The organism is Kribbella sp. NPDC104218, assembly GCF_055584105.1.
This window is the reverse complement of sequence record NZ_JBVJMQ010000003.1, coordinates 939609-1054951: the sequence shown is the minus strand read 5'-3', so window position 1 is coordinate 1054951 and position 115343 is coordinate 939609. Positions and strand designations below refer to the sequence as shown.

General features: G+C 69.4%; 89 protein-coding genes, 7 tRNA genes and 2 pseudogenes. 60 read left to right on the top strand and 38 right to left on the bottom strand.

All coding sequences use genetic code 11. The features are described from left to right. Positions 1-137: 137 nt before the first annotated feature. The 5 genes from ACZ6ZD_RS29635 to ACZ6ZD_RS29615 all read right to left on the bottom strand — a co-directional run bounded on the left by ACZ6ZD_RS29635 (position 138) and on the right by ACZ6ZD_RS29615 (position 3400). A tRNA-Val gene (locus ACZ6ZD_RS29635) sits at positions 138-209 on the bottom strand. A 13-nt stretch (positions 210-222) separates the two neighbouring features. After that, positions 223-293, bottom strand: a tRNA-Cys gene (locus tag ACZ6ZD_RS29630). A gap of 14 nt (positions 294-307) precedes the next feature. After that, positions 308-380 (bottom strand) — tRNA-Gly (locus ACZ6ZD_RS29625). 186 nt (positions 381-566) lie between these two features. Then, on the bottom strand, positions 567-1850 hold the full coding sequence (locus tag ACZ6ZD_RS29620) for a salicylate synthase (RefSeq protein WP_465677201.1): 1284 nt from the start codon (positions 1848-1850) through the stop codon (positions 567-569). Beyond that, positions 1847-3400: an SIP domain-containing protein gene (locus ACZ6ZD_RS29615; RefSeq protein WP_465677200.1), complete on the bottom strand. Its 1554-nt coding sequence runs from the start codon at positions 3398-3400 to the stop codon at positions 1847-1849. The genes ACZ6ZD_RS29620 and ACZ6ZD_RS29615 overlap by 4 nt, the downstream gene beginning before the upstream one ends. 80 nt (positions 3401-3480) lie before the next feature. Here ACZ6ZD_RS29615 and ACZ6ZD_RS29610 point away from each other — a divergent pair, with 80 nt between their 5' ends. The 4 genes and pseudogenes from ACZ6ZD_RS29610 to ACZ6ZD_RS29595 all read left to right on the top strand — a co-directional run bounded on the left by ACZ6ZD_RS29610 (position 3481) and on the right by ACZ6ZD_RS29595 (position 9498). Further along, entirely contained in the window at positions 3481-4491 is a 1011-nt protein-coding gene (locus ACZ6ZD_RS29610; protein WP_465677199.1) for an ABC transporter substrate-binding protein, read from the top strand. Between the two features lie 33 nt (positions 4492-4524). Further along, a pseudogene (locus ACZ6ZD_RS29605) lies at positions 4525-7557 on the top strand (non-ribosomal peptide synthetase); the annotation flags it as partial. 72 nt (positions 7558-7629) lie between these two features. Then, a pseudogene (locus ACZ6ZD_RS29600) lies at positions 7630-8043 on the top strand (condensation domain-containing protein); the annotation flags it as partial. 108 nt (positions 8044-8151) lie between these two features. Beyond that, positions 8152-9498 carry a condensation domain-containing protein gene (locus ACZ6ZD_RS29595; protein ID WP_465677484.1) on the top strand — a complete coding sequence of 449 codons (1347 nt, stop codon included), beginning with the start codon at positions 8152-8154 and terminating at the stop codon, positions 9496-9498. Here the strand turns inward: ACZ6ZD_RS29595 and ACZ6ZD_RS29590 are convergent. The 4 genes from ACZ6ZD_RS29590 to ACZ6ZD_RS29575 form a co-directional block, all read right to left on the bottom strand. Continuing rightward, positions 9485-11059, bottom strand: a complete 1575-nt coding sequence (locus tag ACZ6ZD_RS29590; RefSeq protein ID WP_465677198.1) for a (2,3-dihydroxybenzoyl)adenylate synthase — start codon at positions 11057-11059, stop codon at positions 9485-9487. The two genes, ACZ6ZD_RS29595 and ACZ6ZD_RS29590, sit on opposite strands and share 14 nt — an antisense overlap. Continuing rightward, positions 11046-12941, bottom strand: a complete 1896-nt coding sequence (locus ACZ6ZD_RS29585; protein WP_465677197.1) for a condensation domain-containing protein — start codon at positions 12939-12941, stop codon at positions 11046-11048. Before ACZ6ZD_RS29585 ends, ACZ6ZD_RS29590 begins: the two co-directional genes overlap by 14 nt. Beyond that, the gene (locus ACZ6ZD_RS29580) at positions 12941-14365 is read right to left on the bottom strand and encodes an AMP-binding protein (RefSeq protein WP_465677196.1); all 1425 of its coding nucleotides are present in this window, start codon (positions 14363-14365) and stop codon (positions 12941-12943) included. Before ACZ6ZD_RS29580 ends, ACZ6ZD_RS29585 begins: the two co-directional genes overlap by 1 nt. Before the next feature lie 85 nt (positions 14366-14450). Continuing rightward, positions 14451-15914 carry an MFS transporter gene (locus tag ACZ6ZD_RS29575; protein ID WP_465677195.1) on the bottom strand — a complete coding sequence of 488 codons (1464 nt, stop codon included), beginning with the start codon at positions 15912-15914 and terminating at the stop codon, positions 14451-14453. A 102-nt stretch (positions 15915-16016) separates the two neighbouring features. On the opposite strand from ACZ6ZD_RS29575, the gene ACZ6ZD_RS29570 reads away from it, so the two are divergent. Further along, the gene (locus ACZ6ZD_RS29570; protein ID WP_465677194.1) at positions 16017-16463 is read left to right on the top strand and encodes a pyridoxamine 5'-phosphate oxidase family protein; all 447 of its coding nucleotides are present in this window, start codon (positions 16017-16019) and stop codon (positions 16461-16463) included. A 613-nt stretch (positions 16464-17076) separates the two neighbouring features. Here ACZ6ZD_RS29570 and ACZ6ZD_RS29565 read toward each other — a convergent pair. After that, on the bottom strand, positions 17077-18825 hold the full coding sequence (locus ACZ6ZD_RS29565; protein ID WP_465677193.1) for a DUF6119 family protein: 1749 nt from the start codon (positions 18823-18825) through the stop codon (positions 17077-17079). 1341 nt (positions 18826-20166) lie between these two features. Continuing rightward, positions 20167-20238: transfer RNA gene (locus ACZ6ZD_RS29560), tRNA-Val, on the bottom strand. 132 nt (positions 20239-20370) lie between these two features. On the opposite strand from ACZ6ZD_RS29560, the gene ACZ6ZD_RS29555 reads away from it, so the two are divergent. Further along, positions 20371-20931: a CGNR zinc finger domain-containing protein gene (locus ACZ6ZD_RS29555; RefSeq protein ID WP_465677192.1), complete on the top strand. Its 561-nt coding sequence runs from the start codon at positions 20371-20373 to the stop codon at positions 20929-20931. Between the two features lie 17 nt (positions 20932-20948). Here the strand turns inward: ACZ6ZD_RS29555 and ACZ6ZD_RS29550 are convergent, their stop codons facing one another. Further along, on the bottom strand, positions 20949-21767 hold the full coding sequence (locus ACZ6ZD_RS29550; protein WP_465677191.1) for an aminotransferase class IV: 819 nt from the start codon (positions 21765-21767) through the stop codon (positions 20949-20951). A gap of 175 nt (positions 21768-21942) precedes the next feature. On the opposite strand from ACZ6ZD_RS29550, the gene ACZ6ZD_RS29545 reads away from it, so the two are divergent. From ACZ6ZD_RS29545 to ACZ6ZD_RS29535, 3 genes are all read left to right on the top strand, one after another. After that, positions 21943-22015, top strand: a tRNA-Gly gene (locus ACZ6ZD_RS29545). 34 nt (positions 22016-22049) lie between these two features. After that, positions 22050-22120 (top strand) — tRNA-Cys (locus ACZ6ZD_RS29540). 13 nt (positions 22121-22133) lie between these two features. Beyond that, positions 22134-22205 (top strand) — tRNA-Val (locus tag ACZ6ZD_RS29535). 700 nt (positions 22206-22905) lie between these two features. Here ACZ6ZD_RS29535 and ACZ6ZD_RS29530 read toward each other — a convergent pair. Continuing rightward, positions 22906-24354, bottom strand: a complete 1449-nt coding sequence (locus ACZ6ZD_RS29530) for an ArnT family glycosyltransferase (protein WP_465677190.1) — start codon at positions 24352-24354, stop codon at positions 22906-22908. 124 nt (positions 24355-24478) lie between these two features. Here ACZ6ZD_RS29530 and ACZ6ZD_RS29525 point away from each other — a divergent pair, with 124 nt between their 5' ends. The 4 genes from ACZ6ZD_RS29525 to ACZ6ZD_RS29510 all read left to right on the top strand — a co-directional run bounded on the left by ACZ6ZD_RS29525 (position 24479) and on the right by ACZ6ZD_RS29510 (position 29651). Next, positions 24479-25570, top strand: a complete 1092-nt coding sequence (locus ACZ6ZD_RS29525; RefSeq protein ID WP_465677189.1) for a GntR family transcriptional regulator — start codon at positions 24479-24481, stop codon at positions 25568-25570. Positions 25571-25628: 58 nt separating this feature from the next. Next, positions 25629-27209, top strand: coding sequence for a sensor histidine kinase (locus tag ACZ6ZD_RS29520; protein WP_465677188.1), 1581 nt, complete (start codon positions 25629-25631; stop codon positions 27207-27209). Beyond that, on the top strand, positions 27206-27871 hold the full coding sequence (locus ACZ6ZD_RS29515; protein ID WP_465677187.1) for a response regulator: 666 nt from the start codon (positions 27206-27208) through the stop codon (positions 27869-27871). The genes ACZ6ZD_RS29520 and ACZ6ZD_RS29515 overlap by 4 nt, the downstream gene beginning before the upstream one ends. 160 nt (positions 27872-28031) lie before the next feature. Next, positions 28032-29651, top strand: a complete 1620-nt coding sequence (locus tag ACZ6ZD_RS29510; RefSeq protein ID WP_465677186.1) for a MinD/ParA family ATP-binding protein — start codon at positions 28032-28034, stop codon at positions 29649-29651. 191 nt (positions 29652-29842) lie between these two features. Here ACZ6ZD_RS29510 and ACZ6ZD_RS29505 read toward each other — a convergent pair whose 3' ends face one another. Beyond that, a complete protein-coding gene (locus tag ACZ6ZD_RS29505) occupies positions 29843-30493 on the bottom strand; it encodes a DedA family protein (RefSeq protein ID WP_465677185.1) in 651 nt (216 codons plus the stop codon). 156 nt (positions 30494-30649) lie between these two features. Between ACZ6ZD_RS29505 and thrS the strand changes: the two genes are divergently transcribed. After that, a complete protein-coding gene (gene thrS / locus ACZ6ZD_RS29500) occupies positions 30650-32671 on the top strand; it encodes a threonine--tRNA ligase (RefSeq protein ID WP_465677184.1) in 2022 nt (673 codons plus the stop codon). After that, on the top strand, positions 32668-33252 hold the full coding sequence (locus tag ACZ6ZD_RS29495) for an HIT family protein (RefSeq protein ID WP_465677183.1): 585 nt from the start codon (positions 32668-32670) through the stop codon (positions 33250-33252). Before thrS ends, ACZ6ZD_RS29495 begins: the two co-directional genes overlap by 4 nt. Here the strand turns inward: ACZ6ZD_RS29495 and ACZ6ZD_RS29490 are convergent. Continuing rightward, on the bottom strand, positions 33232-34179 hold the full coding sequence (locus tag ACZ6ZD_RS29490) for a hypothetical protein (RefSeq protein ID WP_465677182.1): 948 nt from the start codon (positions 34177-34179) through the stop codon (positions 33232-33234). The genes ACZ6ZD_RS29495 and ACZ6ZD_RS29490 overlap by 21 nt on opposite strands. 95 nt (positions 34180-34274) lie before the next feature. On the opposite strand from ACZ6ZD_RS29490, the gene pgsA reads away from it, so the two are divergent. Genes pgsA through ACZ6ZD_RS29475 form a run of 3 tightly spaced genes read left to right on the top strand, consistent with a single transcriptional unit; the run spans position 34275 to position 36915 of the window. Further along, the gene (gene pgsA, locus ACZ6ZD_RS29485) at positions 34275-34931 is read left to right on the top strand and encodes a phosphatidylinositol phosphate synthase (protein ID WP_465677181.1); all 657 of its coding nucleotides are present in this window, start codon (positions 34275-34277) and stop codon (positions 34929-34931) included. Between the two features lie 3 nt (positions 34932-34934). After that, entirely contained in the window at positions 34935-35804 is an 870-nt protein-coding gene (locus tag ACZ6ZD_RS29480; protein ID WP_465677180.1) for a phosphatidylinositol mannoside acyltransferase, read from the top strand. A gap of 10 nt (positions 35805-35814) precedes the next feature. Beyond that, the gene (locus ACZ6ZD_RS29475; protein WP_465677179.1) at positions 35815-36915 is read left to right on the top strand and encodes a glycosyltransferase family 4 protein; all 1101 of its coding nucleotides are present in this window, start codon (positions 35815-35817) and stop codon (positions 36913-36915) included. Here ACZ6ZD_RS29475 and ACZ6ZD_RS29470 read toward each other — a convergent pair. Next, positions 36912-37319 carry an HIT family protein gene (locus ACZ6ZD_RS29470; protein ID WP_465677178.1) on the bottom strand — a complete coding sequence of 136 codons (408 nt, stop codon included), beginning with the start codon at positions 37317-37319 and terminating at the stop codon, positions 36912-36914. The genes ACZ6ZD_RS29475 and ACZ6ZD_RS29470 overlap by 4 nt on opposite strands. A gap of 88 nt (positions 37320-37407) precedes the next feature. Between ACZ6ZD_RS29470 and ACZ6ZD_RS29465 the strand changes: the two genes are divergently transcribed. The 3 genes from ACZ6ZD_RS29465 to ACZ6ZD_RS29455 are packed head-to-tail and all read left to right on the top strand — an operon-like array spanning position 37408 to position 39979. Further along, positions 37408-37851 carry a hypothetical protein gene (locus tag ACZ6ZD_RS29465; RefSeq protein WP_465677177.1) on the top strand — a complete coding sequence of 148 codons (444 nt, stop codon included), beginning with the start codon at positions 37408-37410 and terminating at the stop codon, positions 37849-37851. Beyond that, positions 37848-38723 carry a tetratricopeptide repeat protein gene (locus ACZ6ZD_RS29460; protein ID WP_465677176.1) on the top strand — a complete coding sequence of 292 codons (876 nt, stop codon included), beginning with the start codon at positions 37848-37850 and terminating at the stop codon, positions 38721-38723. Before ACZ6ZD_RS29465 ends, ACZ6ZD_RS29460 begins: the two co-directional genes overlap by 4 nt. Beyond that, positions 38720-39979: an ATP-binding protein gene (locus ACZ6ZD_RS29455; protein ID WP_465677175.1), complete on the top strand. Its 1260-nt coding sequence runs from the start codon at positions 38720-38722 to the stop codon at positions 39977-39979. The genes ACZ6ZD_RS29460 and ACZ6ZD_RS29455 overlap by 4 nt, the downstream gene beginning before the upstream one ends. Here the strand turns inward: ACZ6ZD_RS29455 and ACZ6ZD_RS29450 are convergent. Beyond that, on the bottom strand, positions 39969-42044 hold the full coding sequence (locus ACZ6ZD_RS29450) for an elongation factor G-like protein EF-G2 (protein ID WP_465677174.1): 2076 nt from the start codon (positions 42042-42044) through the stop codon (positions 39969-39971). The genes ACZ6ZD_RS29455 and ACZ6ZD_RS29450 overlap by 11 nt on opposite strands. A gap of 84 nt (positions 42045-42128) precedes the next feature. Here ACZ6ZD_RS29450 and ACZ6ZD_RS29445 point away from each other — a divergent pair, with 84 nt between their 5' ends. From ACZ6ZD_RS29445 to ACZ6ZD_RS29435, 3 genes are read left to right on the top strand one after another with little or no spacing between them, the layout of a single operon-like run. Next, positions 42129-44018 (top strand): DUF2207 domain-containing protein, encoded by a 1890-nt coding sequence (locus ACZ6ZD_RS29445; RefSeq protein ID WP_465677173.1) that lies wholly within the window; start codon positions 42129-42131, stop codon positions 44016-44018. Positions 44019-44051: 33 nt separating this feature from the next. Further along, positions 44052-45923 (top strand): DUF2207 domain-containing protein, encoded by a 1872-nt coding sequence (locus ACZ6ZD_RS29440; RefSeq protein ID WP_465677172.1) that lies wholly within the window; start codon positions 44052-44054, stop codon positions 45921-45923. Positions 45924-45940: 17 nt separating this feature from the next. Next, a complete protein-coding gene (locus tag ACZ6ZD_RS29435) occupies positions 45941-47068 on the top strand; it encodes a M24 family metallopeptidase (protein ID WP_465677171.1) in 1128 nt (375 codons plus the stop codon). A gap of 7 nt (positions 47069-47075) precedes the next feature. Here the strand turns inward: ACZ6ZD_RS29435 and ACZ6ZD_RS29430 are convergent, their stop codons facing one another. Continuing rightward, complete coding sequence (locus ACZ6ZD_RS29430; RefSeq protein WP_465677170.1) at positions 47076-48062, bottom strand: GlxA family transcriptional regulator; 987 nt, start codon at positions 48060-48062, stop codon at positions 47076-47078. Positions 48063-48132: 70 nt separating this feature from the next. Between ACZ6ZD_RS29430 and ACZ6ZD_RS29425 the strand changes: the two genes are divergently transcribed. The 7 genes from ACZ6ZD_RS29425 to ACZ6ZD_RS29395 all read left to right on the top strand — a co-directional run bounded on the left by ACZ6ZD_RS29425 (position 48133) and on the right by ACZ6ZD_RS29395 (position 56305). Then, positions 48133-49413, top strand: coding sequence for an MFS transporter (locus ACZ6ZD_RS29425; RefSeq protein ID WP_465677169.1), 1281 nt, complete (start codon positions 48133-48135; stop codon positions 49411-49413). A 71-nt stretch (positions 49414-49484) separates the two neighbouring features. Next, positions 49485-49982, top strand: a complete 498-nt coding sequence (soxR, locus tag ACZ6ZD_RS29420; RefSeq protein ID WP_465677168.1) for a redox-sensitive transcriptional activator SoxR — start codon at positions 49485-49487, stop codon at positions 49980-49982. Between the two features lie 70 nt (positions 49983-50052). After that, complete coding sequence (locus ACZ6ZD_RS29415) at positions 50053-52176, top strand: RecQ family ATP-dependent DNA helicase (protein ID WP_465677167.1); 2124 nt, start codon at positions 50053-50055, stop codon at positions 52174-52176. A 62-nt stretch (positions 52177-52238) separates the two neighbouring features. Continuing rightward, positions 52239-53927, top strand: coding sequence for an HNH endonuclease signature motif containing protein (locus ACZ6ZD_RS29410; RefSeq protein WP_465677166.1), 1689 nt, complete (start codon positions 52239-52241; stop codon positions 53925-53927). A gap of 81 nt (positions 53928-54008) precedes the next feature. Continuing rightward, on the top strand, positions 54009-54818 hold the full coding sequence (locus ACZ6ZD_RS29405; RefSeq protein ID WP_465677165.1) for a GNAT family N-acetyltransferase: 810 nt from the start codon (positions 54009-54011) through the stop codon (positions 54816-54818). 9 nt (positions 54819-54827) lie between these two features. After that, positions 54828-55571, top strand: a complete 744-nt coding sequence (locus ACZ6ZD_RS29400) for an SDR family oxidoreductase (protein ID WP_465677164.1) — start codon at positions 54828-54830, stop codon at positions 55569-55571. Positions 55572-55573: 2 nt separating this feature from the next. Continuing rightward, a complete protein-coding gene (locus ACZ6ZD_RS29395) occupies positions 55574-56305 on the top strand; it encodes a MerR family transcriptional regulator (protein ID WP_465677163.1) in 732 nt (243 codons plus the stop codon). On the opposite strand, the gene ACZ6ZD_RS29390 is transcribed toward ACZ6ZD_RS29395, so the two are convergent. Further along, entirely contained in the window at positions 56256-57818 is a 1563-nt protein-coding gene (locus tag ACZ6ZD_RS29390; RefSeq protein ID WP_465677162.1) for an adenylate/guanylate cyclase domain-containing protein, read from the bottom strand. The genes ACZ6ZD_RS29395 and ACZ6ZD_RS29390 overlap by 50 nt on opposite strands. A 164-nt stretch (positions 57819-57982) precedes the next feature. On the opposite strand from ACZ6ZD_RS29390, the gene ACZ6ZD_RS29385 reads away from it, so the two are divergent. After that, on the top strand, positions 57983-59749 hold the full coding sequence (locus ACZ6ZD_RS29385; RefSeq protein WP_465677161.1) for a M1 family metallopeptidase: 1767 nt from the start codon (positions 57983-57985) through the stop codon (positions 59747-59749). A 5-nt stretch (positions 59750-59754) separates the two neighbouring features. Here ACZ6ZD_RS29385 and ACZ6ZD_RS29380 read toward each other — a convergent pair whose 3' ends face one another. After that, positions 59755-60618 (bottom strand): GNAT family N-acetyltransferase, encoded by an 864-nt coding sequence (locus ACZ6ZD_RS29380; RefSeq protein WP_465677160.1) that lies wholly within the window; start codon positions 60616-60618, stop codon positions 59755-59757. Positions 60619-60682: 64 nt separating this feature from the next. Between ACZ6ZD_RS29380 and ACZ6ZD_RS29375 the strand changes: the two genes are divergently transcribed. Next, positions 60683-61357, top strand: coding sequence for a GntR family transcriptional regulator (locus ACZ6ZD_RS29375; RefSeq protein ID WP_465677159.1), 675 nt, complete (start codon positions 60683-60685; stop codon positions 61355-61357). Here the strand turns inward: ACZ6ZD_RS29375 and ACZ6ZD_RS29370 are convergent. After that, entirely contained in the window at positions 61339-63096 is a 1758-nt protein-coding gene (locus ACZ6ZD_RS29370; protein ID WP_465677158.1) for a gamma-glutamyltransferase family protein, read from the bottom strand. The genes ACZ6ZD_RS29375 and ACZ6ZD_RS29370 overlap by 19 nt on opposite strands. 84 nt (positions 63097-63180) lie before the next feature. Between ACZ6ZD_RS29370 and ACZ6ZD_RS29365 the strand changes: the two genes are divergently transcribed. After that, positions 63181-63507 carry a PadR family transcriptional regulator gene (locus ACZ6ZD_RS29365; RefSeq protein ID WP_465677157.1) on the top strand — a complete coding sequence of 109 codons (327 nt, stop codon included), beginning with the start codon at positions 63181-63183 and terminating at the stop codon, positions 63505-63507. Positions 63508-63568: 61 nt separating this feature from the next. Then, positions 63569-64399 carry a DUF4184 family protein gene (locus tag ACZ6ZD_RS29360; RefSeq protein WP_465677156.1) on the top strand — a complete coding sequence of 277 codons (831 nt, stop codon included), beginning with the start codon at positions 63569-63571 and terminating at the stop codon, positions 64397-64399. Here the strand turns inward: ACZ6ZD_RS29360 and ACZ6ZD_RS29355 are convergent. The 4 genes from ACZ6ZD_RS29355 to ACZ6ZD_RS29340 form a co-directional block, all read right to left on the bottom strand. Further along, positions 64347-64844, bottom strand: coding sequence for a GNAT family N-acetyltransferase (locus ACZ6ZD_RS29355; protein ID WP_465677155.1), 498 nt, complete (start codon positions 64842-64844; stop codon positions 64347-64349). The two genes, ACZ6ZD_RS29360 and ACZ6ZD_RS29355, sit on opposite strands and share 53 nt — an antisense overlap. A gap of 36 nt (positions 64845-64880) precedes the next feature. Beyond that, complete coding sequence (locus ACZ6ZD_RS29350) at positions 64881-66056, bottom strand: hypothetical protein (protein ID WP_465677154.1); 1176 nt, start codon at positions 66054-66056, stop codon at positions 64881-64883. Continuing rightward, on the bottom strand, positions 66053-68797 hold the full coding sequence (locus ACZ6ZD_RS29345; protein WP_465677153.1) for a DEAD/DEAH box helicase: 2745 nt from the start codon (positions 68795-68797) through the stop codon (positions 66053-66055). The genes ACZ6ZD_RS29350 and ACZ6ZD_RS29345 overlap by 4 nt, the downstream gene beginning before the upstream one ends. A 91-nt stretch (positions 68798-68888) precedes the next feature. Next, the gene (locus tag ACZ6ZD_RS29340) at positions 68889-70775 is read right to left on the bottom strand and encodes an ABC transporter ATP-binding protein (RefSeq protein WP_465677483.1); all 1887 of its coding nucleotides are present in this window, start codon (positions 70773-70775) and stop codon (positions 68889-68891) included. A 180-nt stretch (positions 70776-70955) separates the two neighbouring features. On the opposite strand from ACZ6ZD_RS29340, the gene ACZ6ZD_RS29335 reads away from it, so the two are divergent. The 8 genes from ACZ6ZD_RS29335 to ACZ6ZD_RS29300 all read left to right on the top strand — a co-directional run bounded on the left by ACZ6ZD_RS29335 (position 70956) and on the right by ACZ6ZD_RS29300 (position 81386). Then, positions 70956-71720, top strand: coding sequence for a TetR/AcrR family transcriptional regulator (locus tag ACZ6ZD_RS29335; RefSeq protein ID WP_465677152.1), 765 nt, complete (start codon positions 70956-70958; stop codon positions 71718-71720). A 36-nt stretch (positions 71721-71756) separates the two neighbouring features. Beyond that, positions 71757-72368, top strand: a complete 612-nt coding sequence (locus tag ACZ6ZD_RS29330) for a TetR family transcriptional regulator (RefSeq protein WP_465677151.1) — start codon at positions 71757-71759, stop codon at positions 72366-72368. Then, on the top strand, positions 72362-74095 hold the full coding sequence (locus ACZ6ZD_RS29325; protein WP_465677150.1) for an ABC transporter ATP-binding protein: 1734 nt from the start codon (positions 72362-72364) through the stop codon (positions 74093-74095). Before ACZ6ZD_RS29330 ends, ACZ6ZD_RS29325 begins: the two co-directional genes overlap by 7 nt. Then, positions 74092-76116 carry an ABC transporter ATP-binding protein gene (locus ACZ6ZD_RS29320; RefSeq protein WP_465677149.1) on the top strand — a complete coding sequence of 675 codons (2025 nt, stop codon included), beginning with the start codon at positions 74092-74094 and terminating at the stop codon, positions 76114-76116. Before ACZ6ZD_RS29325 ends, ACZ6ZD_RS29320 begins: the two co-directional genes overlap by 4 nt. A 52-nt stretch (positions 76117-76168) precedes the next feature. After that, positions 76169-77491 carry a hypothetical protein gene (locus ACZ6ZD_RS29315; RefSeq protein ID WP_465677148.1) on the top strand — a complete coding sequence of 441 codons (1323 nt, stop codon included), beginning with the start codon at positions 76169-76171 and terminating at the stop codon, positions 77489-77491. Beyond that, positions 77421-78413: a nucleoside hydrolase gene (locus tag ACZ6ZD_RS29310; RefSeq protein ID WP_465677147.1), complete on the top strand. Its 993-nt coding sequence runs from the start codon at positions 77421-77423 to the stop codon at positions 78411-78413. The genes ACZ6ZD_RS29315 and ACZ6ZD_RS29310 overlap by 71 nt, the downstream gene beginning before the upstream one ends. Before the next feature lie 61 nt (positions 78414-78474). Beyond that, positions 78475-78711: a hypothetical protein gene (locus ACZ6ZD_RS29305; protein WP_465677146.1), complete on the top strand. Its 237-nt coding sequence runs from the start codon at positions 78475-78477 to the stop codon at positions 78709-78711. Between the two features lie 452 nt (positions 78712-79163). Then, the gene (locus tag ACZ6ZD_RS29300; protein ID WP_465677145.1) at positions 79164-81386 is read left to right on the top strand and encodes a protein kinase domain-containing protein; all 2223 of its coding nucleotides are present in this window, start codon (positions 79164-79166) and stop codon (positions 81384-81386) included. Between the two features lie 13 nt (positions 81387-81399). Here the strand turns inward: ACZ6ZD_RS29300 and ACZ6ZD_RS29295 are convergent, their stop codons facing one another. Both ACZ6ZD_RS29295 and ACZ6ZD_RS29290 read right to left on the bottom strand, forming a co-directional pair. Next, entirely contained in the window at positions 81400-82602 is a 1203-nt protein-coding gene (locus tag ACZ6ZD_RS29295; protein ID WP_465677144.1) for a M20 metallopeptidase family protein, read from the bottom strand. Next, entirely contained in the window at positions 82599-83519 is a 921-nt protein-coding gene (locus tag ACZ6ZD_RS29290; protein ID WP_465677482.1) for a 5'-3' exonuclease, read from the bottom strand. The genes ACZ6ZD_RS29295 and ACZ6ZD_RS29290 overlap by 4 nt, the downstream gene beginning before the upstream one ends. 74 nt (positions 83520-83593) lie before the next feature. On the opposite strand from ACZ6ZD_RS29290, the gene ACZ6ZD_RS29285 reads away from it, so the two are divergent. Continuing rightward, positions 83594-84034 carry an Lrp/AsnC family transcriptional regulator gene (locus ACZ6ZD_RS29285; protein WP_465677143.1) on the top strand — a complete coding sequence of 147 codons (441 nt, stop codon included), beginning with the start codon at positions 83594-83596 and terminating at the stop codon, positions 84032-84034. Here the strand turns inward: ACZ6ZD_RS29285 and ACZ6ZD_RS29280 are convergent, their stop codons facing one another. After that, complete coding sequence (locus tag ACZ6ZD_RS29280; RefSeq protein ID WP_465677142.1) at positions 84035-85255, bottom strand: NAD(P)/FAD-dependent oxidoreductase; 1221 nt, start codon at positions 85253-85255, stop codon at positions 84035-84037. 68 nt (positions 85256-85323) lie between these two features. On the opposite strand from ACZ6ZD_RS29280, the gene ACZ6ZD_RS29275 reads away from it, so the two are divergent. Next, entirely contained in the window at positions 85324-85992 is a 669-nt protein-coding gene (locus ACZ6ZD_RS29275) for an HAD family hydrolase (RefSeq protein WP_465677141.1), read from the top strand. Positions 85993-86000: 8 nt separating this feature from the next. Here the strand turns inward: ACZ6ZD_RS29275 and ACZ6ZD_RS29270 are convergent, their stop codons facing one another. The 6 genes from ACZ6ZD_RS29270 to ACZ6ZD_RS29245 all read right to left on the bottom strand — a co-directional run bounded on the left by ACZ6ZD_RS29270 (position 86001) and on the right by ACZ6ZD_RS29245 (position 94809). After that, positions 86001-86663: a response regulator gene (locus tag ACZ6ZD_RS29270; protein WP_465677140.1), complete on the bottom strand. Its 663-nt coding sequence runs from the start codon at positions 86661-86663 to the stop codon at positions 86001-86003. Then, complete coding sequence (locus tag ACZ6ZD_RS29265) at positions 86660-87808, bottom strand: sensor histidine kinase (RefSeq protein ID WP_465677139.1); 1149 nt, start codon at positions 87806-87808, stop codon at positions 86660-86662. Before ACZ6ZD_RS29265 ends, ACZ6ZD_RS29270 begins: the two co-directional genes overlap by 4 nt. Then, entirely contained in the window at positions 87805-88671 is an 867-nt protein-coding gene (locus tag ACZ6ZD_RS29260; RefSeq protein WP_465677138.1) for a lysostaphin resistance A-like protein, read from the bottom strand. Before ACZ6ZD_RS29260 ends, ACZ6ZD_RS29265 begins: the two co-directional genes overlap by 4 nt. Before the next feature lie 123 nt (positions 88672-88794). Then, the gene (locus ACZ6ZD_RS29255) at positions 88795-91299 is read right to left on the bottom strand and encodes a YfhO family protein (protein ID WP_465677137.1); all 2505 of its coding nucleotides are present in this window, start codon (positions 91297-91299) and stop codon (positions 88795-88797) included. Between the two features lie 58 nt (positions 91300-91357). Next, positions 91358-93871, bottom strand: coding sequence for a YfhO family protein (locus tag ACZ6ZD_RS29250; RefSeq protein WP_465677136.1), 2514 nt, complete (start codon positions 93869-93871; stop codon positions 91358-91360). Continuing rightward, positions 93868-94809 (bottom strand): glycosyltransferase, encoded by a 942-nt coding sequence (locus ACZ6ZD_RS29245; RefSeq protein WP_465677135.1) that lies wholly within the window; start codon positions 94807-94809, stop codon positions 93868-93870. Before ACZ6ZD_RS29245 ends, ACZ6ZD_RS29250 begins: the two co-directional genes overlap by 4 nt. Positions 94810-94997: 188 nt before the next feature. Here ACZ6ZD_RS29245 and ACZ6ZD_RS29240 point away from each other — a divergent pair, with 188 nt between their 5' ends. From ACZ6ZD_RS29240 to ACZ6ZD_RS29230, 3 genes are read left to right on the top strand one after another with little or no spacing between them, the layout of a single operon-like run. Then, positions 94998-96170 (top strand): ROK family transcriptional regulator, encoded by a 1173-nt coding sequence (locus ACZ6ZD_RS29240; protein WP_465677134.1) that lies wholly within the window; start codon positions 94998-95000, stop codon positions 96168-96170. After that, on the top strand, positions 96167-97006 hold the full coding sequence (locus ACZ6ZD_RS29235) for a sugar phosphate isomerase/epimerase family protein (RefSeq protein ID WP_465677133.1): 840 nt from the start codon (positions 96167-96169) through the stop codon (positions 97004-97006). The genes ACZ6ZD_RS29240 and ACZ6ZD_RS29235 overlap by 4 nt, the downstream gene beginning before the upstream one ends. Position 97007: 1 nt before the next feature. Then, entirely contained in the window at positions 97008-98063 is a 1056-nt protein-coding gene (locus ACZ6ZD_RS29230; RefSeq protein ID WP_465677132.1) for a Gfo/Idh/MocA family protein, read from the top strand. Here ACZ6ZD_RS29230 and ACZ6ZD_RS29225 read toward each other — a convergent pair. Further along, positions 98060-99529: a KamA family radical SAM protein gene (locus ACZ6ZD_RS29225; protein ID WP_465677131.1), complete on the bottom strand. Its 1470-nt coding sequence runs from the start codon at positions 99527-99529 to the stop codon at positions 98060-98062. The genes ACZ6ZD_RS29230 and ACZ6ZD_RS29225 overlap by 4 nt on opposite strands. A 155-nt stretch (positions 99530-99684) precedes the next feature. On the opposite strand from ACZ6ZD_RS29225, the gene kdd reads away from it, so the two are divergent. The 7 genes from kdd (at position 99685) to ACZ6ZD_RS29190 (ending at position 107529) form a co-directional block, all read left to right on the top strand. After that, positions 99685-100719 carry an L-erythro-3,5-diaminohexanoate dehydrogenase gene (gene kdd, locus ACZ6ZD_RS29220; RefSeq protein ID WP_465677130.1) on the top strand — a complete coding sequence of 345 codons (1035 nt, stop codon included), beginning with the start codon at positions 99685-99687 and terminating at the stop codon, positions 100717-100719. Positions 100720-100722: 3 nt separating this feature from the next. Next, positions 100723-102363 (top strand): amidohydrolase, encoded by a 1641-nt coding sequence (locus ACZ6ZD_RS29215; protein ID WP_465677129.1) that lies wholly within the window; start codon positions 100723-100725, stop codon positions 102361-102363. Then, positions 102360-103916, top strand: coding sequence for a lysine 5,6-aminomutase subunit alpha (gene kamD, locus ACZ6ZD_RS29210; protein WP_465677128.1), 1557 nt, complete (start codon positions 102360-102362; stop codon positions 103914-103916). The genes ACZ6ZD_RS29215 and kamD overlap by 4 nt, the downstream gene beginning before the upstream one ends. Next, the gene (gene kamE, locus ACZ6ZD_RS29205; RefSeq protein ID WP_465677127.1) at positions 103913-104665 is read left to right on the top strand and encodes a lysine 5,6-aminomutase subunit beta; all 753 of its coding nucleotides are present in this window, start codon (positions 103913-103915) and stop codon (positions 104663-104665) included. The genes kamD and kamE overlap by 4 nt, the downstream gene beginning before the upstream one ends. Next, positions 104662-105057, top strand: a complete 396-nt coding sequence (kal, locus tag ACZ6ZD_RS29200) for a 3-aminobutyryl-CoA ammonia lyase (RefSeq protein ID WP_465677126.1) — start codon at positions 104662-104664, stop codon at positions 105055-105057. Before kamE ends, kal begins: the two co-directional genes overlap by 4 nt. Positions 105058-105421: 364 nt before the next feature. Beyond that, positions 105422-106987: an apolipoprotein N-acyltransferase gene (gene lnt / locus ACZ6ZD_RS29195; protein ID WP_465677125.1), complete on the top strand. Its 1566-nt coding sequence runs from the start codon at positions 105422-105424 to the stop codon at positions 106985-106987. A gap of 50 nt (positions 106988-107037) precedes the next feature. Beyond that, entirely contained in the window at positions 107038-107529 is a 492-nt protein-coding gene (locus ACZ6ZD_RS29190; protein WP_465677124.1) for an FxsA family protein, read from the top strand. A gap of 1 nt (position 107530) precedes the next feature. Here the strand turns inward: ACZ6ZD_RS29190 and ACZ6ZD_RS29185 are convergent, their stop codons facing one another. The 3 genes from ACZ6ZD_RS29185 to ACZ6ZD_RS29175 all read right to left on the bottom strand — a co-directional run bounded on the left by ACZ6ZD_RS29185 (position 107531) and on the right by ACZ6ZD_RS29175 (position 109720). After that, complete coding sequence (locus ACZ6ZD_RS29185; protein ID WP_465677123.1) at positions 107531-108682, bottom strand: GDSL-type esterase/lipase family protein; 1152 nt, start codon at positions 108680-108682, stop codon at positions 107531-107533. Next, positions 108679-109257 carry a TetR/AcrR family transcriptional regulator gene (locus tag ACZ6ZD_RS29180; RefSeq protein ID WP_465677122.1) on the bottom strand — a complete coding sequence of 193 codons (579 nt, stop codon included), beginning with the start codon at positions 109255-109257 and terminating at the stop codon, positions 108679-108681. The genes ACZ6ZD_RS29185 and ACZ6ZD_RS29180 overlap by 4 nt, the downstream gene beginning before the upstream one ends. Before the next feature lie 91 nt (positions 109258-109348). After that, entirely contained in the window at positions 109349-109720 is a 372-nt protein-coding gene (locus tag ACZ6ZD_RS29175; RefSeq protein ID WP_131296220.1) for an RNA polymerase-binding protein RbpA, read from the bottom strand. 246 nt (positions 109721-109966) lie between these two features. On the opposite strand from ACZ6ZD_RS29175, the gene ACZ6ZD_RS29170 reads away from it, so the two are divergent. From ACZ6ZD_RS29170 to ACZ6ZD_RS29150, 5 genes are all read left to right on the top strand, one after another. Continuing rightward, positions 109967-111310, top strand: coding sequence for an efflux RND transporter periplasmic adaptor subunit (locus ACZ6ZD_RS29170; RefSeq protein WP_465677121.1), 1344 nt, complete (start codon positions 109967-109969; stop codon positions 111308-111310). Next, positions 111307-111999 (top strand): ABC transporter ATP-binding protein, encoded by a 693-nt coding sequence (locus tag ACZ6ZD_RS29165; protein WP_465677120.1) that lies wholly within the window; start codon positions 111307-111309, stop codon positions 111997-111999. Before ACZ6ZD_RS29170 ends, ACZ6ZD_RS29165 begins: the two co-directional genes overlap by 4 nt. Further along, the gene (locus ACZ6ZD_RS29160; RefSeq protein ID WP_465677119.1) at positions 111996-113225 is read left to right on the top strand and encodes an ABC transporter permease; all 1230 of its coding nucleotides are present in this window, start codon (positions 111996-111998) and stop codon (positions 113223-113225) included. Before ACZ6ZD_RS29165 ends, ACZ6ZD_RS29160 begins: the two co-directional genes overlap by 4 nt. A 13-nt stretch (positions 113226-113238) precedes the next feature. Next, positions 113239-113724 carry a hypothetical protein gene (locus tag ACZ6ZD_RS29155; RefSeq protein ID WP_465677118.1) on the top strand — a complete coding sequence of 162 codons (486 nt, stop codon included), beginning with the start codon at positions 113239-113241 and terminating at the stop codon, positions 113722-113724. 115 nt (positions 113725-113839) lie between these two features. Continuing rightward, positions 113840-115165 (top strand): sugar ABC transporter substrate-binding protein, encoded by a 1326-nt coding sequence (locus tag ACZ6ZD_RS29150; protein ID WP_465677117.1) that lies wholly within the window; start codon positions 113840-113842, stop codon positions 115163-115165. The last annotated feature ends 178 nt before the right edge of the window (positions 115166-115343 follow it).

Below are 115343 nucleotides of genomic sequence, written 5' to 3'. Positions count from 1 at the left end.
GTGCGACGAGCGAAGCGAAGTCGTGGGGGGTGCGGGTGGCGAAGCCCCCGCAACGCGGCAAGCGAAGCGCAGCCGCACAAATGACGAAGGCGACCCGGTCTGCGCTCTCCGCAGACATGGGTCGCCTATCGCCTTCGTGGACGATACTGGGATCGAACCAGTGACCTCTTCCGTGTCAGGGAAGCGCGCTACCGCTGCGCCAATCGTCCGAGATTGTTCTCGAGGTGGAGACGGGATTCGAACCCGTGTACACGGCTTTGCAGGCCGTTGCCTCGCCTCTCGGCCACTCCACCAGAGTGGGTTTCCGAGCGGACGACCGGGCTCGAACCGGCGACCTTAACCTTGGCAAGGTTACGCTCTACCAACTGAGCTACGTCCGCACTACAACCGGTTTGGTGTTCTCCGGTGCGAGAAGAACAGTAGCGGATTTTGCCCGCTCCCCAAAACCGGATTCGACCCCGTCCAGAACGAAATTTATTTCCACTCAACACGCCGACGACGCGCTGGTGAAGATGCCCACAACACGGCCGGAACGGACGTGGTCCCGGCCGTGCGGTGAGCCGGCGTCAGTCGACGACCGCGAGCTGCCGGGCCGGGACCAGGAAACGCGAGACGCTCCGCAGCTTCTCGCGGGTTTCTTCCAGCTCGCGCTCGGGTGTGGACTGCGCGACGATGCCCGCGCCGGCCCGCAACCACGTCTTCCCGTCGCGCCGGAAGATGCTGCGCAAGACGAGTGCCGCGTCGATCGCGCCGTCCGGGTCGACGGTCAGGACGGCGCCGCTGTACAACCCGCGTGGTTCGGCCTCGGTACGCCGAATCAACGCACAGGCAGGCGCTTTCGGGATGCCGGACGCCGTCACCGCCGGGAACAGCGCCGCGAAAGCGTCCCAGCTCGTGCGTTCCGGTGTCAGCGATCCGGCGAGCTGTGAGGCCAGATGCTGAACGCTGCCGCGTTCCTTGACGCTCATGAAGTCCTCGACGCGGACCGACGACGGCGTGCAGACGGTCTCCAGCTCGACCGCGGCCAGCCGGACGGAGATCGCGTGCTCAAAGACCTCCTTGGCGTCGCGATACAGCTCGGTACGTCGTTCAAGGTCGGCCGCGTCATCGCCGAAGAACGCGCGCGTCCCGGCCAGCGGTTGCGTCACCACGTGCCCATCGGCGCCGACCTGGACGACGATCTCCGGGCTGAACCCCAAGACCTCCCAGCCGTGCAGTCGCAGCAGGAACGACCGCGCCGGGCTGTTCGCGAGCCGCCCGGTCACATACGTCGTGGCCAGGTCAATGTCCTCCGGCACCGGCACGACCCGCGACAAGATCACCTTGTCCAGCGCCCCGGACCGGATCTCGGCGATGCCGGCCGCAACCTCGGCCTGGTAGCTGTCGGCGTTGAACCGGTCGACATCCACCTCGACCCGATCCGCGGTCGTCTGGATCGCGCCCGGGACAACCGCGTCGGCGAGCCGGGTTTCGAGGACGTCGAGCTCGGCCGGATCCAGGGCCCGCAACAGTGCGACGCCGTCCGCGATCCGCACCTCGCGCCGCGGGATCATCAGCGTGATCGCGTCGGCGGCCGGTACGTCGTCCAGTCCGTGCAGCGCGTACGACAACTCGAACGTCGCCCAGCCGTAGGCGCGCCAGCCTTCGACGTCGACCGCGGCGAGCCGCTCGGACACGATCGGCAGTGGCTCGTCGGTCCGGGCGATCACGGTCGCGTAGGCGCCTTCGCCCCAGCCGATCGCGCCCTGGTTCTCGTAGAGCACGTTCTCTTCGGTCGAGGTGGCCGCGAGGCTCGCGGCCACTTGGAGGGGATCGACCGACAGCTCGATCTGGCGCTCGGCGTATCTCACTGCGCTTCTCCTTGTTTCGGGCGGTTCCAGTAGCCGAGTACGCAGACCTGTTCGCGGGAGAGGCCGCGTTCGTTGACCAGGTGTTTGCGCAGGCTCTGGATCAGCAGGGACTCCCCGCCGCCCCAGACCTGACCGCGGCCGGCGGGGAACTCCAGCGCGCGCACGGTGTCCTCGATCATCGTGCCGACGCCGGGTTCGCGGTCGCCGCGGAAGATCCAGTGCGTCTCGACGGCGCCGAGGTCGAGCTGCTCGGCTTCGTCGCGGACTTCGATGACGGCCGCGGCCCGGAGTCCGTCCGGCAGGGTTTCGGCGATCGCCGCGATCGAGGGCAGTGCGGTCTCGTCGCCGGCGAAGAGGACCCAGTCGGCGCTCGGGTCCGGGACCCAGTGCACGCGGCTGCCGCCGAAGCCGATCCGGTCGCCGGGCTCGGCGACCGCGGCCCAGACTGCCATCCGGCCGTGCTCGCCGTGCAGGAAGAAGTCGGCGGTGAGGCGGTCGCCGTCGAGTTCGCGGATGGTCAGGTTCGCGGTGTGCTGGCGGCCGGCGTCGGCGGGGAAGCGCCAGCGTCCGGTCTCGGGCAGGACGACGTCGTCGGCGTCCTCGGCCGGCCAGATCACGGTGATCGTCTCGGCCGGCTGAAGCGGTTCGAGTGCCGGGGCGTCGACCCGGAAGTGGATCCGGCGCATCAGCGGGGAGAGTTCTTCGGTGGATTCCACCTCGAGGTGGCCGACCGACAGCGGGAAGCGGCGGACGGCGGCCTGGGTCACTGCCGGGCGGCGGGCGATGATCCGGGCGTTGTGCGGGTGCAGCGCGTTGGCGCTGATCAGGGCGTAGATGACTTCGTCGATGAACTTGTCGGCGTCGTCGCCGAGCGCTTCGGCCTGGCTGTGGAAGGCCGCGGCCTTCAGCCCGCGCCGGAGCGCTTCGAGGTCGTTGCCGGCCTCGGGGGTCTGCAGGTCGGTCTCGAGATGCAGGATCTCGAGGCCTTCGGCTTTGAGCAGGTCCGCGACTTCGTCGTGCGGGTGCTGGTAGCTGCTGAAGGGCGCGTCGGCCAGCCGTGATTGCCAGGCCGGTTGCGCGATCACGGAGTTGACGACGTCGCGGAGCGCGAAGCCGTCGGAGCGTAGTTGCGCGCAGCTCCACTGCAGGACGACCAGGCCGCCGGGTGTGGTGGCCCGGGCCATCGCGCGCAGGGCGGTGCCGGCGTCGTGCAGCCAGTGGATCATCCAGGACGAGTGCACGACCTGGAAGCTGTTCGCGGGCAGTGTCAGTTCGTTGGCGTCCTGGACGGATGCTTCGACGGGCAGCCCGGCGCAACGTTCCAGGGTCGCTTCGACCATGGAGGCCGAGTAGTCGTTCGCGACGACCTCGAAGTTGCGGAAGGCCATCGCGTGGGCGAGCTCACCGGAGCCGCATCCCACGTCGGCGAAGCGGCCGCCGGAGTGCAGATGTGCTCCGGCCAGCATGAGCGCTTCGAGGCTGGTCAGGAGCTGACCCGAGTTGCCGGACTGATACGGATCGGCGCGCCACGGGCGGGGACGGTCGGTCACCAGTGATTCTCCTCATAATTAGGTAAGGCTGCCCTAACTATCGATTGACTGAGGACCGGAAAGCAAGGTTAGCCTTACCTATGCTTTCAAAGTCACACGGTCGGGTTGCCCGCGCCGCACTCGCCGTCTCCGCCGTGCTCGCACTCGTCCCGGCCTGTTCCTCCTCCGACGCGGCCACGCCGCCGGACCAGCCCGCCGCGTCGTCGGCGCACTTCCCGGTCACCCTCGACAACGCGTTCGGGACGGCGACGATCAGCAAGAAGCCCGAACGCGTCGTCGTACTCGGCTGGAACGACCTGGCCGTCGCCTCCGCGCTCGGCGCGCCCGTCGTCGGCGCGGTCAAGTACTTCGACCCGGCCGACCCCAACCTGCCCTACGTCAGCACCAAGTACGGCGCCGACGTCCTCGGCCTCGACGCCGCCGAGCTCAACCTGGAGAAGGTCGCGTCGTACCGGCCAGATCTGATCCTGGCCGTCACCAGCAACCAGCTCGACAAGGCCAAGTACGCCAAGCTCAGCGAGATCGCCCCGACCGTCACCTACGTCAAGGGCCTGTACGGCGCGACGATGGAGGAGGAGACCGAGCTGATCGGCAAGGCGCTCGGGACGCCGGACGAGGCCAAGAAGCTGGTCGACGACGCGCACGCGAAGGTCGAGGCGGTCAAGAAGGAACTGCCCGGACTGGCCGGCAAGTCGTACCTGTTCGGTCAGGCCCGGGGGACCGTGCTGCCGCTCGTGGTCGGCAAGGACAACCTGTCCACGAAGTTCATGAACTCGCTCGGCCTGAAGGTTCCGGACGAGTTCGCGAACGCCTCGACCAGCGACCAGCTCGCCCCCGGGACGATCGGGATCAGCTACGAGCAGGCCACCAAGCTGGACAGCGCCGACGTGCTGTTCATGACGTTCGCCGGCGCCGCCGATCAGCAGACGTTCGAGAAGAACCCGATCACCAGCAAGCTGAAGGTGGTCACCGAAGGCCGCTACCAGGCGACCAAGATCAGCGCCGCGCAGCTGCTGCAGGCGCCGAACGCCGCCGGTGTCGGCTGGCTGCTCGACGAGCTGAAGCCGACCCTGGCCAAGGTCGGCTCCTGAGTGGCCGGCGTCGAGACGCGTCGGCAGGAGCTGATGCGGCGCAAGCTCGCCGCCCGAGGTGTGTCGGCCGCGCGGGGTGTCATCCCCGCGCGGCCGGCGGGCCCGCTTCCGCTGTCCCACGCCCAGGAGCGGATGTGGTTCTTCCACCAGCTCGACCCGGCCGCTTCGGCGTACAACGTGTGCGTGTTGTGGCGGTTGACCGGCGCGCTCGACACCGGTGCGCTGCGCCGGGCGTTCGAGCTGCTGGCTGAGCGGCACGAGGTACTGCGGACGGTGTATCCGGTCTCGGACGCCGGGGTGCCGACGCAGGTGGTGCTGGACTCGTTGCCGCCGGAGTGGATCGAGCTCGACGGGACCGAGGAGTCGTTGCAGCGGATCGCGTTCGAGGCCGGGCGCGCGCCGTTCGATCTGACGTCGCGCAGTCCGCTGCGGCTGGTGCTGGTTCGGCTGCCGGAGTCGCATGCGCTGGTGATGGTCGGTCAGCACATCACCTGGGACGGTCCCGCGTTCGGCATCTTCTCCCGCGAGCTCGGTGTCCTGTACGCCGGTCTGGTGGGCGGCAGCCCGGAGAGCAGCCCGGAGAGCGTCACAGAGAGCGCTCTCCCTGCGCTCCCGCTGCAGTACGCGGACTTCGCGGCCTGGCATCGGGAGCGGTGGACGGCCAATCGCGACGAGGCGCAGCTGGAGCACTGGCGGAGAGCGCTCTCGCCGCGTCCCGAGCCGGTCGAGATCCCGACCGATTTCGAGCGCACCGCGACGGTGACCGAGGACGGCGGCTGGCTGGTCCGGTCGCTGTCGCCGGCGCTGACCGCACGGCTGACCGACTTGGCCGCGGGGGAGCAGGCCACGCCGTTCATGGTGCTGGTCGCGGGGATCGCCGTCCTGCTCGGCCGCTACGCCCAGGCCGACGACATCACCATCGGGACCGTCACCCAGAACCGCGAAGAGCCTGGTCTGTCGACACTGATCGGGAACCTCGGCAACACGGTACCGCTGCGCGTCGACCTGAGCGGCCGGCCGACGTTTCGCGAGTTGCTCGACCGGGTCCGTCAGACCTGCGCGGGGGCCTACGCGAACGCCGACGTCCCCTTCGACCTGCTGCTTGACGAGCTGAAGGTCGATCGCCGGCTCGGCCGGACGCCGCTGTTCGACGTCACGGTCATCTTCCTGGCCCAGGACATGGCCGGTCCGCAGCTGCCGGGCGTCGACGTCCAGTGGGAGAAGTTCCACAACGGGACGTCGCAGACCGATCTGTCCTTCGACGCGTTGCTGAAGGACGGGCAGCTGCACCTGCAGGCGACCTACCGGACGGCGCTGTTCCGCGAGGAGACCGTCCGCCGGTTGCTGGCCCGGCTGGAGCTGATGTTCGTCCAGGCCGTCGAGCAGACCGATCGGCGGATCGACGAGTTCGATCTGCTCCTCGAAGGTGAGCTCCGGTACGTCGATCGGACCCGTCCGCTCGAATCCGACACCGTGGTATCGCTGTTCGAGCGGCAGGCCGAGCTGTCGGCGGAGCATCCGGCGGTGGTCGATGGAGAGCGCTCTCTGACGTTCTCCGAGCTGAACGCCCGCGCCAACCAGTTGGCGCGCTATCTCGTCGATCGCGGTGTCGGTCCGGAGCGGATCGTGGGGTTGTCGCTGCCGCGGTCGGTGGACTTCATGATCGGGATCCTCGGCGTCCTCAAAGCCGGTGGCGCCTACCTGCCGATCGACCCGCGCTACCCGCTGGCGCATCGCGATCACGTGCTGGCCGATGCGGCGCCGGCCCTCGTGCTGGAGTCGCTGCCGGAGCTGGACGGGCCGACGCACAACCTCGACGTCGCGGTCCGGCCCGAGCATCCGGCCTTCGTCATCTACACCTCGGGTTCGACCGGTCGCCCCAAGGGCGTCCTCGCGCTGCATGGCGGTCTGGTCAACCTGTTCCACAGCCATCGCGCCGAGCTGTACTCGAACCTGCCTGGTCGCGGCCGGGTCGGGCATGCCTGGTCCTTCTCGTTCGACGCGTCCTGGCAGCCGCAGCTGTGGCTGCTCGACGGCCACGCCCTGCACGTCTTCGACCACGACACGTACGCCGACCCGCAGCGGCTCGCTGAGCGGATCACCGCCGAACGCATCGACTTCATCGAGCTCACCCCGAGCCTGCTGGCCGAGACGCTGCGCTGGTTGCCCGAGCAGCCCGCCGTCCTCGGCTTCGGCGGTGAGGCTGTCACGCCCGCGCTGTGGCAGCGGTTGCGGGGGAGCGCTGCCTTCAATCTCTACGGACCGACCGAATGTACGGTCGATGCCCTCGTGGCCCGGGTCGACGACAACGGCCCGGCTGTCGGTCACCCGGTCGCCGGTTCGCGCATCGCCGTCCTGGACACCGCGTTGCAGCCGGTGCCGCCTGGTGTGCCGGGGGAGCTGTACATCTCCGGCGCCGGTCTGGCGCGCGGCTACCTGAACCGGCCCGGTCTGACGGCTTCGCGGTTCGTCGCGGATCCCTTTGGGCCGCCGGGTTCTCGGTCGTATCGGACCGGTGACCTGGTGCGCTGGCGGGTCGACGGCGAGCTGGAGTTCCTCGGCCGTGCCGATGACCAGGTCAAGATCCGTGGTTTCCGGGTTGAGCCTGGTGAGGTCGAGGCCGCGCTGGCTCGCGTCACCGGACTGCGGTCCGTGGTCATCGTTCGCGAGGACCGGCCGGGTGTGAAGCAGTTGGTCGGCTATGTCGTCGGCACGGTCGACAACGGTCCGATCCGGGACCGGCTCGCCGCCGAGCTCCCGGATCACCTGGTGCCGAGCGCGGTCGTGTCGCTCGACGAACTGCCGCTGATGCCGAACGGCAAACTGAACGCGAAGGCCCTCCCGGCCCCCGTCGTCCAGACCTCCTCCCGGGGTGCGAGCACCCCTGCGGAGCAAGCGCTGGCCGAGGTGATGGCCGAGGTTCTGGGTCTGCCTGCGGTCGGCGTCGATGACAGCTTCTTCGACCTCGGTGGCGACAGCATTCTCGCCATCCAGCTGGTCAGCCGGGCTCGTAAGGCCGGCTTCACGTTCACGCCCAAGGATGTTTTCGACCGCCGTACCGTGGAACGCCTGGCGACCACCGCGGCTGCCGACGTCACCCACGAATCCGGTATCGGTGACGTCCCGTTGACGCCGATCATGCGCTGGCTGGGCGACATTCGGTACTCGACCATGGCCGTCGTCGTCCGCGTTCCGGCACTGCAGTTGTCCGAGGTTGCCCGGGCGCTGGATCGAGTCGTCGCCCGCCACGACATGCTTCGCGCCCGGTGGGCCGGCGACCGGCTGGTCGTACCTGCCGAAGCGCGCCCGGTCGAGGCTGTGGCCGCCGTGGAGATCACGCCTCAGACCGTCCGCGACGCCGTCGACCGGCTGAGCCCGGAGGATGGCGTGATGCTCACGGCGACCCTCGCCGGCGACCGCTTGCTGTTGGTCGCGCACCATCTGGTCGTCGACGGCGTCTCCTGGCGGATCATCATCAGTGATCTGCAGAACGCGCTCTCCGGCGAAGATCTGCTTCCGGTGCCGGTCTCGTTCCGGCGCTGGGCAACCGAGCACGCCCAACGCCCACTCGCCGAGCTGACGAGTCACGCACCCGCCAAGGTGTACACAGTTGGCGAGGCGAGCCAGACCACGACTCGCCATCCGCGCGCATCCGCGGAGATGCTGCAGGCGGCGCTCGTGTGGGCGGGCGCGCGATGGCGTCCAGGGAGCGTGATCGACGTCGAAGGTCACGGCCGTTCAGGCGCGCTCGACCTGTCACGGACGGTCGGTTGGTTCACCTCGCTGACACCGGTCGTGGCCTCCGATGAGCTGGCCGCGGCGTTCGCGCCGCTACCGCCGGTCGCGTCGCCGGGTGGGCAGATCGGGTTCAACTACCTCGGCCGATTCGACGAGACCGGGGCCGACTGGGAGCTGGTCCCGGACCTGTCGCTGGTCGACGTCCGGACGCCGCTCAAACACGACGTATCGGTCACGCTCGTTGCTCAGGGCAATCAGATTGTCGCCTACTGGGCGTGTGTCGAGGATGCGGCTGAGCTGATCACGGCGTTCGGGGAAGCGCTCCACGAGCTGACGGCCCTGGGCGAGGTCCATCCGTTGACGCCGTTGCAGGCCGACCTGCTCGAGTGGTCGAAGTCCGATCCGGAGTCGTTCACGACCAGGTCGTCGTTCCGCGTCCCCGGTCTGAACGCCGAGAGAATGCAGAGAGCGCTCCACCAGGTGGTTGCTCGGCATGCGGCGCTGCGAACCCACTTCCTGGACGGCGTCGCCGTCGTGACCCGGGACCAGTCCAGCCTGCTCACGTTCGGGATCGACGGCGATCGGCTGACGATCGAATCACACCGGGCGCTGCTCGACGGCTGGTCGGTCCCGATCGTCCTCGGCGATCTGCTCGCGCTGTACGAGGGCCGCGAGCTGGGCGACGTCGTCCCGTTCCGTGCACACCTGAGCTGGCTGGCGCAACAGCACTCGACCGAGTGGGAAGAGCTGCTGGACGGCGCCGTCCCGACGTTGCTCGCGCCGGGAGACGCGCGTGAGCGTTCGGTCGATCTGTGGGGTGAGGCGCCGATGGCGACGAGCGCCCAGGTGCAGGCCGCGTGGGCCGACGTCCTGCGGATGTTCACCGGGCAGGACGACGTCGTGTTCGGTGCGACCGTGTCCGGCCGCTCGCCGGAGGTCCCCGGGGTCGAGCAGATCGTCGGGCTGCTGATCAACACCGTCCCGGTCCGGGCCCGGGCGGGCGAGCCGCCCGTGCTGCCGGCGTTCCACCACGGCCGGATCAGCCGGCCCGACCTGTTCGACACGCTGGTCGTCTACGAGAACTTCACCGGCGCCGACACCGCCCTGCTCGACGCCGAGTGGGACGACGCCCTGCACTATCCGGTCGGCCTGTTCGCCTACCCGGGCGCGACGCTCCGGCTCCGGATCGCACACCGCCCGGACGTGGTCTCCCACGCCCGGGCGGAACAGCTCATGTCGATGCTGACGGCGATTCTCAGAGCTGGCTGAGCACGGCCTTCTTGTCGATCTTGCCCACCGCCGTCACCGGAAAGGTGGGCAGGATCGCAAGCCGGTCCGGCAGCTTGAACCGGGCCAGCCCCCGCTCGGACAGGAACGCCTTCAGCTCCTTGAGCTTCGGCGCGGCGGCGTCCGGTGCGAGCACGATCGTCGCGCAGACGATCTCCCCGAGCGTCACGTCCGGGACGCCGATCACCGCGGCCTGCGCGACCGCTGGATGGGTGAGCAGATGGTCCTCGAGCTCACCGGCCGAGACGTTCTCGCCGCCGCGGTTGATGACGTCCTTGATCCGGCCCTCGACGATCAGGTGGCCGCTCGGCAACCGGCGGACCAGATCGCCCGAGCGGTAGAACCCGTCCGGCGTGAACGCGGTCGCGTTGTAACCGGGCACCCGGTAGTAGCCGCGCAGCGTGTACGGACCGCGGGTCCACAGCTCGCCGACCTCGCCGTCCGGTACGTCGTTCCCGTCCCGATCGACGACCCGGACCTCGTCGTACGCCGACAGCGGCCGGCCCTGCGTCGTCGTGACGAGGTCGTCGGCATCGTCGAGCCGGGTGTAGTTGAGCAGCCCTTCGGCCATCCCGAAGACCTGCTGCAGCGTCGTGTTCAGCTTCGGAGCGACGAGTTTGGCCAGCTCGACGTCCAGCTTCGCGCCGCCGACCTGCAGGAGCCGTAGCGACGACAGATCGCGCTGGTCCCACTCGAGGGTGTCGATCCAGAGCCGGACCAGCGGTGGGACGAGCGCGGTCACCGTGACGCGTTCGCGTTCGATCAGCTCGAAGGTCACATCCGGCGACGGCGCCGGTGCCATCACGACCCGACCGCCCACGCCGAGCGTCCCGAGCAGGCCCGGGCACGCGAGCGGGAAGTTGTGCGCGGCCGGGAGGACGGCGAGGTAGACGTCGTCCGCGGTCAGCGCGCAGACCTCGGCGCTGGCCCGCGCGTTGAAGGCGTAGTCGCGATGGGTGCGCGGGATGAGCTTGGGTTTGCCGGTCGTCCCGCCGGAGATCAGCAGGACGGCGACCTCGCCCGGATCGATCGCGGGCAGGTCGCCCGCCGGTTTCGGTACGTCGGCCAGCGCGGTGTACGGCCCGGGGTCGCCGGCGACGAACACGTGCTCCGGCGTCGGGATCGCGGCTGCGAGGGTGCGGTAGTCGAAGCCGCTGTCGTGATCGGGGACGAAGTACGCGACGGCGTTCGAGTGCGTGACGAAGTGCTCGATCTCGGTCCGGCGATGCGCGGGCAGCGCGAGCACCGGGACGATCCCCGCGCGCAGCAGCCCGAACAGGACGACCGCGAAGGTGGCGGTGTTCGGCAGCTGGACGACGACGCGGTCGCCCGGCTTCAGGCCGCGCGCGAGCAGACCGGTCGCCAGCTCGTCGGCGCGCCGGTCGAGTTCGGTGTAGCTGAGCCGTTCGGGTCCGGCGACGATCGCGGTCGCATCACCGCTGCGGGCGGCCCAGTCGCGCAGCAGCTCGCCGAGGGTCTCGTCTCGCCAGACTTCGGCGTACTTGTCGGCGAACTCGGCCGGCCAGCGCTCAACGCCCTCCATCGACGTCCTCCAGCGCGGCCGCGACGTCGTCGTCGGACAACGCCTCGATCTCCAGGTAGATCTCGGCGACCTGCGCGAGCCGGCCCGCGTCGTCCTCGGCGTCGAGCATCTTGGCGGCCAGGCCCTCGACGGTCGGCGCGGCGAAGAGCATCCGCACCGAGACGCCGGTGGTGTCCAGGCTCTCGCGGAGCGAACTGATCAGCGCGGTCGCGAGCACCGAGTCGCCGCCGATCGCGAAGAACTCGTCGGTCGCGCCGACCTGCGCGAGGCCGATCACCTTGGCCCATTCGAGCGCGATGACCTTTTCCAGGTCGGTGCGCGGCTCGACGTACTCGCGCGCGGCCCGCGGCGTGGTCACGATGCCGGTCTCGGCGCTGGCCTGGGAGATCTGGTCCCAGGCGGCGTCACCGGTGAGCGCCTGGATCTGCTCCTCGAAGGCGCGGAACATCGCGTCCAGGACGCCGTCCGGGAACTGTTCCTCGCGGGTGTCCCAGTTGACCAGGATGCCGCCGTCCACCTCGGTGATCTGGGCGTCGAGGAGGACCTGCGGGCCCTGCGAGACGATCCAGACCGGCTTGCCGAAGGCTGCTTCGACCTTGGGGTCGAAGAGTTCGCCGAGCCCGAGGGCGCTGGTGAAGACGACGGGCGCGAACACCTGCGCGCCGGTCCGCCGGGTCAGGTCCCGCAGGACCGCGACGCCGGTGTGGTCGGCGTGGGCCGCGTCGGTGTGCATCTGCGCCTGAAGTGCGCGGGCGCGCTCGGTGAACGACGCGGGCGTCCGCAGGTCCACTTCGAGCATGACCGAGCTGCTGAAGTCGCCGACCACGTCGCCGACGGCGGGGTGCAGCGGCTCGCGGTCGAACAGCGGGACGTTGAGTAGGAAGTGCGGCGTCGTACTCCAGCGGCCGATGACAGTGGCGAACGCGGTCGCGACCACCATCGCCGGGGTGAGACCGCGGCGTTTCGCGGCGTCGACGAGTTGGCCGCGCTCGGCGGCGTTGATCGTGAAGTGCCGGCGGGCGACGCGTGGTGCGCCGCCGGTGCCCGGGGCGAAGGTCGGCGCGCCGGGGAGCGTGTCGAGGCGGTCGTGCCAGTAGCGCACGGACTCGGGCCGAGCGGGCGACTTGGCCAGCCGGTACTGGTGGTAGCTGTAGGCAACGGGCGCCGGGTCGGCGGCCGGGTCCAGGTAGAACTGGGCGAGCTCGGCGAGCAGGATGCGGTAGCTGACGGCGTCCGCGACGACCATGTCGATGTCGAGGTGCAGCCGGGTGCGGCCGGCGCCGAGCAGGCTGAGCTCGGCCGAGAAGACCTGGCCGGCCTCGATGTCGAGTCGTTGGTGGGACAGGCGCTCGCGGATGGCGTCGAGGTCGGGCGTTTCGTGGAGCTGCAGGCCCGGCCACGGCGACTCCGGCAGGACGACCTGCGCGCCGTTGTCGGTCAGCCGCGCGCGCAGCATGTCGTGCCGCCGGACGAGCTTGGCGAAGGCGGCCTGCAGTCGCGCCGGGTCGACGTCCGTGCCGTCGAACTCGGTGTAGAGGTGCGCCGCGACGCCGCCGAGGTGCTGGCCGTCCTCGCGGCCGACCCAGTACGCGTACTGCATGGTGCCGAGCGGGAACTCGGCGTCCGCGTCGACGTCCTGCTCCTGGGGTGCCTGGGCCGCGGCCGCGCTGCCGGGCAGGAGCTGCTCCCAGGCCCGCAGTGTCGGTTCCGCGGCGAGGGCGGCGAAGTTGACCTCCAGACCCGCCCGCCGCCAGTCGTTCACCAGCTTCATCAACGCGATCGATTCCAGGCCCAACTCGAACAGGTTCGTGTCGGGCGCGATCGCCGCGGGTTCCTCCTCGACCAGATCCGCGATCGTCTGCCGAAGGTCCACCGTGTCCATCAACCTCTCGCTTCTGCCAGCTTGCGGCGGAGCAGTTCCCCACGCCGATCGACGCTGCCCTGGGTCGGCGCGGGCAGCGCGGCGCGGTCGAGTTTGCCGTTGGCCGTCAACGGAAGTCGTTCGAGTTCGATCACCCGGGCCGGCACCATGTGCGCCGGGAGCACCTTGGCGAGCTCTTCGCGCACGGCCCGCGCCGCGCCGACGACGTACGCGATCAGCTGCCCGTCGCGCACGATGACGGTCGCGTCGGCGACGCCGGGGGAGTCGAGCAGGGCGGCGATCACCTCGCCGAGCTCGATGCGGAAGCCGCGGATCTTCACCTGGTCGTCGGAGCGGCCGGCGAACCGCAGCTCGCCCCCGGCACGGACGGCGAGGTCGCCGGTGCGATAGCGGCGGACGCCGTCGGCGCCCGCGACGAAGCGGGTGGCGGTGAGCCCGGGCCGGCCGAGATAGCCGAGCGCGAGCTGGCTGCCGCGGACGTAGAGCTCACCGGTGACGCCGTCCGCGACCGGCTCCAGGCGCTCGTCGAGCAGGTCGAGCTCGAGGCTGGGCAGGGCGTCGCCGATCGGGCTGCCCTCGTTCTCGGCGCCCAGGCGCAGGAAGGTGACGTGGACCGTGGTCTCGGTGATGCCGTACATGTTGACCAGCTCGCAGGCCGGGTAGCGCTTGCGCCACGGGCCGAGCCGGGCGACGTCCAGCGCCTCGCCGCCGAAGACGACCGTCCGGACCTGGAGGTCGCCGCGGTCGGCCTGCATCACCTGGTAGAAGGCGGTCGGGGTCTGGGACAGGACGGTCACGGTCTCGGCGCGCAGGAGCTCGGCGAACGACTCCGGCGCCCAGGCGACCTCCTTGGGTACGACCACCACCCGGCCGCCAGTTAAGAACGCGCCCCAGATCTCCCATACCGAGAAGTCGAAGGCGGTCGAGTGGAACAGGGTCCACACGTCGTCGGGGGTGAAGCCGAACCGGGGGAGCGCGGCGTCGAGCAGCGCGATCACGTTCGCGTGGGTGACCGGGACGCCCTTGGGTTTGCCGGTCGAGCCCGAGGTGTAGATCACGTACGCGACGCCGTCGGCGCGGCTCAGGTCGATCGGCTCACCCGGCGCGGCCGGCACCTGATCGAGGACGACGCGGGGTCCGGCGTCCTCGACCATGAACGCGATCCGTTCGGCCGGATACGCCGGATCCATCGGCAGGTAAGCAGCCCCGGCCTTCAGGACGCCGACCAGCGCCACCACCAGGTCGAGCCCGCGCGGCAGGCACAACCCGACCAGCTCACCGGGCCGCACCCCGCGCGCGATCAGCTCCCGCGCGACGCCGTCCGCTCGCGCCTCCAGCTCCCGATAACTCAGCCCCACACCCTCGAAACTGACCGCGACCGCCTCCGGCGTCCGCACCGCCTGCGCCCGCAACGCATGCGTCAACGTGGTACTCAGTCCCCACCTCCAGGTTAAGTTAGCCTAACCTAACTTGGAGATTCGGACCCTGTCCACCGGGGGTTGCCCGGTCTCAAGAACTGCGGATGCGGCTGAACACCGCGACGGCCACCAGTAGGGTCAGCGCGGCCGCGACCGAGGCGCTGATGCCGAATCCGGTGGCGAACGCCGCGCGGGCCGCTGCGAGCAGTGGGGCCGCTTCGGTTGCTGGCAGGTGCGCTGCCGCCTCGACGGCGCCGCTCAGCGTGTCGCCCGGTGCGCCGTCCAGCTCGGCTCGATAAGTGGCCGCGATGATGCTGCCGAGGATCGCGATCCCTAACCCGCCGCCGAGCTGCGGTGCGGTGGAGGCGATCGCCGAGGCCGCGCCGGCGCGATCCGGGGGAGCGTTGCCGATCATGACCGACGTGGCCAGCGCCATCATCGGGCCCAGGCCGGCCGAGATGATCGTCATCGCGCCGACCAGGAAGGGCAGCGGGGTGCCGGGGCCGACCTGTGTGAGCAGCGCGAAGCCAACCGTCGCCAGCAGCATCCCGGCGCCGATGACCCGGCCGGGCGCGACCCGCCGCGCCAGCCTGGTCGCACCGAGCGAGCCGACGATGACTCCGATCGCGGGCGGCGCCGTCCACAGTCCGGCGGTCAGCGGGTCGAGGCCGGCCACGAGTTGGAGGTACTGCGCGATGGCGTAGTTCGTGCCCCAGAGGACGAAGATGCCGAACATCAGCGTGACGGCCGCCGTACTGAACGCCGCGTTGGCGAACAGCCGCAGATCGAGCATCGGATCCGCGAGCCGCCGCTGACGGCGTACGAACAGCACCCCCGCGGTCAGCCCACCCGCGACCCCGGCGAACGACGACAGCGACGGACCCGCGGTCGCGAACTGCTTGAGCCCGTAGACGAGCCCGAGCACCGCCACGACCGACCACGCGGCACTGGCGACATCCAGACGCCGTCCACCCGGCGCCTTGTGCTCAGGCAAGGTCAGCGGACCGACCACCAGTAGCACCAGCATCAACGGAATCGGCAGCAAGAAGGCCGAACCCCACCAGAACCGATCCAGCAGCCACCCACCGATCAACGGACCGATCGCCGTCCCCGCCGAGACCGCGGCAACCACGATCCCGACCGCCTGCGTCCGCTGCCGCGCCTCGGTGAACAACGCCACCGCCAGCGCCAGCACCGACGGCATCAACGTCGCCCCGGCCACCCCGAGCAGCGCCCGTACGACGATCAGCACCTCCACACTCGGCGCGTACGCCGCCACGACCGACAGCCCACTGAACGCGAACGCCCCACCGAGCAACAGGCGCCGCCGTCCGATCCGATCACCGAGCGCACCCATCAACACCAGCGTCCCGGCCAGCAAAAACGCATACCCGTCGACGACCCACAGCAACTCGGCCGACGTCGCCCCGAACTCCCGCCCGATCGCCGGCAACGCCAGATGCGTGATCGTCAACTCCAGCGACGCCAGCACCGCCGGCAACACCAACACCGCGAGCCCGACCCACTCCCGCCGTCCAGCCTCCGAAGAACCCATACCCGGCATCCTCAAACCTCAACAAAACTTGAGGTCAACCGCCACTCACTCGGCGCAATCTCCCCACCGCACCGTCACGCCTGCCTGTGAAACCGTGTCCCCATGACCACGCCCGCGCCCCCACGCTCCCGCGCCGTCCGCAAACGCGACACCCTGCACCGCCTCACCCACGACGTCGACGCCTGGGTAGCCACCGCCTCTCCCGAAGGAACGCCGTACCTGATGCCCCTGTCCTTCCTCTGGACCGGCGACCACCTCTTCCTCGCCACCGCCGAAACCAACCCCACCGCCCAGAACCTCCGCCACAACCCCCACCTCCACCTAACCCTCGGCACCCTCCGCGACGTAGTCCACCTCACCGCCACCGCCGACCCCATCCAACCCACCCCCACCCAAGCCGCCGCCTTCGCCACCAAAGCCGGCTTCGACCCCCGCCCCCTCCCCAACTACCCCTTCATCCGCGCCACCCCCACCAAAATCCAAGCCTGGCGAGAATCCAACGAACTAAAAAACCGCCTCCTAATGCAAAACACCCTCTGGCTCCCCTAACCCACCCCAAACCCAAACTCAACCCGCCACCCACCCCAGCCACACCCAACGAGCAAAGCGAGTCGTCCCCAAACCACCCACCCCGGTAACCCCCGGCAGCGAAGCGAGCCATCGGCAACCGCCCAACCCAGCCACCGCCGACAAGCGAAGCGAAGTCGCAGGGGGTGCGGGTGGCGAAGCCCCCGCAACGCGGCAAGCGAAGCGCAGCCGCACAAATGACGAAGGCGACCCGGTCCCCGCTTTCCGGGGACACGAGTCGCCTATCGACTTCGTGGACGATACTGGGATCGAACCAGTGACCTCTTCGGTGTGAAGGCGGATCTTCCGTACCAGTGGATGCGAAACCGTCCACTGACGCCTGCGCCAGCTCCGCATGCACTCGCAATGGAACCCCGATAACCACCCCGCTCGCTGCTTCTTCGCTGCCTATCAAGCCTGCGTCCCTAGTGCGCGGTCTGGGCCCGCGAGTGGCAGTGCGCTTTGGTCGACGCGCATCCGAGCCGGTAAAGAACGGTTGTCACTCGGCTAGACAGTCGCGCCGCTCGCGCGTGCTCAGGGACATCTTGAGTGCGACGGGCGAATCTAGATCCTCACGCGCGCTGGCGGGCCAGTCCTACGTTGCTTCGACAACCTCCACCCATGTGATTTGCAGCTTCGCCTGCGCCTCTGCGCTACCAATTTGGCGAAATTGCTTATCTAGCGAGACGATCTCCATCCGAGCTACGCTAGATTTGAAACTACTCAGGGCCGAATCGCTAACCTTGACTTTGGTCCCATAAGCCACCACGTATGTCCGAGGCTGCTCGAACAGGGACAAGAACTCATCTTCCGGAACGCTTGTTCGCCCTTTTGCGACAAGACGCTTATGATGCTCGCGTAACTTGGCGCGGGTTCCGACGCGCAAGTCATTCTCAATCATTTGCGCTGAATTGATAACTTGCGAACGAACATCCCTAACCTTCACGTCAAAGCCGCGTTTGACATGGATAATGTAAGTATTCTGGCCATCTGATGCAAGGCCGTCGAATAGCTCGACGTTGTCGGTTAGTATCTTGTCGCCGTTGATGAAGAAACGATCCGCTACGGCTGACTTATTGTACTCACCTTCGTCGACAGCTGCATTCCATTCCCGCAGACCCAAGTCGGCAGATTCCACGTCGCGGTCCTTCATGATAGCCAAGAAGTCTTTCGTCACCTGTTCGATATAAGCGCCATCAACCTCATACCATTTGCCAGATAGGAGGAAGTAGGTCTTGTTCTCATGGCGCAACTCGCCGTGAAGGTGACTCAATAACGGGCCGCTCGTATTGAACAGCAGGCCGTAATCAGAATTTTCAGTACGAATCGAAACCGAGCTAAAGTTCTTGCCCAGGTCAGACTCGTCGATCTCCATGCCGTCAACGATGGCTTTCAGGCCAGGGGGGCTGTTGTCTTCGTAGATCGGCTTTCTGCCTTGAGTCACCACGTACTCGGTAGCGTTGTCGTACATAGATGCGTCGATGTGCGACACGGCCAAGTTGGCGTAGTCGTGATCGATGAATATCCTCTGGGCGAGTGCCAATCGAAGATCGGAAATCAGGTCCTTCTTCTTGCGCGGATTCAGCACTTTGATAGCGTCAAGAGCGCCCCAGCCATCGTCGATCGGCAACGGGGATTCCGCCTTCGTCGCGAGCCATTGGATCAGTTCGAGAATCTTCTCTGGCTTCTCGATTCGTGGCCCGAGCTTTATTGAAGCACTTACGTCGAGTCGAACTTTGCTCTTCTTTCCAAACACGGAGACAAGTTCACTATCGCTCAACACTTCATCCCGAACTTGACCGCTTAATGCAGTCCACACATTGAAGAGTGACTCGGTGTAAGTAATTCGGCGAGGATCCCGAAAGTGGATGTTGCTCGCCAATGCGTCACCGGTAATTTGACTGGAACGGGCGCCTTTTACTTCTGGTTTAGCGATGCGCCGTCCGACGTCGATCGGAAACGAAATATCGATGAACCGCTCAAAGACAACGAAGGCCTGGCCTGAGGTGTAAGCATATAGATCGTCACCAATAGTCAGGAAGCAGACTAAATGCTGCATCTCGTTGTAAATGTCGTCTAGCTCGATACCTGACCCGTTGAAGAACTTCACCCATGCGCTCAAGTTCGGCCGGGCAATCTGATTTCGATACAGGTCGAACTTAGCGCCAGCAATCTTGGCGGACCCCTGAATCTTATAGGCGGCAGGGCCACCCTTGCTCTTGTTGTAATCAGCAACAATCAACTCGTGGAGATCGGGCACCTTGCTACCTTCGCCCAAGAGCTCCGTTGCCGAATCCACGTCGACCTTATAAATCGGCGTGATGATGCCTGCTTTGGCCCCCACGTCATCCCCCTACCCAGAATGCTTTGATCAACCCAGCGGACGCACTAAAACACGTCCGATTCCACCCCGGTAGTCGACTATGCACCGATCACGCTCTGTTGCCAAGACCTGAGTCTGACTGATCCTGAGTTCAGGAGTCGTGAGGCAAACGCGCCTCTACTGGAGTTGGCCGAATACCCAACTCCAGTCGAAGGCTTTCGCGGCTGCTTCCCCCCCCGAAGGCACTGGGCTGAGGGATGTGCACGAGCCGCTCTGTGGATCAAGGATCGTTACTCCTGCATAGCGCAGTACCGCCAAGGATGCGAGCCAAGCCGGGTGGCCAGCCAAGTCCTGCTTGGCAAAAGGCACAGCAATCGATCTGGTGTGGGAGCCGAGGGCAGCGCACAGGGTCGTCAACGCATAGGTTTCCGCGTTCCCGTTCGCCCAGGCGTTCAGGGTGTTGAAGGTCGTTGGAACGAGAGCGACGGCGTCGGCTGGTGGGGTGCGGCGTGGCTGGTCTGGAGGGCGGATGTCGGTGATGACGGGGGCATCTCCTAGGTCCTGGTCGGCTAGCCAGGGGAGTGCGGCGTCGGTGGGGATGAGGTAGGGAGCCCAGCCTGCTGCGCGGGCGGCTCGGACGCCGTCACCGGCGCGGGAGGCTAGGGGGCGCCGCAGACGACGATGTAGAGGGTCTTGCTGGTCAATCTAGGACTCGTACACGGGTCGCGATCGCGGTTAGGGCTGGGGTGGGTTTGCGGGAGCGGCGGAGGAGTTCGCGGACGATCTCGCGGGCGATGGTGTGGTATCGGATCGCCTCGGGGGCGACGCGCTCAGGCTGTTGGAGTGGAGGATCGCCTCCATGTCGTTCTTTGCCTGGGTTTGTGCCCGTGCGAGGTCGATGTGCAGGCGGGAGCGACGGCCCTGGAGTCCCGCCGGTAGAACGCCGGTGTCGATCTCGGTTGCGGCTCGGAGTACGTCGTACGGGTCGCCGAACTCGGAGGCGACCGAGGCGCGGTGGATCGGATGTTGGTGGGTCCGAAGGCGGTCCACCAGTAGCTTCCGCCATGGCATCGCCGGCCGGGGATGAGAGTGAACTGTTCGCGATGTACGCACGGGCTGTGAAGGCGGTCTCTCGCTGCGCCGATGGCGGGTTCCGTTTCGATGACCTTCGGCACCTGTACGCGTCGTGGCTGATCACCTCGGGTGTGTCGGTTCCCGACGTGCGGCGGGTGATGAGGCACGAGCGGCCGACGACGACGTTGATGATCTGCACGCACGTTTCGCTGCCTGATGAGGACTTAAACGGGAAGAGCGGGACCCGGCTAGTGCTGGGTTCCCGCTCTGACCTGCGTGTTCTTCGGGTGGGCGATACTGGGTTCGAACCAGTGACCTCTTCGGTGTGAACGAAGCGCGCTACCACTGCGCCAATCGCCCAGGCTGGGTGTTACTGGTGTTGCCTGGTGGGGTGTTGCGGGTGAAACCATAGCGCATGATGCGGCGACGTTCTAATCGGGGCGGGCTAGTCTTGGGGCAGGACGGAGACCCCGTCGCGTTGGAGACGTGATTGTGACTTTCTCGCACGACACCGAGCAGGCGCTCGGCACGCTGGTCCGGCTGGTGAACACGCTGCCCGGGCCGAACAGCCAGGTCGACACGATGGGGGAGATCGAGGATCTGGAGAAGTTCGTCCAGGAGCGGGAGTTCAGTGCGGTCGGCACGCTGACTGGTGTTGACCTGGCCGAGGTGCGGGAGCTGCGGCCGCTGTTCGCGCCGGTCTTCACGACGGATTCGGATGCGACGGCGGCGGCGATGATCAACGCGATCATCGCGCGCGGTACGACGACGCCCCGGCTGACCAACCACGACGGCCACCCGTGGCACATCCACTACTCGCGAGACGGGTCGTCGCTGGCGTGCCGGATCACCGTCGAGTGCGGGATCGCGCTGGCTCAGGTCATCTCGGCCGGTGAGCGTGAGCGGTTGCGCCGCTGCGAGGCGCCGGACTGCGACGACGCCCTGATCGACCTGTCCCGCAACCGGTCCAAGCGCTACTGCGACGCCCGCACCTGCGGCAACCGTCTGCACGTGGCCGCCTACCGCGAACGCCGCAAGGCGTCGGGGGAGTAGACGCCGCGGCCTGGTGGCTAGGGGTTGAGGTCGTCGAGGGAGCGCTCGGCGAAGACCTTCATCGCCTGGGCGGTGATCGGGCCCGGCGCGAGTAGGTCGCGCGCGTCGACGCGATGGATCGCCTGGACGTCGCGGGTCGTCGATGTGAGGAAGATCTCCTCGGCGGTGGCCAACTGCTCGAGCGGGACGTCGCGCTCGGTCGCACCGAACCACTCGATGACCAGCGCGCGGGTCACGCCGGCCAGCGCGCCCGACTCCAGGGTCGGGGTGACGAGCTCGCCGTCGTACACGCAGAAGATGTTCGAGCCGGTGCCCTCGCAGAGCGCGCCGGTGGTGTTGGCGAAGATGGCCTCGCTGCCGCCGCGCTCCTTGGCGTAGGCCAGGGCGCGCACGTTCTCGGCGTACGACGTCGTCTTCAGGCCGGCCACCGCGCTGCGCTCGTTACGCGTCCAGGGGACGGTGACGATCGCGGACGTCGGCGCCGGGGGATCGATCGCCTGGCTGGCGATCACGATCGTCGGACCGGTCGTGCCGCGGTCGGACGAGAGCGGCGAGATGCCGCCGGTGTAGGTCAGCCGCAGCCGGCCGAACGCGATGCCGGGATCGGCCGCGACCACCTCGTCGATGCCCTGCCCGATCGCGGCGACGTCCGGCGTGGGCAGACCGAGGCCGGTCGCGGACCGGACCAGCCGCTCCAGATGCCGCCGGACGGCGAACGCCCGGCCGTCGACGATCTTGATCGTCTCGAAGACCCCGTCGCCCGTGGTCACTCCGTGGTCGAGGGCCGAGACCGTCGCCTGGTCGTCGCCGAGCTCGCCGTTCACCCAGATCCGCATGTGCCGCTCCTTCCGCAGAACACCTTAGTGGTCAGCGAATCGGGGCCGGCGGACGTCCCTCAGGTGACCGGCCGGTGACGGTGTGTCGACCGGTGGGCGGACCCCGATTTTTGAACTGCGGGCGGAATGGGTTACTGTTCTTCTCGCGCCGGGGAACACCAAACCGGTCGCGAGTGCGGACGTAGCTCAGTTGGTAGAGCGTAACCTTGCCAAGGTTAAGGTCGCCGGTTCGAGCCCGGTCGTCCGCTCGGAGATGGTTTTGACAGATCAGGCTTTGTGCTTGGTGGAGTGGCCGAGAGGCGAGGCAACGGCCTGCAAAGCCGTGTACACGGGTTCGAATCCCGTCTCCACCTCGAGAACAATCTCGGACGATTGGCGCAGCGGTAGCGCGCTTCCCTGACACGGAAGAGGTCACTGGTTCGATCCCAGTATCGTCCACGAAGTCGATAGGCGACTCGTGTCCCCGGAAAGCGGGGACCGGGTCGCCTTCGTCATTTGTGCGGCTGCGCTTCGCTTGCCGCGTTGCGGGGGCTTCGCCACCCGCACCCCCTGCGACTTCGCTTCGCTCGTCGGCGGTGGTCAGGTCCGGCAGTCGCTGACAACTCGCTCCGCTCGTCGGTTGGGCTGGGTTGAGCAGTCGCCGACAACTCGCTTCGCTCGTCGGTGGGTGTCGGGTTGAGCGGACGCCGCAACTCGCTTCGCTCGTCGGTGGGGGCGGGCTGGGCGGTGGTGATAACTCGCTAGCGCTCGTCGGTGGTGGTTGGGTTGGTGGACGCCGATAGCTGGCTCGCGTTTGTCGGGGGTGGCTGACAACGACGAAGGCGCTCTCGCTCAAGTGGAGGATTTCGCCGCCGCGCGGAACTGGTGCGTCGCGGATGGCATCGCAGTGCCAGGAGTCTGCATCCTTCACGGCAACCGCATGCCTGGCGCCTGTCGCGGTGGTGACGGTACCCAGGGGAATAGGCGGGGGCGACCGCCGTGTCTCCGATCGCAGACCTCGCCGCTGGCTACGCACCTCCGCGTCGCAGCAGCATTCGCTCGATGGCTGGGTAGGCGGGCGGTTATCTGTTCGTGTGGTGGGTTCTCAGGCTCCATACGGCCTGGGAGGCGTTTGTGGCGACGGTTGTTCGGTTGTGGGTTAGTAGTGGCGGCGGAGGGTGGGCCATAGGTGGGGCCAGGGGGTGGTGGGGGCGTCGCAGTGGTGGAGGGTGGTGGCGTTTTCGGTGTTGTTGACGGGGCTGGTGAAGGTGGTGAGGAGGCGGCAGTTGGGGAAGTTGGATTCGAGGGCGGGGGAGCGTTCGAGCTGGATTAGGAGGACTGGGGTGGTGGGGGAGTCGGGTGGGTGTTCCCAGTCGGCGAAGGACATGTGGGGGGAGTAGGCGAGGGGGAGGTTGTGGGCGGGGCCGTAGCGGCGGAGGGCGCCGGCTTGGCCGTAGTTGCCGGCCAGGATGGTGATGGGTTGGCCGGGTGGGATGGCGGCGGCGACGGTGGCGGTGAGTTCGGGCCAGCCGATTTGTTCGCCTTGTTCTTTGTTGACCGGGAGGACGAAGTTGACGGCTGAGGTGGGGAGGACGGGGAGGGTGAAGAGGGCTGAGGTCGCGGCGGTGAAGACTGCGGCGGTGGTGGCCAGGGGGCGGTGGCGGGTGAGCCAGGCGAGGGTGGGTTCGGCGCCGGCTGCCATCAGGACGTAGAGCAGTGGCAGGGCGTAGTACGACTTGCCGCCGACTGCTACGACGCCGATGCACAGCAGTGGGTAGGCCAGTGCTACGGAGCGGGGCCAGGTGAGGCGCCACAGCCGTCGGAAGCCGGCGACCCAGACGGGCACCAGGAGTGGGCCTAGCTGCATGATCTGGAGTGGGACGAACATGATGCGGTTCTCGGTGCCGTCGTCCTCGCTGATACCGCTCGCAACGGTCAGCTGCGGCCAGTCGTGCTGGAACTGCCAGATGATGTTCGGCAATGCGATGAGGCCGGCCAGGACGACGCCGGCGAGTAGCCACCAGGAGCGCAGTACGTGGCGGGGTCCGACGATCAGCAATGCCAGTAGCAGTGCGGCGACCGGCAGGACGACCAGGTACTTGTTTTCCAGCGCTACCCCGGCGGTGAGGCCCAGTGCGAGCCACCACCGCCCGTCGCCTGTCCGCAACAGCTTCACCGCGAACAGTGCGATCAGCATCCAGGCCAGAAGGTCGAACGTCGCGGTCGACACCATGTGGCCGACTCCGAGCAGGAAGCCGGAGATGGCTGCGCACCCGGCTGCCACCAGCTGCCCGCGCCGCTCGCTACCGAATTCACGCGCCAGCAACGCGACCACGACCACTGTGATCGCGCTGGCGACCGTAGCGACCACCCGCAGTCCCATCGGGGTGTTGCCGAAGACCTCGGTCGACACCCGCGCCAGCAACGGCGTCAGCGGCGGCTGGTCGATGTAGCCCCAGGCCAGCTTCTGACCGGCGACGAGGAAGTACAGCTCGTCGCGGTGATACCCGTAGCGCCCGGACAGCGCGGTCAGGACGACGGCCACCGCTCCGGCGATCGCGAGGACTGGACGGGCGGCGAAGGCTGGAACCGAGCGCGTGGCGACCATGCGCGCATGGTGACAGCCGCAGGGGTCCAAGAAAAGACCTGTTGGTATGTCACGACAGCGCGCGGACAGCACTACCGGGATGATTTGATATGCCAACCAGCAGGAGCACGGGAGAGGACATGGCGTGCTGCTCTACGAGGAGATCTGCGCACGGGTCCTGGAGCAGATCCGGCGCGGCACGCTGGGCCCGGGGGACCGGGTGCCGTCGGAGATGGAGCTCGCGGGCGAGTTCAACGTCAGCCGGATCACCTCCAAACGCGCCCTCGAAGTACTGCGGGAGGCCGGTCTGGTCGAGCGCGTCCGCGGTAAGGGGACGTTCGTCGTCCAGCAGCTGCCGGATCTGACCGAGGTGACGATGCCGCTGCGGGGCCGGGTCGCGGCGCCCCGCCGCGCGGCTCGCACGATCGCGCTCGTCGTCCCGGACGTCTCCGACTCCTACGGCCTCGACCTGATGAACGCGATCGAGGAACGCTGCGCCGACCACGAGACGCACCTGATCGTACGGCGGACGCACGGCCGGCAGGCCGACGAGGAGAAGGCCGTCGACTCGCTGGTCGCGACCGGTGAGGTCGACGGGCTGATCGTGTTCCCGGTGCACGGCGACTTCTACAACGCGAGCCTGCTGCGTCAGGTCCTGGACGGCTACCCGGTGGTGCTCGTCGACCGCCATCTGGCCGGGATTCCGGTGGCCGCCGTCCACACCGACAATGTCGCGGCCGCCCGCGCGCTCACCGAGCGGTTGCTCGAGCAGGGCCACGAGCACATCGCCTTCCTGTCGCCGCCGCCGGTGAACACATCCTCGATCGAGGACCGGCTGGAAGGATTCCGGTCCGCGTTCGCGGGGCGCGGCCGGCCGTACGAGCTGACTGACCTGCGCAGCACCATGCCCGGCTCGACGACGCCGGCGGCGATCCGGGCCGACGTCGCTGTGATCCGCGCGTTCAGAGAGCGCTTCCCGCAGATCTCGGCGTACTTCGCCTGTGAGTACAACCTGGCCCGGATGGCGGATCGCGCGCTCGGCGGCGACCAGGTGATCGTCTGTTTCGACTCCCCGGGCGACTCGATCGGCGGCCCGCCGTACCTGCACGTCCGGCAGAACCAGCGCGAGATGGGCCGGACGGCGGTCGACCTGCTGATCGCCCGGCTGAGCGGCCGGACCGTGCCGAACCTGTCCTACGTGCCGTTCGAGCTCGTCGATGCCGAGGGCAACGAGTGAGTCAGGACCTGACTTTCGGCAGTACTGCGCGGCCCGGTCGATCGGTAACGTCGGCGCGGTGAACTGGCAGCGTTGGGGCGATGCCGGCCTGTGCGCCGTGCTGAGTGTGCCCGTGCTCGCGGAGAGCGGCGCCCGGCAGGATCCGTGGTGGTTCCGGGCGACCTGCGTCGGGCTCGTAGTCGCGGCAGTCCTGCTCCGGCGCCGCCGGCCGCTGGTCGGGCTCGGCCTGGTGACCTGGGCAGAGAGCGCGATCTTGGCGTTCTCGCTCGGTACGACGAACGGCGTCCCGATCGCTCTGATCCCGGCGATCACCGTGCTCAGCTACCTGGCCGGACGCCGTGAGACGCAGCTGAGGCACTTCGTGCTGTGGTGCGGCTGTACCGAGATCGGGCTGCTGGTGTTCTCGCTGGTGGTCCGGCACCACGTCCAGGTGACCGAGACCGTGCTGAGCTGGCTGTTCGTGGTCCTGCTCGGCCTGCTGTTCATCGTCCTGCCCTGGCTGATCGGCCGCTACCGCGCCCAGCAGGCGCTGATCGCGACGGCCGGCTGGGAGCGCGCGGAGCGGATCGAGCGCGAACAGCAGATGGAGATCGCCCAAGAACGCCTCAGAGAGCGCTCTCGGATCGCTCAGGACATGCACGACTCGGTCGGTCACGAGCTCAGCCTGATCGCGCTGCGCGCGGCGGCCCTGGAGCTCGACCCGGCCTTGCCCGACCAGCAGCGCGCGGCGGCGTCCGAGCTGCGGGAGGCGGCCGCGGCCGCGACCGAACGGCTCGGCGAGATCATCGGCGTCCTGCGGGACAGTGACGCGCCGACCGCGCCGCGCGACGAGACCGTCGCCTCGCTGGTCGAGCGCGCGGCCGCCTCCGGGCTGGACGTCGAGCTGATCGAGAAGGGCATCGCCGAGCTGGCGCCGATGGTCGACCGGGCCGTCCACCGCGTCGTCCAGGAGTCGCTGACCAACGCGAGCAAACACGCGCCCGGGGCAACCATCACCGTGACGGTCGTCCGGGGCGAGCCCGACGTCCGGGTGCAGGTCGTCGACACCGGCGCCGTCCGGGCGGTCCCGGAGTCGGTACCGTCGAGCGGCCGCGGCCTGGACGGGCTGCGCGAACGCGTCCGGCTTGCCGGTGGGACGCTGACAGCCGGACGCCGGCCCGGCGGCGGATTCGCCGTCACCGCGGAGATGCCGCGCATCGGCGGGCGGCCCGAACCCGAGGCGCCGCCCGAGCTGAGCGGCACGGCCGAGGAACGAGCGTCGGTACGCCGAGGCGCCCGGCGCCGGCTGATCACGACGGTGACCGTCCCGGCCCTGCTCGGCGCGGTCATCGGAATCGTTGCCCTCAGCTACTACCTGATCGCCGGGTACAGCTCGATCCTGCGGCCCACGGCGTACGAGGGACTGCGGATCGGGCAGGCCGAGAGCGACGTCCGCCGGGTGCTGCCGGCGATGGAGATGGTCGACCCGCCGACCGACGGCGTGACCGTCCCGCCCACCTGGACCTGTCGCTACTACCGGCCGGACGCGCCGTTCTCGATCACCTACGTCTACCGGCTCTGCTTCGCGGACGGGCGGCTGATCGCGAAGTCCGTCGTCCAGAGCGGATCGGTGCCGCCCACTCCCGAAGGAGAACGATGATCAGGGTCCTGCTGGCCGACGATGAGATGATGGTCCGGGCCGGGGTGCGCGCGATCCTCGGCACGGACGCCGCGATCGAGGTCGTCGCGGAGGCCGCCGACGGGCAGGAAGCCGTCGAGCTGACCCGGCTGCACCGGCCGGACGTCGCCGTCCTGGACATCCGGATGCCGCGGATGGACGGGCTGGCGGCCGGCGCCGAGATCCGCCGCAGCGTGCCCGAGACGGCCGTCGTGATGCTGACGACGTTCTCCGAGGACGCCTACATCGCGCGGGCGCTGGGCGACGGGGCGAGCGGCTTCCTGCTGAAATCCGGTGACCCGCGGGAGCTGATCGCCGGGCTGAAGGCGGTCGCCGAAGGCGCGGCGTACCTGTCGCCGAAGGTCGCCCACCGCGTGATCGCCGAGCTGAGCAGCGGTACCGGCGGCGGGTCGATGGCCCGGGCCGCGGCGGCCAAGGAGCAGGTGACGGCGCTGAGCCCGCGTGAGCGCGAGGTCCTCGGCCTGGTCGGGCAGGGGTTGTCGAACGCCGAGATCGCGCAGCGGCTGTTCCTGGTCGAGGGGACGGTGAAGGCGTACGTGAGCGCGATCCTCGTCCGGCTGGCCGTGAAGAACCGGGTCCAGGCCGCGATCGTTGCCTATGAAGCCGGATTGGTGACCGGCTGATCGCGGCCGGTGGCAGGAACCTGCGACCCTCCGGGTGGTGACATGGCGTGGACACCGGGTCATGGGATAGTGGAGGCTCCCCGGGGACCTCACTCCCGGATCGACACAGCAACTTGTGGGGCGCCTGCCGCTCCTTCTCACAGAATCGGGGATCCAGGTCGTGACCGACTCGCACAACTCCGGACAGCACAAGGACCGGGAAGCAGCGGCGGCCGAGGTCCGGAGAATGTGGCAACCGACGCCTTCCTGGACCCAGCCCGACCCGGCGGCCGCGCCCGACGCGGAGACCGCCGACCAGGCCGAGGAGCAGGAGACCCCCGCCGAGGAGTTCCCCGGCGACTCGTGGTCGCGCCCGGCCGCGCAGGCCGCGCCCTGGAACGACCCGAAGAACGGGCCGTCCGCACCGCCCGAGACGACTACGCCGAGCACGAGTGGCGCGAGCAAGCCGGGCCCGTCGTGGACGCAGCCGGCGTCCGAGACCAGCTCCTGGTCGCAGCCCCGGCCCGAGCCGAAGGACTTCGCGGACGAGGAGGACGAGGCTGCCGACACGCCCGCCGCTTCTGCCGCTCCGTCGTCCGGGACGGCGCTGGCCGGTGGGCTCGGGGCGAACGTGCCGGAGTCCGGTGAGGCCGCTGCGCCGAGTGCGCCGGTGTTCGGCGGGGCCTCCTTCAGCGGTGGTCAGCAGGGCGGTCACAATGCGCCCGGCGGGTACGGCGGTCAGCAGGTCGGCCAGCCGCAGGCGGGCCAGCAGGGTGCGCAGCAGCAGAGCGGGCAGCCGTTGTCGCCCGCCGCGCAGCACTTCTTCCCGCAGGGCATCCCCGGGCAGAACGTGCCGCAGCAGCGCGACGTCTCCTACCGCACCGACGACTTGATGCAGGCGCTGCCGCTGCCGCGGGAGGCTCCGGCCGAGCGCGGCGTCCGTAGTGTGCTGCGGTTGAAGCCCGGGACGTCGGAGCGGTCGGAGCGGATCGCCCGGGCGACCGCGGCGACCGCGTTCCGGCGTCCGGTCACGATCGTCGTGGCGAACCCGAAGGGCGGGTCGGGCAAGACGCCGACCACGCTGCTGCTGGCCGGCGCGCTCGGTCAGGCGCGCGGTGGCGGCGTCGTGGCCTGGGACAACAACGAGCTGCGCGGGAACATGCACCTGCGCACGCACGACACCAACGCCCGCTCGACCGTGACCGACATGCTGCACGCGATGCCGATGCTGACCCAGCCGGATGCGCGGCTCGGCGACGTGGCGGCGTACCTGCGGCACCAGGTCGCGGGGCAGTACGACGTCCTGACGTCGGCGACGACGACGTACGCGCAGATCGAGGCCAAGGACTTCGACCAGATCCACCGGCTGCTCAGTCGCTTCTACAAGGTGCTCGTGATCGACACCGGGAACAACGAGGGGTCGAGCAACTGGCGGGAGGCGATGAAGGCCGCGGACGCGCTCGTCATCCCGATCAAGTGGAAGAGCCTGTCGTGTGCGGCGGCGGTGCAGATGCTCGAGGAGCTCGACAACCAGGGGCCGGAGGCGCAGCGGCTGATCCGGCGCGCGGTGATCGCGGTCTCCAACGGGCCCGGCGATGTGAACAAGGAGGTCGAGAAGCAGCTGCGGCCGTACTTCGAGTCGCGGGCGGCCGCTGTCGTCGACATCCCGACCGACACGCACATCGCGGCCGAGGGGCCGCTCGATCACTCCGCGCTCCAGCCCGCCACCCGGCGGGCCGGCCTGGAGCTCGCCGCCAAGGTGTCGGAGCAGATCAGCATCGCGCTGAACATCCCTCGCTAGTTTTCGCTCGTACGACGACGCCCCGGCCGAAGCTGAGCCGGGGCGTCGTTCTAGTTCTCCCGTTTGCCATCGCGGCCGGGTCGTTCGGCGTGCCCACCTGGCCGGCGGCCGCAAGAAGTTGGTCGGTTTGCCGATCTGCTGGGAGCGGGAGGGGCTGGGCCTGGTCGGCCGGCGAGGGGTGGTGGGGTGGGTCAGCTGTCTGCTGACACCAGCTCGGGGTCGGGTTCTACCTCAGGTTGAGGTTTGCGCTTCTTCAGGTGGTGGCGGATGAGTTCTACGGCGAGGGTGACGGCCAGGGCGAGGCCGATGCCGAGGAGGACGCCTTTGAGGGGGTTGTCTTCGAAGGCTTTGCCGCCGATGTAGCCGACGAGGGTGCAGTAGAGGCCCCAGGACAGGGCGGCGAGGGCGGCGAAGGCGGAGTAGTGGCGCAGGGGGTAGCGGACGGAGCCCATGGTGAGGGTGACGGCGGTCCGGCCGCCGGGGATGTAGCGGGCGACGATGAGGACGAGGCCGCCGCGTTCGGCCAGGGCCCGGCGGGACCAGGTGATGGCGGCGTGCCGTTTGGTGCCGGGTTGGACGCGGTCGATCATGCGGCCGCCGGCGCCGCGGCCGAGGAAGTAGGAGATGTGGTCGCCGACGAAGGCGCCGAGGGCGGCGACCGCGATGACGGCGTACAGGTTGGGGGCGCCGGTGGAGGCGGCGAAGACGCCGGCGGTGACGACGAGGGTCTCGCTCGGGATGGCCGGGAAGAAGCCGTCCAGCGTGGCGAACCCCCACAACGCCAGGTAGATCCACCACGACGACATCAGTTCTTCCGCGAAGTGCAGCAGGGCATCGGCCATGACACGACCGTAGAAACCGGCGACCCCGAGCCGCATCGGACGACAGACCTGACTTACCCCCTACTTTCGTCAGGGGTACGCCTCATCCGGACACACCGCGCCGATACCATCTCCCCGGGACCGGCATTCGGCCGGTCGTATCACGAGGAGTGCACCGTGTCGGAAGTCAAGGTCCATCTGGTCGGCGTCGAGGGCGAGGCTGAGCGGAGTGTGACCGAGACGACGACGATCGGTGAGCTGTTCGCCGAGCTCTTCGGCCAGGACCGCTCCGCGATCGCCGCCCGCGTCAACGGCGAGCTGCGCGACCTGTCGAAGGTGATCGAGGACGGCGACCAGATCGAGCCGGTCAAGGCGGGCTCGGACGACGGCCGCGCGATCATCCGGCACTCGACCGCGCACGTGCTGGCCCAGGCCGTCCAGGAGCTGTTCCCGCAGGCCAAGCTCGGGATCGGCCCGCCCGTCGAGAACGGGTTCTACTACGACTTCGACGTCCCCACGCCGTTCACGCCGGACGACCTGGGCAAACTCGAGAAGAAGATGCAGCAGATCATCAAGGAGCGGCAGCGGTTCAGCCGCCGGGTGGTCAGCGACGACGACGCCCGCGCGGAGCTGGCCGGGGAGCCGTACAAGCTCGAGCTGATCGGCATCAAGGGCTCCGCGGCGGACGCCGCCGAGGGCGCGAGTGTCGAGGTCGGCGGCGGCGAGCTGACGATCTACGACAACCTGCGCCGCGACGACTCGGTCGCCTGGAAGGACCTGTGCCGCGGCCCGCACGTGCCCGCGACCGGGTACCTCGGCAGCTTCAAACTGATGCGGACGGCGGCGGCGTACTGGCGCGGCTCGGAGAAGAACCCGCAGCTCCAGCGCATCTACGGCACCGCATGGGAGTCCAAGGACGAGCTGAAGGCGTACCTGAACCGCCTGGAGGAGGCCGCCAAGCGCGACCACCGCAAACTCGGCACCGAGCTGGACCTGTTCAGCTTCCCCGACGAGATCGGCTCCGGTCTCGCGGTCTTCCACCCCAAGGGCGGCGTCCTGCGCAAGGTGATGGAGGACTACTCCCGCCAGCGCCACGTCGAGGACGGCTACGAGTTCGTCTACTCCCCGCACATCACCAAGGGCCAGCTCTTCGAGACCTCCGGCCACCTGGACTGGTACGCCGACGGCATGTACCCGCCCATGCACCTGGACGAGGAGCGCGGCGCGGACGGCCAGATCCGCAAGCAGGGCCAGGACTACTACCTCAAGCCGATGAACTGCCCGATGCACAACCTGATCTTCGGCGCCCGCGGCCGCTCCTACCGCGAGCTGCCGCTGCGGCTGTTCGAGTTCGGCACGGTGTACCGGCTGGAGAAGTCCGGCGTCATCCACGGCATGACCCGGGCCCGCGGCTTCACCCAGGACGACGCGCACATCTACTGCACCCGTGAGCAGATGCGCGACGAGCTGCGCGACCTGCTCACGTTCGTCCTCGGCCTGCTGGCCGACTACGGCCTGGACGACTTCTACCTGGAGCTGTCGACCAAGAACCCGGAGAAGTTCGTCGGCTCCGACGAGGTCTGGGAGGAGGCGACCAACACGCTCCGCGAGGTCGCCGAGGGCTCCGGCCTGGAGCTGGTCCCGGATCCGGGCGGCGCGGCCTTCTACGGCCCGAAGATCTCCGTCCAGGCCCGGGACGCGATCGGCCGCACCTGGCAGATGTCGACGATCCAGCTCGACTTCAACCTGCCCGAGCGGTTCGAGCTCGAGTACACCGCGCCGGACGGCTCCCGGCAGCGCCCGGTGATGATCCACCGCGCGCTGTTCGGCTCGATCGAGCGGTTCGTCGCCGTCCTGACCGAGCACTACGCCGGGGTCTTCCCGCCGTGGCTGGCCCCGGTCCAGGTGATCGGCATCCCGATCACCGACGGCCACGCCGACTACCTGTTCGACGTCGCCAAGCAGCTCAAGGCGCACGGCATCCGGATCGAGGTCGACGCCTCCGACGACCGGATGCAGAAGAAGATCCGGAACGCGCAGAAGTCCAAAGTGCCGTACATGCTGATCGCCGGTGACGAGGACATGGCCGGCGGCTCGGTGTCGTTCCGGTACCGCGACGGTTCGCAGAAGAACGGCGTCCCGATCGCGGACGCCGTCGCCGAGATCGTCGAGGCCGTCCAGAAGCGCGTGCAGGTATGACCCAGCCCCCCGATTCGCCGTACCGGCCCGAGGAGCTGGTACGGCAGGGCGGGGTCGGGGAGCCCGATCCGTTCCTCCGGATGTGGACGCCGCACCGGATGGCCTACATCGAGGGCGAGAACAAGCCGACCAGCACCAAGGCCGGCTCGGGCTGCCCGTTCTGCCGGCTCCCCGGGCTGGGGGACGCCGAGGCGCTGATCGTGCACCGCGCCGAGGCGGCGTACGCCGTCCTCAACCTGTACCCGTACAACCCCGGCCACCTGATGCTCGTCCCGTACCGGCATGTCGCCGACTACACCGAGCTGACCGCCGCCGAGGTCGCCGACATCGCCACGCTGACCCAGCAGGCGATGCTGGCGGTGCGCGCCGTGTCCGACGCCCACGGCTTCAACATCGGCATGAATCAGGGTGAGATCGCCGGAGCGGGGATCGCCGGCCACCTGCACCAGCATGTCGTGCCGCGCTGGTCCGGCGATGCGAACTTCATGCCGGTCATCGGCCAGACCAAGGTCCTGCCGCAGCTGCTCGCCGACACCCGCGCGCTGCTCGCGAAGAACTGGTCAACGGAGGAAGAGCGGTAGCAGCGGGTCGACGATGGTCAGCAGCTCGTCGAGCGGGACGACGCGCGGCGGTGTCGTCAGTGCGGTGACGCGGACGACGCGGCGGCCCTGCCGGAAGACCAGCTCGCCGTCGCTCGGCAGGTAGTAGCCGGGACGCCCGATCGGCGCGTTGCGCGGCGGCGGCACCCGCTGGGACTCCGGGATCGTCGCCTGGTTGAACGCCTCCACAACCGACACAGTCGCCTCGTACGTACCCCAGATGCAGGTCAGCGCGCCGCGGACGCGGTAGTCGCGCCGCAACTGCGCCGCCGTCCCAAGAGAGCGCTCAGCCGCGGCCGTCGCCAGCTGGCACGCCGGGTCGGTCTGCCGGGCGTTGCGCAGCAGCCGCGGTACGGCGTCCCGCGTCGCCAACGCAATGATCACCGCCTTCGCCCGGTCCAGCCCGTCGGGCCGCCCCTGGTCGATACCGCCGGACGGCGTCACCCGCACGGCCCGGTCCGCCGTCACGAACACGATCCGGGACTCCGTGATTTGCGCCTCCGGCCCGAGCTCCGGCAACGGAGCGATGTGTCCGGCGCCGGTCAGTAGCCGGCTGAGTGCGTTCGGCTGCCGGGGGAGCGCACTGACCCCAACCGTCACCGCACGGCCCTCGACGAGCAGCATGCACAGATCCAGCGCCGGCAACCCGCCGTCGTTCCACGCACCGGCCCGGGCCGCGACCGGGACGCTCAACCGCCCAGTCAGCTCACCGGCGATCGCCGTACAGACCTGCGGCCCGGCCGCGCCCGACGTCCCGTCCAGCCCTTCCGGCGGTGTCGGAGCGACCACGGTCGGTACGACGACCGGCTGGTCCGGAGGCGACGGACGGGCGCCGTCCGCCGTCCGGGCGACCGCGCAACCGGGCAGGAGCAGAGCGGCGATCAGGACGCCGAACAGCGCAGGTCGCATCCAGCCACCTCCCGAACCTCACTGAGTCCAGGATCACCTCTTGCAGGGTGGCTGTCACCCGATGGTGATTTCGGTCGACTACGATCACCGACGCCATGCTTAACAGATTCCGGCATTTCTGGACCTTGGTGATCTCGCCGATCGCCAACCTCCTGCTCAAACTCGGCGTCAGCGCCGACATGGTCACGCTGGTCGGCACCCTCGGGGTGTCGGCCGGAGCGCTGATCTTCTTCCCGCGCGGCCAGCTGTGGATCGGCGCGCTGGTGATCACCTGTTTCGTCTTCTCCGACCTGATCGACGGCTACATGGCCCGGACCTCGGGGACGTCGTCGAAATGGGGCTCCTACCTGGACTCCACACTCGACCGGATCGGCGACGGCGCGATCTTCGGTGCGCTGGTGCTGTTCTACGCCAACTCCGAAGCCGGCGACTCGACGCTGATGGCGTCGGTGACGCTGTGGGCGCTGGTGATGGGCGCGGTGACGTCCTACGCGCGGGCCAAGGCCGAGAGCCTCGGGCTGAAGGCGAGCGGCGGCCTGGCCGAGCGTGCCGACCGGCTGGTGCTGATCCTCGTGATCGCGTTCTTCTCGGACCTGTTCAACCTGCCGATCCTGTTGCACATCGTGATCTGGTACCTCGCCGTCGCGAGCACGATCACCGTCTTCCAGCGCACCCTGTCGGTGCGCAAGCAGGTGCTGGCCGACCCGGCGAACGCCGGTCTCGACACGCCCCCGCCCGACCCGAAGAGCTGAGCCGTGGAGTCCTTGCGCCAGCGCGCCGTCGACCTCGGCTTCGCGCTGGCGTGGACACTCGTCCGCCGCCTGCCCGAGCGGGCCGTCACCTGGCTGTTCCAGCGGATGGCCGACCGCACCTACCGGGCCAACGGCCGCGGCGTCCAGCGGCTGCGGAGCAACCTGGCCGTCGTCCGGCCGCAGGCGACCGCGGCCGAGCTGGACGCGCTGACCCAGGCCGGGATGCGCTCGTACCTGCGCTACTGGCAAGAGGCCTTCCGGCTGCCGGACTGGACCGACGAGCAGATCGTCGGCCGTGTCCGTACGGTCAACGAGAAACTGCTCCGCGACGCGTACGCCGTCGGCCGCGGCGTCATCTGCGCGCTGCCGCACCTGGCGAACTACGACCACGCCGGCGCCTGGGCCGGCCGGACCGGAATGCCGGTCTGGACGGTCGCCGAGCGCCTCAAGCCCGAGTCGCTGTTCGACCGATTCATTGCCTACCGCAAGCAGCTCGGCATGGAGGTCCTCCCGCTCACCGGTAGTGACCAGGACATCACCGGCGTCCTCGCGGAGCAACTCCAGGCCGGCCAGTTCGTCTGCCTGGTCGCCGACCGCGACCTGTCCGAGCGCGGCGTCCCGGTGACGTTCTTCGGCCGGCCCTCCCGAATGCCGGTCGGCCCGGCCGCGCTCAGCCTCAAGACCGGCGCCCCGCTGATCCCGGCGACCCTGCACTACGACGGCCCCGACCTCGTCATCACCTTCCACGACACGGTCGAGCCGGACGGCGGCGCGGCCGCGATGACCCAGCGCTGCGCCGACGCCTACGCCCAGGGCATCGCCGCGCATCCTGCGGATTGGCACATGATGCAGCGGATTTTTCTGGACGAGTGACAATCGTCGCGTGAGGATCGGCGTGGTGTGCCCGTACTCGCTGGGAATGCCCGGCGGCGTGCAGAACCATGTCCGCGACCTGGCCGAGGCGCTGATCGGCGCCGGCCACGACGTGTCCGTCCTCGCCCCCGTCGACGACACCGACAACCTCCCGCCGTACGTCGTCTCGTCCGGCCGGGCCGTCGGCGTCCCCTACAACGGCTCGGTCGCGCGCGTCACCTTCGGGCCGCGGACGGCGGCGCGCGTGAAGAGCTGGCTGGCCGAGGGCGACTTCGACGTCGTCCACGTCCATGAGCCGACCACCCCGAGCGCGTCCATCATCGCGCTGTGGTCCGCCGGCGGCCCGTTCGTCGCGACCTTCCACACCTGGCAGGTCCGCTCACGCGCGATGAGCGCGGCCGCGAGCCTCCTGCGGCCCGCGCTGGAGAAGATCGACGCCCGGATCGCCGTCTCGGAGAACGCGCGCTCGATGATGGTCCAGCACATCGGCGGCGAAGCGGTCGTCATCCCGAACGGCCTCTACACCGCCCGCTTCAAGGGCAGCCCACGCGCCGAATGGCTCGGCGCCGAAGGCACGATCAGCTTCCTCGGCCGCCTCGACGAGCCGCGCAAGGGTCTCGGCGTCCTGCTCAAGGCCGTGCCCGCCCTCGTCACGGCCCGCCCGGGCCTGAAGGTCCTGGTCGCAGGCGCCGGGCAGGCCGACGAGGCGTGGCAGTCGGTGCCCTTCTGGTGCCGCGACAACGTCCTGTTCCTCGGCATGGTGGACGACGAGGCTCGCGCCGACATGCTCGCCGGATCCGACCTCTACATCGCCCCACACCTCGGCGGGGAAAGCTTCGGCATCGTCCTGCTCGAGGCGATGGCCGCCGGAGCGCCCGTGCTGGCCAGCGACCTGCCCGCCTTCCAGCAGGTTCTGGAAGGCGGCCGCCTCGGCGACCTGTTCGAGCCCGGCGACACCGCCGTCCTGACCGACCGCATCCTCAAGCTGCTGGACGCACCCGAAGAACGCGAACGCCTGCGCACCGCCGGCCTCAGCGCCGTCCAGAACTACGACTGGTCGGTGCTGCTGCCAGAGCTGCTCGCCGTCTACGAACTGGTCGCCCGCCGCTAGGACAGCTGCGCGCCCACGGCCCGGATGGCGTCCAGATCACCCGAGTGCGGCTGCCACGGCAGCACCAGCGGGTCGTTCGGGTAGCGGGGGATGACGTGCAGGTGCGTGTGGAAGACCGTCTGCCAGGCATCCGGCCCGATGCAGCTGAGCAGGTTGGCGCCGGTCGCGCCGTCCAGCCGCTCGATCACCCGGCTGATCAGCGACTGCGCCAGCAGCGTCACCGCGGTCAGGTCCTCCGGGGCGGTCTCGCGCAGGTCGGCCGAGTGCGCCCGCGGGATCACCAGCAGGTGTCCCGGCGTCGCCGGCGCGATATCCATGAACGCGATCGCCCGCTCGTTCTCGCCGACCTGCGTCGACGGGATGTTTCCGGCCACGATCCCGCAGAAAAGGCAGTTCTCACTCATGCCGCCAGGCTATCGACTCGGGCCCCGGTCGCGATCCACCCCCGCTGTACACTGCGCGCGACCGCACTACCGCCTGCCGAGGAGACCGATGCCGGACGATCTGCTGCGCCCGTCGATCGCCGCGGGCGTGGACATGAAGGTGCGGCCCTGGCGGCTGATGTCGCAGGCGTACGTCGCATTCTTCGGCGGAGTCATCGCGGTCACCGTGGTCGCCTTGCTGAACAGCCGCCGGCTCGGCGTCGACGCGAACACCCGCCGGCTGATCGCGCTGACCGGAGTCGCCGGGCTCGCCGTGGTGATCGCGCTGTTCGCGTTCCTCCCGTTCGACGAGCCGAACTCGGGACTGCGGGTGATCGTCCGGGCAGTCGCCGTCATCGCGTGCCTGGTGCAGATGCGGCTGCAGCGCCAGATGGACCGCGCGTTCCAGCTCCGCGGCGTCGAGTACGGCTCGCTGTGGATCGTGGGGCTGCTGCTGACCTTCGGCGGGATCATCGTCGACTACCTTCTCCTCCGTCTGGTGGTGAGCTTGTGAACGAGCCGACCGAGGCGCGGCTGCAGATGGCCGGGCACTGGCTGCAGATCGGCCACCCCGAGCGGACGCTGGACGAGCTGCAGGGCCTGTGGGGTGACGCGGCGGTCGACTTCCGCGCGTACCTGTTCCGCGGCGCCGCGCTGCACCAACTCGATCGCAACGCCGAAGCCGTCGACGTCCTCAAGGACGGCCTCGCGCAGCACGGCCCGTTCCTGCCGCTGCTGCAGGTGCTCGGCTCCGCGCTCCGGGCCGAGGGCCGGCTGCCGGAGGCCGAGGCGGCCTTCCTGCAAGGTCTCAGCCTCGACCCGAACGACCCCGACCTGCTGATCGGCTACGCGCGGGTCTGCCTGACCGCGGGCCAGCCGGAGAAGGCGAGCGCGCTCGTCGAGCGAGCCGCGTCGCACGCGCCCGAGAGCGCCGTCGTGTCGGCCGCGCGCGCCGAGGTCGCCTTCGCGCTCGGCAAGGACCAGGACATGCACCGGCACAGCACCGAAGCCCTGTCCCACGACCCCGAGGACCCGCACGCCCGCGCGCTGCACGGTACGGCGTCCATGCTCACCGGCGACTCCCGCTCCGGCTACAACTCGCTCGCTTCCGCGGCCGCCTCCCAGCCCGGCGACCGTGACCTGCATGCGGCTGCCCGCGAGGCCAGACTGGCCAACCACCCGCTGCTGATCCCGCTGCGGCCGTTCCAGCGCTTCAACCCGCTGGTTGTCTGGATCGCCGCGGTCGGCGTCATCTACGGACTGCGCGCGGCCGGGCTCGCGCCGCTGTCGTTCGTGGTCGCGATGGCCTGGCTGGCATTCTGCATCTACTCCTGGGTGGTCCCGCCCCTGCTCCGCCGCTGGCTCAACCGAGGATGGGGAGCATGAGCACCGACCGGATCGACGCCCTGCGCAAAGCCGTCGAAGCGAGCCCGGACGACGTCATGCTCCGGCTCCTGCTGGCCGAGTCGCTCGCCGCGGCCGGTCAGTCCGAGGAGGCCCTCGACCAGTACGTCGTCCTCGTCGACAAGGACGGCCTGCCGGACGACCAGCTCGTCGCCGTCGGTGAGCTCGCCGCGAAGAACGGCCGGCTCGCGCTGGTCCGCAACCTGCTCGAGACCGCCCGGCAGAAAGGCGTCGTCGAGGGCACCGGCCGCCTGCAGCAGCTGGTCGACGAGATGATCACCGAGCGCAGCGGCGTGAAGATCAAGGTCGGGCCCGAGGCGGAGACGCCGTTCGAGCTCGACACCGCGAAGGAGACCACGACCTTCGACCAGGTCGGCGGGATGGAGGAGATCAAGAAGGTCATCCACCGGCTCGTCATCCTGCCGCTCAGCCGCCCCGACCTGTACGCGAAGTACGGGCGCAAGTCCGGCGGCGGCGTCCTGTTGTACGGGCCGCCCGGCTGCGGCAAAACCCTGCTCGCGCGGGCGACCGCGGGGGAGTGCGGCCTGCCGTTCGTCAACGTCCGCATCGAAGACGTGATGGACCCCTACCTCGGCGTCTCCGAGCGCAACCTGCACGCCGCCTTCGAGCGCGCCCGCGCCAACGCGCCGTGCGTGCTGTTCCTCGACGAGCTCGACGCGCTGGCCTTCGCCCGGCACAAGCACGGCGGCTCCGAGGCGCGCCGGCTGGTCGACGTCCTGCTCCAGGAGCTGGACGCGATCGGCTCCGAGAACGACGGCCTGCTCGTGCTCGCCGCGACCAACGCGCCCTGGGACGTCGACGAGGCGATGCTGCGCCCCGGCCGCTTCGACCGGGTCATCTTCGTCCCGCCACCCGACGAGCCGGCCCGCAACGACATCCTGACCGTCCTGACCAAGGACGTCCCGGCGGCCGGGCTCGACCTCAAGGCGCTCGCCGCGCAGACGCCGATGTTCAGCGGCGCGGACCTGCGCGCCCTGATCGAGCGCGGCGTCGACCGCGTCATCGACGAGGCGCTGGCCAGTGGCGGTGAGCCGCCGCTCGGCATGCAGCATCTGGACGACGCGCTCATCGCGGTCAAGCCGTCCACGCTGGAGTGGCTGTACCGCGTCCGCTCGTACATCGAGTTCGCCAACCAGAGCGAGCGGTACGACGACGTCGCGACGTACCTGAAATCCCGGGACGTGCGACGCCGCCTGAACCGCGACGCTAAGTCTTGAGTTTGGCCGCTGCCGCATCCGGCATCGGTTCGTAGCGGGCAAACGACCGGCTGAACGAGGCCGAGCCGTGTGACAGCGACCGCAGGTCGATGGGGTAGCGGGTGATCTCCACCTGCGGCACCTCGGCCTGGACGAGCGTGCGGTCCGCTCCGACCTTGTCCGTGCCGAGCAGCTTTCCGCGGCGCCCGGACAGGTCGCTCATCACAGTCCCGACCAGCTCGTCCGGCACCAGGACCGAGACCAGGTCGACCGGTTCGAGCAGACTGACCTTGGTCGCCGCCGCGGCCTCCCGCAGCGCCAGCCCGCCGGCCATCTGGAACGCCATGTCCGACGAGTCGACGCTGTGCGCCTTGCCGTCGAGCAGCGTGACCCGGATGTTCACCATCGGGAACCCGGCCGCGCAGCCCTTCTCCATCTGCGCCCGCACGCCCTTCTCGACACTCGGGATGAACTGCCGCGGCACCGCGCCGCCGACCACCTTGTCGACGAACTCGAACTCCGCGCCCTGCGGTAACGGCTCCACCTCGATGTCGCAGACGGCGTACTGACCGTGCCCGCCGGACTGCTTCACATGCCGGCCGTGCCCCTTCGCCTTCCCGCCGAAGGTTTCCCGCAGCGGCACCCGCAACTCGACCGTGTCCACGCTGACGCCGTACCGGCCGGACAGCGCCTCCAGGACGACGTCCGCGTGCGCCTCGCCCAGGCACCACAGCACGATCTGGTGCGTCTCCGGGTTCTGCTCGATCCGCAGCGTCGGGTCCTCGGCGGCGAGCCGCTGCAGGGCGGCGCCGAGTTTGTCCTCGTCGGACTTGGCGCGCGCCTGGATGGCGATCGGCAGCAACGGCTCGGGCATCGTCCACGGCTTCAGCAACAGCGGATCGGCCTTGCCGGACAACGTGTCGCCGGTCTCGGCGCGGGTGAGCCGCCCGATCGCGCACAGATCACCCGCGATCACCGACCCGGCCGGGCGCTGCGCCTTGCCCTGCGGGAACGACAGCGTGCCGATCCGCTCGTCCTCGTCGTGGTCCTGGTGCGAGTTCTGCGCGCCGAAGAAGGACGTGAAATGGCCCGACACGTGAACTGTCGTGTCGGGCCTGATGGTGCCGGAGAACACCCGCACCAGGCTCACCCTGCCGACGTACGGGTCCGAGGTCGTCTTCACCACCTCGGCGAGCAGTGGGCCGCCTGGATCACACGTCACGCCCTTACGCGGTACGCCGTGCGGCGTGAACACCTCCGGCAGCGGATGCTCCGGCGGCGATGGGAACCCGCTCGTCGCGACCTCCAGCAGCTCGCGCGTGCCGACGCCGGAGGCGCTGCAGACCGGGAGCACCGGGAAGAACGACCCGCGCGCGACCGCCCGCTCGAGATCCTCGATCAGTACCTTGCGGTCCAGCTCCTCGCCGCCGAGATAGCGCTCCATCAGCGACTCGTCCTCGGACTCCTCGATGATGCCCTCGATCAGCGCGCCGCGCAGCTCCGCGGTCTCGGGGGTGCTGGTCGAGATCAGCCCGACCAGCCCGGCATCGGTGGGCAGGTAGAGCGGCAGGACCTTGTCACCGAACGCGGACTGCGCGGCGGCCAGCGCGCTCTGGTAGTTGGCCCGCGCGTGGTCGAGTTTGGTGATCACGACCGCCCGCGGCATCCCGACCTCGTCGCACTCGTGCCACAGCGCCTTGGTCGGCTCGTCCACGCCCTCGTTGGCCGCGATCACGAACAGCGCGCAGTCCGCGGCCCGCAGTCCGGCCCGCAGCTCACCGACGAAGTCGACGTACCCAGGGGTGTCGATGAGGTTCAGTTTGATGCCGTCGTACGGCAGCGAGGCGAGCGCGAGCCCGACCGACCGCTGCTGCCGGATCTCGGCGTCGTCGTAGTCGCAGACCGTCGTGCCGTCCAGGACGGTGCCGGGTCTGGACAGGACGCCGGCGGCCACCAGCAGGGCCTCGACGAGAGTGGTCTTGCCGGCGCCGGACGGGCCGACGAGCACCACGTTGCGAAGGGCGGCCGGGCTGTCCACACTGGGGGCGGCTCCGGCGCCCGGGGAAGTGTTCGTCCTGTCTGCCATGACGTACCTCCTGGGCAACCCACGATTCCCCCAACGGCCACTTCGCACAAGGGCCGTGGAACGGCGATTCGATAGGGTCCGCGCATGCGAAAGGCATTCGGGGTCCTCATCGCCGTTCTCGTCAGCACGCTCGCGCTCGCCGGTTTCAGCGGCCCGGCGGCCGCCGCACCGGGCGACGAGGTGCGCAGTTTCACCATCGACGCGACTGTCGGCGCGGACGGCGTCGTCCAGGTCAAGGAGACGATCGCCTACCACTTCGGCAGCACCGGCCGGCGCGGGATCTACCGCGACCTGATCACCCGCGAGCCGTGGGTCGACGACCGGGCGAAGGACCAGAAGTACGAGGTCTCGAATATCCGGGTGGACAGCCCGTCGGGCGCGCCGGATACCTTCGAAACCGAAACTTTCAAGGAGAACGCCGACCGGAACCAGTCTGTCCGGATCAAGATCGGCGACCCGGACAAGACCGTCCCCGGCGTCGACGCGACGTACGTGATCACGTACGAGCTGCGCGGCGTCCTGCGGCACTTCGACGACCACAGCGAGCTGTACTGGGATGCCACCGGCGCCGCCTGGGAGGCGCCGATCGCGCTGGCCACCGTCAACGTGACGGTCCCGCAGGGCGTCCAGAAGGGCACCTGCTTCCGCGGCGCCAAGGGCTCGACCACTCCGTGCGCGCAGTCGCTGACCGCCGGCAAAGCGGTGTACCGGGCCGACAACCTCCCACGGGGACACGAGCTGACGGTCGTCGCCGCCATCACGCCCGGCGCCGTCCAGAACGACCGCCCGATCGTCGTCGACGCGCCAGGCTGGATGGAGCGCTCCGGGGTGAACCTCCCCGCGCTGATCGGCTCCGGCCTGGTCAGCGTGGTCGCGCTGGTGATCGCCTTCATCTACGCGCGGACCGGTAACAAGGACCAGCGGTTCGCCGGGATGCCGCCGGGGACCTTCCCACCGAACGGGATCGCGGCGACCGAGGCCAAGAACGACCTGGACGACGACCAGATCCCGGTCGCGTTCGCGCCGCCGAACATCCCGGTCGCCGAGGCCGGGCTGCTGATCGACAGCAGGGCCAACACGACCGAGGTCGCCGCGACGCTGATCGACATGGCGGTCCGCGGTGGCGTCCGGATCGAGAACGACGGCGCCGACCAGCGCGCCGTCCTGCTGGACGGCCGCGTCGCCACCGCCCCGCACGAGCAGGCGCTGCTCCAAGGCATCTTCCCCGGTCTGACGCCCGGTGCGGCCATCACGCTCGAACGGCGTCCGGTCGGCGACAGCTCCATGCTGAACGCCGCCGTCGCGATGTGGGACGCGCTCCGCACCCAGGTCGGCGAGCGGCAGTGGTACTCCCGGCTGCCGCGCTGGATCGGCACGAAGGGCGGCTCGGTGTTCAAGTCCGGCACCGGCTGCGCCTGCGGCGCGATGATCGCGTTCTGGGTCTTCGGCGCCGGCATCGCGGGGACGGCGACCGCCGCGTCCACCGGCGGTCTCGGCCGGGCCCTGGTCGTCGCCGTACCGGTGCTCGCGGTGATCATCGCCTTCAGCACCTGGATCCGGATCCGCAGCCGCGGGCAGAAGACCGCGGCCGGGCGCGCCGTGGCCGACCAGGTCATCGGGTTCCGCAAGTACCTGGCCACCGCCGATGCGGACCAGCTCCGCTTCGAAGAGGGCGAGGACATCTTCAGCAAGTACCTGCCCTGGGCGATCGCGTTCGACCTGGCCGACCGGTGGCAGAAGGTCTGTCAGCGCCTCGTCGACGCCGGCCGCCTCACTCCGGACCCGTACTGGTATACCGGCCCGTCGTACTACTACTCCGGCTGGACCGCCGGCGCCGTCAGCCACACCGTCGCCGAAACCTTCCAGCCGCCGCCCACGCCGTCCAGCAGTGGAGGCGGTGGCGGCAGCTCGTCCGGCTTCAGCGGCGGCTCGTCCGGCGGCGGTGGCGGCGGTGGCGGCGGCGGGTCCTGGTAGGTCACGAACCCCCGGGTAGATAGCGTCGCGGTCATGCGAAGAGCACTCGGGGTGTTCGTCGGCACACTGGTCGTGCTGCTGATCGGCCTCACCCAGCCGGCCGCGGCAGCGCCGGGCGACTGGGTCACCCGGCTGGCGATCGACTACACGGTCACGGCGGACGGCGTCCTGCAGGTCAAGGAAACGATCGACTACCACTTCGGCGACGACAACCGGCACGGGATCTACCGCGACCTCGTCGTCCGCGAGCCGTATGTCGACGATCGAAAATTCGATCAGCAGTACGACGTCGCGAACATCGCGGTGTCATCACCGACCGCGCCTTCGGCGTTCACGACGTCCACCACGTCGTCCCGCAAGGGGCGCGAGCGGGTGCTGCGGATCAAGATCGGCTCGTCCGACCAGACCGTGCCCGGGCGGGACGCGACGTACGTGATCACGTACGACGTCCGCGGCGCCCTGCGGCACTTCGACGACCACAGCGAGCTGTTCTGGGACGCGACCGGCTCCAACTGGGACGCGTCCCTGCAGCAGGTCGACATCGGCGTAGCCGTGCCGGGCGGCGTCCAGCGCGTGCGGTGCCTGACCGGCCCGACCGGCTCCGCCCAGCCCTGCGCGACGGCCAACGTGGTCCGCGGGCGCGCGGTGTACGCCGAGTCCGGGGTCGGGCGCGACGAGCAGGTGACGATCGTCGCCGCGATCCCGGTGGGTGCCGTGAGCAACGATCGGCCGATCCTGGTCGATCCGCCCGGATTCCTGACTCGCAACGGCCTGAACCTGCCCGGCGTGATCGTGGCCGCGGCCATCACCGCGTTCGCGATCGCCGCCCGCAAGCTGTACCAACGGCTCGGCGGCCGCGACCTGCGCTACGCCGGAACACCTCCCGGCACCACTCCACCGGACGGCGCCCCGACCACGAAGGACACCCTGACCGTCGAGCAGCTCCCGGTCGCATTCGCGCCACCGCCGATCCCGGTCGCCGAAGGCGGCCTGCTGATCGACTCGCGGGCCGACGCGACCGAGATCGCAGCCACCCTCATCGACCTGGCCGTCCGCGGCGTACTGCGGATCGACAACACCGGCAAGCACCGCAAAGCCGTGCTGGTCGACCCCGACCTCGCCACCACCGCCCACGAACGCCGCCTGCTCAAAGGCCTGTTCCCCGCGCTCAAGGCCGGCACCGAAACCAAACTCGAGCGACGCGCAGCGGGGGACAGCTCCCTGGCCATGGCCGCCAGCGGCACGCTCGACGCGCTGCGCAAACAGGTCGAGGAACGCCGCTGGTACACGCGGATGCCCGCACCGACGTCCAGTGGCGACGGCGCACTGGTGTTCTGGCTGTTCGCAGGCTTCTTCGGACTGATCGGCTTGATCGTCCTGATCGCAGTCGCCATCAAGTCCGGTCTGCCGGCCTGGATCGGTACTGCGGTCGCGGTCGCCGTCCCGACGATCGCAGTGATCACCCTGTTCAGCACCTGGGTCCGTACGCACCGGCGCGGCCAGCGCAGCGCGGCCGGGCGTGCAGTGACCGACCAGATCGTCGGCTTCCGGACCTACCTGACCACCGCGGAGGCCGACCAGCTGAAGTTCGAGGACGGCGAAGACATCTTCAGCAAGTACCTCCCGTGGGCGATCGTCTTCGGCATCGCCGACCGCTGGCAGCTGCTCTGCAAGCAGCTGGTCGCCGCCGGTCGGCTGACACCAGAGCCGGCCTGGTACGTCGGACCGGCGTACTACGACTCCGGATTCACCGCGAGCCACCTCACCAACACCGTCACCAGTACGTTCAGCGAGCCGCCGAGCCCGTCGACGTCCAGCGGGGACGGCGGCGGCTCGTCGTCCGGCTTCTCCAGCAGCAGCTCGTCCGGTGGTGGCGGCGGTGGGGGAGGCGGCGGCTCCTGGTAGCTGCCTATAGTCGCGGTATGTCGAGTCGTGCGCCGCTTGGGCTGATCCCTGACACAGCTGTCCTGCGAGCCCGGTTGGAGCGCGCCCGCGCCGCAGCCGGCGGTACTGGGCTGCTGATCGCGCCCGGCTCCGACCTGCGGTACCTGATCGGCATCGGCGGCGGTTCGTTCGAGCGGCTGACCACGCTGGTCATTCCGGCCGAGGGCGCGCCGGCACTCGTCGTACCGAAGATGGAAGCGCCCGGCTTCGCCGGAGTCGCGCTGGACGAGCTGGGTGTAGACGTCGTGACCTGGGTGGACGGCGACGACGCGTACGCGCTGGCCGCCGCACGGGTCGGCCCAGCCGCGCAGGTCGCCGTCAGCGACTTCACCCCCGCACTACACGTACTCGGACTGCGGGAGGCGCTGCCGAAGGCTGAGCAAGTCCTGGCCGGTCCGATCGTCCGCGAACTGCGCATGCGCAAGGACGCCGCCGAGATCGACGCGCTCCGCAAGGCCGGCGCCGCAATCGACCGCGTGCATGCCCGCGTCCACGAATGGCTGCGCCCAGGCCGGACGGAGGCCGCAGTGGGTGCCGACATCGCGGCCGCGATCGTCGACGAGGGACATGTGCTGGCTGACTTCGTCATCGTCGCCAGCGGCCCGAACGGCGCCAGCCCACACCATGCGCTGTCCGACCGCGTGATCGAGTCAGGTGACGTAGTGGTCGTCGACATCGGCGGACCGGTCCCCGAGGGCTACTGCTCAGACTCCACCCGCACGTACGCGGTTGGCACACCACGCGACCCCGACGTCGCCACGACGTACGCCGTCCTCCAGGAAGCGCAGCAGACCGCAGTGGCCGCCGTCCGGCCCGGTGTAACAGCGGAGTCCATCGACGCGGCCGCCCGGGACGTTATCGCGGACGCGGGGTTCGGCGCGTACTTCATTCACCGCACCGGTCACGGCATCGGACTCGACGTGCACGAAGAGCCGTACATCGTGGCCGGCAACGCACTGACCCTGGAACCGGGGATGGCGTTCAGCATCGAGCCAGGCATCTACCAGACCGGTCGCTGGGGCGCCCGCATCGAGGACATCGTCGTTGTCACCGCGGACGGCGTGGAGTCGATGAACCAGCGCCCGCACGAGCTGATCGTGCTCTAGCCGTGCGCTAACTGGCGCGAAACGTCTTGCGGTATGCCAGCGGCGAGACGCCGAGCTCCGAACGCAGATGGTGCCGCAGGGACGCCGCCGTCCCCAGCCCAGCCGCCTCCGCGACCCGGTCGACGGACAGGTCGGTCGTCTCCAGCAGATGGCACGCATGCCGCACCCGCTGCTGCAGCAGCCAGGTACCGGGGGACTGGCCGGTCTCAGCCTTGAACCGGCGACTGAACGTCCGCACGCTCATCCGGGCGTGCTCTGCGAGGCACTGCAGGCTCAGCTCCTCGGCCAGGTGCTGCAACGCCCACGCCCGGGTCGGTGCGGTCCCGTCACTGCCCTCCTCCGGGATGCGGTGCTCGATGAACTGCGACTGACCGCCGTCCCGCCACGGTGGCACGATGCAGGCCCGAGCGGCCTGGTTGGCGATCTCACTGCCGAAGTCCCGGCGGATCAGATGCAGGCACAGATCGACGCCCGCAGCGAGACCGGCCGACGTGACAATGTCACCGTCGTCAATAAACAGACGCTCCTCCTGCAGATCGACCTGTGGGTAGATGCCGCGGAACAGGTCGGCACGCTTCCAATGCGTCGTCGCGGGCCGCCCGTCCAGATAGCCCGCGGCCGCGAGGACGAAAGCACCAGTGCAGATCGAGGCGATCCGCGTCCCCGGCCGGATGGTCGCCAGCGCGTCGGTCACCGCCTGCGGCAACGTCCCTTCGCTGCGCGGCCGCGGGATGTACGTCCCCGGGACGATGACGGTGTCCGCCTCGGCGAGCACCTCGGCCCCGTAGTCCGGGACCAAGCTGAACCCATGACTGACCCGGACCGGCGACCGATCGATCCCGCAGATCTGGACGTTGTACAGCGGCGTACCGTCGGCCCGCGTCGCGGCGCCAAGCACCGTCGAGGGAATCGTCAGGTCGAAACCGACGGCCGGCTCCAGGACCAGAACGGCGACCCGATGCGGACCGCCGACGGACGCAGCACGACTAGGCATGGCCACATCTTGACACATGATGGCAATCCGGCCACTGGTTCTGTGCGGCGATCGACCGCAAAGTGGTCCGGTGACACAGATACTTGGCCAGAAGGCGTCCCGGGTGCACTTGGCCTGGGCCGTCGCCGCCGTGGGGTTCGTGACGTTGATCGGGGCGGCCGGCTTCCGGTCCGTGCCCGGAGTGCTGCTAGATCCGCTGCACGACGAGTTCGGCTGGTCGCACGCGACCATCTCAGCCGCGGTCTCCATCAACCTCCTCCTCTACGGCCTGATCTCACCGTTCGCCGCCGCACTGATGGACCGGCTCGGCCTCCGCCGCGTGGTCAGCGGCGCGCTGGTGCTGATCGCGCTCGGCAGTGGGCTGACCGTCTTCATGACGGCGTCCTGGCAGCTGCTGCTGACTTGGGGCCTCCTGGTCGGCATCGGAACCGGCTCGATGTCGATGACCTTCGTCGCCACCATCACCGGTCGCTGGTTCGTCGAACGCCGCGGCCTGGTCACCGGCATACTCACCGCGGCCGGCGCGACCGGCCAGCTGATCTTCCTGCCACTGATCGCCACCCTGGCCGCCAACCACGGCTGGCGTGTCCCCGCGCTGGTCGCGGCCGGTTCCGCGCTGGCCGTCGTCCCACTCGTGTTGATTTTTCTGCGTGATTACCCGAGCGATGTCGGACTGCGCGCGTACGGCGCCCCGGAGGGCAGCCTCGCCGGACAGCGCGTCGAAGCGACCGGAAGCAGCGCGCTCCGAGCGCTGAACGCGCTACGAACGGCGGCTCGGCGTCCAGCGTTCTGGATGCTGGCAGGCGGGTTCGCAATCTGCGGCGCGTCCACCAACGGCCTCATCGGCACCCACTTCGTGACCGCAGCCCACGACCACGGCATGCCGGTCACCACCGCCGCCTCGCTCCTCGCGCTCGTCGGAGTATTCGACGTCGGCGGAACGATCATCTCCGGCTGGCTGACCGACCGCTGGGATCCGCGCTACCTGCTCATCGCCTACTACTCACTCCGCGGGCTCTCTCTGCTGGTCCTCCCGTCACTGCTCGGCCCGTCGGCCCAACCGAGCATCTGGGTCTTCATCATTTTCTACGGCCTCGACTGGGTCGCGACAGTCCCGCCGACGGTCGCCCTGTGCCGCGAGTGGTTCGGGCTGGACGGACCGATCGTCTTCGGTTGGGTCTTCGCCTCACACCAGATCGGCGCGGCCCTGGCCGCCACCGGCGCAGGTGCCATCCGCGACGTCCAGGGCAGTTACAACCTCGCCTGGTACCTGGCAGGCGGCCTCTGCGCCGCGGCCGCGCTGATGTCGGCGAGTATCGGACGTCGCCTCGTCGCATCGGACGCAGCCTGATGCCGGCGAACTAACCCAGCGGCACCGCCGTCCGCTAGCCTCGATCTAAGTTGAGGTTGGAGGGCGGAGCCGTGGACATCGAGCCGGGTGAGCTGACAGTCGGTCAGCTGGCACAGCGCAGCGGGGTGGCGATCTCGGCGCTGCACTTTTACGAAAGACAGAACCTGATCATCAGCCGGCGCACCGGCGGCAACCAGCGTCGCTACAAACGCGACACCCTCCGCCGGGTCGCGATGATCCGGATCGCCCAGCGCGTCGGCATCCCACTCGCCGAAGTCGCCGCCATCCTCGCCCTCCTGCCGGAGAACCGGACGCCGACCCGGCAGGACTGGGAGCGCATCTCGGAGTGCTGGCAAGCCGAGCTCGACCGCCGCATCCTGCACCTCGAACAGCTCCGCGACGACTTCAAGGACTGCGTCGGCTGCGGCTGCCTGTCACTCGACCGATGTGTGCTCGCAAACCCGTACGACGCGCTGGGCGCGAAAGGCCCCGGCCCGCAACGACTCGTCACCCCGGACGGCGAACCCTGCCATCCAGGTCAATGCGCCGACCAGGGTGCAACCGCGTAGTCGCTGGAGTTATCCACAGGTCGGCGGTGGCGACCTGCGCGCTGGGGGTGGCGGCGTCTAGGGTCGGTGCATGGCTGACAGCACCTTGACTCTGACCGAAGCTCGCGCGGGGATCGCGGGCGGCGTGATCCAGGCGATCGCGGGGGAGAGCGCGCGGTTGCGGGCCGATCAGGAGACCGCGGTCGCGGCCCTGTGCGAGGCGGCCGCGCGGGTGCTCGTCGTCCAAGCGACCGGCTGGGGCAAGTCGGCCGTCTACTGGGCCGCGACGGCGATCCGTCGCGCCGAAGGCGCCGGGCCGACGCTCGTGGTCTCGCCGCTGCTGTCGCTGATGCGCGACCAGGTCGGCGCGGCCGGGCGGGCCGGCCTCCGCGCGGCGACCTTGAACTCGAACAACGTCGACGACTGGTCGAGTATCGAACACGACCTGCGCTCGGGCGCGATCGACGTCCTACTCGTCTCGCCAGAGCGACTGGCGAACCCGGGTTTCGGACGCCGCGTGCTCGACGGCCTGGCCGGTCAGGTCGGGCTGCTGGTGATCGACGAGGCGCATGCGGTCTCCGACTGGGGCCACGACTTCCGGCCCGACTACCGCCGCGTCTCCGACGTCCTCCAGACGCTCAACCCGAAGACCCCGGTGCTCGCCACGACCGCCACGGCCAACGCGCGCGTCACCGATGACGTCGCCCGTCAGCTCGGCGAGTCGACGCTCGTACTGCGGGGCCCGCTGGCCCGATCGAGTCTGCAGCTGGCCGTGGTCAACGCGTTGTCGCCGCTCGACCGATTCGCCTGGGTGGTCGATCACCTGCCGCAGCTGCCCGGTTCAGGCATCGTCTACACACTGACCGTCGCCGACGCGCAGCGGCTGGCCGCCACCATCCAGGAGATCCACGGCCGCGACGTGCCAGTCGCGGCGTACACGGGCGGCCTGGAGGCGGGGGAGCGCGAGAGCCTCGAGGACGCCCTGCGGGAGAACCGGCTGAAGGCCCTGATCGCGACGTCCGCGCTAGGCATGGGGTACGACAAACCCGACCTCGGCTTCGTCGTCCACGTCGGCTCACCGCCCTCCCCGGTGTCCTACTACCAGCAGGTCGGGCGCGCCGGCCGCGGCATCGATCACGCCGTCGTGGCCCTACTCCCCTCGGACGCCGACTCCGGCATCTGGGACTACTTCGCCACGGCGACCATCCCGGTCCCGGAGAACGTGAACCGCCTGCTCCGCGCCCTCGACGGCTACGGTCCGGACCAGCCCGCCACCGCCCCGGCCCTGGAGGCCGAGACCGGCCTCCGCCGAACGCGCGTCGAGTTGATGCTCAAGCAGCTGTCGGTCGACGGCGCGGTCGAGCGGGTCGAGCGCGGCTGGATCCGCACAGGGAAGGACTGGACGTTCGACGCCGCGCACTACGACGGGATCGTCGCCGTCCGCCGCCGCGAGGCTGACATCATGCGCGCGTACACCCGCGGTGAAAGTTGCCTGATGCAACTGCTCCAGGAGTCCCTCGACGACCCGTCCGCCGAGCCGTGCGGTCGCTGCTCCGTCTGCCTGGGCGCCCTACCCGAGCCGCTCACCGCCGCCCCTTCGCCGGACACCCGAGCGGCGATCACCCGCCTGCTCCGCGGCGAGGTGCACACCCTGGAGCCGCGCAAGATGTGGCCCGGCGGCGCGTTCGGCGCCAAGGGCAAGATCCCGCCCGGCCTGATGGCCGAGCCCGGCCGCAGTCTCATCTACGCCGACGCCCCCGAATGGCGTGAAGTCCTCGCCGACGCCTTCTCCGGCGCAACCCCCGCGCCGGAGTCCCTCGAAGCCCTCCAGTCAGCCGCCGTCGCAGCCCTGTCCCGCTGGCGTACGACGTGGTCCAGCCGCCCCGAGATCATCATCCCCCTGCCGGCCGCCGGCCACGCCGAAGTCCTCACCGCCGTAGCTGCCCACATCGCCTCCGTAGGCCGCCTCGACCACGCCACCATCCCAGTCGACCGCTCCGCCTTCACCGACGACCTCTCCTCCGCAGAAGAAGCCCGAGTCTGGCGCGACGGCCTCACCATCAACCCCGAGACCGCCCAGGCGATCACCGCCCGGACGGTCCTGCTCCTCGTCGACGCAAGCTCCTCGCAATGGCCCGTCACCGTCGCCGCCGCCAAACTCCGCGAAGCCGGCGCCGCCGCGGTCCTGCCGATGCTCCTACACAAACGTCCCTGAACCCGTCGGCGTGTCGGGGCCGCCGGATTTTGCACACTCGAACAACTGTTCTAATATGAGGCATGACCTCGACCCTGGACTATCCGGAGAACGGCTGCTCACCTGATGAGTACGTCGTCCCGCAGTCCTGGCCGGACGACGTCGCCATCCCCGACGACCTGTTCGACCTGTACCTCCTCGCCGACCCCGAGGAGGCGAGGTTCCTCGACGAGAGCGATCTGTACGACGACCTCCCACAGCCATCCAAGGTCGACGAGCTGGAATGGGCACTGTGGGACGGCGTCGAGCAGGACGATGCGGAGCGCGAGATGCTCCGCCGCGAGGCGCCGCCCTGGGTCTTCCTGCCGCCGGGTGGCGAGCTGGCCGCGGCCCTGGAGAGCGTGCGTCCGCAGGATCTCTCCCCGATGGCCCTGATCGAGTTCATGAAGGCCGCCGAGCGCCTGGCCAGCTGGGCCGCAGCGATGAAGGCTGCCGGGATGGCCTCGTTCTATCGCCAGCGCAAAGCCCAAGCCGCCGAGTCGCCGCGCCCCGTCGTCGTCGATTCTTCCGGCCGGCCAGTCGATCCGGAGCGCTCCTGGGCCGCCGAGGTCGGCGCCGCCCTGCACCTGTCGACCAACACCTCAGTTCGCCACATGGAGACCGCGCTGCGTGTCACCGGCCCGCTGGCCGCAACCTTCACAGCGGTCCGTACCGGAGCGCTGACCTGGTCAAAGGCCCTGGCGATCTCCGAAAGCACCCAAGGCCTGTCCAATGAGGACGCCCAAGCCGTCGAGTCCCACGTCCTGCGCCGAGCCGCGCGCCAAACCCACGCCAACCTGCGCAAGTCCCTCCGCGGCCAGGTAGCCAAGCGTGCCTCCGTGACCGAGGCCGACAGCCACCGCGCCGCTGCACAGGAACGCACCTGCAAGATCGTCCCGCTCGCCGATGGCATGGCCGGCCTCTGGGTCGTCCACACCGCCGACAAGATCCAGCAGATGTGGGTTGCCGTCCAAGCCATGTCCGACCTCGCCAAGCGAGACAAGACCCACCCCACGGCTCCGACCGCCAAGGATGCGCCTGCCACTGAGGAGCCGCCGGAGAAGCGGACCGCAGAGCAGCGCCGCGCGGATGTCGTCGCGGACCTGTTCGGCCAGATCCTGTCGAACAGCCTCGACTGGCTCGGACGCCGGTTACCCGACAAGCACCGTCGCAGACCACACATCGAGGTCGTGATCCCAGCAAGCACTCTGCTCGGGCTGGACGACGACCCCTGCGACCTGTCCGGCTACGGCCCGATCCCAGCAGACCTCGGTCGGCGGATCGCAGCCGACGGCACCTGGCGCCGACTCCTGACCGACCCCATGAACGGCACGGTCCTCGAAGCATCGACCACCCGGCACGACCCGGGCGCGCTGGTCAGCGAAACGCTCCTGGCCAGGCACCCAGTCTGCGCCTGGCCCGGATGCAATCGCGCGTCTCGCGAATGCGACCGCGATCACGGCACACCCTTCGCCGTCTCCGGACGGACCAGCCTGGCCGGCCTCGCGCCCTTCTGCGAGTACCACCACGTCATCAAGGACACCCCGCAATGGGGTTGGGCCACCACCAACCATCCCGACGGATCCGTCACCCTGGCGACTCCGACCGGTCACCGCTACACCACCGTCCCACCCGCCCGCGGTCCCGTGCCCGCGTACTCCGAACCATCCGCACCACAGTGGCCGACGTCGGACCCACCGGCCTACCTCCTGCCGGACCCGCCGCCCTTCTGAGCGGCCCAACCGGCCGGCCCTGCCGAAGCACGCCACCATCCGCCACCCCAAACCCGTTGACGCCCAGTGGAGGATGGACGGGTGGAACTTCGGAGCTTGGGATATCGGACGGACGTGCTGTTGCTGACGCTCGGCGGAAGCGTGGTGACGGACGCAGGGCAATACCTGGTCGTGCGTACGCCCGCCAACCCGACATTCTGGTGGGGCAACTACCTGATCTACCGGACGGCGTTCGCCCCCGGTGACCTGGACTCCCGGCTGCGTGACTTCGCGCGAGAATTTCCGGAAGCGCAGCACGTTGCTCTCGGCATCGACACGACCGACGGGATCGTCGGGGCGCGCGATGAGCTCACAGCGGCGGGGGCGCAGGTGGAGCCCAGCGTGGTGATGGCGACTGAGAGCGTGGTGGCACCGGCGCGGCCGAACACGACGTCGACGTACCGGTTCGTCGAGGGCGATGACTGGGAGCAGGTGCTCGAGCTAACTCTGGCCGCGGCGACGATGACCGTGGACGACGGATACCGCGAGTACGCGCGATTGAAGATAGCCAACGAGCGACAGCTGGTGGAGACCGGTCACGGCAAGTGGTTCGGCGCGTTCGACGGCGGTCGGTTGCAGGCCTCACTCGGGCTGGTCTTCGACGGGCAAGGGTTGGCCCGTTTCCAAAACGTGCAGACCCATCCGAACGATCGCAACCAGGGCATCGCGAGCACGCTGGTCCACCGGGCGTCGACGTACGGGCTGGGCGAGGGCGGCGCGAAGACGCTGGTGATGGTCGCCGACCCGGAGTACCTGGCGATCCGGCTCTACCGGGCGCTCGGGTTCCGGGACGCGGAGACCCAGCTGGCCGTCTCGATCCCACCTGCCCCCGCGAGCCCGCCTGCCTCCTAAGGTATGGGCATGACGGAGTCGCGTGGTGTCGTCCTGGTGACCGGTGGCAGTCGCGGGATCGGCGCCGCCGCGTCGATCGCGCTCGCCAAGGATGGCTGGGACGTCGGCGTCGGATACCTCGCGCGCGAAAACGACGCCGCCCAGGTCGTCGACGCCTGTACGGCGCTGGGTCGGCGTGCGCTCGCCGTCCAGGCTGATGTGGTCGAGGCCGGCGACGTCGAGCGGCTCTTCGACGCGGTCACCGAAGGGCTCGGCCCGATCGGGGCCGTGATCAACAATGCCGGCGTCGTGTCGCCGTCGGGTCGTGTTGACGAGTACGACGCGTCCAGGATCGACAAGGTCTTCCGGGTCAATGCGGTCAGCGCTTTCTTGGTTGCCGGCGCCGCCGTTCGGCGGATGTCCACGAAGTACGGTCACGGCGGTGGGGTGATCGTCAACGTTTCGTCGCGCGCCGCGGTGCTCGGGTCGGCCGGTGAGTACGTCGACTACGCCGCCAGCAAAGCTGCGGTCGATGCGCTCACGGTTGGTCTGGCCAATGAGGTCGCCAAGGAGGGGATTCGGGTGCTCGGCGTCCGGCCTGGGCTGATCGAGACCGAGATCCACGAACCAGGGCGGCTGGATCGGCTCGGCGGGACGCCGCCGCTCGGTCGGCCGGGCAAGCCTGAGGAGGTTGCGGAGCTGATTGCGTTTCTCGCCTCCGATCGGTCGTCGTATATGACCGGTACGACGATGGACGTCTCCGGCGGGCGATAGTCATGGGTCTGCGCCCGGTCGATTTGGCGCGACGTGCCGGGATCTCGACCCAGCTCGTCCGCAACTACGAGGCGGATGGCATCCTGCCGCCCGCGCCGCGCAGCGAGAGTGGTTATCGCCAGTACGGCGAGGAACACCTTGCGGCCCTGTTGACGTACCGAGCGCTCGCGCCCGGGTTTGGTGCCGAGATCGCGCGATACCTCATGCAATTTGTTCACGCGGGTGACGAGGCGCGCGCCTATCGGCTGATCGATCAGGCCCACGCGAACCTCTACGAACAGCGCCTGGCGACCGACGCGGCCAGCGAAGCGTTAGGCGCGGCCGCGGCCGAGTTCCAGGACGAGCCGATCCCGAGCGGCCCGGCGCTCTTGGTCGGTGAGTTGGCTCACCGGCTCGGCGTCCGTACCTCGGCTCTTCGGGTTTGGGAGGCGGCCGGCTTGCTTGCGCCGACTCGGGAGCGTGTCAGCAAGTACCGGCGGTATGAACCCGAGCAGATTCGCGACGCTCGCATCATCCACATGCTCCGGCAGGGCCGGTACTCCTTCGATCAAATTCGTCCTGTTCTCGAAGGACTCCGGCAAACCGGGAGTACCGAAGCCCTCCGGGCCGCGGTCGCTGAACGCCGGGCCGCGCACGATCGCCTGACCAAGGCGATGCTGCACGGCGCCGGTCTGCTGCACCAACTTATTCAGGAGAAGGCACCGCCAGCTGAGTCGGCTCCGAGCGGCCTCTGACAGTCACCAGGTCGCCGGGGTGCCAGTAGGCGGACTCGGCTGGGCCGGCTTCGTCGACCGTGGTCATCGAGGCGACCAGGCGGTCCGGTGTGGACTTGGCCAGCTCCGACAGTCGGGCGGCTTCGTTGACTGGGTCGCCGATGACTGTGTACTCGTGGCGGCGGATGTCGCCGACGGTGCCGGCGACCACGATGCCTGCGGTGACGCCGATGCCCGCAGCGGTCTGGGGGAGTTCGTCGGTGAGGCGACGGGCGAGGGCGCGGCCGGCGCGGAGGGCGGCGCCGGCGGGATCGGGGAGTTCGGCGGGGGCGCCGAAGATGGCCAGCGAGGCGTCACCGGCGAACTTGTTCACGAAACCGCCTTCGCGGACGACCTCGTCGACGACGATCGCGAAGAACCGGTTGAGCAACTGGACGACCTCGGCCGGCGGCCGGTCGGCCGCCAGTTTCGTGGAGCCGACGAGGTCGACGAACAGGACCGCGACGAAGCGTTCCTCGCCGCCGAGCCGATCGGTGCTGAGGGCCTCGCGGACGACGTCCGGGCCGACGTACCGGCCGAAGATGTCGCGGATCCGCTCTCGCTCGCGCAGGCCGGCCGCCATCCGGTTGAAGCCGGCTTGCAGCGACCCGAGCTCGGTGCCGTCGAAGACCGGGATGCGGACGTCGTGCTCACCCTGCTCGATCAGCGTCAGCGCGTTCCGAACCGAGCGGACCGGCGCGACCACCGACTTGGCCGCGAGCAGGATCAGCAGCCAGCCGTTGCCCAGCGCGACGATGCCGAGGGCAAGGATCATCACCGACAGGCGGGTCGCGGAGACGTCGCCGTCGATCAGCGCGAGGAGCGCGGCCAGCATCAGCCCGGCGATCGGCGTCGCCGATCCGGCTGCCCAGAACAGTACTGTCCGCGCTTTGAGGCCGAAGGCCAGCAGGCGGCGTGGGGGCGCCGAGTCGGCCAGCGCTCGCGCTGCTACCGGCCGAAGCGCGAATTCGGTCAGGAGGTATGAGACCGCGCACGTGACGATCATTCCGTCGAAGATCGTCACCGCGACCCGCAAGGCGTTCTCGGGCTGCAGCACCAGCGTCACCACGGTGAACGCGACCAGCGCGCCCAGCCACAACACGACCACGATCAGCGTCAGCCGCAACGGCAGCCGCAGCGTGGTGATCTGCTCCCGCCGCGTCGCCGGCCGATCCTCGTTGATCCACTGGATCCGCCGCAACGTCGAGCGCGTGCACCACACGCTGCCCACCAGCACGGCGAACAGCGTGTACGCCGGGACGCCGATCGCCTCGATCCGCTGCAACTCGTCGGACAACGGCGGCCCGGGCAGGACGAACACCGCGAGGACGAAGACCACCGCCGCGCCGATCAGGTTCGTCCCGATCGAGAACGTCGTCATCAGCACCTGGAGCCGGATCCGGAGCAGCCGGACGCTCTGATCGGCCGGTCCGAGCAGCCACGACCCGAACGGCCGCCGTTTGAGCACGAGCTCGGGACTACCGTGCGTCGTCATGGTCACAGTCTGCTCCGATCTTTGCAGCTTCCTGCAATGCACCCCGCCGTAGCTTGGGTTGAACCCGACGTTTTGGCACGTTGGTGCGGGTGGCTCAGATCGGTCGCCTGAATCTCCGCACCCGTGGGTAATGTTCCCCGGACGCACTCACTCGGGAGCTCTCCGTGACCCACGATCGCCACTCGTACGCCGAACCACTCCTGGTCCGGACCACCCACCTCGAGCTGGATCTCGCGCTGGACTTCACCGCCAAGGTGCTGTCCGGCGCCGCCACCCATACGCTGCACTGGGCCGGGGCGGGGGACCGCCTCGTACTGGACACCCGCGACCTCACCGTCCTCGCGGTCGAGGGCGAGGTCGCCGACGGCTGGGAGCCGCTGGAGTACAGCCTCGCCGTCCCGGACAAGGAGCTCGGGTCGGCGCTGACGATCCGGACCAACCGCAACGAGCGCGTCCGGGTCAGCTACCGGACGGCGCCGACCGCGACCGGGCTGCAGTGGCTGGAGCCGTCGATGACGGCCGGCGGCGTGATGCCGTTCATGTTCAGCCAGTCCCAGGCGATCCACGCCCGCAGCTGGGTGCCGGTGCAGGACACCCCCGGCGTCCGGTTCAGCTACTCGGCGCATGTGACCGCGCCGCCCGAGCTGATGGTTCTGATGAGTGCCGACAACGGTACGACGTCGCGGCGTACCGGCTCGTACGACGTGGTGATGCCTGAGCCGATCCCGTCGTACCTGCTGGCCATCGCGGCCGGCGATCTGGTGTTCGAGCCGCTCGGTGAGCGGTCCGGTGTCTGGGCCGAGCCGGCGATGGCGCGGCGGGCGGCGACCGAGTTCGCCGACACCGAAGAGATGATGCGGGTCACCGAGGAGCTCTTCGGCCCGTACCGCTGGGGCCGCTACGACCTGCTCGTGCTGCCGCCCTCCTTCCCGTACGGCGGGATGGAGAACCCGCGGATGACGTTCGCGACCCCGACCGTCGTGATCGGCGACAAGTCGCTGGTCAGCGTGATCGCGCACGAGCTGGCGCACAGCTGGTCCGGCAACCTCGTCACCCAGGACAGCTGGGACGACATCTGGCTCAACGAGGGTTTCACGGCGTACGTCGAGAACCGGATCGTCGAGGCCGTCTACGGTGCCGAGTTCGCGGTGATGGAGACCGCGATCAAACAGCACGCGACCGTGGTGAAGCTGGACCCGCTGACCAAGGCCGAGCTGGCCGTCGAGCTCCCCGGGCTGAACCACCGCTCCGAGTACCACGGCACGACCGCGCTCGGCCCGCTCAAGGGCACCTGGTTCCTGGCCTGGCTGGAGGAGCGCTTCTCCCGCGAGGTCTTCGACCCGTTCCTGCGCGGGTACTTCGACCGGTTCGCGTTCCGCAGTATCAACAGCGACGACTTCGTCGGTCACCTCCGCGAGCACCTGCTCGAGCCGCACCCGGGCATCGTGAAGGACGACGAGGTGTCGGCCTGGCTCGATGAGCCGGGGATCCCGGCGTTCGCCGAGCGGGCCGTCTCGGCCCGGTTCCAGGTCGTCGACGAGGCCCGGAGCCGCTGGCTCACCACCGGTGAGCTGCCCGCGGGCGCGACCGGCTGGACGACGCAGGAGTGGCTGCGGTTCCTGGACGCCGCGCCGGACATGCTCAGCCCGGTACAGCTGCAGCAGCTCGACCGCGCGTTTGCGCTCACCGGTACGGCGAACGGCGAGATCGCCCGTCGCTGGTACCAGATCGTCGCCGCGAGCAGTTACGAGCCGGCGTACGCCGAGCTGGCCGCGTTCCTGACCGAGGTCGGCCGGATGAAGCTGGTGCTCCCGGTGTACCGGGCGCTGGCGGGCAGCGATCGGGCGTTCGCCTCGGAGGTGTTCGCGAAAGCGCGGCCGGGGTATCACCCGATCACGACGGCCGCCGTCCAGAAGATCCTGGGGCAGTAGCCGCGTCAGCCCACCTGCAGTGTGCAGCGATGCATGGTGTGGGTGGGCAGGAAGCCCAGCAGCGCGTTCAGGTGCCGCATCGGGACGTTGGTGTCGACTGTGTCGGTCAGAGTCGCCGACAAGTCCGGGAACTGCTGGCGGGCGAGCATGAGCTGCTCTGTCTTGATGGCCCGCGCGACGCCGCGCGAGCGGTGTGTGGGGAGGACAGCGGTGCCGTAGTGCTGCCCCTCGCCCTTTCCGTCGCCCGGAACGACCAACTCGGTGTAGCCGACCACGACGTCCCCTTGGACGGCGGCTGTCGTCAGCAGGTGCTCACCACGTCGCTCGATCACCTCAGCGGCCGTACGCGTCCGCTCCAAGTCCCAGACGTCGGCTCCGAAGTCCAGGCCGCCAGTCGGTGCGTCGTTCATGCCGGTGCGCGCGTCGGTGAACGACTGCGCCAGTTCGTCCGGTACGACGCCCGTCCAGGACACCAGCCGGTAGCCGGGCGGTAGCGGCGCCGGCTCCAGGACGGCGTGGGCCAGATCGAGCCGGGTGTAGATCAGCGTGACAGCGACCTGGAATCCGTGCTCCCTGGCGAACCAGAACGCCGGTGCGTCGTCGAGCACATCGGCGACAAGCGTCCGGACGTCGTTCTCGCGGGCCGAGTCGATGACGGCGTCCAGGAGCAGCGAGCCGATACCGCGTCCGCGCTCGGCCGGGTGCACGTTGATCTCGACGTCACCCGGCTGGGCGAGCGCCTCGCGGTGGTGCACTCGCAGGAACGCGGAGCCGACCGGGTGACCGCCGCTGTCGGAGGCCAGCCAGGCGAGCCGGTGGCTGTGTGCGCGGTGGTCCGGTTCGGCCAGGCGCGTCAGTCGGATGCTCAAACCGGCACCCTAACCTATGGATCGGCTACGGTTCTGCCGAGTGGAACGGGGAGAGGAGCACGGGGTGGGACAGCAGGTTGAGGCGATCCGGACGGTTGGGGCCGACCACATCGCATTGCGGGAGCAGGTGCTGGCCGAGTTGCGGCGCCGGATCGTGGATGGCGAGTACGCGCCGGGCGAGCGGCTGACCGAGACCCGGCTGGCCGATGATTTCGGCGTCTCCCGGAACCCGGTCCGCGAGGCGTTGCGGGTGGTCGAGGCCGAGGGGTTCGTCGAGATCCTGCCGCGGCGGGGTGCGGTCGTCGCAACCCTCGACGACACGGCCGTCCGCGACCTGTTCGCCGTCCGCGAGCAGCTGGAGACTCTCGCCGCCGGTCTGGCGGCGGAGCGGGCCGGAGCCGATGACATCGCGCGGCTGCGGCAGCTGTGCGCCGAGGCGCGGGTCGCCACCGCAGCGGAGGACTTCGACCGGGTCGCCGAGCTGAACAGCGCGTTCCACCGGGCCGTGATCGACGTCAGCGGGAACCGCTGGCTGCGCTCGATCTCGTCCTCGATGTACCACCACGTGCATTGGGTCTTCCGGGTCGGCGCAGCACAGCGCGCGCCGCACTCCTCCGAGGAGCACATCCGCCTCGTGGACGCGATCGAGGCCGGTGACGCGGACGCCGCCGTCACGGCCGCGCGGGTGCACGTCGAGGCGGCGGCACGCGCCGCGCTCGGTCAGCGGCCCACGGCGTAGCCCTGCATGCCGCGCGGGTTCGCCGCAGCGGACAGGACGCCGTCCGCGTCACGGCGGACGGCGCACAGCCGGCCGAGGCTCCACGGGTCGGACTCGGTCACCACATGGCCGCGGCGGACCAGCTCGTCGCGGATCGCCGGGCCGAGCCTGCTCTCCAGCACGATGCTGCCCGGCTCGCTCGCACGTGGGTAGAACGACGACGGGAAGCCGTTGGTCTGCCAGGCGGGCGCGTCGATCGCCTCCTGCAGGTCCATGCCTTGGCCGAGGTGACGCAGCAGGAACAGCAGCTGCCACTGGTCCTGGTGGTCGCCGCCGGGGGAGCCGCAGGCCAGGACCGGGCGGCCGTCACGCAGGACTAGAGTCGGGGTGAGCGTCGTCCGCGGCCGCTTCCCTGGGGCGAGTGACGCGGGCAGGCCCTCCTCGAGCCAGAACATCTGTGCCCGGCTGCCGAGGCAGAACCCCAGCTCCGGGATCGTCGGCGACGACTGGAGCCAGCCGCCGCTGGGGGTCGCCGAGACCAGGTTGCCCCACCGGTCGACGACGTCCACATGACAGGTGTCGCCGCGGGTCCGGCCGTCGGGCGCGACGGTCGGCTCGCCGATGGTCGCGTCGATCAGATGGTTGCCGGTAGCAACTGATGGCAGGCGTGGGGTACGACCGTCGGGGCTGCCGGGGCGTAGGTCGAACGTCGCTTCGGCGCCGATCAGCCGCGCGCGGGCCGCGGCGTACACGGGGGAGAGGAGCGTCTTGAGCGGGACGTCGGCGCCGTCCCCGTACCAGGCCTCCCGGTCGGCGTACGCCAGCTTCATCGCTTCGACGGTGGTGTGGACGCCGTCCGCGCTGTTCAGGTCGACGTCGCCGAGCTCGGCGAGGATCGCGAGCGACTGGAGCAAGGCCGGGCCCTGACCCCACGGGCCGGTTTTGGCGATCGTGTGACCGCCCCAGTCGTACGTCGTGGCGTCCTCCCAGGTCGCCTCGAAGTCGGCCATGTCCTGGCCGGTGATCAGGCCGCCGTGGTCGGCACCGCTGGAGTCGCGATGCGGAAGCCGGGAGAACGTGTCGATCGCCTCGGCGACGAACCCGGTGCGCCAGGCGGCTCGGGCGGCTTCGATCTGAGCGTCCCGATCCGGACCGACCGCCTCGCCGGCGGCGATGAGCCGGTCGAGCGTTTCGGCGTACGCCGGGTTGCGGAACAGGCCCGTCGGCGGACGGCCGTCGCGCAGCCAGAGCGCGGCGGACGTCGGCCAATGCGTTTCGAACAGCTCGTGGACGGTGGCGACGGTCTCGGTGACGCGGGGGACGAGCGGGTGGCCGTTGCGGGCGTAGTCGATCGCGGGCTCGAGGACGACGCGAAGCGGGAGCGTGCCGTGGTCGCGCAGGAGCAGGAACCACGCATCGACCGCGCCCGGGACGGTCGCTGCGAGCGGGCCGGAGCCGGGGACGAGGTCGAGACCTAGGTCTCGGTAGTGCTCGATGGTCGCCGCCTTGGGGGCGACGCCTTGGCCGCACAGCACGCGCGGAGTCGGATCGGCGGCGGTCGCAACGATCGCGGGGACCTCGCCGCCGGGGCCGTTGAGATGCGGCTCGACGACGTGCAGGACGAAACCGGCCGTGACGGCGGCGTCGAAGGCGTTGCCGCCCAGCTCGAGCATCCGCATCGCCGACTGGGATGCGAGCCAGTGCGTCGAGGAGACCATGCCGAACGTCCCGCGCAGGGTGGGCCGGGTGGTGAAGGTCATCGAACTGCTCCTTCGGATGGGCGTAGGTCTATGTATACAACTTTCCCCTGACCGGTGGTCGCATGGACGGAATAGTCTGTTCACATGACTGATCGAGGCTTGCAGGAACTCGCCCTCCTCTTGCTGACCGCGCTCGCCAACGAGCCGCGCCACGGCTATGCGATCGCCCAGGAGGTCAAACTGATCACCGACGGCCGGGTCAGCCCGCGGACCGGCGCCCTGTACGGCGCCCTGGATCGGCTGCTCGCCGACGGCCTGATCGAGGTCCACCGCGAAGAGATCGTGGACGGCCGCGCGCGCCGGACGTTCGCCCTGACCAGCGCCGGGCGCACCCGCCTGGCGGCCGAGGCCGAGCGGATGGCCGCCACCGCGTGCGAGGCCCGCCGCCGGCTGGCCGATGGCGTGGCGTGATCGTATAGTCAGGTGAAGGGAGTATTCTTTTCTGCGTAGTACTCAGCAGAGAGGAATTTCGATGCCGTTCACGCTGGCTCATCCCGCGGTGGTCCTGCCGCTCGTGCGGCGTCCGTTCGTTCCGGCGGCGCTGGTGGCGGGTGCGATGGCGCCTGACCTGCCGTACTACCTGACGACGGCCGGGATCGCCTCGACCCGAGCGGGTGACTGGTACGGCGTCTTCCTGAACGCGACGGAGACCCACGGCCCGCTCGGCCTCCTGCTCAACCTGCCGTTCGCGCTCGCGCTGACCGCCGGCTGGTGGCTCGTCCGCAAGCCCGTCGCCGCGCTCATCGGGTTCACCCCGGCAACCGACGACCGTCCGAAGCTGCGGTTCCTCGGTTGGCTGCTGGTCTCCGCGGTGATCGGCATCGCCAGCCACCTGATCTGGGATGCGCTGACCTTCACCCGGCTCCTGCAGAACGTCAGCACCGGCGTCGGACTCGCCGTCATCGCCTGGTACCTGTGGCGGCATCGGCGTCCCCGGCAGACCGCCGCCCATCGGCTCGGCGGCGGTCTGCGCTGGGTTGTCATCGGCGTCCTGGTCGCGGTGCCCGTGCTCGGCGCCGTCGTCCAGCTGCCCGCTGACTACCGCGCGGTGCGCACGATCGAGGTGGTCGACTACGACCACCCGCAAACCGTTGACCACGGCAACGGCAACACCTCCACGAGCTACCCGACGACGACCGCCGACGCCCCGCTGAGCGCCGTCCTCGAAGGCGTCCTGACCGGCGCGGCCAAGCGCGCCGGCGCCGGCTTCGCAATCGCCCTCGCGCTGTACGCCGTCGCCTGGCAGCTCCTCAGCCGTCGTACGGGTAAATCAGCACCCCAGCCGGAACCAGCTCCGCACTGAGCGCGAGCGCCATCAGGCTCGGCCCGTCGTACTTCGGATGCCGGACGCCGAACTCGGTTGCCGGCCGGAACCCGAACCGCGGGTAGTACTCGGCGTGGCCGAGCACGACCGCCGCGCGCTCGCCCTGCGCCCGAGCAGCCGCGAGCGCAGCCCGGACGGCGGCATCGCCCGCCCCGCGGCGCTGGTACTCCGGCAGGACGGCGACCGGCCCCAGCGAGATCACCGGAGCCTCGCCGACGAAGCACCGAGTCAGCAGGGCGTATCCGATGGGTTGTTCGGCATCCGTCGCGAGATACAGCTGCCCAGGCAGCCACGCGACCGGATCGGCGCGAATCCCGTCCCAGTAGTCGACCTCGTACTGCCGCCCGAAAGCGAGCAGCGTGATGTCACGAGCGATCTGTTCGTCAGCAGCGGTGCCGACGCGGGTCTTCCAGGTGATGGACAACGAAAGTGTTCCTTTCCCTCAGCGTCGGCACCTCAATTACGTGTCAGCCCCCAATGCCGCTAGCGGACTGGCCGTTGGCGCGGCGGCCGGTCTCCAAACGATCGGGTCGGAGTTACGGGTAGGTCGGTAGAGGTGCCAGGCGCCGCGGCGGTCGAGGCGGAGTTGGGCGGCGTCGCCTAGGGTGAATCGGTTCGCGGTGATGGCTAGGCCGTCCTCGTCGTTGAGGGCGGCTCGGGCTCGGGCCAGGGTTGGCTCGTCGGGTGACCAGGTGTTCTCGAGGACGTCGAGCGCGGCTGCGCCGCCGTACTGCCAGGCCTCGACCGCACGGCCGAGGTCGGCGGGGCGGCCGGTGGCTTCGGCCAGGGCGACGCTGAGCTCGGGGAAGTCGGCGGCCAACCGGACGGCGTCCTGCCACTCGTCGAGCATCTCCGGCTCCGGTGTCCCGTTCAGGAGGGCGATCAGCAGCGACCGGGCTCGCCGCGACGCGTCGAGGACGAGCGTCGGCAGCACCCCGGGCTGAAGCCCCGGCGGCGGCTCGATGCTCGCGATCGCCAGATCGGCCAGCTGAACCTTCCGTGGTACCGCGGGCAGCTCGGGCAGGGCCCCGGCGGTCTGGACGCGAATGTCGGCCCAGCTCAGGGCTGCCGGCTGATCCTGGACGTCGGCCTGGAGTCGATCGAGCAGCTCGGCTCGCGACCGGCCGCGCAACAAGAGCAGCACGAACGGATCGGAGTCCAGCAGCCAGGCCACCTGGTAGGCGAGACCGGCCGCATGCTGACAGGGGAGCTCCCAGGCGTCACAGGTGCAGGCCGGATCCAGATCGCCGATGCCGGGTAGGAGCGATACGCCGGCGTCGGCGGCCGCCTCGACCAGCTCATGCGGCATCTCGCCGTCCAGCAACGCGGCGATGTGGCCGGCTCGCGCGGCGACCTGCTCCAGGAAGCGCTCCCACGCCTCGACGCTCAGCTCGTCGACCCGAACGGTCACCTCGTAGGTGTCCTCGGGCGCGTGGACCGAGGCGCTCACTCGCCCCGGGCTGATCGAGATCGCCCCGACCTGCCCGGAGTTCGCGTACCGGCGGCCCTTCTTCAGCTGCCCGAGATCCAGCGAGGTGTCCTCGAGCGCCTGCACCCAGGCCCGCGCCCACCAAGACCGCCCGCGCGTACTGCGCTGCTGCGCCCGGAACGCCGGATACCCCTGCGCCGCGCTCATCGGCGGGCTCCGCGAAGCTCGACCAGGTTGGCCAGGTCGGTGTCGGACAGCTCGGTGAGAGCGGCCTCGCCACTGCTGAGGACGGCGTCGGCCAGCTCGCGTTTGGTCGCGAGCATGGCGGCGATCCGGTCCTCGATGGTGCCTTCGGCAATCAACCGGTGGACCTGGACCGGCCGGGTCTGCCCGATCCGGTACGCGCGATCGGTCGCCTGGTCCTCGACGGCTGGATTCCACCAGCGGTCGTAATGGACGACGTGGTCGGCGCGGGTCAGGTTCAGGCCGGTGCCGGCCGCTTTCAGCGAGAGCAGGAAGACCGGGACCTCGCCGGCCTGGAACCGCTCGACCATCTGCTCGCGCGCGGGCACCGGCGTACCGCCGTGCAGCAGCTGGGTCGCGACGCCGCGGCTCGCGAGATGCCGCTCCAGGAGTCGCGCCATCGCGACGTACTGCGTGAACACCAGGACGGCCCCGCCTTCGGCGAGGATCGTCTCGAGCAGCTCGTCGAGCAGCTCGAGTTTGCCCGAGCGGCCGGTGAGGCGGGCCTGCTCACCCTCCTTCAGGTACTGCACCGGATGGTTGCAGATCTGTTTGAGCCCGGTCAGCAGCTTCACGATCAGCCCACGACGGACCATCTGGCTGCTGGCCTGCACCTCCGCCATCAGCTCGCGGACGGTCGCCTCGTACAGCACGGCCTGCTCGCGGGTCAGCGACACCGCCTGATCGGTCTCGGTCTTCGGCGGCAGCTCCGGCGCGATCCCCGGGTCGGACTTGCGGCGCCGCAACAGGAACGGACGGACGAGTTTCGCGAGCCGCTCGGCGACCTCCTCGTCCTTGTCGGCCTCGATCGGCGTCGCCCAGTGCGTCCGGAACACGCTGAGCCGCCCGAGCAGGCCCGGCGTCGTCCAGTCGAGGATCGCCCAGAGCTCGGAGAGATTGTTCTCGACCGGCGTACCGGTCAGGGCGACCCGGGACTTCGAGGGCACCGCTCGCAGCGCCTTCGCCGTCCCGGAGGCCGGGTTCTTCACGTGCTGCGCTTCGTCCGCGACGACCAGGCCCCACTCGTGCTCGGCGAGCCGCTCGGCGTCGCGGCGCAGCGTCCCGTACGTCGTCAGCACGAACCCGTCGTCCGCACCGTCGAGGGAGCGGGCCGAGCCGTGGAACCGGCGGACCGACGTCCCCGGGGCGAAGCGCTGGACCTCGCGCTCCCAGTTCCCCAGGAGGGACGCCGGGCAGACGACGAGCGTCGGGCCGGCCGTGCTCGCGGTGAGCTGACGATGCAGGTGGAGGGCGATCAGCGTGATGGTCTTGCCGAGGCCCATGTCGTCGGCCAGACAACCGCCGAGGCCGAGCTCGGTCATCCGGGCCAGCCAACGCAGGCCGCGCAGCTGGTAGTCGCGCAGGGTCGCGGCCAGCGCGGCGGGGACCTCGACGGGGTCGTCCGAGCGCTCCGGGTCGGAGATCCGCGCACGGAGCTCGTCGAGCCAGGCGACGGGCTCGACGGCGACCTGCTGGCCGTCGACCTCGGTGCTGCCGGTCAGCGCGGCGGTCAGCGCGTCGATCGCGGTGACCGGTTTGAGGATCCGCTCCCGCGCCTTGCGGGCGAGCTCGGGATCGATCAGCATCCACTGATCGCGCAGGCGGACGACCGGGCGGGTCGCCTCGGCCAGTTTGTCGAGCTCGGCCTCGGTCAGCGGGTCGTCGCCGAGCGCGACCTGCCAGCGGAAGTCCATCGTCGCGCCGCCGCCGAAGAAGCTCGGCAGATCGCTCGGCGCGCGGTCGGGCGTCGTGATCGCCGCCCGCGCGGTCAGCTCCCGCCCGAGACTGCGCGGCCAATGGACGTCGACGCCGCCCGCGGTGAGCCGCTGCGCCGCCCCGGCCAGCAGGTCGGCGACCTCCTCGTCGGCCAGCTCCATCCGGTCCGGCACGGCGGCGTCGAGCAGCCGGGCCAACGGCGTCCACAAGCGGGCCGCCCGGCGCAGCGCGACTGTCGCGTCGATACGGGCCCGCGGCCCGAAGCCGGCCACATCCGCCGCCCAGACGTCATCCGCGTCGGCGACGAGCGTTGGGTCCTTCAGGCTGTGCAGCTGGACGACGGCGTGGAACGCGAGCGAATCGGCCATCTCGACACGCAGCGACACCCGGACGCCGCTGTCGAGCCCGACTGAGACCTCGTCGGCCCAGCCCCGCAAGCCTTCCGCTCGCTGCGGCGCACGCGCGGCGAACAGACCGCCACCGTGTGCCTGGACGGCGGCGGGGGAGCGCGGCATCCCATCCGCGACGCCGTCCCAGAAGCCGCGCACCAGCTCCTCGGCGGTCGGCATCACGCCGCCGCCCTCGACTATCGCCCGCGCGGTCGGCGGCATCGCCTCGGCCAGCGTGACCAACCGGCCCATGTCATCGGGCTCCAACGGACCGACGCGCCAGGCATCCGCGCCGGACGCCGAGACGCCCGGAAGAATCTTGCCCCGAGCAACCAATTGGAGCGCCGCGACCGCGACCGATCCCCAGAACGCCGCGGACGCGTGCGCGTCGGGATCGCGCCGCATCCGGCCGAGCACCGGTACGGCGTCCGCGACCGGCAGGCTCACCGCGCGGACGACGCCGTCCAGCACCTCGACCGGCACGACCTCACCGACGCCGAGCGGTAGCTCGGCGCCAGGAGGCGCCCAGAACACGACGCGCCCCTCGCGCGGCGGATCCGCGACCAAGAATCCCGCCGCGCACCCCGACAACTCCCGCAAACCTGCTCCCCTCAAAGCCTTACTGCTTCACTGCCAGGAACCGTCGCAGGTCCCTTGGGGAGCCACAAAATGCAGCCCTCCGCAACCACCGTCAGACGGTCAGTACCTCCGCGTCGGTGGGGCCTGCTCCCGGCTGATCGAACTGGGTCTTGTAGAGCTCTTCGTAGCGGCCGCCGGCGGCCAGGAGCTGGGTGTGCGTGCCCTGCTCGACGATGCGGCCGTCTTCGATGACGAGGATCTGGTCGGCGGCGCGGATCGTGGAGAGGCGGTGGGCGATGACGACCGCCGTCCGGCCGGCGAGCGCCTCGGTGAGAGCTGCCTGGACGGCGGCCTCGTTGGTCGAGTCGAGCGCGGCCGTCGCCTCGTCGAGGATCACGACCCGTGGTTGCGCGAGCAGCAGCCGCGCGATCGTCAGCCGCTGGCGCTCACCGCCGGACAGCCGGTAGCCGCGCTCGCCGACCACGGTGTCGAGGCCGTCGGGGAGGGAGCGGATCAAATCCTCCAGGCGCGCCCGGCGCAGCGAATCCCACAGGTCGTCCTCGGTGGCCTCGGGCCGGGCGAGCAGCAGATTCTCCCGGATCGAGTCGTGGAACAGATGCCCGTCCTGGGTGACCATGCCGAGGGTCGCCCGCAGCGACTCCGCCGAGACGTCGCGGACGTCGACGTCCGCGAGCCGGACTGCGCCGGAATCGACGTCGTACAGGCGGGGGATGAGCTGCGCGATCGTCGACTTGCCGGCCCCGGACGACCCGACCAGCGCGATCATCTGCCCGGGCTCGGCCCGGAACGAGACGTCGTGCAGCACCTCGACGCCGCCCCGGGTGTCGAGTTTCGCGACCTCCTCGAGCGAGGCGAGCGAGACCTTGTCGGCCGACGGGTAGGCGAAGTGCACGTTGCTGAACTCGACCGCCACCGGCCCGTCTGGCACGGACCCGGCGCCGGGCTTGTCCTCGATCAGGGGTTTCAGGTCGAGCACCTCGAAGACCCGCTCGAAACTGACCAGCGCGGTCATCACCTCGAGGCGCGCCGAGGCGAGCGCCGTCAACGGGGAGTAGAGCCGCGTCAGCAGCAGCGCCATCGCGACGACGGCGCCGGCGTCCAGCTGGTCACGCAGCGCGTAGAAGCCGCCCAGCCCGTAGACGACGGCGAGCGCCAGCGCCGACACCAGCGTCAGCGATGTCACGAAGATCCACTGGACCATCGCCGTCCGGACGCCGATGTCGCGCACCCGCCGCGCCCGCGTGGCGAACTCGGCCGACTCCCGCGCCGGCCGCCCGAACAGCTTGACCAGCGTCGCGCCGGGCGCGGAGAAGCGCTCGGTCATCTGCGTGCTCATGGTGGCGTTGTAGTTGGCGGCCTCCCGCTCGAGGGCGGCCAGCTTGCTGCCGATGCGGCGCGCGGGGATCACGAAGATCGGCAGGATCACCAGCGCGAGCAGCGTGATCTGCCACGACACCCGCAACATCACGACCAGCGTCAGCGCGAGCATCACCAGGTTGCTGACGACGCCGGACAGCGTGTCGCTGAACGCGCGCTGGGCGCCGATGACGTCGTTGTTCAGCCGGGAGACCAGAGCGCCCGTCCGCGTCCGGGTGAAGAAGGCGATCGGCATCCGCTGGATGTGGTCGAAGACTGCCGTCCGCAGGTCGAGGATCAGGCCCTCGCCGATCTGCGCCGACAGCCAGCGCGTCAGCAGGCTGATCCCGGCCTCGGCGACCGCGATCAGCGCGATCAGCAGCGAGAGCTTGAGCACCGCCTCGAAGGCCTGACCGCCGACGATCGCGTTCACCACGCGGCCGGCCAGCACCGGCGTCGCGACCGCGAGGACGGCGGCCGCCGTACTCAGCACCAGGAACGCGATCAGCTGCCGGCGGTGCGGGCGGGCGAAGGCGAGGATCCGGCGCAGGGTGGCCCGGGAGAACGGGCGTTTGTCGTCCGAGGCGTTCATCGCGTGGTACAGCGAGTTCCACGCGGTCATTTCCATACTCACGGGGGTGCTCCAGAGCGTCGTCGATCGGGTGGGTCGATGATTCCGGACGTCACCGACAGTTTTCGAACCCTAAAACCTCGACAAAACTTGAGGTCAACCGCGGCACGTTATTGGGTACACTGTACGAAGTAACCCGACGACGATACCCGATCCGGCAGAATCGCGCACATGACGCAGGAACACAGCGGTAGCGGCGACCCGGCCAAGAGTCTCGAGCTGCTCTGGCGCGGGCGCCCGCAGCCCACCCGCGGGCCGAAACCCGCGCTCACGATCGAGCGGATCGTCGAGGTCGCGCTACGGATCGCGGACGCCGAGGGCCTCGCTGCGATGTCGATGCGCCGGGTCGCCGACGAGCTGGGCGCCGGTGCGATGACGCTGTATCGCTACGTCCCCGGCAAGGGCGAGCTGCTCGACGTCATGCTCGACGCCGTGTACGGCGAGCTGCCGCGCAAGGTCGTCGCGGGGGACTGGCGGGCCAAACTCGACGAGGCCGCCCGGGAGAACCGCGACCTCTACCTGCGGCACCCGTGGCTGTTGCAGGTCGCGGTCAGCCGGCCGCCGCTCGGGCCGCAGGTGATGGCGAAGTACGAGTACGAGCTCGCCGCGATCGAGGGGATCGGGCTCACGGACGTCGAGATGGATGCCACGGTCGCGCTGGTCAACGGCTACGTGCACGGCGCGGTGCGCAGCGCGGTCGAGGCCCGCCAGGTCATCCAGCGGTCCGGGATGACCGACAAGGAGTGGTGGCTGGCGCACGTCCCGCACCTGGATCGGATCGCGGACGTCGACGCGTACCCGCTCGCGTCGCGGGTCGGCTCCACGGTCGGGGCCGAGTTCGACGCGCCGTACGACTCCGACCACGCCTTCGAGTACGGCCTGGCCCGGCTGCTCGACGGCGTCGCGACACTCGTGAAGGATCGCTCGCAAATATAGTTGTGAGTGAGTACTCACTCAGTTAATGTCGGCGGCGTGACTCCACGTGCCACGCCGTTACCTCCCGACGAACGCCGCGCCGCCATCATCGCGGCCGCGCTGCCGTTGTTCGAGGAGCACGGGCCCGACACGAGCACGAAACAGATCGCGGCGGCGGCCGGGATCGCCGAGGGGACGATCTTCCGCGCCTTCGGCAGCAAGGACGCGCTGATCGACGCCGCGCTGGCCAAGGCCTTCGACGCGGGTGATCTGATCACCGAGCTGACCGCCGTCGACCGCGACCTGCCGCTGCGGGAGCGGACGATCGCCGCGGTCGAGGCCAGCCAGCGACGGCTGCGGGGCGTGTTCCGGCTGATGTTCGCGATGCGGCTGGCCCGCCCGCCGGACCTGAAGAACCAGACCGCGCTGGACGAGGCGCGCCGCAAACGCCAGGCCGACCTGGTGAACCTGGCCTTCGAGGAGTTGCTGCGCCCCGACCAGGAGCAGCTCCGCTTCGGCGTCGGCGAGGTCGTGCGCCGGCTGCAGATGGTCACCTTCTCCGCGACCCACCCAATGATTTCCGGCGGTCAGGTGCTGACCGCCGAGGAGATCGTCGATTTCGCCTTCGACGGTGTCCGCAGGCACAACTCAGGGGATGATCGATGTTAGTACGACTCTTGCGTACGCACCTGCGTCCGTACGCGGGATACCTGTCCGTGGTGGTGGTCCTGCAGCTGGTCGGGACGATCGCCTCGCTCTACCTGCCCAGCCTGAACGCCGACATCATCGACAACGGCGTGGCCAAGGGCGACACCGGCTACATCATGCGCACCGGCGGCTGGATGCTGGCCGTCAGCCTGCTGCAGATCGTCTGCACGATCATCGCGGTCTACTTCGGCGCCAAGTCGGCGGCCCTGTTCGGCCGCGACGTCCGCGCCGCGGTCTTCCACCGGGTCGGCGAGTTCTCCGCCCGTGAGGTGAACAGCTTCGGCGCGCCGACGCTGATCTCGCGCAGCACGAACGACGTCACCCAGGTGCAGATGCTGGTCGTCACGACCTGCACGCTGCTGGTGGCCGCGCCGATCACGATGATCGGCGGCATCTTCATGGCCGTCCGCGAGGAGGCCGGGCTGTCCTGGCTGGTCGCGGTCGCCGTCCCGCTGCTGGCCGTCTCGATCGGGCTGATCGCCAGCCGGATGGTGCCGCAGTTCCAGCAGATGCAGAAGAACGTGGACGGCGTGAACCGGGTGCTGCGCGAACAGATCACCGGTATCCGCGTCGTCCGGGCGTTCGTCCGGGAGCGGCACGAGACCGAGCGGTTCGGCCAGGCCAACCAGGATCTGACCGACACCGCCGTCCGGGCCGGGCGGCTGATGGCGCTCGTCTTCCCGGTCGTGATGCTGATCCTGAACCTGTCGAGTATCGCCGTGCTGTGGTTCGGCGCGTCGCGGGTAGAGAGCGGGACGATGGAGGTCGGCGCGCTGACGGCGTTCCTGAGCTACCTGATCCAGATCCTGTTCTCGGTGATGATGGCGACGTTCGTGATGATCATGGTGCCGCGGGCCTCGGTCTGCGCGGACCGGATCCAGGAGGTGCTGCGCACCGACTCGTCCGTCCGGCCGCCGGACACGCCGATCACGAGCTTCACCGGGCGCGGGCAGCTCGTCTTCGAGCACGCGTCGTTCAAGTTCCCGGGGGCGGCCGAGCCGGTCCTGTGCGACGTCAGCTTCGTTGCCTCGCCGGGGGAGACGACCGCGATCATCGGGTCGACCGGTGCCGGTAAGACGACGCTGCTGTCGCTGGTGCCGCGGTTGATGGATGCGACCGAGGGCCGCGTGCTGGTGGACGGGATCGACGTCCGCGATATCGAGCCCGAGGCGCTGTGGGAGCGGATCGGCCTGGTGCCGCAGCGGCCGTACCTGTTCTCCGGCACGGTCGCGAGCAACCTGCGCTACGGCAATCCGGAGGCCACCGACGAGGAGCTGTGGGCGGCGCTGGAGATTGCCCAGGGCAAGGACTTCGTCGAGGCGATGCCGGAGGGTCTGGAGGCGCCGATCGCCCAGGGCGGGACGAACGTGTCCGGCGGCCAGCGGCAGCGGCTCGCGATCGCGCGGGCGCTGGTCCGCAAACCGGGGATCTACCTGTTCGACGACTCGTTCTCGGCGCTCGACCTGGCCACCGACGCGCGGCTGCGCGCGGCGCTGCGACCGGTGACGGCCGAGGCCTGCGTGGTGATCGTCGCCCAGCGGGTGTCCACGATCGTGGACGCCGACCAGATCATCGTGCTCGAGGACGGCGCGATCGTCGGCAAGGGCACGCACTCGGAGTTGCTCGAGTCGTGTCCGACGTACGGCGAGATCGTCGAGTCCCAGCGGTCCGCGGAGGAGGCGGCATGAGTGAGGAGAACGCCGCTCCGGAGGGAGCGGAGACGGTGAAGGCGACGGATCGGCCGACCACCGGCCGGGGGTTCGGGCCGCCGGGTGGGATTCCCGGGGACAAGTCGATGAACTTCGGTCCGTCGGCGAAGCGGTTGCTGCGCCGGTTGCGGCCGCACCGGGTGCAGGTCGGCGGCGTCGTCCTGCTGGCGATCGCGAGCGTCGTCCTGTCGGTCCTCGGGCCGAAGCTGCTCGGTCGCGCGACCGACATCATCTTCGCCGGTGCGATCGGTAAGCGGTTCGAGGCCGGCCTGACCAAACAGCAGGTGATCGACCAGGCCCGGGCCGGCGGTAACGGCCGGCTCGCCGATCTGCTCCAGGGGATCGACCTGATTCCCGGCGTCGGGATCGACTTCGATGCCCTGCGCAACGTCTTGCTGATGGTGCTCGGGTTGTACGTCGGCTCGTTCCTGCTGTCCTGGCTGCAGGCCTACATCCTGAACGGCGTCGTCCAGCGGACGGTGTTCGATCTGCGCGGCGAGGTCGAGGACAAGCTGAACCGGCTGCCGCTGAGCTACTTCGACGGCGCGCCGCGCGGTGAGCTGCTGAGCCGGGTCACCAACGACATCGACAACATCTCGACCAGTCTGCAACAGACGCTCAGCCAGCTGCTGACCTCGCTGCTGCTGGTGATCGGCACGCTGACGATGATGTTCGTCGTCTCGCCGCTGCTGGCGCTGATCGCGCTGGTGTCGATCCCGATCTCGATGATCGTCACCGCGGTGATCGCGAAGCGGTCGCAGGCCCGGTTCGTCGCGCAGTGGCGGCACACCGGCGCGCTGAACGGCCAGATCGAGGAGGCCTTCACCGGCCACGAGCTGGTCAAGGTGTTCGGTCGCCAGAAGGAGATCGAGGCGGAGTTCGCGAAGAAGAACGAGGAGCTGTACCAGGCCTCGTTCGGCGCGCAGTTCATCTCCGGGCTGATCATGCCGCTGATGATGTTCGTCGGGAACCTGAACTACGTCGTGATCGCGGTCGTCGGCGGTCTGCGGGTCGCCTCCGGGCAGCTGTCGCTGGGCGACGTCCAGGCGTTCATCCAGTACTCGCGGCAGTTCACCCAGCCGCTCACCCAGGTCGCCTCGATGGCGAACCTGTTGCAGTCCGGCGTCGCGTCGGCCGAGCGCGTCTTCGAGGTCCTGGACGCCAAGGAGCAGGTACCGGACGACGCCACCCCGGAGACCGTCACCGAGGCCCGCGGGCGGGTCGAGTTCGAGCACGTGTCGTTCAGCTACACCGAGGACAAGTCGCTCATCACCGACCTCAGCCTCGTCGCCGAGCCCGGGATGACGGTCGCGATCGTCGGCCCGACCGGCGCCGGCAAGACCACCCTGGTGAACCTCATCATGCGGTTCTACGAGCTGAACGGCGGCCGCATCACCCTGGACGGCGTCGACATCACCGAGCTGACCCGCTACGACCTGCGGCGCCGGATCGGCATGGTCCTCCAGGACACCTGGCTGTTCGGCGGCACCATCCGCGACAACATCCTGTACGGCAACCTGGACGCCACCGAGGAGGACATGCTGGCCGCGGCCAAGGCGACGTACGTCGATCGCTTCGTCCACAGCCTCCCCGACGGCTACGACACCGTCATCGACGAGGAAGGCAGCAACGTCAGCGCCGGCGAGAAGCAACTCCTCACCATCGCCCGCGCCTTCCTGGCCGACCCGCAACTCCTCATCCTCGACGAAGCCACCAGCTCGGTCGACACCCGCACCGAGGTCCTGGTCCAGCGCGCCATGGCCGCCCTGCGCTCCGACCGCACCAGCTTCGTCATCGCCCACCGCCTCTCCACCATCCGCGACGCCGACCTCATCCTCGTCATGGAAGACGGAGCCATCGTCGAACAAGGCAACCACGACCAGCTCCGCGCCCTCAACGGCGCCTACGCCCGCCTCTACAACGCCCAATTCAGCGGCGCCGTAGCCGACCACGACACCGAAGACCCCACTGCTCCGGCCCAGCCCGCGCTCCACAGCTGAGGCCTGTGGATAACTCCCGACGCCACCTCGCCGTTCATGCCTTACTTGAGTCATGAACGGCGAGGGCACGGACCACCGGCAGCACGGGGACAGGACCGCCTGGGACGTCGCCCGGGCGCTCGGTCTCACCGGAGACGACAACTACCAAACCCTGCGGGACGCGTATCGCGTCACGTTCGACTTCTCCGCGCCGCTGATGGTGCGGATCGCCGACGACATGCTCGCCGACCTGCGTGCGGACGTCGGCGAGCGTCGGGTCGGCAGAATCGTGGCCTTGGGCCGCGATGGGCACAGCCTGGCCCTGGCGATGCACCGGCTCGACGGCCGGTTCGCTCGCAAGCACATCGCGAACCTCGTGTTGTCGCGAGCAGTCGTCGAGAACGCGCTACAAGATCTCGAACGCCACCTTGGCCGGCGGCATCCGGCCGTGGCCGGGTACCGGCGCGTGGCATCCCGAGTTGCTGCCGCCGACACTGTTGGCGGCTTCCGTCGGCTGGACAGGTACCTTCACCGTGCACGGGTTCCGGTAGGCCGGCCGGGCAGCCGGGTCGCGTTGTTCGACACCAGCTTCAAAGGAACCGTTCAGGAGTTGCTGTCGGCGGTCTATCCGGAGACGACGTTCAATGGTCGGTACGCGTTCTTCGGGGAGGCGCCGCACGATCCGCACCCGGGGAGCAAGAAGGGCTACGAGGTGCACCTCGGCGCTGCGGAGTCGCGACAGGGCAAGCCGTTCTACGAGCTTCCGGAGGACGAGACGAAGACGTTCGCACATCAGCTCGCGATCAACAGCGTCGAGGAGTTGCTGGACGGTCCGATGACGAGTCCGGTGCGGATCGACGAGCACGGGCCGGTGCAGACTTTGCAGCAGAAGGAGTCCGCGCTGACCGGTCTGAGTCCGGGGCGGGTCTCCACGCGGCTGCGGGCGCCGCGCATTCGCGAGGGCGTGAAGGTCGTGAACCTCCGCGCTGTCGCGGACCGGGCGAGGTTGGCTGCCGCGGCCCGGGATGCGGGACAGGACTATCGCTCTCCGCTCGAGGAGGGGGCGCGCCGCTACCGGGCCGAGATCAGGGCGTGGATCTCGGGAGCCCCTGGTGACCAGCGCCTGGTCGAGTTCCTCGACTCGTTCGTGCACAGGGGCGACAAGCAGCACGTTGAGCTGCTGCAGCGAACGCTGGAGCGGGCCACCCTTCCGATCGGGAGCTACTCGAAGATCTGGGCGGCCTACGAGCAGTGCGCCAGTGACGATGACAAGCGAGTGTTCGTACAGAATGTGCACACCTCGGTGCAAGCAATGGGAGGCTGGAATGGGCGGGACGCGGGGCCAAGACCCTCACGAGGAGTGGACGGCCCTGGCCGGGCTGGGCGAGAGCTTTGACGAGTTCGGCGAGCTGACCGATTCGCTGCTGGCGTCCGGGCCGCCGCCCAGCGGGGCATCGAGCGTCGCTCGGGCGCCGATGATCATCGACACGGATGCGGGCGGGGATCCCGATGACACGGTGGCGCTGGTGGTCGCCGGGTTGCGCGTGCCGGAGCTTCGGCTGGTCGTGACCGGGGACGAGGTGGACGGAGAGCGGGCGCGGTTCGTCCGGCATCTGCTGGACCTTGTAGGGCGGGCGGACGTCGAAGTGGTGGCCGGGGCCGACCTGGGGAATCGGCGGTTGTGGTTCGTGGACGACGTGGCGCCGGCTGCGGTGCCGCGGCAGCCAACGGATGTCGTCGGCGCCGTCGAGAAGGTTTGCGCGGAGTCCGAGGGACCGGTGCGGTGGGTGGGGATCGGTCCGTTGACCAACTTGGCGGCGGTGCTCGCGGCCCGGCCCGAGCTGAGCTCACGGTTGCAGGTCACGCAGATGGGCGGCGCCATCGTCTACCGCGATCCGACGCGAGCCGAGCACAACTTCCGGATGGACCCGGCGGCCGCGATCCGGATGGTCTCGCTGTTGCAGCGCTGGGAGCCGACGTACGTCGTGTCGGACGTGACGTTCAACCCGGCGACCGAGATCACCGCCGATTCGCCGTTGTATCAGCGCTGGGCGCAGCCCGGGGCACCGGAGTGGGCGAAGGTCCTGAAAACCCACACCGACCGGTGGCTGGAGCGGTACCCGGGATCGATGCAGCACGACGCGCTCACACTGGCCGCGGCGCTCCTCTGGCCGGGGATTCGCTTCGCCAGGGAGCGCGTCGTACTCGACGAGCTGGCTCGGATGAGCCGCAGCGCCGACGGTATCGAGATCGAGATGTCCGTGAGCGCCGACTACGAGGCGTTCATGGCCTGGCTCGACTCCGCCCTCGTGTGGTGATGTGTAGTTCGGCGAGGCAGCGCTACCCGGTGGTGCCCGCTCTTAGCCGTGGGCTTCCGGCATGAGCAAAGATGGAGACGGCCGGGTTGGTGACGAGTTGTTGGGCGGGTTCGGGGGCTTGGGCGCACCAGCCGGCGACGTCGTATGCGGCGGTGGCAGGAAACTCGCCGAAGGAGCCGGCCACAGCGCAGGCCCTCGCGATCCGCTCGTGGTGGCGGTGTGCGAAGTCGAGCGCGCGGCGGGCACCGTCCGAGACGCCAACGAGGACGAGGTCGAAGGCAAGCCGTTGTCGCGGTAGCCCACGTGATGCCCCGGGCCTGGGCGGACAGGAACTCGACGGTCGACTCCCACATGCGGGTGTCGGCCAGGTCGCCGTTCAGCAGTACGATCTCCCGGCCTTCACCACGCTGTTCGAAGTACAAGTAGCCGCGCCGAACCTCCACCTTGGCCATACCGGGATTCTGCGGCCCCGGGTTCACTGAGGCATCAGGAAATCTTCCTAGGCCACCATGAGCGACGCCATGCATCGCGAGGAGGTCGAGCTACTCCCACGTGGCCACAGGGGCGACCTGTCCAGCGGCGCATCGTCTCATTGGCACTGCGTGTATCCGAGCGTTTGAATGTGACCTAAATATTGGTGCCAATCACCGCCTCGGCATGTCGTCAGGCTGGAAAGTGACAGCGAGTGGTTGCTTCTCCCGCGCGGTGGTGCAACAGTGGGTCACTGACGCTGGATCCTGTGGGGGGATAATGCGCGACGCAATCGTTGTTGGAATCGACAGGTATCAGGGAGCCCCGCTTCGGTATTGTCGGGCGGATGCCGAGGAAGTCGCCGAGGCTCTATCGCTTGAGCAGTACGGCTTCGACTGCCAGATGTTGCTGGACGGGAAAGCAACCCGCGGGAATGTACTCGACGCACTCGGGCGTACGATATTCGAGGCGTCTGATCGCAGGGAGTGCTTGCTCTTTTACTTTGCCGGCCATGGGCAAGTGATAGGAAACTCAGGTCACCTGGTCACGTACGGTGGCGAGTACTTCGATCCGGGCATCTCGCTGGCCCAGCTCGGACAACTGATGGAATCGGCGAGCGTGAGGTACGACCATGTTGTGGCCGTGCTCGACTGCTGTCACAGCGGCGCCGCATTTAATTGGTCCAGCAGCCGGCCGATGAACGCCTCGGATATCGATCGGGAGGTTGCGTCGGTTAATGAGAGTCGCTGCATCCTTGCAGCTTGCCGGCCGGAAGAATCAGCCGACGAATCCGATGACATTGCTCACGGTGTCTTCACGAACTCTCTCATCGAAGCGCTGCTCGGTGCCGCCGTCGATTTCGACGGAAATGTAACCTTGCTCGGTATTTTCGATTATGTCGCCCGGTCGATCCCTAGCTATGTTCAGAGTCCAGTGTTCAAGGGTGACATCGCCGGTACCGTTCTCGTAGGTTCCGGTTTTCCGCCGCGACTCGGTCGGCCGATCGCGCGCGATGAGCTGAGTACCACGCTCGCGAAGGCGCAACGTCTCGTCGACGAGTATCACCAGTTGCAGCAGCGCGAACTCGGTGACAGGACGCATCGGGCGCGCGAGGGCGCCATGAAGTGCGCGGCGTCGATGGACGGTCTTCTGCAATGGTTCCAGTCGACGAAAGCGAACTTACCTGATATCGCGCGGGAGCGTGCCTGGCAGGTTCTGGAGATCGATGTCGTCGAGTACCGCAAGGAGCTGGCGAACATCTCGGTGGGTGAGGTGACCAGGTTCGGCACCGTGTCTGGGAAGATCGGCGTCGGGGGCTATGGGCAGGTCTGGCAGGTGGATGGAGCCGACGGGCGCGCTTTAGCGTACAAGGTGTTTCACGGCAACGAGTTGGCTCAAGATACCAAGGTGCGCCGATTTGAGAACGGTTACTTGAACATGCGGAAATTGGCGCATCCGCGCATCGTGCGCGTTCACGAGATGACAACTGCGCCGTACGGCTTCATCATGGAGGCAATTCCAGGCGACGATCTCCGGAAGGCGTACATTCGCAGAGACGAGCCGGAACTGGTACTCCGGCTCCTGCTTGATGTCGCAGAGACGGTTCAGCACGCCCATGCCAACGGAGTGCGACACAGGGACATCAAGCCGGAGAATATTATCGTCGTTACCGACGGTTCCGGACGGTTGATTCCGTATCTCACAGATTTCGATCTAGCGTACCACGAGACGAATCGTACACTGACGACGAACCTGGGTGTGGGGGGCGTCATCAACTACGCCGCTCCGGAGCAGTTGCATGAGCCGAACACGGTAGCGGCACGGTCTGAGACTGTGGATGTCTTCAGTCTCGCCCAACTGATGTTTTTCATAGTTGTCGGTCGCGATCCGAGCGGTGATGACTTCCAAGACAATGCGAGCCGCCTGATATCAACCCTGAATTCCTGGGTCGATGATCGCTCGGCGCTGCCGTTGATCGAGGCTTACAAGCGCTGCATCTCCAAAGATCCTGGTGATCGTCCGACGTTGAGCGACGTGATTCGCCTGCTGGGCGAGTCGGAGGCATATGTTCTCAAGGCGAGCGGGTCGGACGCTGTTGACGAGTTCGATATGTGCCGCCGTATCGCTCATCTCTACGCGGGCTTGGGGAACTTCACCTCGACCGACATGTCTGCGGAGATGCCCAGCCTATCGGGGCAGATCGATATCATCGTCCGGCTAGGGCAGTCCGACGTGAACGGGCGGGTCAACATCGATATGGAGATGTCGGTCCGGGACGGAATCACCTTGCCAAACTTCAAGTCCGGTCCGGCGGCGCGGAATGCGATCAACACCCGTCTGGACAAGATCCTGCGGCGATATCCGAACGCCCGGCGGCATCCCGGCACGCACGGTACTTATCAGGTGTTCATCAGTGTTCACAAGCTTCAGCTCAACACCGATGGCATGGTGGCGGCACGCGACATTATTCAAAATGTGGTTGCGGGTATTGAGAGCTGGTGAACGCCGGCTGCGGTCAGGACGTGCCGCGGGTGAGGCGGCGGAGGGCTAGTTCGGCTAGGAGGGCGGCGGCGTCGGGGAGGATGGTGTCGTCGAAGTGGGCCAAGGGGGAGTGGTTGTCGGGGGCGGTGTCGGGGTTGGGGGCGTTGCAGGCGCTGAGGTTGACGTAGGCGCCGGGGACTTGTTCGAGGACGAAGGACATGTCTTCGGCGCCGCATTCGGCGTTCGGGCGCTCGCGGAAGCGGGCGGGGCCGAAGAGGTCGATGATGGTGTCGCGGGCGAACTCGTACTCGGCGGGGTCGTTGACGGTGACGGGGTAGCCGATTCGGTAGTCGACCTCGGCGGTGAGGCCGTGGGCCGCGGCCAGGCCTTCGACGAGGTGGGTGGTCGCCTGCTGGGCTTTGGCGCGGGTTTCGGCGGAGAAGGTGCGGATGGTCGCGTCGAAGAACGCGTCGTCCGGGATGATGTTCTCCTTGGTGCCGCCGGCGATCCGGCCGACGGTCAGGACGACCGGGTCGAAGACGTCGAACTGGCGCGTGACGAGCGTCTGCAGCGCGCCGACCATCTCGCATGCGACCGGGATCGGGTCCTTACCGCGGAACGGCTCCGAGCCGTGGGCGCCCTGGCCGACCACGCGGACGTGTAGCTGGTCGGCCGCGGCCATCAGCGGGCCGGCCTTGCTGTTCCAGACGCCGAGCGGGTCGCCGGCCGACTGGACGTGCAGGCAGTACGCCGAATCGACGCGCCGGCCTGCGATGTCGAGCAGGCCCTCGCGCATCATGATCGGCGCGCCGCCGCTGGTCTCCTCACCCGGCTGGAACATGAAGACCACGTCACCGGCCAGCTCGGCCTGCAGCGCGCACAGGATCTTCGCCGCGCCGACCAGCCCGGCGACGTGCAGGTCGTGGCCGCAGGCATGCATCAGGCCAGGGTGCTGCGAGACGTACGGGACGTCGACGCGCTCGGTGACCGGCAGGGCGTCCATGTCGCCGCGCAGCAGCACGACCGGGCCGGGCCCGCGGCCGCCGCGCAGGACGGCGGTGACCGAGGACAGCTCCTTGCCGAGGGTGATCTCCAGCGGCAGGCCCTCCAACGCGTCGAGGATCAGCCGCTGGGTCTTCGGCAGGTCGAGGTCGTACTCCGGGACCTGGTGCAGCGCCCGGCGCAGGGTGATGATGTCGGCGCCGACCTGGGCCGCGAGATCGAGAGTGGTCGTCATGCCTTCGGCTCCAGGTCGAGGGCGTGCATCACGCGCTGGGCGCTGCTGCCGAGCTCGAGCAGCTCGACCAGGTCGAGCCAGCGCTCGGGGTCCTTCACCTGGCGCGGCCGGGTCGCGTCGGCCTCGGAGACCGGCGCGTCGGTGGCGACGGCAACGACCTTCGGCGCGACGTCGAGATAGTCGGCGGAGTCGAGGATCTTGCGCTTCACCGACGGCGACATCGGCGTCGCCGGGTCGGCCGCGGCGGCGCGGATCGCGGTCAGGTCGCCGTACGCCGTGACGAGGGACGCGGCGGTCTTCTCGCCGACGCCCTTCACGCCGGGCAGGCCGTCGGAGGCGTCGCCGCGGAGGGTGGCGAAGTCGGCGTAGCGGTTGGCGGGGATCTCGTACTTGGCCAGCAGCGCAGCCTCGTCGTACACCTCCGCCCGGCCGACGCCCTTGGCGGCGGTGTAGACGACGCGGATGCCGCGGCTGTCGTCGATCAGCTGGAACAGGTCCCGGTCGCCGGTGACGACGTCCACGGGCATGGTCGCGCGGTGCGAGAGCGTGCCGATGACGTCGTCCGCCTCGTGGTCGGGCGCGCCGACGACCGCGATGCCGAGCGCCTCGAGCGCGGCCCGGATGTAGGGGATCTGCACCTCGAGCCGGGACGGGACCTCCTCGATCTGCTCGCCCTGCGCGGACACGTAGTCGAGCCGCTGCGCCTTGTACGACGGGATCAGCGCGACCCGCCAGGACGGCCGCCAGTTGTCGTCCCAGCAGGCGACCAGGTGGGTCGGCCGATGGTTCTCGACCAGCCGGGCGATGAAGTCGAGCAGCCCGCGGACGGCGTTGGTCGGCGTACCGTCCGCGGCCTTCATCGTGTCGGGCACGCCGAAGAACGCGCGGAAGTACAACGACGCGGTGTCGAGCAGCATCAGCCGCTGGGGTTCCGTCTCAGCCATGGGGCGATGCTTTCATGCCGGGGCGTCGCGGCAGTAGGGTCTCCAGGGTGGAGGACCTGGACCGCAAGATCGTCGCGCTGCTCGCCAGTGACGGCCGGATGAGTTTCACCGACCTGGGCAAGGCCACCGGCCTGTCCACCTCGGCCGTGCACCAGCGCGTCAAGCGCCTCGAACAGCGCGGCATCATCCTCGGCTACACCGCCGCCGTCGACCACTCGGCCCTCGACCTGCCGCTGACGGCGATGATCGCGATCCGCCCGATCGACCCCTCCCAGCCCGACGACTCGCCCGAGCGGCTCCGCGAGGTCCGCGAGATCGAGTCCTGCTACTCCGTCGCCGGCGACTCCAGCTACGTCCTCGTCGTCCGCGTCGCCTCCCCGGGCGCCCTGGAGAACCTGCTCGCCGTCATCCGCGCCCGCGCCAACGTCTCCACCACGACGACGATCGTCCTCTCCACCCCGTACGAACGCCGTCCACCAGCGCTCTGATCAGCGGCTGAGGTTCTGGAGGACGGCGGCGGCTACCCGGCGGCCGGAGACCAGTGCGCCTTGGATGGAGCTGGTGTCGCGGTGGTCGCCGCAGAGGTAGAGGGTGTCGCTGAGGGCCGGTGCGGTGGTCAGCGGATGAGCGGCGGGCATCGCCGGTAGGGCGCGAGGGATTTCGTAGCGTGCGACGAGCTGCCACTGGGTTGTCGACGTCCGGTAGAGGTCGGCCAGGTGGGCGCGGACGGTCTGCTCGTCGACGGCGTCCTTCGGGGTGGACACCGCGATCAGGGCCTGCCCGGGCGGCGCGTAGGTCGGAGCCACTTCGCTCACGACCACGGTGTTGAGCAGGAGTCCGGATTTGCCGTCGAGGAGCAGCGTCGGCCGGGGCAGCGGTGACTGCGGGGCGGCGAAGTACCAGGTCGTCACGCCGTTCCAGCGGAGTACGTCGAGGCCCGGAGCGAGCGCGACGGCGTCGGTGCCATCGGTGGCGACGAGGATCGCTCGGGCTCGGATCGGCTCGGGTGAGCCCTCGGTCCTGACCCAGCCGGGGCCGATCTCGCGCACAGCCGTTGACAAGCGAACCGTTCCCTCGGGCAGGGACTCGGCCAGGGCCTGCGGGAGCCTCTGCATACCCTGCGCCGGGACGGCGGCGCCGCCGCGCAGGAAGCAGCGCCAGATCAGATGAAAGAGCCGGGCGGACGTCGTCAGGTCGGGGTCGAGGAAGACACCGGCGAGGAACGGCCGGAAGATCTCGTCGATCGTCGCCGTCGAGATCCCGCGACCCCGCAGGTCGTCCTCGATCGAGGACGCCGGCAGCTCGCGCAGGCCACGCGCGCTCCCGGCGGTGTCGCGGGCCGAGAAGGCGGCAACCGCGGCGGCGTCCCGCGGACGCCGAATCCCGAACTGGGCCGCGCCGACGAACCCGCGCGGGCTCAGCTCCAGATCCCAGCGCTGCTCCGGGCCGTCGACCAGCACACCGCGGGTGAAATACCGCAGGTCGAGGTCGGCCGCCGCCAGGACCCGGCGGAACTCGGGATAGTCCGGTAGCAGGACCTGGAAGCCGCGATCGAGCAGAAACCCGTCCACCTCGTCGGTGCGGACCCGGCCGCCGACCGCGTCGTCCTTCTCGAGTACCAGAACGCGCCGACCCGCCTGGTGCAGGGTGCGAGCGGCCGCGAGGCCGGCTAGTCCGGCGCCGATCACGACCACTTCGGCGTCATCCATGCGATTCCTCCGCTGTCGTTCGGTCCGGTCAGGGTGGCCATGATGCCATCGCCGCTTAGGGTTGAGAGATGCGACGCGTTCTGCTGACTGACCTGTTCAGTACGTTGGTGCCGGGTGGGGACGCCGAACGCGGCGTCCTGAACGAGGCGATGGCGCAGGCGCTCGGGGTGGACGCGGCGCGCTTCGGGCGCGAGTTCGACGAGGCGTCGTACGAGCGGTTCACCGGGGCGTACGGCGACCTGGAGACCACGATCCGGGTGATCGCGGAGCGGGCGGGCGGCGAGCCGACCGACGAACAGGTGCACCAGGCAACGGAGTTGCGGCGCGGTCTGACGCGGCGGTTGCTCGCGGCGGCGCCGTTCCGGACGCTGGAGACGTTGGCGAAGTTCAAGGCTGACGGCTGGGGGATCGGCCTGGTCAGCAACGTGACGGCCGAGACGCAGGCGCAGTGGCAGCACAGCCCGCTGACGCCGTACTTCGACACGGTCGCCTTCTCGGCCGAGCTCGGTACCGCGAAACCCGAGCCCGCGATCTACCTCGCGGCGTGTACGGCGCTGTCGGTCTCGCCGGCCGAGTGCATCTACATCGGCGACGGCCGCGACAACGAGCTGCCCGCCGCGGCCTCGCTCGGTATGTACGCCGTCCGGACGCTCGAACACGCCAACAGCCACCCCGCCTGGCCCGGCCCGACCGTCAATACCTTTGCGGAGCTGCCGGGTCTCCTGAGCGAGGACTGACGGGTCGGTCAGGTCGCCAGGCCGTTGCGGTAGGCGTAGACGACGGCTTGGACGCGGTCGCGGAGGCCGAGTTTGGTGAGGATGCGGGAGACGAAGGTCTTGACGGTTTCCTGGCTGATCGAGAGGGTGCCGGCGATCTCGCTGTTGGAGCGGCCGTCCGCGAGTAGCCGGAGGACTTCGAGTTCCCGGGGCGTCAGCGGGACGCCGTCCGGAGTGCTGTCGTCGGCGGGGCGGATTCGCGCGGCATAGCGGCCGACGAGTTGGCGGGTGACTTCCGGATCGAGCAGAGCGGCGCCGGTCGCGATGGTCCGGATGCCGTTCAGCAGCTGGGCCTGGGGCGCGTCCTTGAGCAGGAAGCCACTCGCGCCCGCCCGGAGCGCTTCGTACACGTACTCGTCGAGGTTGAACGTGGTCAGGATCAAGACCTTGACCGGACGGACGACGTCGGCGCCCGCGAGCAGTCTCGTGGCGCCGATCCCGTCCAGCACCGGCATCCGCACGTCCATCACCACGACGTCGGGCTCGACCTGGACGGCGAGGTCCACCGCGGCCCGGCCGTCGCCGCATTCGCCGACCACCTCGAGGTCGGGTTGCGCGTCGATGATCGTGACGAGCCCGGTGCGGATCAGCATCTGGTCGTCGCAGACCAGGACCCGGATCGGCGCGCTCATCCGCGCACTCCGGTCGGAATCCGGGCCCGCACGACGAACCCGCCGGCCTCGGTCGACCCGGCGCTGAACTCGCCGTCCAGGACGTCGACGCGCTCCCGCAGTCCGGCCAGTCCGCGCCCGCTGCCGCTGACCGCGGGGGAGTGCCCGCCTGCGGCGTCCGTACTGACGTGCACCGTAATCTCCCGTTCGGTGTGCTGGACGTCGACCGCCGTCCGGGCGCCGTGGGCGTACTTGAGCGCGTTCGTCAACGCCTCCTGGACCACTCGGTACGCCACGAGGTCGGCGCTCCCGCTGGACGCGGCGGGCGCACCCGTCTCGGTGAACTCGATGGGCTGGCCGGCCTGTCGGGTCTGCTCGACCAGCGTGGCCAGCTGCCCGGGCGAGCCGGGCGGTAGGTGGTCAGGGTTGAGCAGGTCCAGGAGATGTCTGAGGTCCGCGATCGCGTGCCGGCCGGTGTCGGTGATCGAGGTGAGCGTCTGGTCCAGCCGCTCCGGCGCCGCGGTCAGGTACTTGGCCGCCTCGGCCTGGACAACCATCGCCGTCACGTGATGAGTCACGACGTCATGCAGCTCGCGAGCGATCCGGGTCCGTTCGGCGGCTCGGGTGTCGGCCGCGACCCGCAGGCGTCGCTCGGCCTCCAGCGCGCGGCTGGACCGGAGCCACGCGCCGATCGCCCATGGGATGCAGGCCGCCAGGTAGAAGGTGACGAACTCGATCACCGGCTCGCCGCCGGATCCGAGCCGGTAGAGAACCGTTGCCAGCGGCACATATCCGGCCGTCAGCAGACCGGCGACCAGCCAGCGGCGCCGTTCCAGGTAGGCCCCGGCGCTCCACAGTGCGATCACGAGCGCGCTGCCGGCCACCCTGTGATAGCCGCGCAACTGGTCGAGGGCGAAGCCGGCGCAGACCAGCACCAAGCAGACGAGCGGCGCGCGGCGGCGCAGCCCCAGCGCAAGAGCTTGGGCGGCGATGGCAACCACGGCCAGCCCGTCGAACGCGCGGTTCGGGAGGTCGCCGAGCTGCGTCCCGTGGTTGGCCAGCGACGGCACGAACGTCGCGATCAGGAGGACCACTCCGAACGAGAGGTCCCTGACCGCGACGTCCAGCCGACGCCACCACCGCAGCGCCTGCTGATGCTCGATCACCGGGCAAGACTAGCCGCGTCGACCTCCGGCGAAGCGATCCGCGGACGCCGGGGGATCGGCCGGATGTTGCCGCGCCGATGCGCCACCCACAGGAATCCGGCCGCCGCGAGGACGCAGAACCCGACGGAGTACAGGCTGCCCTCGGGCCCGAAGGCGCCACCGGTCAGCAGGTGCGGGCCGGACATGCTGGCGTCGAGCAGACCGGCGGGGGTGCCGCTGCCGGACACCTCGGTGCTGAAGATGCCGCCGGCGGCGAAGTTCCAGCCGAAGTGCAGGCCGATCGGAACCCACAGCTTCCGGGTCGCGATGTAGGCGGCGGTCAGCATGCCGCCGGCTTCGATCGCGATGGCGAGCGCGCCCCACAGGCTCGCGTTCGGGTTGATGAGGTGGATCAGGCCGAACAGCAGCCCGGTCAGGACGAGTGCGATCCAGGTCCCGGTCCGCTGCTCGACGATCCGGAACAGCAGCCCGCGAAACACCAGCTCCTCACTGGTCGCGGCCACGGCCATGAACCCGAACAGCGCGATCGCGGCGCCGACCGAGCCCAGCCCGTGGACGTCGTACCCGCCGAGCAGCCCGATGTTGAGGATGACCAGCCCGAAGATCGCGATCCCACCGAAGGTTCCACCGAGCAAGCCGCGGGCCGCGCCACCGCGTGCCAGCTCGCTGACCGGACGGCGTTCCAGGCGGCCGACCAGCAGCTTGTAGACGATCACGCTGAGGACGGCGGTGCCGAGCCCGGCGATCGCCATCAAGGCCGGGTTCCCGTCCGCGGCGCCGTACGCCTGCGCGCCGGCGAACTGGATGATCAGCAACGCCACGATCGGGACGATCAGCCGGCCGGCCGCTTTCACGAACTTCATAGCCACTCCCTGGTCGGATCCGCGGCTGGGTGCCGCTACCCGAAAAACTACGGATGCCAGGTCGCCGAAGCGTCCCCGTCCAGCGGACACTTCGGCGTAGCTCGCACGGGGGACAACCCCGGCTCAGTTACCGGCTGAGCGACGGCGGAGGAAGACGAGGCCGGCGACCAGGAGGAGCAAGCCGGCAAGGGAAGCGGCCCCGGCTGCGAGGCCCAGGCGGAGGCGCGGTGGGAGGTAGGCGCAGTCGATCTCGGCGGAGTTGGCGGGCGTGCGGACGGCGAGGAGGCCGGTGTGGTCGTACAGGCGGGCTCGTTTGCCGTCGATCGTGCAGTGCCAGCCGTCGACCTTGAGGACGCCGAGGGTGACGGTCGCGGCCGGAGCCGGATTCAGGCGCACCTTCATGCTGTGGCCGCCCAGCTCGACCGCGGCCGGCGGCTTGAGGGCCTGGATGGCTGCGGTGAGGCGAGGGCGGTTGAGGCAGGCCACGGCGGTGGTCGGGATGCGGGTCGGCTTGGTGACGCGGAGGTCGATGGTGACGGCGCCGGTGCGGTCGGCGGTGCCGGCCCGGCGCATCTCGGCGCCGGTGTAGATGCCGGGGCGCTTGGTGAGCTCGGTGAGAACGGGCTTCCACACGCCGTCGATGAGGACTTCGCCGACCAGGTCCGGCGTCCAGAGGTAGACCTCGGCGCCGGGCGCGCAGCGGGCGAGCAGCCGGGCGGGGGCAGGTGAGGTGCCGCCGGGTGGGGGAGTGATGATCAGGCGCTCGCGGCGGGTGCCGACGCGGGCGACCGAGGACTTGTCGGCGGTGAGCTTCGGGATGGCGTAGACGTCGGCGCCGATCGCGGTTTCCTGCACGCCCCACGGGCCGGGCTCGCGGGACACCCACGGCTTGATCGGTCGGACGGCGACCAGCGGGCCGACCTCGTTGTTGCGGGTCAGCCGCGGCGGGACGTCGTCGGCGTCCCGGACGAGGCGGCCGTGCATCGCGAAGACGGCGTCCACGACCGGGTTCTGCGGGTCGGTCGTCGCGCGCCCGTACGAGCTGTAGCCGAAGCCGAACGCGATCAGCGCCTCCGAGGTGCTCAGCGGGATCGTGCTCGTGTAGTACGCCGAGCCCTGCCCGCCGATCAGCATCGGGTCGTTGTCCGACGTCACCCGGCCGGGCGACGTCCGGTGCGCCGGCCAGTCGTCGATCGACTGGACCAGCTCGCGCGCCAGCGTGTGGTCAGGGCCCCAGTACGACGAGGCGCTCAGAACCTTCACCCGGGCCGCGTCGATCGCCACCGCGGACGCCGCGCCCTCGACCAACACTGCCCCGACCAGGACGGCGACGGCCGCACTGCGCAGCCGGCCAGGCGCCCGCTCACGCGTGAACAGCCAGGCCAGCAGCGCGATCGCGATCAGCACCGGGACGGCGATCCGGGTCGTCGTCGTGACGAACCGGCCGTCCCACGTCCAGGCGTACAGACCGGCGACGAGCACGATCGGCGCGATCACCGTGATCGGCGACCGCAGGCCGGCGCTCACCGACATCCAGCCGAGGACGACGAGCATCCCGCCGATCACGAACGCCTGCCGGTACGAGCTGCCGTTGGGGGTGTCGAAGCCGTGCCAGGCCTCGTGGGTGAAGGTCACCTGCATGCTGACGACGGTCGCGACGACCGCGCCCGTCCAGACGACTCGCTGCCGGACGCCGATCCGCCCGTTGAAGGGGAAGCTCAGCGCGAGCAGCAGCATCAGCGTCCCGACGGCGAAGCTCGGGCTGAAGCCGACGCCTTCGGTCCCGGCCAGCAGCCGGGAGAGGAAGTTCTGCGTGTCGAGCTGGCGGAATTCGGCATCCGGGCTCGGCGTCGAAGCACCGACCAGTGCAAAGGTCGGAATCAGCAGCGGCGCTGTCAGCCCGATCCCGAGCGCGACCGCCAGCGCGCACCGGAGACCGCCGGTGATACGCCACTTCCAGGATTCGTCAGCCGTCAGCAACCGGGCCAGCGCGATGATCGCGGCCCCGATCGTGGCCATGTAGACGGTGTAGAAATGCGACGTCCAGAGCAGCGCGACGACAATCGGCGCGACGATCGCGGACGTGATCGTGCGCTTGGTCAGAATCCATTCGCAGAGCAGGCACAGGACCGGGAATGCGACCATTCCGCTCAGCCACAGCGTCATGTACGCGCCGTCGTCCACCGCCCACGCTCCGGCGCCGTACGAGATACCGGCCGCGATCGCGATCCAGGTCGGCCCGGTGGGCCGCAGGCGGCGCAGGTACGCCGTCATCGCGCCGGCGCCGATCGCCATCGCGGCGGTGGCGACGAGGAACAGCGCCAGGTCGATCTTGTCCCGCGGGACGATCCAGGCGATCCAGGACAGTGTCGAGCCGACGTAGGCCATGAAGTCGCCGAAGAACGGCGCTCCGAAGCCGCTCTGCCAACTGAAGATCAGATCGCCGTCGGCCTGGCCGTGGACGACGTCGCGCAGGTACGCGGCCATCGGGATGAATTGCTGGCCGAGGTCGTTGGTGTTGCGCGAAGCGTCACCGAACGGATACGTGCCGCGAATGATTCCGGCGATCGAGAAGACGGCGGCGGCGCCGAACGCGGAGATCACGTTCGCCTTGCCCTTGACTGCCACTTACTGCACGCCCCCAGAAGCTGGTCGCCGGATTTTCCCGGTGCCAAACATAGACGACCTAGCCGCGTAAACCCCGGTATTTGCCTGAACGTGCAAGTCCGGTCGCGGCCGCGAGCAGGAGCAGGCAGACCAGAACTCCCGCGCCGGCCTTCAGCCCGAGCGACAACCCCGGCGGCACGAACGTGCACTCGGCGGACGCCGCGTTGGCCGGCGTCGGGAAGGTGAGCAGCCCGGCATGGCTGCTGATCGCGGCCGGGCGGCCGTCGACCTGGCACTGCCAGCCGTCCAGCTTGATGACTCCAACCGCAACGGTCGCCTCGGGGCCAGGGTTCAACCGGATGGCGATGGAGTGTCCGCCCATCGTGTAGTCGGCCGGAGCCTTGAGCGCCGCGACGGCCTGGTCGAGACGTGCGCGGTCCAGACAGGCCACAGCGCTGGTCGGCAGCCTGGCCGGCCGGTGGACCCGCAGATCGATGCGGACGACGCCGTTCGCATCGGCTGTCCCGGCGCGCCGCATCTCGGCGCCGCTGTAGATGCCGGGCCGCTTCGCCTTCTCGGGGAGGACCGGCATCCACCCGGCGCCGGTCTGCAGGTCCCCGACGAGGTGCGGGGCCGCCAGATAGACCTCCGAGCCCGGTTGGCAGCGCGCCTCCAGCCGAGCCATGGTCGCCTGACCGTCGCCGGGCGCCGGTGCGATGACGATGGTCTTCCCGCTGCGGACGCCGATCCGCGCGGTCGAGCCCTTGCCCGGGCCCAGCTTCGGCACGGTGTACACCTCCGCGCCGAGCGCCGTCTCCTGCACACCCCACGGGCCGGGGTCGGTCGACGTCCAGAGTTTGGCCGGCCGTACCGTCACCAGCGGCCCGACGGCGTCGTTCCGTTGCAGCGTCGTCCCGGTCTGGTCGCGGACGACTCGTCCCTTGATCCCGAACACGGCGTCCACGACCGGGTTCTTCGGGTCGGTGGTCGCGCGCCCGTACGAGGTATATCCGAACCCGAGCGCGAGCAGCGCCTTCGACGTCTCGTACGGAATCGTGCTCGAGTAGAACTGCGATCCCTGACCGCCGATCAGCATCGGGTCGTTCACGCCGACGGTCTGGCCGGGCGACGTCCGGTACCGCGGCCACTCATCCATCGACTGGACCAGGCCGCGGGCCTGCTCATGCGCAGGCCCCCAGTACGGCGACGCCGCCAGCACCTTCACCCGCGCCGCGTCGATCGCCACCGCCGAGGCGACCACCTCGACGAACACCGCCCCGACCAGGACGGCGACTGCCACGTGCCGCAGCCAGGGCGCGACCCGATCTCGTGTCAGCAACCAGCCGAGTAATGCGAGCGCGGCCATCGCCGGTACGACGATCCGGGTCGTGTCGGTGATGAAACGCCCGTCCGCGGTCCAGATGTACAGACCACCCAGGAAGGCGATTGGCGCGAGGACGGCGACGAGTGAGCGCAGTCCGGCGCTGATCGACATCCAGCCGAGGATGACGAGCATGCCGCTGATGACGAACGCCTGCCGGTACGAGCTGCCGTTCGGGGTGTCGAAGCCGTGCCAGGCCCGGTGCGTGATCGTCACCTGCATACTTATGACCGTCGCGACTATCGCGCCCGTCCAGACCAGGCGGGGCCACAGCTCGACGCGACGGTTGAGCGGGAAGCTGAGGGCGAGGAGCAGCATCAGCGTGCCGACGGCGAAGCTCGGGCTGTAGCCGACGCCCTCCGTCCCGGCGAGCAACCGGGACATGAAGTTCAGCGGGTCCAGTTGGTGGAAGTTCTGCGGCGGGCTCGGCGTCGCCGCGCCGACCAGCTTGAACGTCGGAATCAGCAGCGGCGCGGTCAGTCCGATGCCGAGGACCATCGCCAGTACGCACCGGATCCCACCGGTCACTCGCCATCGCAACGACTCGTTCGCCGTCAGCAGTCGTGCCAGCGTGATGATCGCGGCGCCGATCGTGGCCATGTAGACGGTGTAGAAGTGCGACGTCCACAGCAGCGCGACGACGATCGGCGCGATCAGAGTCGCCGGCACCGACCGCTTCTGCAGGATCCACTCGCACAGCAGGCACAGGACCGGGAACGCGATCATTCCGCTCAACCAGAGCGTCATGTACGCCGCGTCGTCCACTGCCCACGCGCCCGCGCCGTACGAGACGCCGGCCGCGATCGCGATCCAGACCGGCCCGGTCGGCCGGAGGCGGCGCAGGTACGCCGTCATCGCGCCGGCCCCGATGCCCATCGCCACCGTCGCGATCAGGAACAGCGCGAGGTCGACCTTGTCCCGCGGGACGATCCAGGCGATCCAGGACAGCGTCGACCCGATGTAGGCCATGAAGTCGCCGAAGAACGGGACGCCGAACCCGCTCTGCCAGTTGAAGATCAGGTCGCCGTTGCTCTGCCCGTGGACGACGTCGCGGAGGTGCGCGGCCATCGGGATGAACTGCTGGCCGAGGTCGTTGGTGTTGCGGCTGCGCTCACCGAAGGGGTAGGTGCCGCGGATCATGCCGCTGAGCGCGAAGGCCGCAGAAGCGGCCAGCCCGGCGACGACGTTCGGCCAGCCGCGGAAGCCCTTCATCCGCGCTGCCTGACGCCGGGCGCCTGATACGACAAGTAGGTGAGCCGCGCGTTCTCCTGCCGGCTGCGGCCGATCGCGTCGAGCAGGTACCCGAGCACCAGCAGGACGACGGCGATCAGGCCGATCGTCGAGGCGAGCACGGCCGTCGGCAGCCGCGGGACGAAACCCGTGGTGAGGTACTCGGCGACCACCGGGACGCCGAGGATCAGCGCCACCGCGCCGAACAGGGCGGCCAGCGCTCCGTGGAACAGCGTCGGCCGCTCGAGCCGGGTCAGGCCGACGATCCAGCCCAGGATCCGCAGCCCGTCGCGGTAGGTGCGCAGCTTGCTCTCGCCGCCGCTCGGCCGTTCCTTGTAGGCGACCGGAATTTCGGCCACCGGAACGCGCAGGTGCAGTGAGTGGATCGTCAGCTCGGTTTCGATCTCGAATTCCCGCGACAACGCCGGGAACGATTTCACGTAACGGCGTGAGAACGCGCGGTAACCGCTGAGCATGTCGGTGATCTCGCGGCCGAACAATGCGCCGGTCGTACCGGTGAGCAGCCGATTACCAAACGTGTGGCCCGGCCGGTACGCGGCCGCCGCCTCATGTTTGCGGACGCCGACGACGTGGTCGTACGGCCCGTCGAGCAGCACCTTGACGAGCTCGGCCGCGCGGGCCGCCTCGTAGGTGTCGTCACCGTCGATCAGCAGGTAGACATCGGCTTCGATGTCGGCGAAGGCCCGCCGGACGACGTTGCCCTTGCCCTTCGCGGCGACGTGCCGGACGACGGCGCCGGCGGTCGCGGCCCGGACCGCGGTGTCGTCGGTCGAATTGTTGTCGTAGACGTAAATGGTCGCGTCCGGTAATGCCGCGCGCAGTTCCGTGACCACTTTCGCCACCGCGGCGGACTCGTTGTAACAAGGCACCACGACCGCGATCGCAGCGGTATCCGGCACGACGGTGTTTCCCCTCACTCGGCCCGGGGACCGAATGTCGCCGGATGCCCGATAAATGTCAGCGGGCCCCGAAATGGTTGCTTCTCGTTCACAACTGAGAGTCCGGACTCTGCCTGACCGCCCTTGCCAGCCGGGCCGGACGCGGGCTAGCGTAGTTATTAAACCCGGTTCGATAATTGGTGGGATCGATGGACAGCGGACATGGAGCGGTCAACGCCGAGCGCTCGGCGAACCAGGTCGCCTGCCTGCGCTTTCTCGCGGGCGCGCGGACCGCGCAGACGGTCGGAGTGATCAGCGCCGAGACCGGCCTGTCCCGCCCGACCGTGCACGCCGTCCTCGACGATCTGGTCGCCGCGGGTCTGGTGGTGCCGAGCAGTGCGGCGAGCGGCGGCCCCGGGCGGCCCGCGCGCTCGTTCCGCTTCGCTCGGGACGCTGGGCTCGTCGCGGGCGTCGACATCGGCCCGCGGACGGCGCGTGCGGTCATCTGCGACCTGTCCGGCGAACGCGTCGGGTACGCCGAGTACGCCCGCGACGGCCGGCCTGCCGGCACAGGCGACGTCCGGGAAGCTGTTGAGGCCGCAGCCAAGGCCGACGGGATCGATCTGAGCGGGCTGCGCGCAGTGGGCGTCGGTCTGGCCGGTGTGGTCGAGGAGAGTGGCCGCCTGCGTGCCAGCCTCGCCCTGCCCGAGCTGGTCGGTACGCCGGTCGCCGACGAGGTAGCTGCCGATCTGGGCTGTCTGGTCGTGGTCGACAACGACATCAAGCTCGCAGCGCTCGCCGAGCAGCGTGGTGGTGCCGGGCGCGGCCACTCCGACGTCCTCTACCTCCAGATCGGTAACCGGCTCGCGCTGTCGATCGTGCTCGACGAGGAGATCCGGCAGGGCAGCCACCGGCTGGCTGGTGAGCTGGGCGCGCAGCGTGGGATGCGCTGGACGCGGAACGCCGACCGCGGCCAGCTGGTCTGGCAGACACGCTCCACCGGCGAAGCGGTTCTGCAGGCCGCAGCGGACGGCGATGCGGACGCCGCGGCCGAGCTCGAAGACTTCTGCAGCCAGATCGCCGGCCGGATCGCCTCCGTCCTGCTCACGGTTGACCCGGACGTCGTCGTCGTCCGCTTCGGCAGCGCCACCGGCAGTACGACGTTGCTGCGGCCGCTGGCGGCGGCGATCGACAAGGAACTGCTCTTCCCGGAGCGGCCGCCGTTCGTCGCGGCTGCCCTGGGCCGGGAGGCGGTGGTGCTCGGAGCCGCCGGCAACGCGTTCGACCAGTTCGGCGCGAGTGTGTTCGGCCTCCGGAACTACCCGAGCCCGTGGAACGACCTCATCAACGCGAACGAGAACGAGAAGAGGACCAGTCAGTGAAACTGGGAGTCAGTTCGTACAGCTTCAGCAAGCTCATCGCGCGCGGTGAGCTGGACCTGATCGGCGTCGTCGACTGGGTCGCGCAGTCACCCGCCGAACACCTCGAGATCGCCGCGCTCGGCGACGACCTGCTGGAGAACGACCAGCTGGTCAAGGACCTGGCCGCCGCGGCGGCCGATCGCGGCGTCCCGTTGATCAACTATCTGATCCCGGCCGACCTGCGCGAGGGTGATCAGGCGATCGACCGGGTCCGCCGGCATCTGGACATCGCGCAGCGCCTCGGCGCGACGATCTTCCGGCACGACGTCGTCCCGTGGGCCTGGCGCGAGCAGGACCAGGGTGAGTTCGAGCGCGTCTTCGAGACCGTCGTGGCCGGCTGCCGGACGATCGCCGACCACGCGGCCGGCCTCGGCATCGTGGACACGGTCGAGAACCACGGCATGTCGTTCAACGGTCATGAGCGGCTGGCCCGGCTCGTGCACGCCGTCGACCGGCCGAACTTCCGGATCACGCTCGACCTCGGCAACGGCCTGTGCGTCGGCGAGGTCCCGGGGCGGACGGTGGCCGGGCTGCTCGACGTCGCGGCCGCGGCGCACGTGAAGGACTTCCACATCCGCCGGTCCGTGCCCGGCGAGGGCTGGCTGAAGACGCTCGCGGGGGAGTACCTGCTCGGCACCGTCCCGGGCCACGGCGACCTGGACCTGCGGGCCCTGCTCGCGCTGGTGAACACCAGGCCGGACCTGCCGGTCACGCTCGAGTTCGAGGGCCTGGAGGCGGCTCCGCGGGCGATCGAGCTCGGGCTGAAGAACGTTCTCGCGCTGGCCAAGGAGGCCTGACATGACCACCAGAGTCGCCGTCATCGGCCTGGGCTCGATCGCCCAGGAGCATGTGAAGGCCTATCAGAAGAACCCGCTGGCCGATCTGGTCGCCGTCTGCGACGTCGACCTGGTCCGGGCCAAGGAGGGCGCGGCGCGGTTCGGCGTCCCGCGGGCCAGCGGCGACGTCCAGGAGATCCTGGCGGATCCGGGGATCGACGCGGTCAGCATCTGCGTGCCGAACAACCTGCACGCCTCGATCGCCGAGGCCGCGCTGCGGGCCGGTAAGGACGTGCTGGTCGAGAAGCCGATGAGCGTCTCGGTCGCCGAGGCCGAAGCGCTGGTCGCCGCCGCCAAGGAGACCGGCCGGGCGCTGCAGATCGGTTACGTCCGGCGGTACGCGCCGAACGCGCTGGTCGCGAAGCGGTTCCTCGACGAGGGCGAATTCGGGAACATCTACGCGGCCCGGGCCACGATCCTGCGCGCGGCCGGCAACCCCGGCGGCTGGTTCGGCGACAAGGAGATCTCCGGCGGCGGCCCGCTGATCGATCTCGGCGTGCACATCATCGACCTGTGCTGGTACCTGATGGGCCGGCCGACCGCGGTGAACGTCTCCGGCGCGGCCTTCGCGCCGCTGGGCGCCCGCGACAACATCCAGCACCTGACCCGGTACCGGGCCGCCTCGGCGACCCGCGTCAACAACGTCGAGGACTACGCGACCGCGCAGATCCGCTTCGAGTCCGGGGCCGTGCTGAACGTCGACACGTCGTACTCACTGCACACCCGCAACGAGACCCGCGTCGAGCTGTTCGGCGACCGGGGCGGCGTCCAGATCGAGCCAGCCCTGCACATGGTCACCGAACGGCACGACACGCTGCTGCACATCGAGCCGCAGATCGACTCGCTCGGCTTCGACTTCGCGGTCGGGTTCGCCAACCAGATCGACCACTTCCTGCGGATCGTCCGCCGCGAGGTCGAAGCGGACGCGCCGGCCGAGCACGGTCTGGAGATGGCCCGGATGCTGACCGCGATCTACGAGTCGGCAGCATCCGGGACCGAGGTCTCCATCACGCACTAGATCAACGGCAGGAGTTTCTGGGCTTCGGCCGCCTCACGGGAGGCCGCGGCCCGGGCCTCCGCCTCGGCCAGCGAGGTGCCGGCGTGCTCGGTCCACCACTGCTGGCCCTCGGCCGGAAGCGTGTCGATCGGGTCGTAGTACTCGTAGGTGCGGTTCAGCGCCTCCGGGTCCTGCTGCTCGATCCCGGTCCGGTAGTTCTTCTTCCAGTACGAGATGCCGCGGACCTCGTCGTACTCCGACAGCTGGTGCACCCACCGCTTACCGACGTACGGGACGTCGCAGACGATCCGCGGAGTCGCGAAACCGGGCAGGTAGCCGAGGATGCCGTGCTGCAGGTGCTGCGCGTCCTTGACCGAGACCCGCCAGTGCTCCGAGAACGGGATCATGTCGCACATGTAGAAGTAGTACGGCGTGATCGTGGCGCCGTCGAGCAGCGCGAAGCACAGGTCGAGCAGCTGCGGGATCGAGTCGTTCACGCCGCGCATCAGCACGCCCTGGTTGCGGACGTCGCGCAGCCCGGCCTCGAACATCGCCTTGGTCGCCTCGGCCACCAGCGGCGTCACCGACTGGGCGGCGTTCACGTGGGTGTGCATCGCGATCATCACGCCGCGCTGCCGGGCGACCGTCGCGACTCGCTCGACACCGGCGCGGACGTCGTCCGACAGCCAGTGCTGCGGCATCCCCATCAGCGCCTTGGTGGCCAGCCGGATGTCGCGGATGTTCTCGATCTCGAGCAGGCTGGTCAGGAACGCCTCGAGCCGCGGCCAGGGCATGTTCGCGACGTCGCCGCCGGAGACCACGACGTCCCGGACGCCGGGGGAGCGGCGCAGGTAGTCGAGCATGTCGTCGATCCGGGTCTGCGGTTTCGCGACGAACTTCAGCTTGTCGATCACCGGAGTCGAGTTCCCGACGAGGTCCATCCGGGTGCAGTGCCCGCAGTACTGCGGGCAGGTCGGCAGCACCTCGGCCAGGACCTTCGTCGGGTAGCGGTGGGTCAACCCCTCCGTAGCCCACATCTCGTGCTCGTGCAGTGAGTCGCGCGTCGCGTGCGGGTGCGACGGCCAGTCCGTCCGGCGGTCGGTGAAGACCGGCAGCATGTAGCGGCGGACCGGGTCGGCGTAGAACGCCTCGGTGTAGTCGGCGGCGCCGTTCGGGACGATCGTGTTCAGCATCTGCGGCGGGATCAGCATCGACATCGTCGCGCGCTCGGCCTGGTCCCGGGTGAGGTCCTCGTAGACGCGCTCCTCGAGCAGGTCGCCCATCACGTCGCGCAGCTGCTTGACGTTCTTCACGCAGTGCGAGCGCTGCCACTGGACCGACCGCCACTCCTCGGCCGTGACGTCCTTCCACCCGGGCAGCCGGGTCCAGTCGGGCTCGACGAGCTCGGTTCGCTGGTACGCGTACGGCTGGCCGGCGAGGTCGCTCGGCTCCGGTACGGCCAGTTCGGGGCTGATCAGGTCAGTCACGAGGTCCTCCGGGGCTTGGAAGGGCTTCAAGGTGATGCGGTCTCATGTGAGGATAGCGATAGAACTTCCCCTCAAGGCAACAGTACGCCGCAAGAATTCTCGTCACACTCCGCTTTGAGTAGTATTTTGCCTGATCGCACGAACAGGAGAGCCCCATGACGTCCAGTCCAGTGGGACTACACCGGGTGATCACGCCGTCCGGCGTGTTGCCCCAGGCCGCGGAGCGCCTCGACGCCCGCGCCGAGATCTGGCCGGACGAGGTCCGGATCACCGTCGAGCGGCTGAACCTGGACGCCGCGTCGTACCGGCAGCTGGCCGAGGCGCACGACGGCGACGGGACGGCGGTCCGCCGCGCGGTGCTCGACATCGTCGCGGCGCGCGGCAAGATGCAGAACCCGGTCACCGGTTCCGGCGGGATGCTGGTCGGCGTCGTCGACGAGGTGGGCCCGGAGTCGCCGCTCGGCCTGCAGAAGGGCGACCGGGTCGCGACGCTCGTCTCGCTGACGCTCACGCCGCTGCAGCTGACCGACGAGCTGAAGAGCTGGGACGGCCTGGGGGAGCAGGCCCCGGCCGAGGGGCACGCGATCCTGTTCGCCCGGTCGATCGTCGCGAAGCTGCCTGACGACCTGCGGCCCGAGCTGTCGCTGGCCGTCATGGACGTCTGCGGCGCCCCCGCGCTGACCGCGCGCGTCGTCCGCTCGTATGTCGACAAAGGCATAGAACCTGTCGTGTCAGTAATTGGCGGCGCAGGTAAATCGGGATCGCTCTCCCTGGCCGCCGCGCGCGCCGCGGGCGCCGCGAAGACGATCGGCATCGTCCCCGTCCAGCACGAGGCGACCGCACTGACCGCGGCCGGGCTCGCTGACGTGGTGGCGCTGGCCGACGCTCGCGATCCGGTCGCGCTCGCCGCGGCGGTCGGGGAGCCTGCCGACATCACGGTGGTCTGCGTCGACGTCCCGGGCTGTGAGCACGGCGCCGTCCTTGCGACCGCGCCCGGCGGGACGGTCATCTTCTTCTCGATGGCGACGTCCTTCTCGGCGGCCGCGCTCGGCGCCGAAGGGCTTGCCGCCGACGTCACCATGCTGGTCGGGAACGGGTACGTGCCCGGTCACGCGGAGTACGCGCTGCAGCTGTTGCGGAACCAGCAGGGTGTCCGCGGACTGTTCGAGAGCAGGCTGGCGGAGGATTAGTCCGTGCGCACACTTCTGACGAACGGTTCCGTCTACTCACCCGCCGACCCGCATGCGACCGCGATCGCCTTCGACGACGGGGTGGTGACCTGGCTCGGTGACGACACCGGCGTCGGCGCGTACGCCGACGGCGCGGACGAGGTGATCGACCTCGGCGGCAAGCTGGTCACCCCGGCCTTCGTCGACGCCCACGTGCACACGGTCGGCATCGGCGCGCTCCTCAACGGCCTCGACCTCACCGGGACGAAGTCCCTGACCGAAGCCCTCGACAAGCTGAACGCCTACGCGGCCGGACTGCCTGCGGATGCAGTCATCGAGGGATCGAACTGGGACGAGACCCGCTGGCCCGAGGGGCGGCCGCCGACGCGGGAAGAGCTGGACCGGGCGGCTGGGGGTCGGCCGGTCTACCTGTCGCGAGTCGACGGACACTCGGGTGTGGTGTCGTCTGCGTTGGTCGCGGCGGTACCGGGCCTGACGGCCCGGGAGGGGTACGACGAGACCGGGCGAGTGGAGCGAGCCGCAAACCACGCGGTGCGCGATGCGCTGGCGGCGGACGCGGTGGGCGGTGCTGTCGAAGACGCCGGCGCGCACACCCCCGCTGCTGTGCGCGAGCGCGCGCTTCAGCATGCGCGAACGGCCGTGCGGGCTATGGCCGCCAAGGGGATCGGCGCCTTCCACGAGATGGCGGCGCCGCATATCGGGCCTCGGTGGGAGCTGCCGCTCGTGCGGCAGGCGGCTGATGAGATCGGGCTGCACAGCACCTTGTACTGGGGTGAGCCGGGCGTCTTCGAGGTGCTGGACGAGTACGGCGTCGCCGGGTTGGCGGGTGACCTGAACGCCGACGGCGCGCTCGGCTCCCGGACGGCGGCCCTGCGCGAGGCGTACGCCGACCGCGCGGACCACCGCGGGCACGCGTACCTGACCGCCGAGCAGATCGCCGAGCATGTGATCGCGTGCACCGAGCGTGAGATCCAGGCCGGGTTCCACTGCATCGGTGACCAGGCGCTCGACAACATCGGCCGCGGGTTCGAGCTGGCCGCGGAGAAGGTCGGCGTACCGGCGCTGCTGGCGGCCAGGCACCGGCTGGAGCACGTGGAGATGCCGGCGCCCGAGGTGATCGCCACGCTCGCGCGCTGCGGCGTCGTCGCCAGCGTCCAGCCGATGTTCGACGGGCTCTGGGGCGGGCCGAGCGACATGTACGCCGAGCGCGTGGGCGATCGCTGGCGGGAGATGAACCCGTTCGCGTCGCTGGCCCGGGCGGGCGTCGTCCTCGCCTTCGGTTCGGACTCGCCGGTCACCGAGCTCGGCCCGTGGGACGCCGTCCGCGCGGCCGCCTTCCACCACAACCCGGACGAGCGGATCACCGTCCGGGCCGCGTTCGCGGCGCACACGCGCGGCGGCTGGCGGGCGGCCGGGATCGACGATGCCGGGGTGCTCGCCCCGAGCACACCGGCGACGTACGCGATCTGGTCGACCGACGCCGAGCTCGTCGTCCAGACGCCGGACTCCCGGGTCGCCGCCTGGTCGACGGACCCGCGGGCCGGCGTACCGGTGCTGCCGGATCTGAGTGAAGGAACCCCGACCTGCCTGCGGACCGTCGTCGGCGGCCGGACGGTCTACGAATCCGAGGGATGGTCGCAATGAAGAAGCTCGACCTCGATCCGGTCACCGTCCGCAAGGCGCGGACGCTGGCCCGCAAAGCCGGGCGGCCGATCGTCAACCTGGCCCGGCAGCACACGACGGTCTCGGTCGAGCGCGCCGTCCTGCGGCTGGCCGGGCTCGCCGGAGCCGACTCCGAGGGCATCCCGTGGGTGAACCGGCTCGCCGACACCGTCCGGGCCGATGTCGGCCTGGAGCACGGCTTCGCGCTGCCGGTCTGGGACGCGCTGCTCCGCGGCGAGGCCGAGGACCTGAGCGTGCTCGCGCAGAAGGCGGCGTCCGGCTCGGTCACCTTCCGGCTGCCAGAGGGCCGCGACGCGCAGCGCGCCAGGACGGCGGCGCGCAAGGCTGCGGCCGCCGGGATCAAGCGGATCGACGGACGCCGCCGCGAGCGTGAGCGGCTGATCAAGCGGCACGGCGACCCCGAGCAGCGACCGTGGATCTACCTGATCGTCGCGACCGGCGACATCTACGAGGACATCCCGCAGGCCCAGGCGGCCGCGCGGGAAGGCGCCGACATCATCGCGGTGATCCGCTCCACCGGGCAGTCGCTGCTCGACTACGTCCCCGAGGGCGCGACCCGCGAGGGCTTTGCCGGGACGTACGCGACCCAGGAGAACTTCCGGCTGATGCGCGCCGCGCTCGACGAGTCGTCGCGGGAGCTCGGCCGGTACGTCCGGCTGACCAACTACGCCTCCGGGCTGTGCATGCCGGAGATCGCGACGTTGGCCGGCCTGGAGCGGCTGGACATGATGCTGAACGACTCGATGTACGGGATCCTGTTCCGCGACATCAACCCGATCCGCACCTTCGTCGACCAGCGGTTCAGCCGGCAGATCCATGCCCGCGCCGGGATCATCATCAACACCGGCGAGGACAACTACCTGACCACCGCGGACGCCGTCGAGGCCGCGCACACGGTCACGGTCTCGCAGCTGCTGAACGAGTACTTCGCCAAGGAGGCCGGCCTCGAGGACTGGCAGCTCGGCCTCGGCCACGCCTTCGAGATCAACCCCGACCTGCCGGACTCGTTCCGCCTCGAGCTGGCGCACGCGATGCTGGCCCGGCAGCTGTTCCCGGCCGCACCGCTGAAGTGGATGCCGCCGACCCGGCACATGACCGGCGACGTGTTCCGCGGCTACCTGCTGGACGGCTTCTTCAACCTGGTCGGCGCGATGACCGGCCAGGGCATCCTGCTGGTCGGGATGATGACCGAGGCGGTGGTGACGCCGTGGATCTCCGACCGCGACCTGGCCCTGCAGAACGTCCGCTACGTACTAGGTGCCGCCGGCAACCTTCACGAGGACTTCCGGCCGGAGCCGAACGGGTTCATCGCGCAGCGCGCCCGGCAGGTGCTCGGCGAGTCCGTCGAGCTGCTGGAGGAGATCGTGGACGACGGCCTGCTGAACGCCATCGGCGACGGCACCTTCGGACTGATGAAGCGGCCGCAGGACGCCGGCCGCGGCCTGGACGGCGTCGCCCGCAAGTCCGCCGAGTACTACAACCCGGCGATCGAGTTGTTGGAGGAGGACCGATGAGCATCATCCGGCCGTACGGCGACACCACCGGGGACGGCATGGTCCAGATGTCGTTCACGCTGCCGATCCCGCACGACAAACGCGCCGAGGGCGCGGCCGTCCAGCTGGCCAACAAGATGGGGATGGACCCGGCGCTCGTCGTCCACGCCAAGCCGATGGGTCCGGACTTCACGTTCTTCGTCGTCTACGGGCCGGTCAACCACCTGGTCGACACGTCCAAGGTCGAGGTGATCGAGCGCGACTACCCGCTGCTCTCGCCGAAGGAGGCCAACCTCGCGATCCGCAAACACCTGCGCCGCCGCCTGACCGTGGTCGGCGCGTGTATCGGGACCGACGCGCACACCGTCGGGATCGACGCGATCATGAACATCAAGGGGTTCGCGGGGGAGAAGGGCCTGGAGTACTACCGGGAGCTCAAGGTGGTCAACCTCGGCGCCCAGGTCGCCGTACCGGAGCTGGTCCGGCGGGCCAAGGCCGAGAAGGCGGACGCGATCCTGGTGTCGCAGGTGGTCACCCAGCGCGAGGCGCACGTCCTGAACACCAAGGAGATGTCGGCGGCCTTCCGGGAGGCGTACGCCGAGGACCACCGGCCGGTGTTGGTTGCCGGAGGCCCCCGATTCACCGAGCAGATGGCCGGTGAGCTCGGCGTCGACCGGGTGTTCGGGCGCGGCACGACGCCGGGTGAGGTGGCCAGCTATCTGGTGAACGCGTTGGTGACCCGGCGGCAACCGGTTCGAAGGAGCGCATGAAGGTGTCAAAGGCAACTATTGGGCTGACCGTCACGCATCGGCGTTACGTTCCGTACAGCCACGCGCACTATGCGGGGAACCTGGTCGACGGCGCGTACGTGCTCGCGCTGTTCGGTGATGTCGCCACCGAGGTGTGTATCCAGGCCGACGGCGACGAAGGGCTGTTCGCGTCGTACTCCGACGTCCAGTTCCTGGAGCCGTTACGGGCCGGTGACGTTGTGGAGGTGAAGGCAACGATCGTCCGGGTCGGGAATCGCAGCCGGGAGCTGGAGTTCAGCGCGTACGTCGTCTGCCGCGGCCGGCCGGAGCGCTCGGAGTCGGCGGCCGACGTCCTGGCCGAGCCGCTTGTGATCACTCGCGCAAAGGGCACCGTCGTCGTCCCGGTCGGTTAACAATTGCTTGCCCTCGGTAACGAGTCCAAGGCGTTGTGTTACAGCGGCTTCAAGGAGGAGACGGAGAGGTTGACACCGTCGCCGGCAGCGAGCATCGTTTTGGGAGTCGTCAAACCCCATCGGATGATCCCGCGACGCTGACCAGGCCAGTGCCAGGCTTGAGTCGACGGGGGCTGAGATCACCGGTGGTACGCCCCCCGCGGGGCAGAGGTGGAAGAGGTTCGGCGCCCAGTAGACAACAGCCGGTCGGTTCGCAGCCAGTGATCCGTCGGTTGGTCCGAAGGGCGCCGAGCCTCTTTCCTCTTTTCCGGCCGCTCAACCGCGCCAGCTACAGTGTGCCGGTGTCGCGGACGAGGGAGACGGCGTGAACCGGTTGAAGGCTCTGGGGCTCCTGCTGCCGCGGGTTGCGGTGGCGGTGGCGGCGGGTGTGGCGCTCGGCTTCGCGTTCGAGCCGCATGCGCATTCCTGGCTCGCGTTCATCGCCGTACCGGTGTTCCTGGCCGCGTTGAGCGGCGCGGGGCTGTCCTCGAAGGGCGGCTTCCTGATCGGCGCCGGGTTCGGCATCGCGTACTACTCGACGCTGGTGCCGTGGCTCAGCGTCATCGGCGGGGACGCGGCGATCGCGCTGTCGATCCTCGAGGGGTTGTTCTACGCGGTCTTCGCGGCGTTCGCGGTCCGGCTGCTGCGGCACAAGTGGTGGCTGCTGTGGATCCCGTCGCTGTGGGTCGCGACCGAGTTCGCGGCGGCGTCCGTGCCCTTCGGCGGGTTCCCGTGGGGGCGGCTGGCCTGGGCCTTCGCCGACTCCCCACTGGGCAAGCTGGCGGCGTACGTCGGCATCCCGGGGCTGAGCTTCGTGATCGCGCTGCTCGGCGTCCTGGTGTTCGCGTTGTTCCGGCTGCAGAGCAGCTTCCGGCTGCGGGCGGTGGCGCTGGTGGCGGGGGCGGTGATCGTCGGTGGGAGCGCGCTGGTCAACCTGTCGACCGACGGGAACGGCAAGACCGTGACGGCCGCGATGGTGCAGGGGAACGTGCCGGGTAAGGGGCTGGAGTTCCTGGGCCGGGCGCGGACCGTTACGCGCAACCATCTGACCGCGACGCTGGAGCTGCAGAAGAGTGTGGCCGCGGGCTCGGAGGACAAGCCGGACATCGTGATCTGGCCGGAGAACTCGACCGACATCGACCCGTTCAAGGACGCCGAGACGCGCGCGGACATCGAGCAGGCGGTGAAGGCGGTCGGCGTCCCGATCCTGGTCGGGGCCGTTCTCGAGGGTCCGGGGCCGAACGAGCGGCAGACGACCGGCGTCGTGTGGGATCCGCAGTCCGGGCCGGGGCAGGTCTACGCCAAGCGGCACCCGGTGCCGTTCGGCGAGTACATCCCGTTCCGCGAGCAGCTGCTGCCGTACATCAAGCGGCTGGAGATGGTCGGCCGGCAGACCGCGCCGGGCAAGGTGCCCGGCATCATGCCGATCGGCGGCGTCACGTACGGCGACGTGATCTGCTTCGAGCTGGCGTACGACAACGTGATCGCGGATGTGCTGAACGGCGGCGCGCAGGTGCTCGTCGTCCAGACGAACAACGCGACGTACGGCGGGACGGGGCAGCCCGAGCAGCAGTTCGCGATCACCCGGATGCGCGCGATCGAGACCGGGCGGACGGTGCTGATCGCCTCGACCAGCGGGATCTCCGGGGTGATCCAGCCCGACGGGAAGGTCGAGCACAAGTCGGGTGAGTTCGTCCGCGACGTCTACGTGACGAAGGTGCCGGTCCGGGACGAGAAGACGCTCGCGATCCGGCTCGGGGCCTGGCCGCAGTGGATCCTGACCGGGATCGGCCTGCTGGGCATCATCGTCGCGCTGGCCGGCCGCCGCCGGAACAACCCGCCGTCCCCGCCGCCCGCCGCGAAGCCGGCCCGCCAGAAGGTGCCGGCCTGAGCTTTGGTCCGGTTCCGTACCCTGGACCAAAGCCGGAAGGGGTAGCCGACATGCCGTGGTTCGTGGCGCTTGCACTGCTGCTGGTGCCGATCGTGGAGATCTACGTGATCATCCAGATCGGCCAGGTCATCGGCGGCTGGCCGACCGTCGCCCTGCTCCTGGTCGAGAGCGCCCTCGGCGCCTGGCTGATCAAACGCGAAGGCCGCCGCGCCTGGCGCGCCCTCCAGTCCGGTTTCGAATCCGGCAAGATGCCCGGCCGCGAGCTCGCCGACGGCGCTCTCGTCCTGATCGGCGGCACCCTCCTCCTCACCCCCGGCTTCGTCACCGACATCTTCGGCTTCTTCTTCGTCCTCCCCTTCACCCGCCCCCTCGCCCGCCGAGTCCTCACCGCCTTCCTCGGCCGCCGCGTAACCACCCAACTCAACACCCCCGGCCTGGGCCCCTTCCCACCCGGCTTCATCCCCGGCCCCACCACCACCCGCCCCGCCTCCGGCGACGTCATCCAAGGCGAAGTAGTCGACCCCGAACCGCCCAAGCGTTAACTCAGGCGAACGGGCCCTTTGGGGCGAAGGCTGTGGTGGTGAAGCGGGTGGCTATCAGGGTGTGGGTTTGGTGGTCGGGGTGGAGGGCGTCGGGGAGGGGGTGGGTGGGGGTGTCGGCGGGGCCGTAGAGGGTTCGGCCGTCCAGGTAGTGGAGGTTGGGGTCGGTGGGGGCGCGTTGGGTGACGATGCGGGCGAGCTCGGTGCGGATGGTTTGGAGGGTGAGTTTGCCGGCGGGGACGTCGGCGGGGTCGCCGGTGGCGGTGAAGGTGAGACGGCCTTCGGCGAGGGCGGTGAGGTCGGGGGTGGTGGGGCCTGGAGTGGTTTCGTGGATGGGGCAGAGGAGGGGGGAGATGACGAGGAGGGGCGTGGTGGGGTGACCTTCGCGGATGGTGTCGAGGAAGCCGTGGACGGCGGGGGTGAACAAGCGCATCCGGAGGGTGTCGCTGTTGACGATGTTGATGCCGAGTTTGAGGCTGATCAGGTCGGCGGGGGTGTCGCGGATGGTGCGGGCGATGAAGGGCTGCAGGTAGGCGCTGCCGCTGTAGCCGAGGTTGACCAGCTGGAGGCCGTTGGCAGCGGCGACCTGGGCCGGCCAGGTGCCGGTCGGGTGGGTCGCGTTCGAGCCGTGGCTGATCGAGCTGCCGTGGTGCACCCAGACCGGGCCGCCGGACGGCGCTGGCTCGACCGGCGAATCGGTGCGCAGGGCAACGACCTCGGTGGTCTCGTCGTGCGGTAGCCAGATCTCGACAGTCTTGGCCCCGGCCGGCAGGCCGTCGAAGCGGACCGTCACCGGCTCGCCGCGGGTCAGCGACGTCTCGCCGGTCATCATGTTCATCGAGACGACGTCGCCGCCGGCCGCGGCGCCCTGGGTGAAGAGCTTGCCGTCGACGAGGACGTCGTACACGCCGTCGGGCCGCGGCGGGGCACCGACGTAACTGCGCTTGGTCGGAATCGTCACCAGCTCGACCACGGTCGCCTCGGTACGAAACGCGAGCCGCACCCCGGAGGACTGCGATTCGGCCATCTCCAGCTGCGGGTCGACGTACTGCTGTCGAGCCCACGCGGGCAACCGGTGGGGGAGTACGCCCCGGTCGGTCGGCTCGAGTTCGAGCGCGCCGCGGAGGAGAGCTGTGGTGACGGGAGTGCTGATCACTGCGATGACCTTTCGGGCCAGTTGCGGAGGAGGACGTCGAGAGCGTCGAGGACGCGCGGCCAGCTGTCGGAGCCGCTGGGGGAGCTGTGGTCGAACGAGCCGCCGAGCTCCAGGCTGACGTAGCCGTGGAACACGCTCCCGAGCAGCCGGATCGCGTCCGTCTGCGCCGGCTCACCCAGCTCGTACCCGCGCAGCACCGCGCGGGTGAGCTCGGAATGCCGCCGCCCGACCTCGATCGCTTCGGACCCGGCATCGACCCGGTACTGCGCCGCGGCGTACCGCCCCGGATGCTCGCGGGCGTAGTCGCGGTAGACCCCGGCCAGCGCGACCAGCGCATCTCTCCCGGCCCGCCCGGCGACCGCGGCCGCACCGCGATCAGCCATCTCACCGAGCGCGAGCACCGCGATCCGGCTGTTCAGGTCGTGCGAGCTCTTCACATGTGAGTAAAGACTCGCCACCTGGACGCCGAACCGCCGCGCGAGCGCGGACGCGCTGACCTTGTCGAAGCCGATCTCGTCGGCCAGCTCGGCCCCCGCACGGGTCAGCCGCTCCGGGGTCAATCCAACGCGAGCCATAACTCATTATGTGCATACCTAAAGCCTTTAGGCAAACGACGGTAAACGAAAGCCCGGACCGCGCCGTTGCGGTCCGGGCCTCGAGAGTTACTCAGGCAGTGCGCTTGGTCCGGTGCAGGTGCGCCGGGCCGATCTCACCCTTGCGAAGCAGCTCGACCCGCTCGGCCAGCAGCTCCTCCAGCTCGGAGATGCTCCGGCGCTCCCGCAGCATGTCCCAGTGCGTACGGGCCGGCTTCTCCTGCTTCGGCTCCGGCTTCTCACCCGTCGAGCGAGCCGCCTCGCTGCCGCAGTGCGGGCACTCCCAGATCGCGGGCACCTCGGCGTCGTGCGCCATGGTGACCTCGACCACGTGGCCGCGCGGGCAGTCGTACGTGATCATCTGGCGCGGGGCGAACTCGACGCCACGGTCATCCTCGAAGCTGACCCCACCCAGCCCCGAACCACGCAGTACGCGATTAGACATGTCAAACCTCCGAGATCGTCATCCGTGCCAACGGTCGGCCGGCCCGGATCATTCCCATTTTGGCATGCCCGAGCCATATGTACGCACCTGACAACACCGTCATGACGCCCTGTCATCGAGCCTTCACAGATCACGGTGTGTCGCGACCGGCCGATACTGAGACGCACCGGACCGCTCCGGAGTTCACAGCGCGTTGCCAGGAATTCACGATCACTTCCTCAGCATGCGTGCCTAGCGTCCCCTCCCATGGTGCTACCCCGCCACAAACTCCGTGGCCTCAGTCTGCTCAACGTCGGTCTGGCCGCGGTCGTCGTCGCGATCGCCGTCATGGCCTACTTCCTGTTCTTCCGCGGCGGCCAACCCGCTGCGAGTGCGGCCCGGCCGACGGTCGCCGTCCAGCGCGGGGACGTCGTCGCGAGCGTGAGCTCGAGCGGCACGCTGCAGAGCTCCCAGACCGCCTCCCCGCAGTTCGGGACTGCCGGGACGGTGACCCAGATCGTCGTGAAGGTCGGCCAGGTCGTCGCCAAGGGCGCCGCGATCGCGAAGGTCGACCCGGCGGCCGCCGAGCGGCAGCAGCGGATCGCCGAGCAGAACCGGATCGCCGCGGCCAACTCCGTGACAGCCGCCGAGGAGTCCCTGGACGACGCCGAGGAGGCGAAGGAAGCCGCCGACGAGGCCTCCGCCACGCCGACCGACGATCAAGCTCAGGCTCAAGGTCAGACTCAGAACCCTGAGGTGGCGGTCAGCACCGCCGAGGCGGCCCTGGCCCGGGCGAAGGCCGATCAGGAGCAGGCCGACCAGGACGTCGAGGCCGCGAAGGACGCCGTCGCCGCGACCACCCTGCGGGCGCCGATCGCCGGGACGATCACCGCGATCAACGGCACCGTCGGCTCGGTCGCGGGCGGGTCCACCGGGTCCACCGGGTCGAGCGGCTCAGGCTCAGCGAGCGGTTCAGGCTCGACCTCAGGTCAAGGTTCAACCTCGGCGACCGCGAGTACGACGACCGCCGGATCCGGCTTCGTCGACATCTCCGATCTGAAGGCGCTCCAGGTCTCGGCCGCCTTCCCGGAGGCGGACGCGATCAAGATCAAGGCCGGTCAGTCCGCCACGGTCACCCTGAACGCCGACCCGGGCGCCAGCCTCACCGCCACCCTGGCGACCGTCTCCCCGGCCCCGACGACCACGAACGGCGTCGTCTCGTACGCCGCGACGTTCTCGCTCGCCAAGCTCCCGGCCAACGCCCGGATCGGCCAGACCGCGAACGTGACCGTCCAGACCGCCAAGGCGGCGAACGTCCTGTTCGTCCCGAGTACGGCGATCGCCACCACCGGGACGACGAACACAGTCACGCTGGCCAACGGCGCCGGTACCCGGGACGTCGAGATCGGCGTCCGCGGCGGCAGCTACACCCAGATCACCGCCGGCCTCGAGGAAGGCGAGCAGGTCGAGCTCCTCCAGGGCGCGATCGGCCAGGGGCAGACCGGCCAGGGCCGCACCGGCCAACTGCCTGGCGGCGGCGGCCAGTTCCCCGGCGGCGGCGCCGGTCAGGGCCCGGTCATCCAGCGGAACGCCGGCGGAGGCAACCGGTGAGCGCTGACGCCCTGATCGACATCCGGGACGTCACCAAGACCTACGGCGCGGGAGACACCGCGGTGCACGCCCTGCGGGGAGTGTCGCTGCGAGTGGACGCCGGCGACTACGTCGCGGTGATGGGCTCGTCCGGATCCGGCAAGTCGACGCTGATGAACATCCTCGGCTGCCTCGACGTCCCGAGCCGCGGTGAGTACTGGCTCGACGGCAGCAACGTCGCCCGGCTGTCCGAGGACCAGCAGGCGCTCGTCCGTGGCCGCAAGATCGGCTTCATCTTCCAGTCGTTCAACCTGATCCCGCGCACCAGCGCGCTGGCGAATGTCGAGCTTCCGCTCACCTACGCCCAGCTGCGCCGCGCGGAACGGCGGCGCCGGGCGACCCACGCGCTCGAACTGGTCGGCCTCGCCGACCGGACCGATCACCGGCCGAACCAGCTCTCCGGCGGTCAGCAGCAGCGCGTCGCGATCGCCCGCGCCCTGGCAACCGGCCCACGGATCCTGCTCGCCGACGAGCCGACCGGCAACCTCGATGCGCAGTCGACCGACGAGGTGCTCGGCCTGTTCGACCAGCTGAACGCCGAGGGCCGGACGATCGTCGTGATCACCCACGAGACCGAGGTCGCCGACCGGGCCCGCCGGTTGATCCGGGTCGCGGACGGCCGGATCGTGACGGACGAGGTCACCCGATGACGCCCCGCGATCTGCTCGGCGCCGCGCTGCGCGGCCTGTCCGCGAACAAGCTCCGCTCCCTGCTCACCGTCCTCGGCGTCTCGATCGGGGTCGGCGCGGTCATCGTCCTCGTTGCGGTCGGCAACGGCTCCGGCAAGGCCGTCGAGAGCCGGCTGGAGGCGATGGGCACCAATCTGCTGACGGTCTCCACCAGCGGCGGAGGCGGCGGCTTCGCCCGCGGTCAGGCCGGCCCGTCAGCACAGCAGTACGCGCTCACCCTCGCCGACGCCGCCGCGCTCGGCGACCGGCACCTGGCCCCGGACGTCGCCTCGGTCGCGCCTGTGATGACCAGCTCCGGTACGGCGACCAACGGCGACACCAGCTACACGATCAACCAGGTGATCGGGACGACTCCGGCGTACCTCCCGGCGACCAACACGCCAGTCGGCTCGGGTCAGTCGTTCACCCAGCACGACGTGGACGCCGCCGCCCGGGTGATCGTGCTCGGCCAGACGACCGCGAGCGAGCTGTTCGGGCGCGCTCAGGCGGCGGTCGGGCAGACCGTGAAACTCGGCGCGGTCGACTTCGAGGTCCGTGGGGTGCTCGCCAGCAAGGACAGCACCGGCTTCAACGACCCGAACGCGACGGCGATCGTCCCGATCAGCACGCTGCGGGCGACGCAGGCCGGGTACGGCGCGCTGAGTCAGATCGTCGTCCAGGCCGCCGGGAAGGACCGGGTCGACCTCGCTCAGGCCGAGGTGACCGAGCTGCTGACCGCCCGGCACCAGGTCCCGGCCGGGCAGACCTCGCCGTTCCGGATCACCAACTCGGCGCAGATCCTGCAGACGAGTCAGGACACCGCGGCGACGTTCACCGCGTTGCTGGCGACCGTCGCGGCGATCAGCCTGGTCGTCGGCGGCATCGGCGTCACCAACATCATGCTCGTCACCGTCACCGAGCGGACCCGCGAGATCGGCATCCGCAAGGCGCTCGGCGCCCGGCGGCGGACGATCCTCGGTCAGTTCCTGATCGAGGCGACGCTGCTCAGCCTGCTCGGCGGCGCGGCCGGGGTCGGCGCGGCGCTGATCGTCACCCGGTTCCAGCTGGCCGGGGTCGAACCCGTCCTGGTCCCGTCGTCGATCGGGCTCGCGCTCGGCGTGTCCGCGGCGGTCGGGCTGTTCTTCGGCAGTATGCCGGCGCACCGAGCCGCCGGACTCCGTCCCATCGACGCCCTACGGCACGAATGAGAGGCACGTTCGCATGAGCAGTAACGAAGAGTTCGAGGTGGCGCCGGCACCGCGGAAGACGGTCGCGCTCCCGGCCGCCACGGCGGTCCTGACGGCCATCGTTGTCCTGGCGGTCGGGCTGGCCGGCGGCGCGGGTCTGCATGCCGCTTTCGCTACGGAGAGTACGCAGTCCCAGGCTGGTCGCGGGCCCGTCGGGTCCGGCGGATTCCGTGGTCAGGGCCAGGGGCAAGGCCCTGGAGCGGCGACGATCGGCACGGTCGTGTCGGCCACCGACAGTCAGCTGGTCGTCAAGACGCAGTCCGGTGACGTGACCGTGAAGCTGACCGGCGAGACAACGTACGACATCACCGCCAAGGGGACGGCGAGCGACCTCAAGGCGGGGGAGCAGGTGGTGGTCAGCGGCCGGACTTCGGACGGTCAGGTGACCGCGACCACAGTCCGGCAAGGCGGCGTCGTTCCGGGAAATTTCCGGAGTCCGGGATCCACACCGACCCGCTGAGACCGGACAGAGATCCGATGACTCATTGACCATCCGGCTTGGAAAGCGCTATCTTCCGACGAAATGAGCTGCAAAAAGTACAAAAGCAGTTCTTCGTTGGACAGGAGCGGGCGGGATGGCAAGCAAAATCAAGTGGGTCGCGGTGGGGATCGGGGCGACCCTCGCGGTCGCCGCGTGCGGTGCGAACGGTCCGGCGAAGGTCGAGCAGGACGCCGGGGCGCCGCTCGAACTGTGGACGCGGACGACGCCGGGCGGGGACGGCGAGAAGGGTATGAAGAAGCTCGCGGCGGCCTTCGAGAAGGCGACCGGGACCAAGATCGAGGTCACCGCGATCTTCGACGACTTCGAGACCAAGCTGTCCCAGCGCGCGGCCCAGAAGGACCTGCCGGACATCGTCATGAACGATTCGTCCCAGCTGGGCGCGATGGTCACTCAGGGCATCGTCCGTGAGGTCGACCTGACCAAGATCACCGGCAGTGACCAGCTGCTGGAGTCCGCGCTGGGCGCGGCCAAGTTCACCGACGGCAAGGCGTACGGCGTCCCGTACTCCGCGCAGGCCTCGGCGCTGATGATCCGCAAGGACTGGCGGACCAAGGTCGGTCTGCCCGCGCCGACCGATCTGACCCAGTTCGTCGCGCTGGCCAAGGCGTTCACCACCAAGGACCCCGACGGCAACGGCAAGAACGACACGTTCGGCCTGGCCGTCCCCGGCTCGACCAAGCGCGGGTACGCCTCCTGGTACTTCTCCAACTTCCTGTGGGGCGCGGGCGGCGACTTCGTCGCCAAGCAAGCCGACGGCAAGTACAAGCCGGCCATGTCGACGCCGGAGTCGGTCGCCGCGACCAAGTGGTTCCGCGACCTGGCCTGCACCGAGAAGGTCGTCCAGCCGGGTGCGGCGACGATGGACACGCCGCCCACCAACGAGACGTTCGAGTCCGGCCGGGCCGGGATGTACGTCGTCGGCCCGTACCTGATGCCGCGGTTCGACTCGAGCCTGGGCAAGGACAAGTACGAGGTCGTCCCGGTGCCCAAGGGCGTCAAGGACGCGACCGTACTGGCCGAGGGCGGCAGCGCCTACCTGATGGCCGGCTCGAAGAACGAGGCCGGGCAGAACGCCTGGGCGTCCTGGATCATCTCGCCGGACGCGCAGAAGCTGGGCATGGAGGGCGAGAAGGCCTTCAACGTGCAGCTTCCGGTGAACAAAACCGTCGACGTCAGCACGGTCCGCTCGGACCCGCGCTGGAAGGTCTACGCCGAGGTCTACCGCGATCACAGCCGCTACGCGCCCAGCATCCCGAACTGGACGCCGGTACGGCAGGCCAGCGCCGACACGGTCAACGCGCTGATCGCCGATTGCGGTCTCGACGTCGCCGCCGAGCTGACCAAGCTCGACGGCAAGCTCGCCGACGCCCTGAAGCAGCAGGGCATCGCGGCATCGTGAGTGTCCGGGAAGCAGTGTCTCGACCGGCGGGGCGGGACAAGCAACCGGCAGCGGCGGGGGGGGGGGGGGGGGGCCCCCTCTGCCCCCCCCCACCCCCACAACACACAGCCGGGGGCGCGCGGGGTGCGTCTTGTTTCCTCTTCCCCCCCCCCCCTCTAGTTTGTTTGTTTTCCCCTGT

Excerpts from the sequence above, each read along its gene's own strand:
- ACZ6ZD_RS29610 (WP_465677199.1), top strand. The coding sequence starts at position 3,481 with ATGCTTTCAAAGTCACACGGTCGGGTTGCCCGCGCCGCACTCGCCGTC.
- ACZ6ZD_RS29595 (WP_465677484.1), top strand. The coding sequence starts at position 8,152 with ATGCTGCAGGCGGCGCTCGTGTGGGCGGGCGCGCGATGGCGTCCAGGG.
- ACZ6ZD_RS29590 (WP_465677198.1), bottom strand. The coding sequence starts at position 11,059 with ATGGAGGGCGTTGAGCGCTGGCCGGCCGAGTTCGCCGACAAGTACGCC.
- ACZ6ZD_RS29585 (WP_465677197.1), bottom strand. The coding sequence starts at position 12,941 with ATGGACACGGTGGACCTTCGGCAGACGATCGCGGATCTGGTCGAGGAG.
- ACZ6ZD_RS29575 (WP_465677195.1), bottom strand. The coding sequence starts at position 15,914 with ATGGGTTCTTCGGAGGCTGGACGGCGGGAGTGGGTCGGGCTCGCGGTG.
- ACZ6ZD_RS29570 (WP_465677194.1), top strand. The coding sequence starts at position 16,017 with ATGACCACGCCCGCGCCCCCACGCTCCCGCGCCGTCCGCAAACGCGAC.
- ACZ6ZD_RS29550 (WP_465677191.1), bottom strand. The coding sequence starts at position 21,767 with ATGCGGATCTGGGTGAACGGCGAGCTCGGCGACGACCAGGCGACGGTC.
- ACZ6ZD_RS29530 (WP_465677190.1), bottom strand. The coding sequence starts at position 24,354 with ATGGTCGCCACGCGCTCGGTTCCAGCCTTCGCCGCCCGTCCAGTCCTC.
- ACZ6ZD_RS29515 (WP_465677187.1), top strand. The coding sequence starts at position 27,206 with ATGATCAGGGTCCTGCTGGCCGACGATGAGATGATGGTCCGGGCCGGG.
- ACZ6ZD_RS29505 (WP_465677185.1), bottom strand. The coding sequence starts at position 30,493 with ATGGCCGATGCCCTGCTGCACTTCGCGGAAGAACTGATGTCGTCGTGG.
- ACZ6ZD_RS29495 (WP_465677183.1), top strand. The coding sequence starts at position 32,668 with ATGACCCAGCCCCCCGATTCGCCGTACCGGCCCGAGGAGCTGGTACGG.
- ACZ6ZD_RS29490 (WP_465677182.1), bottom strand. The coding sequence starts at position 34,179 with ATGCGACCTGCGCTGTTCGGCGTCCTGATCGCCGCTCTGCTCCTGCCC.
- pgsA (WP_465677181.1), top strand. The coding sequence starts at position 34,275 with ATGCTTAACAGATTCCGGCATTTCTGGACCTTGGTGATCTCGCCGATC.
- ACZ6ZD_RS29470 (WP_465677178.1), bottom strand. The coding sequence starts at position 37,319 with ATGAGTGAGAACTGCCTTTTCTGCGGGATCGTGGCCGGAAACATCCCG.
- ACZ6ZD_RS29465 (WP_465677177.1), top strand. The coding sequence starts at position 37,408 with ATGCCGGACGATCTGCTGCGCCCGTCGATCGCCGCGGGCGTGGACATG.
- ACZ6ZD_RS29455 (WP_465677175.1), top strand. The coding sequence starts at position 38,720 with ATGAGCACCGACCGGATCGACGCCCTGCGCAAAGCCGTCGAAGCGAGC.
- ACZ6ZD_RS29450 (WP_465677174.1), bottom strand. The coding sequence starts at position 42,044 with ATGGCAGACAGGACGAACACTTCCCCGGGCGCCGGAGCCGCCCCCAGT.
- ACZ6ZD_RS29445 (WP_465677173.1), top strand. The coding sequence starts at position 42,129 with ATGCGAAAGGCATTCGGGGTCCTCATCGCCGTTCTCGTCAGCACGCTC.
- ACZ6ZD_RS29440 (WP_465677172.1), top strand. The coding sequence starts at position 44,052 with ATGCGAAGAGCACTCGGGGTGTTCGTCGGCACACTGGTCGTGCTGCTG.
- ACZ6ZD_RS29435 (WP_465677171.1), top strand. The coding sequence starts at position 45,941 with ATGTCGAGTCGTGCGCCGCTTGGGCTGATCCCTGACACAGCTGTCCTG.
- ACZ6ZD_RS29430 (WP_465677170.1), bottom strand. The coding sequence starts at position 48,062 with ATGCCTAGTCGTGCTGCGTCCGTCGGCGGTCCGCATCGGGTCGCCGTT.
- ACZ6ZD_RS29415 (WP_465677167.1), top strand. The coding sequence starts at position 50,053 with ATGGCTGACAGCACCTTGACTCTGACCGAAGCTCGCGCGGGGATCGCG.
- ACZ6ZD_RS29410 (WP_465677166.1), top strand. The coding sequence starts at position 52,239 with ATGACCTCGACCCTGGACTATCCGGAGAACGGCTGCTCACCTGATGAG.
- ACZ6ZD_RS29400 (WP_465677164.1), top strand. The coding sequence starts at position 54,828 with ATGACGGAGTCGCGTGGTGTCGTCCTGGTGACCGGTGGCAGTCGCGGG.
- ACZ6ZD_RS29395 (WP_465677163.1), top strand. The coding sequence starts at position 55,574 with ATGGGTCTGCGCCCGGTCGATTTGGCGCGACGTGCCGGGATCTCGACC.
- ACZ6ZD_RS29390 (WP_465677162.1), bottom strand. The coding sequence starts at position 57,818 with ATGACGACGCACGGTAGTCCCGAGCTCGTGCTCAAACGGCGGCCGTTC.
- ACZ6ZD_RS29370 (WP_465677158.1), bottom strand. The coding sequence starts at position 63,096 with ATGACCTTCACCACCCGGCCCACCCTGCGCGGGACGTTCGGCATGGTC.
- ACZ6ZD_RS29365 (WP_465677157.1), top strand. The coding sequence starts at position 63,181 with ATGACTGATCGAGGCTTGCAGGAACTCGCCCTCCTCTTGCTGACCGCG.
- ACZ6ZD_RS29360 (WP_465677156.1), top strand. The coding sequence starts at position 63,569 with ATGCCGTTCACGCTGGCTCATCCCGCGGTGGTCCTGCCGCTCGTGCGG.
- ACZ6ZD_RS29350 (WP_465677154.1), bottom strand. The coding sequence starts at position 66,056 with ATGAGCGCGGCGCAGGGGTATCCGGCGTTCCGGGCGCAGCAGCGCAGT.
- ACZ6ZD_RS29340 (WP_465677483.1), bottom strand. The coding sequence starts at position 70,775 with ATGACCGCGTGGAACTCGCTGTACCACGCGATGAACGCCTCGGACGAC.
- ACZ6ZD_RS29335 (WP_465677152.1), top strand. The coding sequence starts at position 70,956 with ATGACGCAGGAACACAGCGGTAGCGGCGACCCGGCCAAGAGTCTCGAG.
- ACZ6ZD_RS29325 (WP_465677150.1), top strand. The coding sequence starts at position 72,362 with ATGTTAGTACGACTCTTGCGTACGCACCTGCGTCCGTACGCGGGATAC.
- ACZ6ZD_RS29320 (WP_465677149.1), top strand. The coding sequence starts at position 74,092 with ATGAGTGAGGAGAACGCCGCTCCGGAGGGAGCGGAGACGGTGAAGGCG.
- ACZ6ZD_RS29315 (WP_465677148.1), top strand. The coding sequence starts at position 76,169 with ATGAACGGCGAGGGCACGGACCACCGGCAGCACGGGGACAGGACCGCC.
- ACZ6ZD_RS29310 (WP_465677147.1), top strand. The coding sequence starts at position 77,421 with ATGGGCGGGACGCGGGGCCAAGACCCTCACGAGGAGTGGACGGCCCTG.
- ACZ6ZD_RS29305 (WP_465677146.1), top strand. The coding sequence starts at position 78,475 with ATGAGCAAAGATGGAGACGGCCGGGTTGGTGACGAGTTGTTGGGCGGG.
- ACZ6ZD_RS29300 (WP_465677145.1), top strand. The coding sequence starts at position 79,164 with ATGCGCGACGCAATCGTTGTTGGAATCGACAGGTATCAGGGAGCCCCG.
- ACZ6ZD_RS29295 (WP_465677144.1), bottom strand. The coding sequence starts at position 82,602 with ATGACGACCACTCTCGATCTCGCGGCCCAGGTCGGCGCCGACATCATC.
- ACZ6ZD_RS29290 (WP_465677482.1), bottom strand. The coding sequence starts at position 83,519 with ATGCTGCTCGACACCGCGTCGTTGTACTTCCGCGCGTTCTTCGGCGTG.
- ACZ6ZD_RS29280 (WP_465677142.1), bottom strand. The coding sequence starts at position 85,255 with ATGGATGACGCCGAAGTGGTCGTGATCGGCGCCGGACTAGCCGGCCTC.
- ACZ6ZD_RS29275 (WP_465677141.1), top strand. The coding sequence starts at position 85,324 with ATGCGACGCGTTCTGCTGACTGACCTGTTCAGTACGTTGGTGCCGGGT.
- ACZ6ZD_RS29270 (WP_465677140.1), bottom strand. The coding sequence starts at position 86,663 with ATGAGCGCGCCGATCCGGGTCCTGGTCTGCGACGACCAGATGCTGATC.
- ACZ6ZD_RS29260 (WP_465677138.1), bottom strand. The coding sequence starts at position 88,671 with ATGAAGTTCGTGAAAGCGGCCGGCCGGCTGATCGTCCCGATCGTGGCG.
- ACZ6ZD_RS29250 (WP_465677136.1), bottom strand. The coding sequence starts at position 93,871 with ATGAAGGGCTTCCGCGGCTGGCCGAACGTCGTCGCCGGGCTGGCCGCT.
- ACZ6ZD_RS29240 (WP_465677134.1), top strand. The coding sequence starts at position 94,998 with ATGGACAGCGGACATGGAGCGGTCAACGCCGAGCGCTCGGCGAACCAG.
- ACZ6ZD_RS29230 (WP_465677132.1), top strand. The coding sequence starts at position 97,008 with ATGACCACCAGAGTCGCCGTCATCGGCCTGGGCTCGATCGCCCAGGAG.
- kdd (WP_465677130.1), top strand. The coding sequence starts at position 99,685 with ATGACGTCCAGTCCAGTGGGACTACACCGGGTGATCACGCCGTCCGGC.
- kamD (WP_465677128.1), top strand. The coding sequence starts at position 102,360 with ATGAAGAAGCTCGACCTCGATCCGGTCACCGTCCGCAAGGCGCGGACG.
- kamE (WP_465677127.1), top strand. The coding sequence starts at position 103,913 with ATGAGCATCATCCGGCCGTACGGCGACACCACCGGGGACGGCATGGTC.
- kal (WP_465677126.1), top strand. The coding sequence starts at position 104,662 with ATGAAGGTGTCAAAGGCAACTATTGGGCTGACCGTCACGCATCGGCGT.
- ACZ6ZD_RS29190 (WP_465677124.1), top strand. The coding sequence starts at position 107,038 with ATGCCGTGGTTCGTGGCGCTTGCACTGCTGCTGGTGCCGATCGTGGAG.
- ACZ6ZD_RS29180 (WP_465677122.1), bottom strand. The coding sequence starts at position 109,257 with ATGGCTCGCGTTGGATTGACCCCGGAGCGGCTGACCCGTGCGGGGGCC.
- ACZ6ZD_RS29175 (WP_131296220.1), bottom strand. The coding sequence starts at position 109,720 with ATGTCTAATCGCGTACTGCGTGGTTCGGGGCTGGGTGGGGTCAGCTTC.
- ACZ6ZD_RS29170 (WP_465677121.1), top strand. The coding sequence starts at position 109,967 with ATGGTGCTACCCCGCCACAAACTCCGTGGCCTCAGTCTGCTCAACGTC.
- ACZ6ZD_RS29160 (WP_465677119.1), top strand. The coding sequence starts at position 111,996 with ATGACGCCCCGCGATCTGCTCGGCGCCGCGCTGCGCGGCCTGTCCGCG.
- ACZ6ZD_RS29155 (WP_465677118.1), top strand. The coding sequence starts at position 113,239 with ATGAGCAGTAACGAAGAGTTCGAGGTGGCGCCGGCACCGCGGAAGACG.
- ACZ6ZD_RS29150 (WP_465677117.1), top strand. The coding sequence starts at position 113,840 with ATGGCAAGCAAAATCAAGTGGGTCGCGGTGGGGATCGGGGCGACCCTC.